Below are 115,343 nucleotides of genomic sequence, written 5' to 3'. Positions count from 1 at the left end.
CGAGCAGGTAGACGGACACCACGAGGAGGAGCCCAGCCAGCATGGGCACGACGTGGTACGCCGCCTCGGAGTAGCCGAGCAGCTCGATCGCGCCGCGGAGCGGCAACGTGAGGCCGAAACGGGTGAACTGGTGCACCGGCGTTCCCGCCGCCGGATGCGGGAAGTCACCCGCCGCGTCGAAGTAGTTGATCTGGTCCGACGGATAGGGCAGCGGCAGGTGAGCCAGCTCGAACGCGGCAGTCACGAGGACGAGCGCACCACCCAGCAGTGCCGTCCCACGCGCTCCGTTGGTCCCTCCTGGCACTCTCACCGGCGGAAGGGCCATCAGCGGAAGGGGCATCGGCGGAAGGGGCGCATCGGCGGAAGCCTAAGGCCGGCGCGGGACGAACGTCTCCGAGCGACGTCCGTGGCCAGACTCTCGACACCCGCCACCAACACGGAGCGTAGGCAAGACTCGGACACGTCGACTGTTCGTAAGACGCTGTTCGCCTGGAAGGAGTAACGTCCGGCAGATATCTGACCGTAGCCGGAAGGCGGCTCTCGGCAACATCGCGTCACGGTTGTCGTAGCCACCCGGCCAGTGATCCGGGAGTTCCAGGGCATGAGCGCGACCGCGCACAGGACATCGACCAGCACCTCCCCATGGGCCGCGACGGCGCCAGGCACCGCGGGCGCGACCGCCACGCAAGCCCCGGTTGCTGTCCGGCCCGACGCCGCGGCCGACGTTCTCGACGTGACCGTCGTCCTGCCCTGCTACAACGAGCAGGACCATGTGATCGCGGAGGTCGAACGGATCACCAAGACGCTGGACGACACGCCCTACAGCTACGAGCTGCTCGCCATCGACGACGCCTCCACCGACCGGACCCGCGAGGTACTCGAGGAAGCAGCACCGCGCTTCCCCCACCTGCGGGTGTTGGCGTTCGACCGCAACGGCGGCTCGGGCACGGCACGCCGGATCGGTACGCAGCAGGCGCGCGGGCGCTTCGTCGTGTGGACCGACGCCGACATGAGCTATCCGAACGACAGGATCCCGGAGTTCATCGAGCTGCTCAACGCCGATCCCGGGCTCGACCAGGTGGTGGGCGCCCGCACCAGTGAACAGGGCTCGCACCGACTCCTGCGCGTGCCGGCGAAGTGGCTGATCCGCAAGATCGCGGAGTACCTCACGAACACGCGGATCCCCGACCTCAACTCCGGGCTCCGGGCGTTCCGCCGGGAGGTCGCGTTGCCCTACCTCCGGCTGCTGCCGCCCGGGTTCTCCTGCGTCACGACGATCACGATCGCGTTCCTGCACAACCAGCACGGCATGCGCTACCTGCCGATCGGCTACGCCAAGCGGGCAGGCAGGTCGAAGTTCCACTTCGTGAAGGACGCCTACCGGTACATCCTCCAGGTGCTGCGGATGGTGATGTACTTCAACCCGCTCAAGGTGCTGATGCCGCCGGCGCTGTGGCTGATCGCGATCGGCGCCGGCAAGGCGATCTATGACGTGGTGGCCCATCCGGTACGCCTGGCGACGAACACGGTCCTGATCATCCTCACCGGGATGATCATCACGTCTCTCGCGTTGCTGGCCGACCTGATCGTCCGTTCCCGCAACGACACGCGCTAGGTCGACCTGACCGCCGGTGGCCGCTTTGACGGCGCGCCGTCCCGCCGTCACACACCCTCACGCGCCGTCGCTGCTTGAGCCGCCCGTCGTCCGGGCCGCACAGAACACACAGACCCTCCGTTCCGCAGAGCATCGATGGCAATGCCCTCGACACGCTTGGTGCACTGCTGTCCCGCGACGTTGCCCTCCGTCAGCCATGACGTCACAACTTGGTTGCGGAATGGGCTGGTCAGCCCTCACAGGTTGTTAAACCGCGGGGCAACGCCTACAAAAGCCACGGTCAGGGTGGCCCGAGGGAATTCATGCAGGAGGGGTCTATGCACATCCCCGCACGTCAGGCAGCGGTCGCGACTGTCGCGGCGCTCGCGCTTGCTTTATCCGCGTGTGGTGGTCCGGACGACGAGGGTGGCGGGGGTGGCGGTGGCGCCGCATCCACGGGGGGCGAGTTCAGTAGCTACATCGGCGAGCCCGAGAACCCGCTGATTCCCGGCAACACCAACGAAACCGAGGGCGGCCAGGTCGTCGACTCGCTGTGGACCGGACTCGTCCAGTACGACGCCAAGACCAACGAGCCCGAGTTCACCGGGGTCGCCAAGTCGATCGAGTCCGACGACCAACAGACGTGGACCATCACGCTGAATGAGGGCTGGACGTTCCACGACGGGACGCCGGTGGACGCCCAGTCGTTCGTCGACGCCTGGAACTGGAACGCCTACGGCCCCAACGGCGCGGGCAACTCCTACTTCTTCGCCAACATCGACGGCTACGACGCCACGCAGGGCGAGGTCGAGACCGACGACGACGGCAACGTGACGAAGGTCGTCAAGGAACCGGAGTCGGAGAAGCTGTCCGGGCTGCAGGTGGTTGACGACCTGACGTTCACGGTCAAGCTCTCCGGGGCGTTCTCGATCTTCCCGACGACGCTGGGATACACCGCGTTCTTCCCGCTCCCCAAGGTCTTCTTCGACGACCCCGAGGCATTCGGCAAGCAGCCGGTCGGGAACGGCCCGTGGATGGCGAACGAACCGTTCGAGCCAGGCGTCGGCATCACGCTCGACAAGTACAACGACTACGCCGGCCAGGACAAGGCGCAGGCGGACCGGGTGGAGCTACGCGTCTACGCCGACGCGAACACCGGCTACACCGATGTCCAAGCCGGCAACCTCGACATCAGCGACACGCTGCCACAGAGCGCATTGAGCAGCGGCCCCGATGAGTTCGGTGAGCGCTGGGTCGAAGGCCCGCGTGGCGACATGACGCCGCTCGCGTTCCCGCTCTACGACAAGCGATTCGCGGACGTGCGCGTACGGCAGGCGTTCTCCATGGCGATCGACCGTGACGCCATCACGAAGTCGATCTTCCTCGGCTCCCGTCTTCCGGCACACTCCTTCGCGTCCCCTGTGGTCGAGGGATACAACGACAACGCGTGTGCCGAGACCACGGAGTTCAACCCCGAGAAGGCCAAGGCACTCCTTTCCGAGTCGGGCTTCGACACGAGCAAGCCGGTCTCGTTGTGGTTCAACTCCGGTGCGGGGCACGAGGAGTGGATGGAAGCCGTCGGCAACCAGCTGAAGGACAACCTCGGCATCGTCGACTACAAGCTCGAGAGTCTCGACTTCGCGGAGTACCTCCCGCTGCGGGACAGCAAGAAGATCACCGGCCCCTACCGCGCCGGCTGGATCATGGACTACCCACACATCCAGAACTTCCTTGCGCCGATCTTCACCGAGGCGGCCCAGCCTCCGGCCGGGTCCAACGACACGTACTACGCCAACGAGGAGTTCGACGCGCTCGTGGCCGAGGGCGACTCCGCCGGAACACCGGAGGAGGCGATCGCGGCCTACCAGGAAGCGGAACAGATCCTGTGCGAGGACATGCCGCAGGCTCCGCTCTTCTACGGCAAGAACCAGCTCGTGCATTCGGAGAAGGTGGACAACGTGGTCTTCAACGCCTTCGGCCGGATCGAGCTGGCGCAGGTGACGGTCAAGCAGTAGCCCAGCTCCGTGGACAACGGTCGTTGGGGTGTACCGCGGTGGTGTTCGACGCCCGGGCAGGCTGTACGTGCCCGGGCGTCGAACGCCCCACTGTCCGCGGTGCACCCCAACGACCGCTTCGCCGGTAGAGACAGGTGAGGAAGGGACATGGGCCACTACATCGCGCGCCGGATCCTGATGACCGTCCCGGTGTTGATCGGCGCGTCGCTGCTGATCTTCTGGATGGTGTACGCACTACCGGGCGACCCGATCCGCGCCCTCGGCGGTGACCGGCCGATCTCGGATGCCACCCGCGCGGCCATTCAGGACGAGTACAACCTGGGCGACCCACTTCTGGTGCAGTACGGCAAGTACGTCATCGGGCTGTTCCAGGGCGATCTCGGCCAGGACTTCGCCGGCCGACCGGTACTCGACACGATTACCCAGCGACTGCCGATCACCGTACGTCTGGCGATCGTCGCCCTTGTCGTCGAGGTCGTCATCGGGCTCATCGCCGGCATCCTGGCCGGCATTCGCCGGGGGTCCTACATGGACAACCTGGTCCTCGTGTCGACGACAATCGCCGTGTCCATCCCCGTCTTCGTGCTGGGATTCCTGGGGCAGTCGATCTTCGGGCTGCGGCTGGGCTGGCTGCCGATCGCCGGACTCAACGAAGGCCTCCTCAGCTACATCCTCCCCGGGGTGGTCCTCGCCTCCACCTCGCTCGCGTACATCGCGCGGTTGACCCGCACCAGCCTGGCGGAGAATCTCCGCCAGGACTACGTCCGCACCGCGCGTGCCAAGGGACTCAAACCGTCCGTCGTCGTCGGCAAACACACGCTGCGAAACAGCCTGATCCCGGTCGTGACGTTCATCGGCGCCGACCTGGGGAGCCTGCTGGCCGGCGCGATCGTGACGGAGACGGTCTTCAACATTCCGGGCCTGGGCCGTGCTGTCTTCGAGTCCGTCCAACGACAGGAAGGCTTCGTCGTCGTCGGCATCGTCACGATCTTCGTGTTCTTCTACATCTTCTTCAACCTGATCGTCGACATCCTGTACGCCGTCATCGATCCGAGGATCCGCTATGACTGAGCAAGCGCCCGCCCGAGAAACGGCACCGGACCTCGGCGGGGCCCCTACCTTCACCGGGGCTGGAACCGTCCAGGACCAGAAGGCGGCCGACACGACGGTGGCCCAGGCCGGCGGCGAGCTACGCCAGGCGACCCTGTGGTCAGACGCGTGGCGGCAGCTGCGTCGCAACCCGGTGTTTCTGCTGGGCGCCGGGCTGTTCGTGGTCTTTGCGGTCATGGCGATCGCGCCCGGGCTGTTCACCGACGCCGACCCGCGCGCGGCCGACCTCTCGTTGTCGACGAAGCCACCCAGCAGCGAAGCATGGTTCGGATACGACATCCAGGGGCGCGACTATTTCGCCAACGTCGTCTACGGCGCACGAGTCTCGATGGCGGTGGGATTCTTCACCACCCTCGGGATTCTCCTCATCGGTGTGGTGATCGGGTCGCTGGCGGGTTACTACGGCGGGTGGCTCGATGCACTGCTGGCCCGGATCACCGACGTCTTCTACGGACTGCCACTGATTCTCGGAGCCACGGTCGTGCTGCTGTCGGCCCTTCGTGACCGCGGCATCGTTCAGGTATCACTTGCGATCATGCTCTTCGCCTGGATGAACCCGATGCGGCTGGTACGCGCGACCATCGTTTCGGTCAAGGACGCAGACTACGTACAGGCGGCGCGGGCCCTTGGAGCGTCCACGTGGCGGATACTGGTGCGCCACATCCTGCCGAACGCCGTGGCACCCGTACTCGTGTACGCGACGATCACCGTCGGCCTGATCATCGCCGCGGAGGCGACGCTGTCGTTCATCGGTATCGGCCTGAAGCTTCCGGAGATCTCCTGGGGTCTGCAGATCAACTCCGGACTACAGCGAATACGGGACTCGGGCTTCCTGGTCTTCTTCCCGAGCTTGTTCCTGTCATTGACCGTTCTTTCGTTCATCTTGATGGGAGACGCACTCCGTGACGCCCTCGACCCGAAGCTGCGCTGATGACTGAGACGACGATCACCTCCCACTTCGCGGCCGGACCCTCGAACACGCCGGTCCTCGAAGTCGACGACCTGCACGTCGAGTTCCGAACTCCGTACGGCGTGGTCCAAGCGGTCAACGGCATCAGCTACGAGGTCAGCCAAGGCGAGACCCTCGCCATCCTGGGAGAGTCCGGCTCCGGCAAGAGCGTCAACGTCCAGGCGGTCATGGGCATCCTGGACACGCCACCCGGATTCGTCACGGGCGGCTCGATCAGGTTCCACGGCAACGACATGCTGTCCATGACCGCCGAGCAACAACGGCTGGTCCGCGGCCCGGGCATGGCCATGATCTTCCAGGACGCGCTGTCGGCACTGAATCCGGTCTTCACGGTGGGCCACCAGATCGCGGAGATGTACACCGCGCACGTGGGTACGTCCCGGAAGGAGGCCAAGGCCCGGGCCATCGAGCTCATGGAGCGCGTCCGGATTCCGGCGGCCCGGGATCGGGTCAACGACTACCCCCACCAGTTCTCCGGCGGGATGCGGCAACGCGTCATGATCGCGATGGCGCTCGCGCTGGGTCCGGAGATCCTGATCGCCGACGAGCCGACGACCGCGCTGGACGTCACGGTGCAGGCCCAGATCATGGAGCTGCTGAGCGACCTCCAGTCCGAGACGGGAATGGGCCTCATCCTGATCACCCACGACCTCGGTGTGGTCAACGAGGTCGCCGACCGCGTGGTCGTCATGTACGCCGGCAAGATCGTCGAGTCGGGGACGATCGACGAGGTGTTCACCTCGCCCACCCATCCGTACACCAACGGCTTGATGGCGTCGGTCCCCCACGCGGAGTCCAAGGGCGTCCGGTTGCATCCGATCAGCGGCCAGCCACCGAACCTCGCCGCGATACCTCCTGGCTGTGCGTTCCACCCGCGGTGCCCCCATGCGAGGTTCGACGCCGCGGCACAGGATGACCGCGACTGCCGGGTGGATGTCCCGACGCTGCGGGAGTTCGGTCTGGGCCGGGCGAGCGCGTGCCACTACAGCGAGGAGCTCCACCGTGCCTGATCAACCACAGGGCCCCGAGGCGCGCCACGGCTCCCCGGGTGCCGAGCCGGTTCTGGTGATCAAGGATCTGGTCAAGCACTTCCCGCTGACCCAGGGCATCGTGTTCCATCGGACGATCGGCCAGGTCCAGGCGGTCGATGGTGTCTCGCTGGAACTCCACCCCGGCGAGACAGTGGGCCTCGTTGGCGAGTCGGGCTGCGGGAAGTCCACGGTTGCCAAGCTCGTCATGGCCTTGGAGCGGCCGACATCTGGCCAGATCCTCTTCGAGGGCCAGGACGTCGCCGCCATGAACAATCGCCAACTGCGGCGCTATCGCCGGCAGGTACAGATCGTCTTCCAGGACCCCTACACGTCGCTGAACCCGCGGATGACCGTCGGGAACATCGTGGCCGAGCCGTGGGAGATCCATCCCGATGTGGTTCCGTCCAAGGACCGGCCGCGCCAGGTGCGGGAGCTGCTCGAGCGCGTCGGGTTGAACCCGGACTATGCCAATCGATACCCGCACCAGTTCTCCGGCGGTCAGCGCCAGCGCATCGGCGTGGCGCGCGCGCTGGCGTTGCGGCCGAAGGTCATCGTCTGTGACGAACCGGTGTCCGCCCTGGACGTCTCGGTGCAGGCGCAGGTGATGAACCTGCTCGAGGACCTGCAGGACGACTTCGCGCTGTCGTACCTCTTCATCGCCCACGACCTTTCGGTCGTGCGTCACCTGAGTGACCGGGTGGCCGTGATGTACCTGGGCCGGATCGTGGAGTCGGGCAGTCACGCCGAGGTCTATGACCAGCCGGCCCATCCGTACACGCAGGCATTGTTGTCAGCGGTGCCGGTACGTGACCCGGGGCTGCGTGGCGCCAAGGAACGGATCGTCCTGACCGGAGACGTGCCGTCGCCGGCCAACCCGCCGTCCGGCTGCCGGTTCCGTACGCGCTGCTGGAAGGCTCAGGACATCTGCGCCCGTGAGGTCCCCGCACTCATCGACCGGGGCCAGGGCCATCCGTCCGCCTGCCACTTCGCCGAGAGCCTCGAGATCGTGCACGCCCCCACCTCCAGCTGAGCATCGACCCTGGCGAACGGGTCACGCCCTAGGCCGGAAGTTGCGCCCGCGCCACCAGACCCGGCCCGTGCCCGGGGAACCGGCGCTGCAGCCACCGGAAGGGCAGCGTCCCGAACTTCGTGGTGGCCGCCTGCACCCCCGACTTCGGCTGGAGCAGCCGGCCGCTGCCACTGGTCTTGTCGGCCATCGACGCGTCCGCTCTCGCCTGCGCGGCGACCCGTCGCTTCCCGATCTGGTTGCGGCCGGCCTCGAGCACGTAGCCGAGTGGCCCGCCGAACTGGTGGATCTCGACGTTCTCCAACCCGGTCTCGCGCAGGAGCCTGGCCATGATCGCTGGGTCGTACCGCCGGAAGTGTCCGGCCATGACGTCAGCCGGACCGAACCGGTGCTGGAAGGCCGGTGTGCTCAGCACCATCCACCCGCCGGGGCGCAGCCGGCCCGCCCACTCGGCCAGTGCCTTGTCGTCGTGCTCGATGTGCTCGATCACCTCGAACGCACACACCACGTCGAAGGTCTCCTCCAGGCGCAGCGCTGACAGGTCGCCGTTGCGTACCTCACCGTCGCCGCCGGCGGCCGCGAGCCGTTCGCACGCCACGCGGTAGGACTCGGGGTCAGGCTCGAGCCCCACGTAGCGGTACCGCTGGGCCAGCCTGGCGCCGAAGCCACCCTGCCCGCAGCCCACTTCCAGCGCGGCGTACGCACCTTCGGGCAGGAGCCGGGAAACGAGGTCCCAGCGCAGCCAGGCGTTCGGGCTGAGAGGAGGCAAGGTCACGATGAGTCCCGCGCTTTCGTCACTGTGTGGAGATGATCCTGGAGGTGGTCAAGTAGGGGTCCGACGATCTGGTCGGGTGCGAAACGCTCCACGGCCAGCCGGGCAGCGGCGGTGCGCATCCGGGTGAGATACCTACTGTCCCAGGCGAGCCGGCGTAGCGCCGAGGCCAGTGCCGCCGAGTCGCCAGGTGGTACGAAAAGGGCGGCGGTGCCGAGGGTCCTCCGCTGGGGAGAGGTGCCCGATGTCACGACGGCGCAGCCGGCAGCGGCTCCCTGGAAGACCTTGTTGGGTACGACGTTCAACGCCTTCATGGTCGTGCCGAACACGCCCAGGCAGACGTCGTGGTCGGCGACGACCTTCGGGAGCTCGTCAGGGGGCACCCAGTCCACCCAGGTCACCCGGTCGTTGGCACGGGCGGCCGCGCGAGTCTCCGCGTCGTCCTGCCCGGATCCGATCATGGTGACGTCGATCGACTCACCGGCGAGTTCGGTCAGCGCGTGGCCGATCACCGGCGTGCCGTGCAACGGCGTGTAGACGCCGAAGAAGACCACCCGCAGCCGGTCCCCGCTGACCTCGTCCGCCGGGCGTGCCACCTCGAACCACTCGTCGGCGGCGCCCACGGCGGCCACGACCGCCCGGTCGCGATATCGGTCCGGCACGAGCTCGCGGTGTTCCTCGGTGTCGACGACGATCACGTCGGCCGATCGGAGCGCCATCCGGTCGACGACCCGCAACAGGGCCTGCTTGAGGCCACCTGTCTCACCCCGGTCGCGGGCCGTGTCAGCGGCGAAGATCAAATGATCAAGAACAATGGGCGTACGCCTGAACAACAGCTTGGCCAGCAGGACGTCGAAATGACCGAGATACCCGACCAGCACCACGTCAGGGCGCGGCTGCCGGCGGGCCTGGCGAGCCAGGGCGTACCAGCAGCGCACGAGCCTGACCAGCAGGACCGGCAGCAGCGCGGGCCGCTTGAGGATCTCGACGCGCTCAGCGGTGTCGAGCCCGAGCGGCACATTGCACTCGGCCACGTCGAGGCCACGACGCCGCAGGCCATCGGCGAGAATTCCCACCCGCGGATGGCTGCGTACGTCATATGTTCCGAAGACCAACACCCGCACGGACATGGAGCGTAACAGCGCGTTGCCCTGCGTACCGTACGCTTCCGTAACGTGTTGGCGTACCGATCGATAACTACAGCCGTCCTCCGCGTACTTTCCAGTCGCGCGCTGCGGGTCGGGTTCGTCGTCGTGGCTGCGGCACTCGGCGTGGTGGCGATCGCCCGCGAGTGGGACGGGATCAACCAGGCGATGGTCCAGCTACACCCTCCGGTGCTGGGCGCCGCGCTCCTGGTGGTCCTCGCGTCGCTGTTCACCAGCATGGTGCTGTGGCGCCTGCTGCTGGCCGGCCTCGGCTCACCGCTGCCGTACCGGGTGGCGGCGCGGGTGCTCTATGTCGGTCAGCTCGGCAAGTACATCCCGGGGACTGTGTGGCCGATGGTCGCCCAGATGGAGCTCGGGCGTGACCACGGGGTGCCGCGACGACGCTCAGTGACGGTTTTCGTCCTACTGATGCTGTACACGTTCGCCAGCGGTCTGGTCGTGGCAACCGGCACGCTGCCGCTGGCGGGTGGGACGGCGCCACCGGCGTTCCGGTGGGCGTTCGCGCTGACACCGCTCGTCGTCGTCCTGCTCCATCCGAAGGTGCTCAACCCCCTGCTCGACCGGCTGCTGCGGCTGGTCAAGCGGCCCGCACTGGAGACGCCCCTTACGCTCGCGGTCTCGGCGCGCGCGGCGGCCGCCGGCGTGACGCAGTGGCTGATCTACGGGCTGCACGTGTGGATCCTGGGTGTGGCCCTCGGTGCGGATCCGGCGGCCCTGGCGCCGCTCGCGATCGGCGGATTCGCTCTCGCCTGGTGCATCGGCTACCTCGGGGTGATCACACCTGCCGGGCTGGGCGTCCGGGAGGTGGCGCTGGTGGCGATCCTGCTGCCCGTGCTCGACCGAGCCGACGCGATCGTGGTCGCGCTCGCGTCGCGGGTCCTGATCACGGTGGCCGACCTGCTCCTGGCCGGTGCCGGCACGCTGTCGATGCGGACGATCCGCCCGCCGGTCGACGAGGCCCCCGTCCGCTGACCGGTGATCAGGTGTCGGTACGGCGGCCGGCCCAGGTCCAGGCGTACACCCCGTCGTCGCTCGCGAGACCCGCCTCGCCCAGCTCGAGGGGCCGGAACGTGTCGACCATGACGGCCAACTCGTCGACCTCCTGGACACCGAGCGACGCGTCGATCGACGCCGGCTGCGGGCCGTGCGCGTATCCGCCCGGGTGCAGCGAGATCGAGCCGAGCCCGATGCCCGACCCCTTGCGGGCGCCGTAGTCGCCGCCGACGTAGAACATCACCTCGTCGCTGTCGACGTTCGAGTGGTAGTAGGGCACCGGGATCGCCAGCGGGTGGTAGTCGACCTTGCGGGGGCAGAAGGTGCACACCACGAAATTCGTCCCCGCCCACACCTGGTGAACCGGTGGCGGCTGGTGCACACGTCCGGTGATCGGCTCGAAGTCCTCGACGTTGAACGTGTACGGATACAGGCACCCGTCCCAGCCCACCACGTCGAACGGGTGCGTGGCGTAGACCATCCGGGTGCCCACGATGCCCGCCGCGCCGGGCCCGCGGTGCTTGACCAGGACCTCGACATCCGTGCCCGTCTGGACGTACGGCTCGGCCGGGCCGTGCAGGTCCCGCTCGCAGTAGGGCGCGTGCTCGAGGAACTGGCCGTAGCGGGAGAGGTACTTCGCCGGCGGCCCGATGTGGGAGTTGGCCTCGATGCAGTACGCCTGAAGAGGTGCGTCGCCCTGCGGGATCCACCGGTGTGTCATCGCCCGAGGGATCATCACGTAGTCGCCCTGCCGGGCGTCGAGCACGCCGAACACGGTCTCGACGCGGGCTGTCCCCGCCTCGACGTAGACACACTCGTCCCCGACGGCGTTGCGGTACAGCGGAGACTCCTCGCCGGCCCAGACGTAGGAGATCCGGACATCGGCGTTGCCGAGCAGCAACCGACGGCCGGTCACCGGGTCGTACGCCTTCCACTCCTGGTTCTCGAACAGCCCGTGCAGCTTCAGATGCCGCGGGGTCAGGGGATGGTTCGGCTGGGTCGCGAGGTCACCCGGCTCCCACACCTGGGCGTCCACGATCGCGGAGGGCACGCCGGAGTGGTAGAGCAGCGACGAGTCGGAGGAGAAGCCCTCCTCCCCCATCAGCTCCTCGCGGTAGAGGGTGCCGTCGGGCTGCCGGAACTGCGTGTGGCGCTTGAGCGGAACGTCGCCGACGCTGCGGTAGTAGGGCATGTCGTACTCCTCACCATCCTCCACGGGCGGGCGGCGGCCGCGCGGCCAGAGACCCCCGAACTGGCGTGTCTTTGACCGTACGCCGGACTCCGGACGGCCGGCAGGACGAATCCGGCCGCCGATTTCCCCGTGCGGGCATCCAGGTTTGAGATGACACGAATGACCACGTTGAGCATGCCTGTGGGACCCGGACAATGTGTGGATACCTCGTGTCGGACCACAGGCATGCTCAACGTGGTCATTCACGGACGCAACGCCGGATCTCAGGGTGTCGGGCGCCTGCCTCCCTGGGCAGTGTCCGCCGGCCGGCCCATGTCCGCCGGCTGACCCATGTCCGCCGGCTGACCCATGTCCGCCGGCTGACCCATCTCTGCTGGCTGGCCCATGTCCGCCCGCTGAGCGGCCACGGCACCGGCGTCCGCGCGTGCCCGGAGGGTCGTGCGTACCGACTCGATGTCTCCAGGCGAACTGCGGGAGGCGAGCCAGTACATCAGACCGGTAGGTAGGAAGAAGAGCTGGAACGCCGCGAGCCCCAGCGCGTAGTTCAGCGGCGGCGGGAACGACACCTGCAGGGCCCGGAACACGAGTCCGACGAGCCCGTTGCCGAGCGCGCGCCCGGCGCCGTTGACGAGGTTGCCCGTGCTGAACACCGTCCCGCGGTGCTCGGGCGGGTTGACGTCGACGAGGAGGGCGTACCAGTTCGGGGCGTTCGCCGAGGTCAGGGCGAGCGCGAGGAAGGCCACCAGGAAGCTGATCCCGACGGTCGGCTCACTCACCACACTCGTCAGGACCGCCGAGACGATGTCGCTGGTGCCGCCCCCTGCCACGACATCGACCCGCAGGGGAAGGAAGAACAGCACGACATAGAACGGGATGCCGCCAAGGATGCCGACCGTGGCGACGAGAGCCCGCCCACGCAACGTACGCCGCTGCAGCCGATCACCGATCAGACCGCCGACGATCGACAGGACCGCGCCGAACTGGAACAGGGTCGCGAACAGCGCGCCGATGACGATCGCGGTCGACTCCGCGTATCCCTCCGCCTCGGCCTTCGCCTGGAACAGCCGCGGCAACCACACCAGCGACCCGAACACGAACTGCGCCGTGAAGCCCTGCATCACCAACCAGAGGTTGGTCCGCCGGACCAGGATGCGGGGTACCTCCGCGAGACCGATCCGGTGGGGGTACTCCTTTCCGGCGGCGAAGATCGCTGCCAGCTCCGGCTCGCTCTGGCCCCGGCGTACGTCGTAGGTGAACAGGTACGCGACCGTGGCGACGACGCCGGCGACGGTCAGCACCCAGAAGGGTCGCCGCCAGTCGTATGCACCGAGGACGCCGGAGAGCAGGGTCCCAAGGAGGGTGCCGACCCCCTGGGAGAGCCCCCAGAAGCTCATCACCAAGCCTCGCCGTCGGGGCGCGATCAGGTCGCTGACGACCGAGAATCCGACCGACGCGACCGCACCGATGCCCACCGCGGCGACCACCTGGGCGGCGAAGAAGCCGAGGAAGCTGCCGGACAGGGCCGTCCCGGCCGTTCCTGCCGCCCAGACGAGCGTGCCGATCATGAGGACCGGTTTGCGTTGCGTCCGGTCGCCGGCGTACGCCCAGGCCACGGCGGCGATCGCGGCGACCAGGAAGCAGATCGCCGTCACGAACCCGACCGCGCCCTCGCGCACGCCGAAGTCCCGAGCGATCGGGCTGTAGAGGGGTGGAACGAGCACGGCTGCCACGTTGTCGACGGAGGCAAGAATGATGAAGACGACGACGCTGTAGACGCGGTGCCCTGCTGTCCCCCGGAGCCGGGAGGTCTGGCCAGCGCTCGTCACGCGCACATCCAACCAGCATCCTCAGCCCGAACCACCCGTCGAGGCCCTGATAGGCCGGGATCTTCGCCATCCTGCCCCGCCTGCCCCGTCAGCCCTCCGGTGCCGCCGGACCCTCGTGATCATGATCGTGATCATGAAGGATTTGCGTGCGCATGGCCCGATTTTCCTTCATGGTCCAGTTTTCCTTCATCGTTCGGTTCATGATCATGGTTCGGTCCACCTCGCCGGTTGGTTCATGATCAGGGCCGGGTTCCTTCATGGTCCGGCTCATGATCACCGGCCGGTCAACCAGGCCACCGACGCCGTCGTTGCTGAAGAGCCCACCCGAGGGCCGTCGTTCCCGAGTGTTGCCAGCTTGACCGCGATCGCCGCTCCCTGTGCGGCCGTACGCGGCGGTACGAAGTCGAGGTCCTTGTCCAGGTCCGTGGCGCCTGACGAAACCGACGCCGGTCTACCAGAACTCCGGGACGACGGCCGGTTGATGCAGCTCATCGCGCTGGGCCAGGTGATCGCGGGTCCTACACGGGTCCGTACGCGACCATCTGCGCCACGACCTTGTCCACGTGCCCGTCATCGACGCTGAGCCAACCAGGCTCGTCCTGGCATGGCCGGAGGGCAGCCGCTCTCGGGCCCTCGCCACGCTGGTGCGGGCGGCGGCCCGCGTCGCTGCCTCCCACGACGGCTCCCGCCCGCGTTCCGGGTACGCGGCCTCCCGGTGATTCGACCCTGCGGGAGCGCGGGTTCCTGCAGGATTGACCCGTGTCGCTCTCGAGCTGGGTCCCGGTCGCCCACGGTTCGCCGTTCCCGGTGGAGAACCTCCCCTACGGCGTCTTCTCCCACGGCGAGGAGGACCCGCGGGTCTGCGTGGCCATCGGCCGCTACGTGCTCGACCTCGCACCGCTCGCGGCGAGCGAGGGAGCGGACTTCGCGAGCGTGTTCCAGGAGCCGGCGCTCAACCCGTTCATGGCCCTCGGTCGCCGCGCGTGGGGCGCGGTCCGGCACTGGCTGACCGAACGCCTGATCGACGAGAGCTACCGCCCCCTCGTCGAACCCGAACTGGTTCCCCGCGACCAGGTACGCCTGCACATGCCGTTCACTGTGGCCGACTTCGTCGACTTCTACGCCTCCGAACACCACGCCACCCGTCTTGGCCAGATCCTCCGGCCGGGTGAGCCGCCGCTCAACCCCAACTGGAAGTATCTGCCGGTCGGCTACCACGGCCGGGCCGGCACGGTCGCCGTCTCGGGCACTCCGGTGCGGCGCCCGTCCGGGCAGTTCCGCCCCGCCGACGCCGCCGCGCCCGAGTTCGGTCCCACCAGCCGGCTGGACATCGAGGCCGAGGTGGGGTTCGTCATCGGTACGCCGACAGAGCTGGGCACCCAGGTGAGTGTCGATGACGTACGCGACCACGTCTTCGGCGTCGTCCTCGTCAACGACTGGTCCGCCCGCGACCTGCAGGCGTGGGAGGCGCGACCGTTGGGACCGTTCCTCGGCAAGTCGTTCCTGACGTCGATATCGCCCTGGGTCGTCCCCCTCGACGCGCTCGAACCCGCCATGCTCACGCCACCGACCCAGGATCCCGAACCGCTGGCCTACCTACGTGGAACGCATGACTTCGGCCTCGACCTCGAGCTCACCGTCAGCCTCAACGGCACGGTCGTGTCGCGGCCTAGCTATGCCGACATGTACTGGACGCCCGGCCAGAAGCTCGCCCACCTCACCGCCAACGGCGCTGCCTTGCGTACCGGCGATCTCTTCGCGTCCGGCACGGTCTCCGGCCCGTGTGAGGACACCTGCGGCTCCCTCATCGAACTGACCGACGGAGGCACGCGACCGGTCACGCTGGCGGACGGATCGCAGCGGACGTTCCTCCTCGACGGCGACACGGTCACGATCGAAGCGACCGCACCAGCGGGCGAGACCCAGCGGCTCGGGTTCGGTGAGGTGACCGGAACCGTCTGCCCGGCAACGGCACCGGCATATCGCGCCAGCCCGCCTGGTGGAACATAGACCCGACACCTGCCGGAGGACGCGTCAGTACAACGCGACGGCGAAACCCGCGAACACGACGGCCAGGATCGCGGCCAGCAGCCGGTAGCCGCGGGCGAGCCCGTCCCAGGGTCCCTCGAATCTCCTTGTCAGCAAGGCGATTCCGGCGAGGAGGACCGCCATCGCCGGGATCCAGGCGAGCCGCGCCAGCACCCATCCCAGATCCTCCGGCGCCGCCGTCAACCCGGGAACCTCACCGCTCACCGCCCCACCCATGGACACGAGCACCATCGGCACCTGGTGCCAGCAGAAGATCGTCATGGCCGCGAGGTTGACGACGGCGACCCCGGCCCAGAGCCCAGGCGCCCGCAACAACCGGTTGAGCCGTCTGTGCAATGCGATCGCCGCCCCGGACTGGATTGCGGCAAGTGCGGGCACGAGCAACGACGGTGGATGGGAGTTCGTCCGTTCGGCACCGGGGACGCCCACCATGCTGAGCGGATAGTCGAACGCAAGAACCAGCACCGCGAACGCCACTGTCCCGCCACCCAGGAGCAGCCACCAGCCGCGTCGTACGAGCCGTCCGCGCGCCCAGGAAACGCCGAGCTGATAGGCGAAAAGCCAACCAGGCAACAGGTTCACCAGGCCGACCCAGCTTGGCACCGCGTCCTGCCACGGTCCGTAACGCAGCAGGTCGCCGGCCGCGACGATGGCGAAGAGCGGGAGTGCCGCCCACGCGCCCAGACGGCGGTCGGCGGCGACGGCGTACCTGGTCAACGCCGTCAGGGCCGCGTAGACGAGGACGAACCAGAACGGCTGGACCAGTAGAACGACCCAGGTACGCAGCGTCCCGGTGGGTACCCCGACCGCGCCGAGCACCAGGAGACACGCCGCCGACACCGAAATGGCCGCCACCACGGGACGCCCGAGCCGGACGAACCGCCGCAGCACCCAGTCGCGATAGGACTCGCCGCGCGACTGCGCGCGCGCCTGGCTCGCGACTGCCGAATAGCCGCCGACCAGGAAGAACAGGCCGAGCATCTGCAGAATCCAACTGGCCGGGCCGAGCCAGCCGAGGGTCTGCAGCGGACTCGAGATCTGCAACGCGCCGTCCGGCTGGACCACCAGCGCGCCCACCAGCCAGTGGCCGACGATCACGCCGAGAGTCGCCAGGGCGCGCAAACCGTCGATGGCCCGGTCACGCTCGGGCGGCGTCGCGGCATCGATCCGCGAGCGGAACGACTCCCCACGCGACGAACGTTGCCGGGGCGGCAGTGGTTGCGGAGCCGGCGCGGCAGCGGGCTGACCCGCGACGACATCGGTCATACCAGCGACGCTAGGAAGAATTCACCGCCGCTCCCATCCGGAACGCCCCCGAAAGCGTGCCGGGGTCACCCGGGGATTCCCGCTACCGCAGGACAATATCGGCCCCAGGGTCACTCTCCAGGGACTCGACGGACCGAACTCAGTCGAGGATGTTCTCGTGCAGGCGGGGGACGTCGGCGAGCAACCGCTGGGTGTACTCGTGCTGCGGGTTGAAGATCACGTCGTCGGTCGGCCCCTGCTCGACAAGCTCGCCCTGACACATGACGAGCACCCGGTCGCTCACGTAGCAGGCCTGGCCGATGTCGTGGGTGATGAACAGGATCGTCAGGTCGTAGTCGGTACGCAGGTCACCGAGCACGTTGAGGATGTTCGCCCGTAGCGAGGCGTCCAGCATCGAGGTGGCCTCGTCGGCGACGAGAATGCGCGGCTGCAACATCAGGGCCCGGGCGATCATCACCCGCTGCCGCTGTCCGCCGGACAACTGGTGCGGCCACTTGTCGAGCACCTCGGCCGCCGACATGCCGACGTGCTCGAGTGCCCGCGCCATCTGCGCCTCGGCATCGTCGCCGGCGGCTTCGGAGGCGAGGGACAGCGACCGGCGGAGCAGCCTACGTACGGTGAAGAACTGGTTGAACGCACTGAACGGGTCCTGGAAGACCGCCTGCACGTCACGCCAGTACGTCCGCAGCCGCCGGCCCGTCAGCGCTGTGACGTCCTGGCCGTCGAGGTGCACGGTGCCGGCCGTCGGGTCGAGCAGGCGCAGCAGCAGCCGCGCCAGGGTCGACTTGCCGCTGCCGCTCTCCCCCACGATGGTGACGACTTCCTGCCGTCCCAGGGTGAACGACACGTCGTCGACAGCCCGGACGAGACTGGCGCCGTGGCCGAACGTCCGGCTGAGACCACGGGCCTCGAGCAACGGTGCCTTGTCGCCAGCCGTTCCTCGCGCAACGCCGCGCGACTGGTCGACCGCCGTGCCGGTGGATCCGTCCTGCGAGGTCACCCTCCCACCTCCACCGACTCGTCGGGATGTTGGTCAGCCCACCAGCACCGCGAGAAGCGCAGCCCTGCGCCCACCTGGGGCGGTTCGTCCGTACGACAGACGTCCATCACCATGCCGCACCGGGGATGGAACCGGCAGCCACTCGGCGGGCTCGCCAGGCTGGGCGGCGCGCCGGGGATGCCGCGGACCCTCGTGCGTCGCATCTGCGGCTCCGGGACGAGGACGGAGGACAGGAGCGCCGCGCTGTACGGATGCCTCGGGCGGTTGATGATCTCGCTGGTGTAGCCGACCTCGGCGATCTGGCCTGCGTACATGATGGCGATCCGGTCGGCGATGGTGTTGAGCACCGGAAGGTCGTGGGTGATGAAGATGACGCCGCCGATGATCTCCTGGCTCAACATCTCCCGCAACATCTCGATGAGGACGCGCTGGGACGACACGTCGAGAGCGGAGGTGGGTTCGTCGGCGATGAGCAGGCGCGGGTCGAGCAGGGCCGACACCACCGTGACGACGCGCTGCTTCATGCCGCCGCTGAGCTGGTGCGGGTAGTAGTCGAGCACGCGGGCGGGCAGGTCGAGCTGCTCCAGCCGCTGGCGGGCCCGGTCGATGGCCTCGTCCCGCTTGACGCCGGGTCGGTGGGCACGCGTCACGTCGTAGACGAAGTCGCGGATCCGGAGGGTCGGGCTGAGGGAGTTCATGGCTCCCTGCGGCAGCAGTGACACGACCTCACCGCGCCACTCCCGTGGCGGGTTCCGGTCGGGACCGAGGTCGAGTTGTTGACCGTCGACCTCGAGCTCGCCGCCGAGCACGAACAACGGCGGGCGGACCGTCAGCGACAGGACCGCGCCGAGCGTGGACTTGCCACACCCCGACTCCCCCGCCACGCCGAGGACCTCGCCCCTGCGGACGTCGATCGACACGTCGTCGACCGCCACCACCTGACCGCCACCGATGCTGTAGGCGGCACGGAGGCCGCTCGCCCGAAGCAGCGACTGAGTGGACGTCGTCATCAGATCGCTCATCCTCTGCTCGCCCCTTCGTTCGAGCCGGCCGCGGACGCCGACCTGCTCGGCCCGGTCGATCCATCGTCGGCTCCGGGTCCTGGCAGATCGCCGGCGTCGAGAGCGACCGGCTCCGGCTCCGGTTCCGGTGGTAGCGCACTCTCGCCCACGACTCCCACCTGCGCCAGCGCGGCACCCGCACCGCCGCCGGTCCGGCGAAGGCTCTGCCCCCGCCGCAGCCGCGGGTTGAAGACCTCGTCGAGGCTCGACTGCAGCATCAGGAGGGTGAATGCCACCAGGGTGAGCAGCAGTGTAGGAGGTACGAAGGCCCACCATGCTCCGGTGCGCAGGGACTCACCGACCAGCGCCCAGTTGAGCATGATGCCGAGCGAGACACCGTCGCTCGGGCCGAGTCCCAGCAGCGACAGCCCCGCCTCGGCGAGGATCGCGCTCGACACCTGGAGGACGAAGGCCATGGCGATGTAGGACATGAGATACGGGAGGACGTCCCACAGCAGGATGTTCCAGGTGCCTGCTCCCGACAACCGGGCGACGTCGAGGTGCTCGCGGGTCCTGACACTGCTCGCCTGGGCCCGCACGGCCCGCGCGGTCCACGGCCAGCTGGTAATGGCAATCACGATGGCCATGGCGAAGATCGACCGGAAGTCCAGAGCGACCGAGAGCAGGATCAGGACGACGATCGAGGGAATCGCGAGCGCGACGTTGGTGACACCCATCAGCGCTTCTTCGAGGACGCCACCGTGGTATCCGGCGAACAGACCGATGGCGACGCCGATGAACGTCGCCACCGCTCCTGACACGAGGCCGATGATGAGCGAGGTGCGGGTCCCGAACATCAGGCTGGTGAAGATGTCGTGCCCGAGGTCGTCGAGGCCGAGCCAGGCGTCGGCTGACGGTGGTTCGTACTGACCTCCGACGCTTTCACCGATCTTTCCGCCCAAGAACATCGGGCCGAGAATGCCGAACGCCACCACGAGGAGGAAGAACAGCCCCGAGATCCAGAACCGCGGTGTGAACCGGACCATCCGCATCAGCGCTCACCTGCCTGTGCCGCCCGGATCCGTGGATCGACGAAGCCGTAGGCCACCTCGACGAGGAAGTTGGCGACCAACACCGCGACGACCACGATCAGGGTGATCGCCTGGATCACCGGATAGTCGTTCTGTCCGATCGCGCTGAACAACAGATAACCGATCCCTGGATAGGAGAAGACGATCTCGGTGATCAGCGAGCCACCGACCAGGGTGCCGATCGACAGCGCCAGACCCGTCACCTGCGGCAGCATCGCGTTGCGGAAGATGTAGCGCACGATTCGGCTGTCGGGCAGTCCTAGCCCACGACCGTAGTTGACGTAGTCGGAGTTCAGCTCGTAGATCGCCATCGACCGCATGCCCACCGCCTGCCCGCCGACGAAGATGATGACGAGCGAGAAGAACGGCAACCAATAATGTCGAAGCACGTCGATGATGAACGGGAACGTCAGCGCAGGGGTGTGGATGGGTTCGTATCCGCCGCCGGGCGGCAGCATCGGCAGCGCGACAGCGAAGCCGTAGAGCAACAGGATCGCCAGGCAGTAGTACGGCATGCTCGACAGAAAGAGTGAGCCGAGAAACGCACCACGGTCGAACCATCCGCCCTTGAACGCCGCGATCGCGCCGAGCGCGTTGCCCACCAGCCAGCCGATGAGGATGGCCGGCAGCTGGAGCCCGATGCTCCACGGCAACGCCTCGAGGATCAGGCCCTCGACCTTCGCCGGGTACAGCGCGAACGACGTACCCATGTCGAAGTGCAGGAGGTTGACCACGTAGGTGATGAACTGCTGCCACATCGGGTCATTGAGGCCGAACTCCGCGACGTAGTGCTCATGGATCCGCTTGAGTGCCTCCGCCTGGGTGCCCGACCGGCCGAGCTGCGCGACGATCGCGTCGACCGGGTTGCCGGGTACCAGGCGAGGCAGCAGGAAGTTCAGCACGATCGCCACGAGGAGCGCGCCGACGTACCAGAGCGTCTTGCCTACCAGGTATTTCCGCAGCCGCATTGCGCTCCTTCACGTCCGCGGGCAGGTGTCATGGGCGTGAGCTTCCGGCGACGACTCACGCCTCCGACAGGCGCTTGATCTTGTAGAGCCACGACACACCGGCACCCTGGAACATCGGTGGCGCGTAGTCGTTGTCCTCGCTCGGGAAGTTGGTCCAGTTGACCTCGTTGAACTCGAAGAACTCCAACGGCCGGTACATCAGCGGGACCATCGGCGCGTTCTGCATGAAGATCGTGTCGAGCTCGGTGTAGATGTCGCCGACCTCAGCCTCGTCTGCTGCCGCCGCCTGGTCGAGCAACTTCGCCACCGCGGGATCGGAGAACCGGCCGTAGTTCCAGAACGCCGGCTGGCCGAGCTTGGCGACCCCGCGATCGTCGAGGACATCGCGGAAGCGCTGCCACGGCGTACCGGCACTGGTGGCGGCGACGCCCCACAGAGCGACGTCGAAGTCGCCGGCCTGCACGGCGGTCGTGACGGCCGGTGCCTGCGGGAACTTCGTTCGGATCTCGATGCCAGCTTCCTTCGCGTTGGCCGCGACGATCCGCAGCGCCTGCTGCCAGTCGCTCCATCCCGTCGGGCACTGCGCCGTCCACGGTCCGAGGCGGGTGCCGTCGGTCAGCACGTAGATGCCGTCCGATCCCTTCTTGGCGCCGAGGTCGTCTTCGAGAATCTTCCTGGTCTGCTCCGGGTCGTATGTCCAGCCGTTGGCGTCGACGTTTTCCTGGTTGAAGAACTTCTCTTCGGCGCCGACCGGAAGGATGACGCTGGAGTTCGCCGGCTGGGAATACCGCGACATCGCCTTGTCAGCGATATCGGCGTAATTGATCGCGAAGGCGAGAGCGCGGCGAACCTGCGGGTCGTTCAGGCCTTTCTTGGTGGTGTTGATGACCAACATGGGAATGCCGCCGGGAACGTGGTAGGGCTCCTTCTTGAACCACGTGGAGACCGCGAGGTCCTTGTCTTCCCACATCTTCCAGATGCGCGGAGTGAACTGCTGCATCACGTCGACGCCACCGCGCTCGAACGAGATGTCGCCGTCCTGGTTGCCCTTGAAGATCGGGTGGATGATTCGCTTCGGCTTGGGCAGTCCGCCGTTGACAGTCTTGCCCCAGTAGTCGTCGAAACGATCCAGCGAGGTCTGCTGCTGGTTGTATGCGCCGAGCTTGTAGGGCCCGGATCCGACCGGCTCGAGGTTCTCGTGCTCGCCCATCGGCTTGCCCTGCTTCTCCAAGGGCTCCCAGACATGCTTGGGCAGGATGTAGGTCGTCGCGAGGTTGTTCTTGACCAGGGCGGGGTTGTAGGTCTTCTGACTGAGCCTGACCGTCACCGTGGCGGGATCGGTGGCCTCGACGGCGTCGACGTAGTCCCAGAACGACGCATAGGACAACTCGGTGTGCTGCTTGGCCAGCTCAAAGGTGTAGACGACGTCATCGGCAGTAAGTGGCTTGCCGTCCTGCCACGTGGTTCCTTCTTGGAGCGGGACGACGAAGGTGTTCTCGTCGGGCTCCTGAAGCTCCGTGCCCAGGCCCGGCTCCAGGCTTCCGGTGAGCAGGTTGAAGCGGACAAGGGTTTCGTAGATGAGCTGCATGTTGTTCTGCCCGCACGGCCACGCGGTCGCCTGCCCCAAGGGATTGAAGTGGCTCTGTGGACCCCACTGGAAGCCCGCGATGAAGAGGATCTCGCCTTCTTCGCCCGCCCGCCCCGTCGAGTCACCGCCTCCGGCGCCACCCTGGCCGCAGGCCGCCAGCGCACTGCCCCCGATCCCCGCCGCAGCACTGGCCAGCACTGCGCCGCGCAGGAACTGGCGGCGCGACCGCCGCGCCATACCGAACTCAGACATCGTTGCACGTCCCTTCGGAAACCCTGGCCTTCGCGACGCGAGAAACCTCACGCGCAGTCATCGGGTGCTGGATGCCCAGCAGGTTACGGCCAACGAGTTTGGGAAACCAGAACTACGCCGCAACGAAATCCTTTCGTTGCGTTCGAGACACGGAGACAAGTCTTGCACTTCAGCTGCCTTTGGCTACGAATTGAATTCGCACAATCGCCGTCGGTATTTGGCGACCGGATGCGGCCAGAATTGATGTCAAGACATGAACGCACAGCCGCGTCCGAACCGTCTCTGGACAGGGGACACTCCCGTCGTCCGGGATTTCACGGGCCCAGGATTTCCACCGACTTGCGCGTCCTCAGGCGAGGACCTTCCCGGGATTGAGGATGCCCGCCGGGTCTAACATCCGCTTGAGGTCGTGATGCACCCGTAATGACACCGGACCGAGCTCCTGAGCGAGCCAGTCCCGCTTCAGCATCCCCACGCCGTGCTCCCCCGTCACCGTGCCGCCCATCGCCAGTCCGAGCCGCATGATCTCGTCGAACGCCTGACGCGCCCGGCGCACCTGGTCCTCGTCGCCGGCTTCGAAGACGACATTGGGATGGACGTTCCCGTCGCCCGCGTGGCCGACGACCGCGATCGTGAGATCGACGTCGGCCGAGACCTTCTCCACGTGCTGGACGAACTCGGCCAACCGGCTGACCGGAACGCACACGTCGTCGATGAGGCGGCCGGTGCTCAGCTCTTCGAGCGCGAAATGCATCTCCCTGCGGGCCGCCAGCAGCAGTTCTCCCTCGGCCGCGTCGTCGGCCTCGACCACATCGAACCCTCCGGCGTCGGCGAAGACGCTCGCCGTGGCTGCGATGTCCGCACCCGCCTGGTCGCCGGCCGCGTCGGACTGGGCGATCAGCATGGCCGCGGCATGCTCGGGCAGGCCCATGGGGCGATAGGCGTTCGCGGCCCGCAGAGACGCCTGGTCCATGAACTCCAGCAGGCTCGGCACATGGCGCCCCGCCACCACCCGCGCCACGGCATCACCGGCGGCCGCCACCGTGGGGAACAGCGCCGCCACGGTGCGCGGCTCGTGGCTTGCCGGTCGCAGGGCGAGTGTCGCCTCGGTGATGACGCCGAGCGTTCCCTCCGAGCCCACGAACAACCGGGTCAGGTCGTAGCCCGCGACACCCTTCGCGGTACGCCGGCCGGTCCGCAGGACCTCGCCGCTCGCGAGCACCACCTCGAGCGAACGTACGAAGTCGCTGGTGACGCCGTACTTCACACAGCACAGGCCACCTGCATTCGTCGCGAGGTTGCCGCCGATCGTGGAGATCTCCCAGCTGGACGGATCGGGCGGATAGAAGAGCCCGTGCTCGGCGACCGCGCGGGACAGGACGGCGTTCTTCACCCCCGGTTGGACGACGGCGATCCGGTTCGCCGGGTCGATCTCGACGATCCGGTCCATGCGTTCGAGCGAGAGGGTGATGCACCCGTCGATGGCGTTGGCGCCGCCGGAGAGACCGGTCCGGCCACCCTGGGGAACTACCGGTACGCCGTGCCGGGACGCCACCGCGAGAACGTGCTGCACATGAGCCACCTCCCTGGCCAGCACCGCGGCGACCGGCTTTCCCGCTGGGCAGAACGACGCCATGTCCCGCTGGTACGAGCTGAGCCGGTCGTGGTCGGTCACGACCACCTCAGCCGGCAGGCGGGCGGACAGCTCGGCAACAAGATCGGTGAACGGAGCCTCCTGGGTCATAGGACCCACCGTACGGGCGACCCGGCCGGCCGCGAATGACCACGCTGAGCAGGCCTGTGTACGCGCGACCTGGCCGGCCGCGAATGACCACGCTGAGCAGGCCTGTGTACGCCAGACGGGTGTCGACGCCTGTTCCAGGTACCACAGGCCTGCTCAGCGTGGTCATTCGCGCGGGCAACAGGCCGGGCAACTGGTCGGGCAACGGGTCGGGGCGCTGGGCCAGGCGGTGAGTCGGGCGCTGGGCAGGTCGCCCTGTGGGCGTTCGATGGTCAGGGCACGAGCACGAGTTTCCCCGTCGTACGCCGGCTGTGCAGGTCCTCGTGCGCGCGCCGCGCGTGGGTGAGCGGATAGCGCCCGCCGATCCGGACGGAGAGGAGTCCGGTGCCGATCCAGCTGAAGACCTCGCCCACCCGGTCGAGCAACTCGTCGCGGTCGCGGGTGTAGTGGGCAAGGGTCGGGCGGGTGACGTAGAGCGAGCCCTTGGTGTTGAGCAGCTGCAGGTCGAGCGGAGGGACCTGCCCACTCGACGCGCCGTAGAGGACCATCATCCCCCGCGGCCGGAGCGCGTCGAGGCTTCCGTCGAAGGTGCTGCGGCCCACGCCGTCGTAGACGACCGGGAATCCCTCGCCGCCTGTCAACTCCTTGGCCCGGTTCACGAACTCGTCGTAGCTGGCCACCTCGTCGGCACCGGCCTGACGGGCCAGCTCGGCCTTCTCCGGCGTCGACACGGTGGCGAGGACGTGCCCGCCGCACAGCTTCACCATCTGGGTGAGGAGGAGGCCGACACCGCCCGCGGCGGCATGAACGAGCGCCCAGTCGCCAGGCTGGATCTCGTACGTCGACTTCACCAGGTAGTGGGCGGTCGAGCCCTGGAGCAGGGACGCGGCCGCAAGCTCCTCCGAGACCCCGCTGGGAAGCGGGACGAGCTTGTGGGCGGGAACGACGGCCTGCTCGGCGTAGGACCCGAGTACACCGCTCCAGGCCACCCGGTCGTTGACCTTGACTCCTGTGACGCCCTCGCCGAGTGCGCGGACGGTCCCCGCGCCCTCATTGCCCAGGACGAACGGCGGCTTGACGTGGTACTGCCCGCTGCGGTGGTAGGTGTCGATGTAGTTGACGCCGGCGGCCGTGACGTCGACTAGGACTTCGCCAGGCCCGGGTTTGGGCGACGGGAGGTCGGCGAGTACCAGTACCTCGGGTCCACCGTGCTGCCGGACATGGATTGCGCGCACCACATCACCTCTCTGCGATCGTCGGCCATGTCATCGTCATGTCATGTCGTGGAAGCATCCTCACCCCGCGCGGAAAACTTTCGGCAGTACGCCGGGCAAGGAGTACGCAGCGAAAGGGCCCCTGGAGCACGGATGCCGACAAGGGCCCTATTTCACACTACAACGCGCCGCTGGGTACGGCGTCAGAACAGACGCTCGGTGCCGGCGTCAGAACAGCTGACCGCGGATCGCACCCGCCGGGAAGCTCGCGGTGTGGACGTTGACGTAGAAGCCGGACCGGTTGGACCGGATCGACGCCAGTTCGCTCTCCGACAGCGTGGCCGTGGAGTTCTGGTCATCGGGAACCGCACGGATGCAGTCTGCTGAGTACCCGCCGACCGGAGCGATGAGGCCCACCACGATCGGGCCAGCTGCCCCTTCCGGGGCGACATGAATGTGCGCGGCCATCGGTTCCTCGATCCTGCGGGCCACGAGCACATAGCAGAGCAGGTCGCCCTTGACCTTGCCGACGAAGAGCCCGCGACCATCGTCGTCTCCCGGGCCCGGAACCTCCGCCGCGCCGGTCAGAACGGCACCCAGCACCGTTCCCCCATGGGACCGCGCGTCCACGTTCCCCGCCGCCGTCGCCGCCTGAGCTGGTACCGCCCCGGCGGCAAGGACAGCGCCCATGCCGGCGAGAAACACCACTGTCCGCAGACACCATGCGCGCATCATTTCCTCCTCGCGCGAACCCCGGACCATCCGGGATCATTCACGAGGGGCACGTGCCCACCAGGCAGAAGGTTCAAGCTTCTGCCGCAAAGGTGTGCGCTCAGAGGTTTCCGCGGCGTTCCTGTTCGCGTTCGATGGCTTCGAAGAGCGCCTTGAAGTTTCCTTTTCCGAATCCGAGCGAGCCGTGCCGTTCGATCAGCTCGTAGAAGACCGTCGGGCGGTCACCGACCGGCGTCGTGAAGATCTGGAGAAGGTAGCCGTCCTCATCGCGGTCGACGAGGACGCCGCGCCTCGCCAACTCCTCGACGGGTACGCGTACGGAACCGATGCGGGCTCGCAGCTCCTCGTCTTCGTAGTACGACGCTGGAGTGGCGAGAAACTCGATGCCGTTCGCCCGGAGAACGTCGACCGCCCGGAGAATGTCGTTGGTCGCCAGGGCGATGTGCTGGCACCCGGGCCCCGCGTAGAACTCGAGGTATTCGTCGATCTGGCTCTTCTTCCGGGCAACGGCCGGCTCATTGAGGGGGAACTTCACCCGGTGGTTCCCGTTGGCGACGACCTTGCTCATGAGTGCGGAGTACTCGGTGGCGATGTCGTCACCCACGAACTCCGCCATGTTCACGAACCCCATGACCCGGTGGTAGAACTCGACCCAGTAGTCCATCCGGCCGAGTTCGACGTTACCGACGCAGTGGTCGACGGCCTGGAACAACCGCCTGGGGTGCCCGGGCGGGCGGGTCACGGTCGTACGGCGTTCGACGTAACCGGGTAGATAGGGGCCCGAGTAGCGCGAGCGGTCGATGAGACTGTGCCGGGTCTCGCCGTAGGTGGCGATCGCGGCGCGGCGGACCGTTCCGTGTTCGTCGGCGTCGTCGTACGGCTCCTGCAGGATGGTGGCGCCCTGGGCGCGGGCGTGTGCGACGCACCTGTCGACGTCGGGCACCTCCAGCGCCAGGTCGATGACACCGTCGCCGTGCCTGCGGTGGTGGTCGAGCAGCGGGCAGTCCGGAGTGGCGCCGCCCTCGAACACGAACCGCGCCGATCCGGACTCGCAGACGTACGACCGGCGATCGGATCGCCCACTCACGGGGTCGGTGTATCCGGTCTCCGGCCCGGCGTAGGCCACCAGGTCCATGCCGAACGCGAGCTGGTAGAAGGACGCGGTCTGGGTCGCGTTGCCGACGCAGAAGACCACGGCGTCCATCCCGGTCACCGGGAAAGGATCATGGGAGGCGTCGTAGTCGACCAGGCCGACGAGCTCGCGGAGTTGGTCGAGACGGAGATCCGCCGACCGCTCGCGCGGGGTGAGCGCGCTGGTGCCCGGGCTGCCCTGCTCGGGGATGCTGGTGGCCTCGCCGATCTGGGCGTCTCCCCGTTCACTGGGGATACGGCTACCGGCGAAACGGTCGCTGTCGGACATGGCGGCCTCCTGTTCTCGCTGGCCTCTTCCTGGCGCGAGCCTGGTCCGACGTCAGCAACTTGCGCAACTGTCTGAGGTTTGGCTGGTCATACTGTTCAGACGTACGGCAGAATGAGGCGACACACTGTCCAGGGTGCCCATTCCCAGGCCGGCCTTTCCTGACTCACGCGGAACCTTGCTGTGGAGGCGCACAACGTGCCCGGACCCGTCGACCGGCTCGACGCCGAGATCGTGGCCCTGTTCGCCCGGGAACCGCGGGTCGGCGTCCTCGAGGCCTCCCGCCGACTCGGTGTCGCGCGCGGCACCGTACAGGCCCGGCTCGACCGGCTCACGCGCAGCGGTGTCGTGCGCGGATGGGGGCCCGAGATCGACGCCGAAGCGCTCGGGTTCGGCGTGACGGCGTTCGCGACGCTGGAGCTCCAACAAGGCGTCGGCCACTCTGTGGTCGCCCGGCACCTTCGGACGATCCCGGAGGTGCTGGAGGCGCACACCATCACCGGGAGCGCCGACATGATGGTCCGGCTCGTCGCGCGTTCGAACGCCGATCTGCAGCGGGTACTCGACGAGGTGCTCGCCGGCGGAGGTGTCGTGCGTACGTCCACCGTGATCGCGCTGGCGACGCAGGTGCCTGCGCGCGCTCTGCCACTGCTCGGGAAGGCAGCGGATGGATCCGCGTCGCCCGACAGTTAGGTCGGGCGGCGGCGGTGGAGCTCGGAGATCCGCTGGACGGTCGCGATCGCGTCACGAATTCCCCGGCTGGACTCCGCCATCGCCCTGAGCGACTCGGCGGAGAACTCGTCGAGGGTGCTGGTGAGATCCGTCAGCGAAGGGACACCGGGGAGTCCGGAGGTCACCTCGGCGTTCTGCGCATCGATCGCCGCGTTGGTCGCGTCACGGATCGCCGCGGCCAACTCCTCGCTCGGCGTACGCAGGGCACGCGGTTCCAATACGACCTCGCTGACGTGGCCAGCCGACACCGTGATCCGTACCTTCCCGTCGAGCGCCTCGCCGATGCCGGTCGGCGACCCCGCGCCACCGGTTGGATCGGCGCCGGCGTCGCCAGCGGCGTCCAGGTCGGCGTCCCGCTGATCGGGTGGCGCCGCATGCTCGAGGCGCGCCAGCTCTTCGCGCAGCCGGTTCACGATGTCCTGCGACGCACGAGACGGATCCGTCATCGGCCTTCCTCCGCCACGCCACGGGTTGCTCATTCGCCGATCTCCGGCTGTTGGCCGGGCCGGAATTCGCTCACCTGCGCCCCCGCCGCGTTCAACGCCGCGACCGCGTCAACCGGAGAGCCGTCGTCCTCGACGACAACGGTGCTCCCTTCGAGGATGTACCCCGTACTTCCCGTGAAGTCTGCACCGCCGATCTTGTCCTCGCTGAATCCGGTACGACTGAACCTGGCACCTCGAAATTGGGCTCGTCGCAAATCCGTGTGGAGAAAGAAAGTCTTGGTGACCTCGCAGCGGTCGAGAGTCGCCTCGACCATCACGGCCCGAGGACAATCCGTGCGCAACAGCCGCGCCGCGCTGAGATTCGCTCCGCTGAGATGTGCTTCGGTCAGGTTCGCCTTGTAGAGATCAGCATCCACAAGGCGCGCACCTTGAAACTTCGCACCCATCATCAGGGCATGGGTGAAATCGGCACCGGTCAGGTCACACCCGGCGAGGTCAGCCTCGATGAGAATCGACCCGTCCAACGCGACACCGCGCAAGTCCAACCCGCGCAGTGATCGTCGCGTGAGGTCCAACTGTCGGCCGTGGTCGCGACCTTTCCGGTTCCATTCCCCGTGTTCGCGTACGAGCGTGTCAAATTCTGATTGCGATATCGAGCCGGACACTAGTAGATCACCACCTTGTCACCCCACTCCGGGTGATTGGCGACGAGGTCCTGGAGATCCTGGAAATCCTCAGCGGAGAGCTTGCTGGTGTCCAAGGCGACGTTCTCCCCTGCCTGCAACTCCCGGTGGATTGCTGATTCGGCATCAGTCCGATCATAGGTACCACGCTCGCCGGGGTAGGTACCAAACTGCTTGACGTCCCAATCCTGGCCCGAACCATCTGTGAAATCAGCACCTGCGTGCTGAGGCCGCTCCACCGGTGGCTCGACGGTACCGGTCGCCTCGAGCGCGAGCGCCACCTCGGCTTCGCGCCGACTCTTGTCGCTAGCCGCGCCGCCATGCGCTGGGTCCATCGCCAACTCATGCTTGCGGCGTTCGTACTCGTGGGCTGCTTCTTCGCGTTCCTCGCGGGTCTCGTACGCATCGACTCCGTGTTCGGACGCGTGGATCGGCCGACCGTCGAGACGCTGGACCTGTTCGTTCAGGAGGTCGCGGACCAGCCGTGCGAGCACGGGACCGAGCGTGCGTACCAGCGTGGTCGTGAGTTGGACCGCGATGACGATCACCCGGTTCACCGTGACGGCAGCCTCGGCCGCCACGGCCAGCGAGGCGCCGACCGTGAAGAACGCGGCGGCGATCGCGGCGGCGAGGATGATGGTGAGGGCAATGAGCTGGACGATGACGAGCAGCTTCAGCACCAACACCAGCATCGCCGCCTGGAAGAACGCGACCGCGATGCCGATGGCGACGATCTCGGAGCTGACGAGGTAGCCGCGCTCGCCCGCGACCTTCTCCCAGTAGTCCTCGAACGCGTCGATCCCCGGTCCCTCGTTCTCCCGGGCCATGCCGTCGACGGCGAGCACCGCCTGCTCGGAGCTTCCCTCGGCGCTGAAGGCGAAGCCGAGCCAGGCCTCGCCACAGCGCTGCAGCGCGGTCTCGTCGGCTTCCGGCCAGTAGCAGCCGGCGTAGTGGAGGGCCTGGACGAGACCGGGCGGAAGTTCGAGACCCATCAGGGAGTGTCCAGGCTGTCCAGGATGGCCTCGACCCTGGTGGCCTGCTCGGTGTTGTCCGCCTCCACCCTGGTGTAGGCATCAGCGAGCTGGTTCATGGCGACGGCCGTCTCCACGACGCAGAATCCGGTCTCGGCGAAGTAGGTCAACGCGGCCGGGCCTGCCGCTTCGTACATCTCCTTGAGCGCACTCCCGAGCCCGTCGCCGCCGTACGGATCCCCGGTGGCGTCCATGTGTGAGGTCAGCTCCTCGACGGACTCACCCCAGTCCTGGCCCGCCCCGTCCACCTTGCGCGCGGCAAGGTGGATGCTTTCGGGACGTACATGGACCTCCGCCATGCCGGAACCGTAACAAGATCAGCGCGCTCCGCAATGATCTTGCTCACGGCCGCTGTGGACAACTGCCGCTCCTGGTCAGGTCGCGGAGACGACGGACAGCGACAGGCCATCGCCGAGCGGCAGGACGGTCGAACGCAGCCGCGGGTCGCTGGCGATCCGTTCGACGTAGGTGCGGATGGCACGCACGCTGGCGTCGTCCTCGGCGGCAGCGGCCAGCCGGCCACGCTGGTGGATGTTGTCGGCAAGGATCAGCCCGCCGGGCCGGACCAGGCGCAGGGCGTGGTCGAGATAGCTCGGGTAGCCCTCCTTGTCGGCGTCGATGAAGACCATGTCGTACGCACCATCCAGCGACGCGAGCGTCTCCCCCGCGTCTCCCAGGTGGACGGTCACCTTGTCACCGACGCCAGCCCGGTCGAACCACTCCCGTGCGGCTTCGGCGTGGACCGGCGAGAGTTCGAGAGTGTCGAGGTGACCTTCGTCGGGGAGCGCGCGGGCGAGCCAGGTCCCGCTGTAGCCGAAGAGGGTGCCGACCTCGAGGATCCTGGTGGCCTTGACGGCGTGGACCAGGGTGGCGAGGGTCGCGCCGGCCTCGGGGCTGATGTTGATCCGCGGCGCACGCGCGGCGATGTCGGCGCGCAGGTCCTTCAGGAGCTGGTCTTCTGCCCAGAACCGCCCGGCGAGATAGTCGTCAAGGGCGGCTTGCGATGTCTGCTCGGTCATGAGACCGCAGTACAGCACGATCGTGGGTGCGGTGTGGCCGACTGTGTGCGACACCACGTGGCGTGGGCGGATGTTGGCCAGCGTCGTGGGTCGCCCCGAGCCGACCAGCCCGGGACCGGCGGGCGGCCGGCACCTGGTCCGGGCCGCGTCAGGAACGGCGAGCGGTAGCCCAGGACCTGATCATGTCGATCCGGTCCTGCAACTGTTCGGCCGACGCCTGGATCGCGAGCGGTCCGCCGCAGACCCGGCGCAACTCGGCGTGGATGGCGCCGTGCGGCTGGCCGGTGCGATGGTGCCAGGCGGCGACCAGGCCGTTGAGTTCGCGGCGGAGGACCCCCAACTGTTCGTACGCCGGACCGGGCGCGGCGCGCTCCGTACCTGCGGAGCCACCCGCCGCCGTTGCCCCACCCGTCGCCGGCGCCGCGTCGGCGGAGGGCGAAGGAGACGTACGCCGCCGACGCAGCAGCTCGCTGACCTGATGCGGCTCCAGCAGCCCGGGAATGCCGAGGAACTCCGTCTCGTCCGCGCCCAGCTCTCCCCCGAACTCGTTGCCGTCGTAGACCAACCGGTCGAACGCCGCCTGCGATCCCAGCGCCTGGAACCGCTTCTCCTCCAGCAGGTCGGCCTCGGAGTCGCCCCGCGCCGCCTCTGCGAGCAGCGCCTCCTCGGCGGCGAAGATGTCGTCGTCGTCATGGACCGGCTTGCCCAGGACGTGGTCGCGGACGGTCTCCATCTCGGCGGCGTACTGCAGCAGCACCGGGACCGTCGGCAGGAACAGGGACGCCGTCTCGCCACGTCGTCGCGCCCGCACGAAACGCCCCACCGCCTGTGCGAAGAACAGCGGCGTCTGGGTGGCGGTCGCGTAGACGCCGACGGCCAGCCGCGGGACGTCGACGCCTTCGCTCACCATGCGCACGGCGACCATCCAGCGGCGTTCGTCGGCGGCGAACTCCCCGATTCGTTTGCTGCCGCTCGGTTCGTCGGACAGCACGACGACCGGTCGTTCACCGGCGATCTTGCCGAGGATCTTGGCGTAGGCGCGGGCCGACTCCTGGTCGGTCGCGATCACCAGGCCGCCGGCGTCGGGCACGTGCCGGCGTACTTCGGTGAGCCTGGTGTCGGCGGCTCGCAGCACGGACTGGATCCAGTCGCCGGCCGGATCCAGCGCGGTACGCCACGCCTGGGCTGCCATGTCCTTGGTGAGCGGGGTTCCGAGCCTGGCTGCCACCTCGTCGCCGGCACTGGTGCGCCACCGAAGATCGCCGGAGTACGCAAGGAACAGAACCGGTCGCACGACCCCGTCGGCGAGTGCCGGCCCATAGCCGTAGCTGTAATCGGCGGCACTGCGCGGCGCGCCGTCGGTGTCGGACACATAGGTGACGAACGGAATGGGGTTGGTGTCGCTGCGAAACGGCGTGCCGGTGAGACTGAGCCGCCTGGTCGCGGGCTCGAACGCCTCCCGCACCGCGTCGCCCCAGGTGAGCGCGTCGGCCGCGTGATGGATCTCGTCGAGGATGACGAGCGTCTTGAACCGTTCACAGCGCACCCGCAGGGCGAGCGTCGCCGCCGCCACACCGGCGTAGGTCACGACCACACCGGCGTAGTCGCGGCTGGTGCGCCCCTTGCGTCCGGAAAACGCCGGATCGAGCGCGATCCCTCCGCGAGTCGCAGCGTCGGCCCACTGGCGTTTCAGGTGCTCGGTCGGAGTGACGACGATCAGGCGTTCGACCACCCGGCGGGCGAGCAGGTCGGCGGCCACGGTCAACGCGAAGGCGGTCTTGCCCGCGCCTGGCGTCGCAACCGTGAGGAAGTCGCGCGGGCTGGCCGCCTGGTAACGCTCGAGTGCCTCCTGTTGCCATCCGCGGAGGTGTCCCCACGGTCCTGGAACGGCGGTCTGGCGAAGCTGGCTTGTCGACCCGGACGCTGTCACACCCGTCCCTTCCGATCGAGCAGGACATACCGACGAATCTGCGCGAGCCTAACCCGGCCCGAGGACATGCCCCGCCGGGCCCGGACGGTCCTGCCGTCGCGGCGGTTTGATATCCGGGCCGCACTGGTAGGTGGATGGCTGGTGGGTCCGCGACGCGGCGGGGCCTTCGGCGATTTCCTTGAGGAGGCTTGACCAACCTGTAATCATCTGGCAACCGAGTGTGGGGAATATCGGAGCAGAGACCGACCTCGGCGCACACGCCATGTCGGGGGGACGCACTGAGGAGCAACGATGGCCGACGATGCCGCAGCGGGGTCTGGCGCGACATCCGTACCACCCGCACCACGAAGCTTCGTGGACACCGCGCGGAGGGTCGTCGGACGGATGGTCGCCCGCCTCCCCGGCCTCGACGGCGACGCCGCGCAGCGCAACGCCTGGGAGGCGGTCTGCGCCGACCTGCAACGCCGCCAGCAGTGGAACGACGTGGTCGAACTCACCCTCAACGCGACCAGACACCCGGCAGGGACTCCCGCCGGCCGTTCGACCAGGCGTCCGACCCGGCGGCGTACGACCGCGCCAGTGTCGGGAGGGACCAACCGCCAGGCAACGTCCCGAGCCCAACCCTGAGGCTGCGCGTGGTCAGGGTCCTTCCCGCTGGGCGGACGCCTCGGGCTGGCGCGGCGGGAGGACACACAACTCGTTCCCCTCGGGATCGGCCAACACCACCCAGCGTGCCTCGGCCTGACCGATGTCCACGCGCCGCGCACCGAGTGCAAGCAGGCGCTCGACCTCGGCGTCCTGGTCGGCCGGGCGAAGGTCGAGGTGCAGCCGGTTCTTGCCGCGCTTATCGTCGGCGACCTTGACGAAGAGTAGGTCGGGTACGACGTCGACGAGGCCGCTGTCCTCCGGTGGTTCGACGACCGACTCGGCATCGTCTTCGTACGTCACCCGCCAGCCAAGTGCGGACGCCCAGAAACGGGCAAGCGCCGCAGGTTCTCCCGAATCGATGACCAGGCACTGAATTCGGATAGTCATGGCTGAAGCCTGTCGTACAGTTCCGATGCCGACCAGCTGTCTCCGGTACGAACTGCGGCCGAATCCCCTGGCCTGGCACGGTTTTGCCGACCTGCCGTCGACGGGGTTTGACCGCGCGGCAATCAGGACGCAACATAGCGCGGAAAGCATGGGGGCAGCAGTAAACGCCGTCGGAAGGAAGGCCGCCATGGCACGTTCCGCGACCGCAACCACTCATACGCGGAGACCGGCAGTCACATCGCGGCGAAGTGCCATGGCGGCCGCCCGCGGTCTCGTGGGCGGCCTCGCCGTGCGACTCCCGGTCTTCGACACCCGCGCCGCACGGCGCAACGCGTGGGAGGCCGTGTGTGCCGACCGCGAACGCCGCCGCCAGTGGAACGACGAGTCGCCGACAGCCCTCGGCTGAGGCAGTGACCCTCGGCTGAGCCAGTGACCCTCGGCTGAGGCAGGGAGCTGAGGCGGGAGCCTCAGCCCTCACCGCGGCTGCCGGCTCTGGGCTGAGGCGGGATCGTCAGCCCTCACCCTTGCTGCCAGCTCTGGGGATGAGGCCGGAACCTCAGGACTCGCCGTCGCCGTCGCCGCCCTTGGGGATGCCTTCCCAGATCTCCTTGCATTCCGGGCAGACCGGATACTTCTCCGGGTCCCGGCTCGGCACCCACACCTTGCCGCAGAGCGCGATCACCGGGGTTCCGGTGACCATCGCGTCGACGAGCTTGTCCTTAGGCACGTAATGGGAGAAGCGCTCGTGATCGCCGTCGTCGCCGTGCGACGGGACCGTGCGCGTCTCTTCGACCGTCTGTGCACCGGGGCTCAGCTGCGTACTCACGCCGGCCAGTGTAGTCACGGGTGGCCACCGGGATCACGGGTCGCGCGGCCCTGGCGATCGGGTGTCAGTTCATGGTCGGGTCGTCGGGGAACGTCGCGACCAGGGCCAGCTCGTCCCGCTGGCGGCGGAGGACGCGGCGCCACAGCCCGGCGGGATCAGCGGTGAACGCGTCACCGTGCTCGGCGTCCACGACGTACCACCCGCCGTCCTTGATCTCGAGCTCGAGCTGGCCAGGCGCCCACCCGGCGTAACCGGCGAAAACCCGGAGGACCTCGAGACCACCGGCGAGTAGTTCCGGCGGGGCGTCGAGATCGACCAGCCCGAGCCGGTCGTAGAGCCGCTTCCACCCGACCGGGCCTCCGCCGACACCCGCAGGCAGCTCGGCCAGGCCGAGGGCGGAGTCCGTCGCCACCGGACCGCCCTGGAACAGGACGTCGGGTTCGCAGACCAGGCCCGTCCACGACTCGAGCACGGACGTGACCGGCAGCTCGGTGGGCCGGTTGACGACGACGCCCAGTGCACCGTCGCTGTCGTGGTCCAGCAGGAGAACGACGCTCCGTGCGAAGTTCGGGTCGCGCAGGACCGGGGAGGCGACCAGGAGCTGCCCGGTGTAGTACTCCTTGCTCATAGGTTCATGATCTCGCGTACCACGCCGTCAGACGAGCGGACCTGCCCTCCACGCCGTCAGACGAGCGGACCTGCGCTCCACGCCGTCAGCTCCCGCCGGTCGCGCCCGCCGCCCCACCGGCACCTGGCGCGCCCGCCGCACTCGCGGAGACGGCAGAGCGCACCGCCGCCGCCACCGCACCGTGGACGTCCGGGTGGAAGACGCTCGGGATCACGTAGTTGGCGTTGAGCTCGTCGTCGGTGACAACGGCGGCGATCGCCTGGGCGGCCGCGAGCAGCATGTCCTCGTCGACCTTGTGGCTGTGCGCGTCGAGCAGCCCGCGGAAGACACCTGGGAACGCCAGGACGTTGTTGATCTGGTTGGGGTAGTCGCTGCGGCCGGTCGCGACCACCGTCGCGTGCTCGCGGGCCTGTGCCGGGTCGACCTCGGGATCGGGGTTGGCGAGCGCGAACACGATCGCGCCCGGGTTCATCGTCGCGATGTCGGCGCCGGTGAGGATGTTCGGCGCCGAGACGCCGACGAAGACGTCCGCGTCGGCGACCGATCCGCGAAGATCGCCGGCATACTGTGCGTGGTTCGTACGGTCGGCGATCCAGCGCAGCTCCGGCGACAGTCCGTCGCGTCGGGCGTGGATCACCCCCTCGACGTCGGCGACGATGACGTCCTTCGCCCCCGCCGCGAGCAACAGGCGCAGGATCGCGCTGCCGGCCGCGCCCGCGCCGGACATGACGATGCGGATCTGGGCGATGTCCTTGCCGACGAAGCGCAGGGCGTTGGTGAGGGCGCCGAGGACCACGATCGCCGTGCCGTGCTGGTCGTCGTGGAAGACGGGGATGTCGAGCTGTTCGCGCAGCCGGCGTTCGATCTCGAAACAGCGGGGGGCCGAGATGTCCTCGAGGTTGATACCGGCGAAGCCGGGGGCGATGCACCGGACGACCTCGACGATCGTGTCGGCGTCCTGGGTGTCGAGACAGATCGGCCAGGCGTCGATCCCGGCGAACCGCTTGAACAGTGCCGCCTTGCCCTCCATCACCGGCAGGGCCGCCTGCGGGCCGATGTTGCCGAGCCCGAGTACGGCCGAGCCGTCGCTCACCACGGCGATGCTGTTGCGCTTGATGGTGAGTCGGCGGGCGTCGTCGGGGTTGCGGGCGATCGCCTGGGAAACCCGGGCGACGCCGGGTGTGTAGACCATCGACAGGTCGTCACGGTTGCGGATCGGGTGCTTCGCCTGCATCTCGATCTTGCCGCCGAGGTGCATGAGGAAGGTCCGGTCGGAGACCTTGTGGATCGTGACGCCGGCGACCTCACGCAGGACCTCGACGAGCTGGTCGGCGTGGGCCGTGTCGGTGGCCGCACAGGTGACGTCGATCCGGAGACGTTCGTGGCCAGAGGCCGTGACGTCGAGTGCGGTGACGCTGCCGCCCGCGTGCTCGACGGCGGCCGTGAGCTCACTGACCGCCCGCCCGCCGGCGGGGACTTCAAGTCGTACGGTGATGGAGTACGAGATGCTCGGAACCGAGGCCACGGCCGTCCTCTCTGACGAACGCTGATCCGCAGGTGGTGGTCTGCTGCGGCTCCGATCGTCTCACTGCCCGCCCTTCCAGCCCAGTCACCCCCGCCCGCCGCTGGGACGGGGAATGATCACGTTTGCGTGATCATTCCCCACGATGCACGGCAAGTTCGGCGTGCATCGCCCAAGAAATGGCGTGCATGGTTGCCCCCGCGGGGCGGCATCCCCGGAGCTGTCGGGCGCGCGGGAGTCAGGCGTCGCGGCGGTGGAAGAGGGCGATGGCCGGCGCCAGGATGACCGCCACCCACGCGGTGAACGTCACCGCGCTGGTCGCCCGTCCCGGCGCGTCCCCGAACGGCGACTCCGCGCCCCCGCCGAACGCCGACGGATCCACCGACTGCGACATGGCGTTGCCGGCCGTGAACGGCAGGTAGTAGACGAAGTCGCGGATCGACTCGAGCGCCGGCAGGAGTGCGAGCGCGCTGATCAGGGGCTCCACGACGAGGGGGACGACGAGCAGGATCACGATCGCGGCCGGGAGGTTCCGCAGCAGCGACCCCAGGCCGAGGCCCAGCAACGCCCACAGCACCACGTAGCCGAGATATCCGATCAGCGCCGGACCCGCGGGGTCGTCGGTGACGGGCAGCGACTGGCCCGCCAGCGCGCGGGCGACCGTCCAGTTGAGGCCGACGCTGACGGCGGCGGCCACGAAGGACCACACCGCGAGGACGACACACTTCGCGACCACCAGCGCGGTGCGGCGCGGCGCGGCCGTCAGCGTCGACAGGATCGTGCCGTGGCGATACTCGTGGCCGAAGGCGAACACCCCGATGATCCCCATGAAGACAGCCGTGAACGGCAGTGGGCTGAACGCCGTGCCGCCGGTGAGAATCACGCCGGCCTGACCGGCGTCGATCGGGTCGTCGCGCATGACCCAGGCGATGATGCCCGCGACCGCCGCGCTCAGCAGCAGGGCCAGGCCGGTCAGCCAGTACGTCGAACGGAGGGTACGCATGCGTACCCACTCGAATCGCAGTGCGTCGATCATCGGCCGTCTCCCCTGGTGGTCTCGGCGTCGGCGTGGCGTCCGGGCGCAGCCGCTGGGGCGGTCGGCGGTCCGGCCGGCGGAACACCGGTCCCTGGCAGGCCGCCCCCTGACGGGCCCCCTCCTGGCATTGCGCCCCCTGACGGGCCCCCTCCTGGCGGGCCGCCGAGCTGGGCAACGTACTCCTGTGCTCCCCCGGTCGCGGAGAGGAACGCCTCCTCCAACGTGGCCGTCTTCGTCGTCAGCTCGTGCAGGACGACGCCTGCCGAGAACGCCAGCTCGCCCACCTTGGCCTGGTCAGGTCCGCTGATCACGTAGGCGCCGTCGGGCTGCGGCTCCACTGTGGCGGCCACGTTCCTGAGCGCGTCGAGCAGTTGCTCCGGCTGAGGCGTACGCACGAGAACCGACCGGCTCGACACCGAGTGGACGAAGCTGTCCACGCTGCCCTCGGCGATCAACCGGCCGAGCCCGATCACGACGAGCCGGTCGGCCATCAACGCCATCTCGGCGAGCAGGTGGCTGGAGACGAACACCGTCTTCCCGCCGGAGGCGTACGACTTGAGGAAGGTGCGCAGCCAGGTGATCCCCTGCGGGTCGAGGCCGTTGGCGGGCTCGTCGAGGATCAGCGTGTGCGGGTCGCCCAGCAGCGCGCAGGCGAGGCCCAGTCGTTGGCCCATGCCGAGGGAGAACGTCTTGGGTCGCTTGCGTGCCACGTCGGTGAGTCCGACGTACTCCAGCACCTCGTCGACCCGCTGACGCGGGATCCCGTTGGCCGCCGCGAGCATCCTGAGATGGTTACGCGCAGTACGGGTCGGGTGGAACGCCTTCGCCTCGAGCACCGCCCCGACGTGACGCATCGGATGGTGCAGGTCGCCGTAGTGCTTGCCGTCGAACGTCGTCTCACCCGGCCCGTGGTCGAGGCCGAGCATGAGCCGCATCGTCGTCGACTTGCCCGCGCCGTTGGGGCCGAGGAAGCCGGTGACTACACCCGGCTCGACCGTGAAGGAGAGTCCGTCGACGGCGAGCTTGGAGCCGTACCGCTTGGTGAGGTTGGTCGCCTCGATCCGTGCCACAGTGTCTCCTCCGGATGCGGCCTCCGGCCGCATCGTGGTTTCGGGTACCGGTTCTGACCGGCCTGCCTTCCCCGGGTTCTTCACCGTATGCGTACCGATGGGCCGGGATCTGGATCGGCAGGCCGAGTTTGTCCCGGCCGGCTCTCCACCCTGAGGAGGAGGGGCCGTCGTTTCCGTTCTCTCCCCTACACTGGACGGGTGGACGTAGGAAGTAGGCGATTTCTTCGCCCCGGCCGGCACAGTGGTGCCGTCGGGGTGAGCCGCCTGGTGCGCTCTGCGATCTGACGATCTCCTGGTCTGACCCGTCCATCTGGCCGCCGTGGTCCGCGCGGCCTCGATCGGACCGGGACGTGATCGGACCGTTTCTCGCGAGCGGCCCGTCGTCCTCTCTCACCGGAATCCCACGGCCGACCGGGGTGTGCGACACCTCCGTGCCCAGCGCCGACGCTGCGCCGACGCGTGCGCCGACCACCTTCCTCGCAAGGAGATTCCCGTGTCGATCTCACCTGCCCACCTGTCCGCCGCCGAGTTGCGGCGCTGTCTCGACCTCCGCGACCTCGCCGATCCGGCGCACGGCCCCCATGCCATGCAAGCCATCGTTGACAACCTCGTCACGTCCCTCACCGGGGCGTGGCGTGGCGATCTTCGCGTCGTACGCACGAGTCCGGTCGTCACCATGGCGGACAACTACGACAACCTCGGCTACGCCCTTGACGCGGTGACGCGGGAGGAGCGGTACACGCGGTACGTGGACGCCGGCCACGTCCTGCGGAGCCATTCCACGGCCGCCATTCCCGGTGCCCTTCGCGCGCTGGCGGCCGAACCCACCCCACCTCGCGACCTGCTGATCGCGACCCCCGGCATCTGCTACCGGCGTGACGCGGTCGACTGGCAACACACGGGAACCCCGCAGCAGCTGGACCTGTGGCGGCTGCGCCAGGGTCCCGGGTGTGAGGACGCGGACCTGGAGGAGATGATCGGGCTCGTTGTCGATGCCGCCTTGCCTGGAGCGATATGGCAGACGATTCCGAAGGTCCATCCGTACACCGAGACCGGGCGGCAGATCGACGTCCGCTGGCACGACCAGTGGATCGAGATCGGCGAGTGCGGGCTGGCGGGACCTGCCGTGCTGCGTCGTTCCGGCCTCGACATACCGCCGTGGTCGGGCCTCGCGATGGGCCTCGGGCTCGACCGGTTGCTCATGCTGCGCAAAGGGATTCCCGACATCCGGCTGCTGCGGTCGACCGATCCCCGGGTCGCCGCGCAGATGCTCGACCTCGCGCCGTACCGTCCCGTCTCGCACATGCCGCCGGTACGCCGGGACCTGTCGATCGTGGTCGGTCCCGACGTCGACGAGGAGGTGCTGGGCGACCGCGTGCGCGACGCCCTCGGTGGCGACGCCGACGCCGCGGAGACCGTCGAGGTGCTGAGCGCGACGTGGTACGACGACCTGCCGGCGGCGGCGCGGGAACGCCTCGGAATCGGTCCCGGCCAGCGGAACCTGTTGATCCGGCTGGTCCTGCGTCCGCTGGACCGGACCCTCACCGATGCCGAGGCGAACGAACTCCGCGACCGCGTCTACGCCGCCCTCCACGAAGGCACGGCCACCCAGTGGGCGGCCCGGAGGTGAGCGCAGCGGGTGGCCCGGAGGTGAGCGCAGCGGGTGACCCGGAGGTGAGCCAGCGGGTGACCCGGAGGTGAGCGCAGCGGGTGGCCCGGGGGTCGCCTCGGTCATGATCATGCGCGGGAAACCGGTGGTTTCGACTCCCCGCAGCCACCGGTTTCTCGTGCATGATCATGACCGAGGCCGGCCGAACCGGGCCCCATATGACGACAGCTGGATGCCGTGAGTCCGCCGATCGGAGGCAGCGACCCCGGCGTCCGCGGCGGTAGCGACCATCGCCTCCATCGACGCACTCGCCTTGCTCATCGCCTCGCCGGCGGCCGGGCCGTGGCCTGTGCTGCCAGGAGAACGTCGCGACAGTCCGGAACGGCCCGAACGACGCCGCACCCGACCACGGCGACGCCGGTGAAGGGTGTGCGCACTGCCGCCCGTGTCTCCATCACGGCCCTGTCTCCATCACGGCCCTGTCTCCATCACGGCCCTGTCTCCATCACGGCCCTGTCTCCATCACGGCCGTGACGACGCCACGCAGATGCGTGGCTCAGCCGTCGGTCGTCGCCGGGCCGTGGGCGTGAATCGCGACGTCCGCGGACTCCGTCCCCGCACCCCCGGCCGCCCCTCGGAGAAGACCCGCCGCGACGATGATCAGTACGACGAACCCCAGCGGAATCGCCAGCGCCCATGCCAGCCCCACGTGTTGCGCGACCACCCCGATCACCACCGGCCCGACGACCGCTCCGACGTATCCCGCGGAGACGACCGGCCCCAGGACCGACGACCGCCGTCTGGTCCGCGTGTTGCCCGCGGCGCTGAACACCACCGGCACCGCCGGTCCGAGACCGAATCCCGCGAGCGAGAAGCCGATGAGAGCAAGGACGGGCGACGGCGACAGCAGGAAGACCACATAGCCCACGGCGCTGATCGCCGCCCCGGCCCTGGCCACGACGACGGGACCGAACCGGGTGCCGATCCGGTCCGCCACCAGCCGCGACGCCGCCATCGCCCCGGAGAAGACCGATAGGCCCAGCGCCGCGAATGCCACCGACGTGCCGAGGTTCTCGTTCAGGTAGACCGCACTCCAGTCGGCGATCGCGCCCTCGCCGAGGAACGATCCGAACCCCATCACCGCCATCATGATCACGACGAACAGCGCGGCCGGCGGCCGGGCCGCCTGCGAGGTGGCGACGTCATGTCCGGTGATGGCGGCCTCGCGATCAGGCTTGAGCAGACCGGTCAGGAACGGCGCGCTGACCACCGCGACCAGCACCCCCGCCACGATGAAGTGGAGGCGTACGTCGACGCCCTCGCGGGCCACGAGCGCGGCGATCGCCGAGCCGACCATCGACCCGATGCTCCACGCACCGTGGAACCCGGACATGATCGGCCGGCGGTAGAGGCGTTCGACCGCGACGGCGTGGGCGTTCATGGCGACGTCGAGCATGCCGCCGAGCAGCCCCAGGAACGCGAGGGCGACGGTCAGGGTGAGGAGGTCGATGGCGTACGCCGGTGCGATCAGTGCGGCCGACTGCGCGGGCACGAGGATCCGTATCGCCAGACCGGTCCGGCCACGTTTCTCCATCCGCCCGGTGAGACGCGTGCCGATGAGCAGGCCCACCGCGAGCCCACCGAGCGCGATGCCCAGATCGTCGTGGTCGAGCCCGAGCCCCTGCTTGATGGACGGGATGCGGGGAGCCCACGTCGCGAAGGTCGCCGCGTGGACGAGGAAGGTCACGGTCACCGCGAGGCGTGCACGTCTTACCTCACGTGACGGCGAGGTCGCGCGCATCACCTGGCGACCCTAACCGTGCGCTGCCCGTGGTCCGGCACGGCCCGGGCTGCCCGTGGTCCGGCACGACCTGCGCTGTCGGTGGGCGGGCGTACGGTCTGCACCGTGTGTGGCGCTCATGATCCTGCCGGCGGTCCACGGAAGGACGGTCCCACCGATGCGCATGACCCACCTCCGGTTACTTGTCGATGAGTACGACGCCTGCTTTCGGTGGTACCGCGACGTCCTCGGTCTTCGGCCGTACTGGGGCGAGGAAGGTTCGGGATACGCCGACTTCACGGCCGGTGAGGGCAGTAACGACCTCGCGTTGTTCAGCCGTTCGGCCCAGGTCGAGGTCAGCGGATCGCTCGGCGGCGGTGATCGCGACCGGGTGGCACTGGTGTTCCGCGTCGACGACGTAGACCGGACCGCACAGGCCATGCGCGCCATGGGTGTGGCGGTCGTCGCAGGCCCGAAGGATCAACCAGGCTGGGGCATTCGCACCCTGCACCTGCGCGATCCCGACGGCAACGTCGTCGAGCTCAACTCACCCCTGCCCGCCGATCGGTGGTCCGAGGATCTGCGCGCGGATGCCCAGCGGTTCGAGGAGCAGTACGCCGGCCGGCGCGAGCCCGGCCAAGATCCACCGGATACCCCCTAGTGTCCTCCGCCGAGGACGCGGACATTCCACGGGTAGCGCCAGCGGTTGCCCACGGCGGCGGACAACCCACCCATGCCCGTGAGGACGAGCCACACCATCGCGAGCGGGACGAAGAGCAGGCCGGCAAGCCCGAAGGTGAACGCGGTCGCCATCCCGACCGCGATGTTGGCGCCGATGAACGTGAGCTGGAAGTTCGCGGCCTCCCATGCCTGCGTACGCACGAACTCCGACGTTCTGCCCTTGGTCATCGCGATCAACGCGGGTACGACGAACAACGTGAAGATCCCGGACCAGTGTGCCGCGAGGGCCCACAGTCGTTCGCTCCCCGACGGAGCAGGCGGGGAAGCGTCGGGGCCAGGCGCAGGTACCCCCGCGCTCCGCGTAGCCGTCCGCTGAGGCGCTGGCGGAAGCCCGCGCAACGCGCCGGACAGGTCGGACCGGTCGCGCGCGTTCAACGCCTCCCCCACGCGATGATCCAGTTCGGAGTGGTCGATCCGGCCTTCGGCATAGGCGTTCTGCACCATCTGCACCGCCTGCTCGCGTTCCTCGTCAGAGACCCGCAGCGCCTGGGCGGTCGGCTCGAGTGGATTGTCGCGCCGCGACGGCGGTGGAGGCTGGCTCATGCCCCCATCGTCGCCGCGACCGGCTGGACGGACATCCGGTAAGTCCCTGAACGCTTCCCTGACCACGACACCACCGACGGACGGCCCGGCGCAGGCGAACCTCGCCGGCGGGCAGGAGCACCATTGATCATGGACGTCGAGGGGTCTGCCGGGCGGCGACCTGTTGATGATCATGGATGCCGACGCCGGTCTCCTGGCGTCTCCGCGATTGGCACAGCCGAGCGCGGCTCATCGGTTGGGCGCCGTGAGACTGACCTCCGTGGTCCGGTCGAGGGCGATCCGGGCGAAGTTGCGAAGTGACTCGCTTCCGATGTCGAAGTAGCCGCTGTGGCCCTGCGCGCCCGATGTCGCCATCACCCGCGCGCCGAACGCCGGATCGACCGGGTTGGGACCGTGCCCATAGTCGCCGAACCGCATCGCCGGAAGCCACCGGATCGGGTCACTGTCGGCGAGGGCGGCCCAGACCCGTGCGGTCCGGGAGAGTCCGGTCGCGGTGGCATGACGTACGCCGGGACTTCCGTACACCACGATGTCGCTGACCTGCTTCGGCAACGGGGTCATCCCGCAGACCACGGAACCGTAGCTGTGGCAGAAGAGCCCGATCGGCGCGGAAGTGTAGGCCGCCAACCCGGCAAGGAAACGATGCAGACGCCTGGCCCCGTCACGGGCGAGGTCACCCTGCATGGCCGACGGATCCGGTTCGTTCGGCGTGGGGTAACCCGCCCAGGCGACCACCGCGAGGTTGGTGCCCGGCTCCTGGCGTTCCGCCTCGGCCAGCAGCGCACGCGCACTGGCGGCGACCCCGCCGCGGGTGTCCAGATGGTCCAGGTCTGCTCCGGCGCCAGGCACGATGACGGCAACGCGGTCGGCGGTACGCAGGTCACCGACGACCTCCACCGCCAGGCCGCGGTCCCGCGGATCGAGGGCCAGGAACTGCCGGCCGCGAAGATCGATCCGGTGGTCGACTCCCTGGCTCGCGGCCTCCTTCTGGTTGGCGGCGTACCGGAGTCCGGGAGGGGCTCCGTCGAGGTTTCCGACGATGGCCGGGAACCGGCGAGCAAGGGCTCCGCCCTCGGTGAGTGGCAGCGAGTCGAAGAAGTCGGCCACCGCTGCCGGGGAGGCGCTGACGGCAGCTCGCATCGGCAGGCCCGCCCGGCGCGCCGCACGCCACGCCGCGGCTCCCGGGAAGCTGGTCAGGACGTCGCCGGCGATCGTGGGCTGTGCACTGGGACCCGCACCGCTGGCGAGCACCACAGTCGCCAGCGCGGCCACCACGATTCGTCGTGTCCGGGCCATCGGCTACGTTCCTCCGTTCCCTTGCCGGCCGTCGAGTACGACCCGCATCGGAACGGTACGGACCGGGTAGGTGCCGAGAAATCCCCCTGGAGTGCTGCCTTCGGCGTAGCGCCGCAAGGTTAGGCCAGCCGCACCTTCACCCACCAGGGCGGCGTCCAGGCTCGGCCGATGATCAAGATCTGCCCCCTCATACGGTACGAATCGCCACAAGCCAACCGCCGCCTTGGCGATGATCGTGCCGGGGCCGCCGTCAGCCACGTACCCCACGCACACCGCGCGCCGAACCTGTCCCGACCTCGCCCGCGCCAGGGGCGACCAGCCCGCTCTCGTACGCGAAGACGACCGCCTGCGCACGGTCGCGCAGGTCCAGCTTGGTGAAGATCCGGCCCACGTGTGTCTTGACGGTCTGCTCCGCGACCACGAGGTGGGTGGCGATCTCGGTGTTGGAGCAGCCGCGGGCGATGAGGGTGAACACCTCCCGTTCGCGGGCGGTCAGCGTGGCGAGCCGCGGCGAGCGGGTACGCACGGCCGGCCTGGCGCGGGCGAACTCCTCGATGAGCCGCCGGGTCACCGTCGGCGCGAGCAACGCCTCTCCGGCGGCCACGACGCGGACGGCACCGATGAGGTCCGCCGGTGGAGCGTCCTTGAGCAGGAACCCACTCGCGCCCGCCCGAAGCGCCTCGTACACGTAGTCGTCGACGTCGAACGTCGTGAGCATCAGGACCCGCGGCCGGTGCTCGACGCCACGGGGAGGGTCGAGGAGTTGCCGGGTCGCCTCGAGCCCGTCGAGCTCAGGCATCCGGATGTCCATGAGGACGACGTCAGGACGCAGCCGTCGCGCCATCGCCACCCCGGAGCCGCCGTCACCGGCGTCACCGACCACCTCGAGGTCGGGTTGCGCGGCGAGGAGCGCGGCGAAGCCTGCCCTGACCATCGCCTGGTCGTCGACGATGAGTACCCGGATGTTCACCTTCCCCTCCGTTCGCCGATGGATCGGCCGCCGGAGGTTGCCCGCTGGAAGCTGGTCTCCTCGTTGACCGCCCTCGTCCCGCCAGCGTTGCCGGAAACTCGGCTCCCCACGACCTCCCCGTCCGCCGGCGCGGACCGGTCGGTGGCCGGAAGCAGCGGCAAGGTCGCCTTGACGGCGAAACCGCCGCCCGCGCGCGGGCCGGTCTCGAGATCGCCACCGAGGATCTGGACACGTTCCCGCATCCCGGCCAGCCCGTGACCGGCCCGTGGCGCCTCCACGGGGGCGACCGGCTCAGGCGGCTGGTCGTTTTCGACGGCGACGACCAGCCCACCGTCGTCGCATCTCATGCCGACGCGAGTCGTCGCACCCGGGCTGTGGCGTACGACGTTGCTCAGCGCCTCCTGCACGATGCGGTACGCCGTCAGGCCGACCAGCTCAGGCAGGCCGGGTGGCACGGAGTCGACCGCGAGGCTTACCGGCGTACCCGCCCGGATCGTCGCGTCGACGAGCTGAGCGAGATCGTCGACCCCGGGTTGCGGGGTACGCGGCCGGTCGTCGTCCTCGTCGCGGAGGACCCGCAGGAGCCGGCGCATCTCGGTCATCGACTCCCGCGCCGCCCGACCGATCGACGCGAACTCCTCCCGGGCCGACGGCGTGAGGCCGTCCAGGCGGTACTCCGCGGTCGAGGACTGCACGGCGATCATCGACATGTGGTGCGCCACGATGTCGTGCATCTCGCGCGCGATGCGAGCGCGTTCCTCAAGCAGGAGCCGGCGCGAGCGTTCGCCCTCGGTGAGGCGTTCCTCCTCGGCGAGGCGCACCTGGGCCCGCTCCCAGAGCCGCACCGACGTGCCCACGACGAGCGCGAACGCCGACAGCAGGGTGAACAACAAGACGTCCTGGCCGGCGTCCAACCGCTCTGCCCCGGTGTCGGCGACCACCATCACGGACAGGACGCCCAGCAGCCACGTCGGCACCGCGACCAGCAGCCGGTGGCGACGCGCGACGGCGTACTGCACGACCAGGTAGGCGATCAACGCCGTCGGGAGCAGCGGCCACGGTTCCGAGGGATCGATCGGCCGCACCGCCAACGGCACGACAAAAACCGAGGCGATGAACGCCGACCAGCCGACGAACGGACGGAAGAGCGCGATGAGGACCGGCATCGCCTGCCACACGGCGAACCAGATCGCGAACTCCGGCGCATAGCCGACCAGCTCGTAGTTGGTGCGGGTGAACGTCGCGCCAGCGGCACCGAGGATCAGCGTCAACGCGATCGCGGCGGTCGTCAGCAGGGGGCGACGCCACCAGCCGGTCGTGGTCAATCCCACACCGGCCAGCGTTCTTGCCCGCCGTTGCCTTGTCATCGGCGCCAGCCTAGGGCTCGGGGGCAACCCCAACCCGCACCCAGGGGATGTCCCGTAGCTCCGAGGTATCACCTCGCCACGGTGAGCACGGCCTCCCGTCGTGGTGGTGTTTCCCTCCGTCGTACGACGAGATCGGCCCCACCACCGCCCTAGCGTCCCGGCAGCCGGACCGACGAGTCCGTTGGACGCCACGGGAGGACCCATGCCGGAGATCACGGAACGTTTCGTTGCCAGGTTGTACGACAAGCACGCCGACGCAATGCTGGTCGCCCGCAAGGAACAGCGGGAACTCCGCGCATCGCTGCCCCACATGAAGGCACAACTCGACGACATCGAGGCCGAGATCACCTACCTGCTGCTCCGCGAGTTCCGCCCGAGCAGTGTCGTCGAGATCGGCGCCCTGCACGGCTGGTCCACGACCTGGATCCTGCGCGCGCTCCGCGACAGCGGCCGCGGGCACCTCCACACCTACGACCGGGTCGACCATGCGGTACGCAATGTGCCGCCCGACCTGTCGGCGCGGCGGTGGACGTTCGTGCACGGTGATGTCCGCGGACATGTCGATCGGCTGCCGTACGACATCGGCTACCTGTTCATCGACGCAGCGCACAGCGGTCGGTTCGCCCGGTGGTATCTCGACCGGCTCCTGCCGCGGGTCGCACCCGAGACGCCGGTGAGTGTGCACGACGTGTTCCACGGCAGGACGCCCTGGCCGTTCAGCGAGGGAGCGGTGCTGCTCCGGCGGCTCGCCGACCGAGGGATGCCGTTCTTCACGGCGGCGCGGGCGAAGGCGCCGGACACCCATGCCCGACTGGACGGGCACCGGGTCCGACTGGGCCTCGTCGAGCCGATCGGCACACGTACCGCCAACCCCATGGTGTTCTTCCGCGCCGGCCAGGTCCGGCCCCCTGCACCGCGATGAGCAGGTCACGGGGTTCGCCCTTGGCGGGGACGAGCCCCGTCGCGGGACGGCCCCTGTCGCGGGGGGTCGGTCCCGTCGTACGGTCGAGTGTCGGCAGTTCGCGATCATCGTCCGGTGGACCACTGGTCCGCCTTGACCGACGGAGGGAGACCTTGTGCGAGTCCTCGTCATCGGTGGGTCGGGCCATGTCGGGAGTCTCGTACTCCCCTATCTCGCCGAGCATCACGACCTGGCCGTGTTCGACCTGAAGCCGCCGATCGCGGGTGTCGAGGTGGAGTACCTTCCGGGTGACCTGCGCGACGTCGCCGCCGTACGCCGGTCCTTCGACGGGATCGACGCCCTGGTGCACATGGCGATGGGGCCGCTCTCGGGCTGGGGAAGCCCCGAGAACGCCCAGGCGCACCTCGACGTCGCGGTCCCCGGCCTCTATGCCGCACTCGCAGCGGCCCACGACGCGGGAGTCGACCACGCCGTCTACACCAGCAGCATGTCGGTGTTCGCCCTGCGATACGACGGCCGCGCGGGCACGCACGGCACCGAGGATGGAGCACCGGTCGGTACGAACGATGGTGCGCCAGCCGGCCCGCCGCGCTATCCGGACGAGTCGACGCCGCCCGACGCCACCGATTTCTACGGCCTGGCGAAGCGGCTCGGCGAGGAGGTCTGTCGCAACGCCGTCGCCGCCTGGGGTATGAGCGTGGTCGCCCTTCGACTCTGCCATCCGACGGCCGACGCCGAGTTCCCACGGACCGAGAGCCCGATCCGGCAGACCATCTGTACGTCCGCTCGGGACACGGCGGCGGCCATCCTCGCCGGTCTGGAGTATCGGGGACACGGTTTCGAGGCGTTCGGCATCTCCGGCGACGCGGCCGGGCGGACGGTTTCGATCCGCAAGGCAGGCGAGCTCCTGGGCTGGCAGCCGCTCGACCGTACGACCTGACACGCGCCGAGAAAGGACTACCGATGAAGGCGATCCCATGAAAGCGATACTGGTGTTGTTCGACACGCTGAACCGGCGCTATCTCCCGCCCTACGGCAACGACTGGGTGCACGCACCCAACTTCGCCCGGCTGGCGCGGCGTTCGGTGCGGTTCGACAACTGCTACGGCGGGAGCATGCCGTGCGTACCCGCCCGCCGGGAGCTGCACACCGGGCGCTACAACTTCCTGCACCGCGGCTGGGGCCCGCTGGAACCCTTCGACGACTCGATGCCGGAACTCCTTCGCGGCAAGGGGATCTACACCCACCTCGCCACCGACCACCAGCACTACTGGGAGGACGGCGGCGCGACCTACCACGGACGCTACAACTCCTGGGAGTTCTTCCGCGGCCAGGAGGGCGACGCCTGGAAGGGCCACGTCGGCGACCCGGACGTCCCCGACGCCGTGAAACTTGCCCGCGGCGAGACCTGGCGGCAGGACTGGATCAACCGTGGCTACCTGCAGACCGAGGAGGACCATCCGCAGACGCGGACCTTCGATGCGGGGGTCGAGTTCCTGCGGACGAACGCGGGCCACGACAACTGGTTCCTGCACCTGGAGACCTTCGACCCGCACGAGCCGTTCTTCACGTACAAGCAGTACAAGGATCTCTACCCGCACGACTACGCCGGCCCGCACCACGACTGGCCCGACTACAAGCGGGTCACCGAACGGCCAGAGGTCGTCGACCACGTGCGGTACGAGTACGCCAGCCTGCTGAGCATGTGCGACCACTCCCTCGGCCGGCTGCTCGACCAGATGGACGCGCTCGAGCTGTGGGACGACACCATGCTGATCGTCTGCACCGACCACGGTTTCCTGCTCGGTGAGCACGGCTGGTGGGCCAAGAACGTCCAACCGTGGTACGACGAGAACATCCACAACCCCTTGTTCGTCTGGGATCCCCGGGTCGGCCACGCGGGTGAGAGCAGGCGCAGTCTGGTGCAGACGATCGACCTCGCGCCGACCCTGCTGGACTACTTCGACGTCGTACGCCCGCCTGACATGCAGGGCATTCCCCTGCGCGACACGATCGCCACCGACGCCCCGGTGCGCGAGGCGGGGCTCTTCGGCAGCTTCGGCGGTCACGTCAACGTCACCGACGGCCGCCACGTCTACATGCGCGCCTGCGTCGACGAGACGAACGGTCCCCTCTACGAGCACACGCTGATGCCCACCCACATGCGGAGTCGGTTCTCCCCCGAGGAGCTGCGCGATATCGAGCTCGCCGAGCCGTTCGACTTCACCAAGGGCTGTCGGCTGATGCGGGTCGCCGGACGGCCGCAGGTCAACACGTTCGCACACGGGTCGATGCTGTTCGACCTCGAGACCGACCCGCACCAGGATCACCCGTTGGTCGACGACGCCGTCGAGCTGCGGATGGCCGGGCTCATGGTCGCGCTGATGCGGGCCAACGACGCACCGGCCGACCAGTTCGAGCGGCTCGGCCTGCCCGTGACTGGCGACGTCGGTCCCGAGCACCTGCTGCTGCGGCAGCAGTACGAACGGGTGACTCAGGTGCGCGCGCCCCTCCCTGACCTCGACGACCTGCCGGTCGGGCGCTACGACCTGCACACGCCGGTGTCGGATCTCCTGGCCGATTCCGATGCGGTCACCGCGATGCGTGCCGCCGTTCCCGGCCTGCTCGACAACCCCCGGCTGGCCACGCTCGCCCACCTGTCCCTTCGGGAGGTCGCCGCCATGGCACCAGGCGTCCTCGACGGCGTGCGCCTGCGTACGCTCGCCACCGGACTGGCGTCGGTCAGCGCACGCGCAGAGCCAGAGCGATGACCTGGCTCACCTGTGGGGCGTTGAAGTTGTCGTCGGACACGAGGACCAGGGTGCGTTCGCCGGTCGGGAGGCGCGGGCCCCACGCCATGCCCTCGACGTTGTCGATGTGGGACAGGTCCAGGTCGGCGAGATCGACCACCAACCGCTTGCGGACCGGTCGGTAGTCACCGTCGGCGAGGCTGGTGTCGCCGAGGGTGTTGGTCGCGCCCCGCACGTCGATCGCGTAGAGCCGGATGCTGTTGCCGACGCCGGAGATGAACGCCCGCTCCAGCACGAGCAGCCGGTGCTGGTCTATCGGGAGCAGTTCGACGACGCCGTTGTCCGCTCCGGCCGTCGGCGGGTCCGGCACCGCGGGGATCGGATCGATGTCGTAGGCGAACTGCCGCACGGGCGCGCCGCTCCGCTTGTCGTACCACGTCAACCGGCTCACCGCACCGGTCGTCGGCGTCGGCAGCGGGCCGTCGTCGTACAGCGGCCCCTCGAGGGAAGCCACGAGCTCCCGGCGGTCGGCGGTCAGCGTGAGCCCTTCGAAGACGGCGTTGCGTCGAGGGCCCTGCTCCCCTGCGCTCATCGTGAACTGCGAGGGCTGGCGGAACTCACGAATGTGCCGCCCGCCGAGTGTCATCTGGCGTACCCACGGATCGACCAGCGCCGCCGGTGAGCCGTCGGTGGGAACGTCCCGCTTGCCCTCGCTCGACCAGTAGAGCGTGCGGCTGCGGGGGTCGAGCCGGATCGCCTCGGGATCGGCCACTTCGGAGTCGTCGCTCGCGAGCGGCGGGAACGGCGTGCTGTCCGTGCGCAGGATCCGGGTGGCGCCGATGAAGCGCACCCGTGACAGGCCGTGGGCATCGAGGTCGAGGTCGGCGGTGTAGAAGCGTGCCGGTGCTTCCTCGGAGTCGTCCGAGATGAGGTACCACAGGCCGTTGCGGGCGTCGTAGTCGATCCCGGACAACTCGCCGATCGGCATCCCGTCGACGGCGAGGCCCTTCGGGATCGTCTCCTCGCCGAGGACGCGGACGGGCGCCCGGTCCGTGCGTTCCGGGGACTCCGCCGGAGCCGCGGTCGCGGACACGGCTGCCACGACCGCCGTCACGGCGACAACAGCGACGGCCACGACCAGTCTTCGTACGGCAAAGGGCACGCGAAGTCTCATGGCTCCCATCCAACCGGAGCCCGCCGACAGGTGGCCATCACCCGAGCCCGAACGTGTCACAGCATTCATCCTCCGGACACTCTCGCGGCGCTTGGGCGCAGCGCTCACGAGGTCTCAGTGCAGGCCCACCTCCAGCAGGACGATCAGCAGGCCGAGCACCAGGTTGCCCACACCGGAGGCGGCGACCCCCCGCCTGCGTACTCCCGCGGCCGCCGCCGCGACCATCGCCCACCCGACCTGGCCAGCCACGGCGATCCCGAGCGCCGCCCACGTCACCGCCCCGGCCGGGAAGCCGGCGAAACCGCCGATCAGCGCCACCGCCGCCGGCGGCAGAGCAGCCTCGACCATCGGCCACTCCCTGCGGGCGACGTCACCCACTCGCTGCGCGGTCAGACTGACAGCTTCAGTTCGCGAGTCACTCCGCGAACCGGCTCCTGGTGAACCCGAGCGTGGCCGCTCCCCGACCACGCGTGCGTAGACGTGGGCGGCCCAGAACACCACGCCGGTCCCGACCAGGGCGATCGCCAGATCCGTCGGCGCGAGCGGGGTGCCGTCGGCGCCCGCGCCCACCACCACCGCGGCGGCGAGAAGCGATCCGTAGACGGCACCGGCGTAGTCGGTCTCCTTCCGCACGCGACCGGTCCGGGCAGAACCTGTACGGACGGAACCGGCCACGTCAGCCGGTAGCCACCGCGTGCTGGTTCGGGGTCCGGCCGTCGCCTCTCCCTACGCGCCGCATCTGCCACGCGACACCCGCGGTGAGCACACCGAACACCACCAGCCAGCAGCCGAAGATCACCGTCAGGACGACCAACGACGGGCTCGGGTAGACGAGGACGACTATCCCGGCCGCGATCGCGAGGAACCCGGAGAGGACCGTGAGGCCACGCCCTGGTCGGGCCCGTCCGAAGAACGCCAACATGACGGTGATGACGCCGACGGCGATCCAGAACAACCCGAGGAGAGTCGCCAGCGCCACGACCGTGTGGGTCAGGTCGCGCAGGGCGAGCACGCCGACGATGAGGGCCACCACACCCATCACAGCGGCCAGGACGCGTCCGCCCCCCTCACCGTCTTCCGCGGTGATGGCGTGCGCCACGCAGTACACGCCGAACAGCAGGATCTGCAGGGCCACCAGGATGGCGACCACGCCGAGCGTCGCCCCGGGCCAGACCATCACGAGCACCCCCAGCACGATGCTCGCGACGCCGAGGAACATGACCGAACCCCAACTGTCGCCCATCGCCAACAGCACGGTCGCCATGCCGCGACTCGGGCCGCGGCGGGTCGTCGGCGGACGGCGGTTGTGGTCCCGCGCCCTCGGCTGTTCCCGGCCGCGTTCGTCCTGAGTGGGAATGGCCCCTTCGGCAGCGCGTCGTTCACTTCCGGACGACTGCTGCGGAGATGTCTGTTCCGGAATGTCACGGCGGGTGCCGTGCGGCGCTTCGTCCGAGCCGGGCCGGGACGGTTCGGACGGGCGTCCCGATCCGGTCGAGCCACCCGAGACTGGATCAGACGGCATCGCTTTCGCCCCCTTTTGGTGCGGGTCGCCTTGCGGGCGTCCCCTCAGGTCGTACGACCGGACTGAATGCGTGCGTACGACGAGATCTCCGTTGTCGATCTGACAAGAACCTCATCCATTTTCACGGATCGGCGCCCTCAGGTTGGCGATATTCCGGAGCGAAAATGTCATCCACCAGGGGTGAGTCCGCTGACGATTCGAAGAGGTAACGGCAGGCACGAAGGCGATGAACCATCGGCTGGGCCTGGCAGTCACTGTCACGCTCAGGTGAGCGTCGTATGCTGGTGACAGCGTGAGGCACAGGCTCCGCGTCACGCCACGAAACGGGTAAAAACTGTGGTGTTTAGCGAGGAACTCCAAAGCGCTCTCGGCTGGGACGGCCACCTTCTGCTGCTGCACCAGACGGAGCCGGAGCGGCATCTCGAACTCGCCGCGTGGGTACGGCATGGCCTGAAGCGCGACGAGAAGATCATTTATACCCAACTCGAGGACGAGCCGCCGGCCCGCTCAATTCTGACGCTGCTGGCGAACCAGAACATCAACATCAACGGCGCACTCCGACGCAAGCAATTCGAATTGCTGCCACTTCACGAATTCTATTCACCCGATCGCCAGCTACCGCTCGTCGAAATGGCACTTGCCGAGGGTTATCGGGCGGTACGGCTGTCAGCTGAGGCCAACGCCGCACTGTCGATTCTTCCCAAGGCGAGGCACCACGAGCTGGAATCCGCCATGGAGGAAATGTGCCGGACCCACCCGGTTTCGGCACTGTGCCAGTACGACCGGGCGATGCTGACCGACGACCGTCTCCATGAGGTGGCATCTACCCATGTGAGAGGCGTCCGCGCGTCCCAGTTGCACACCGGTGGCCAGTCCGACCACCTGGTCCTCGCCGGCGAACTCGATGCCTCGACCTCCGACCTGCTCGCCGCGGTCCTTCGCGCGGCCGGGACGGGTTCGCCCGGTGTGCTCAGGCTCGACCTGAGTCGGGTCACCTTCCTCAGCGTTGTCGCCGCTCGCGCCCTCGTCGAAGGCACGCAGGGCTTCCGCGCCTGCGGGGGCAGGGTGCTGCTCGTCGCGCCACCTACCGACATCGAGTGGTTCATCCGCGCCCTCGGAGTCGACCGGCGCGTCCGCGTCGAACTGGCGGGGGAGGCGGCACTGTGACCAAGCCCAAGCCGTCCAACTACGTACACGACGCTCTGTTCTACGCCTCTGACGACGAGTTGCTCACCGCTGCGGTTCCGTTCCTTTCAGAAGGTCTCGCCCGGGACGAGACCGTCCTGGTGGAATGTCGCGACCACATCAACCGGTTGCTCACCACCGCGCTCGACGACGATCCGCGCGTCGTGTGCTTCCCCCGGCCCGGTTCCAGCGGCCGACCCGCCGGCACGATCGCGTGGTACCAGGAGACCCTGCAAGCCGAGGTTGACGCCGGCATCAGCCAGGTGCGTGGAGTCGGGGAGGTCGACTTCGGTCCCACGCCCGCGCAGTGGGCGGAATGGGCGCGCTTCGAGTCGGTCATCAACCAGGCGTTGGCACGGTATCCCTTGTGGGGCGTCTGCATGTACGACACCCGCGTACTCCCCGAGGAGATCGTGCATGCCGGCGAACGCACCCACCCGCACCTCATGACGACGAAGGAGCGGATCGCGAACCCGCAGTACGTGGATCCCACCGACTTCCTGCGCAGCATGCCCCCACCCGGACCCGATCCCCTGGCATCCGCTCCACCGGACGTGCACATCCCCGACCTCACCAACCTCGCGGACGCGCGGCGGAGGATCCATCGCGCCTGCCTGGCCGGTTCGGCCGTACCGAAGAGCTCCGTGGCGGAGTTCGTCTACGCCATCAACGAGGTCGCGACCAATGCCGTCCGCCACGGGCGCAGGCCGGTGTCGGTCCGGCTGTGGACCTCGCCGGAACGGCTCCTGTGCACCGTCACCGACCACGGCACCGGATTCAACGACCCCCTCGCCGGATACCTGCCCGGTTCCTCCGACGCCGCCGAGCCAGGCCAGGGACTCTGGCTCGCCCGGCGACTCTCCGACCACGTGGACGCGGCCCGTACCTCCGAAGGGTTCTGCGTACGTTTGACCACCGGACGATGACGGGCTATGGGCAACCTGGCCCGTCGCCTCTCAGCAACGTCATCATCGCGGCCGACTGCGGGCCGTAGACGCCGTCGACGACAAGCCCGAATATCTGTTGGAAGACCCGTACGGCTGACTCGGTCAGCGGACCGAAGTCGCCGTCGACGGCCAGCCATCCGCATCCCATGACGGCGTTCAGGTCACGTTGCAACTCTTTGACCGCCTCGCCCTGCGAACCACGCCGGAGGGATCCGATACCTAGCTTGGGATCGGCCTCCCGCGGAGTGGCACGTGGAGGCGCGGGTTCGGACTGCGGCGTCGCCGTCCCGCGGGCCGACGGCGGCCCTGTCCGGGGGACCTGCGAAGGCGGGCCGGGCGTGGCTGTGGCGAGCGGGGATGTCGTCGAGGGGGACGCCGTGCGGTCCGCAGCAGGAAGCGCGCTCGGCGCCCTGTCCTGACGATCGGAACAGCCGCCGAGTATGACGAGGACGCTCACGGCGACCGCGACCAGGACATTGCTCATAATCCCCCCGCCAAAGTGCACGACCGTTTCACCCACAGGTCCGGCTGATCTTGTTTCGGTTACGCCCGACCCGCGGATCCGACCCGATTGAGAACCCCTCGACGACTTCTGGCGTACCGGGAACATCACCCAGGCCTCGAGCGAGTGGGAGCAGATCATGAAGGCACGAAGCGTCACCCGGCTGGCCCTGCTCGGCATCGCGGCCCGACTGGCCGGGCGAGGCTGATCCCAAGACGCCGGTCCCGGCCGAGCCGATGCCCGACACTGGACAGGCTCGACTCGCTCCGTCCGACCACCAGCGCACGCGGAGTGGACGCCTTCGTCGCCTCGGCGAAACGCCGGAATGTCGACGACAACGAAGCCATCGCTCTCTTCGACTGGTCCGTGGAGGCCTACGCGGTCTGCGGCCGCAACCTGCCTGGTTACCAGCACGTCGTCGCCAAGGACGTCGCCCTCGACCAACTGGCACCTGACACCGACGGCAGGTCCGTGACCGTCACAGGCGTCGACGACACCACCGACGGCGTGCGGCCGGCGTTCCGCAGCGTCCCGGCGGTTGCCGTGTGCGCGGTCGCTCCGGACGGCTACGAGGTGGTCAGCCGGCAGTCCGGCACCACATCCGTCAAGATCAGCTCCTGCCCCGGCGACACGATCGCCTACAGCGCTGGCTTCTCCAAGCAGGACGAGACAGGCCACACCGTCATCTCCGAAGCGATGTTGGCGCAGTTGGTCGCAGACCCAGGTCGTACGGCCCCCTCGTCTACGAGGATCACCGCGAAGAACGTCGAGTCACTGTCGGAGAACGACCTCACGGCGGTCACGATCTGCGCCAGCTGACGGTCGTCGCTCAGCCAAGCAGCGGCGCACACGCGAAAGCCGCGGCCGGCAGATGCCGGCCGCGGCTTTCACACGGTGGAGGTGGCGGGATTCGAACCCGCGTCCTTCGTCGATGTTTCAGGACTTCTCCGGGCGCAGCCTGCATAGTCGTGTTACTCGGCCCCGGCGCTCTCGCAGGCAAGTCGCCGACAGGCCCAGCCGCAGTGAATGTCCCCGCACGGCCCCGCGGCCGGTCCGTGCGGGTGAGCCTCCTTCATGAGGCCAGGATCCGGGTCGGAGGCGTCCCCGGGCTGACCCTTCGCGTTAGCTCGCCTTAAGCGGCGAGGGCGAAGTCACTGCGCTTGGAATCGGCAGTTATTGGTTTCCAAGGATCGTTAACGAGATGACCCTGGGTCCTCGGCCCGCTTCTCCTGAAGCGATCGAGCGAAGTCGAAACCATTCACCCCCCTGTTGAGTTGTTAAACCCGCCAAGGACGGACGAACCGTCCCGACGAGGCCCACCATACCGTCAACGCGCCCGAGGATCACCCGCATTCCCGCCGCGTGATCGTCCGGCCCCTGCCGATCACGGACCGGAGCCGTCGCGGCGCTCCCCTCAGGAACGCTGGCCCGCGAACGGGTTCGGGATGGCGTCGAGCAGTTTGCGGGTGTAGTCGTCACGTGCTTCGCGGATCACCTGCAGTGTGGGTCCGGTTTCGACCAGCTTGCCCTGGTGGAGTACGAACACCTCGTCCGCAAGCACCCGCGCACTGAGAAGGTCGTGGGTGATGTAGAGCATCGCGATGCCGCGTTCGCGGACGAGCCCGTCGAGAAGCTCCAGAATCTCCGCCCGGATCGACACGTCGAGCATCGAGATCGGCTCGTCGGCGACGATGATCTCCGGATCCGGCGCGAGCGCCCGCGCCACCACGACCCGCTGTTGCTGCCCGCCGGACAGCTGGTGCGGGTACTTGTCGACGTACATCGAGGCCGGCGAGAGCCCGACGGACTCCAGTAGGTCCGCGACCCGGCCCGTCAGATCGCGGCGTCGGACGTCGCGGTAGTTCGCCAACGGGCGACTCAGGGTGTACCCGACGGTGTGGGTCGGGTTCAGGGCGGCGAACGGATCCTGGAAGACGAGCTGGATGTGTTTGCGGTACGCCCGGAGACCGCGGCCGCGAAGCCGGTCGACCCGCAGGTCGCCGAAGCTCACCGTGCCAGTCGTCGGGCGTTCGACACCGGTGACCATCCGCGCCAGCGTCGTCTTTCCGCTACCGCTCTGGCCGACCAACGCCGTCACGGTTCCCGCCCGCAGGGTGAGCGACACGTCGATCAAGGCGTCGGTCGTGGTGACCTTGAACCCACGCCGGGTGCGGTACTGCTTGTGCACCCCGTCGACTTCCAGAATCGGCGTACGCTGGTCGATCCGGGCCTCGCGGTTGACTGACTTGGTGAAGATCTCTCCCGCCCGAAGCGCGTTCTCACGCAGCCCGTCTCCCCCGGCGTAACCCGCCTCGGCGACATGGCATGCCGCCTCGCCCGGCCCCATCGCCAGCAGCGCCGGCTCGTCGACGCTGCACCTGTCAATCGCTTCTTGACAGCGAGGCGCGAAGAGACAACCGCTTCCGGGCAGCGACAGGTCCGGCGGCCGTCCCGGGATGTAGGCGATCTCCACCGTCTCCGACCGCGGATCGGCGTAGGCGCCCAACAATCCGCGGGTGTACGGATGCATCGGCTCGGTCAGCATCGTCGCCGAGGCCTGGTCCTCGACGATCTTCCCGGCGTACATCACCATCACCCGGTCGGAGACCTCCATCACCGTGCCCAGGTCGTGGCTGATGAGCAGGACCGCGAAGCCATGCTTGCGTTGCAGGGCTCGTACGTTGTCCAGGATCGATCGTTGCACGATCACGTCGAGGCCCGTGGTGGGCTCGTCGAGCAGGACGAACCGCGGTTCCAGCGCGAGGGCCAACGCGAGCGCGACCCGCTGCTTCATCCCACCGGAGAGCTCGTGCGGATAGAACCGCATGTACGACGGGTCGATCATCACGGTCTCGAGCAGTTCGGCGACCCGTCGCCGAACGTCCGACCCGCGGGTCGACGTGTGTTCCTCGATGACGTCGCGGAACTGCGTCTCGATGGTCAACACCGGGTTGAGAGAGTTCATGCTGCTCTGGAACACGGTCGACATCTCGCGCCACCGCAGCCTTCGCAACGCCTCCTGCGAAGCGGTGGTGATGTCGTTTCCCAGGAAGCTGATAGTGCCGCCACTGATCTTGCCAGGCGCCGGAAGCAGCCGCAGGATTGCGTTGCCGAGTGTGGTCTTGCCGCTTCCCGACTCCCCGAGCAGACCGACGAACTCGCCATCGCCGATCTGGAACGAGACCTCCCGCACCGCTCGAGTGGCGCCATAGGACACCGACAGCTCGCGGATGTCGATGAGACTCGACGTGCTCGGCCTCGACTGGACTGTCGTCACCAGTGTCACCCTTCCCGCAAGTGTGGGTTACTCAGGGCGTCCACACCGAAGTTGACGAGCGTCAACGACGTCAACAGGAATGCGATCGCCAGCCCGGGAGCTCCCAACCAGATCCACTGTCCGGTCGACATGGCTCCGGAGTTGTTCGCCCAGAAGAGCATGGTTCCCCAGCTGACCGTGGTCGGATCGCCGAGGCCGAGGAACGCAAGGCCCGCTTCGGCCCCGATCGCACCACCGGCCGCACCGAGGAATCCCGCCACCACGAGCGACATCATGTTCGGCATGATCTCGGCGAAGACGATCCGACCCATGCCCTCGCCGGCGAACTTTGCCGCTGTGATGTAGTCACGTGCCCGAAGGGTGAGAATCTGTGCCCGCTTGATCCGTGCTCCCCATGCCCAGCCGGTCACCGAGATCACGAAGATGATCAGCCAGAGTCCGCGTACGCCTTCTGGTGAGTACGCCGCCAACGTGACCATCAGGGGCAACACGGGCACGACCAGCGCAAGGTTGATGAGGAAGGACAGGACCTCATCGACAACGCCTTGCAGATAGCCGGCGGTCAGTCCGATCAGCAAGGCGATGAGGGTGACCAGAAGGCCGGCAACGAGTCCGACGACGATCGACGTGCGAGCACCGTAGACCAACTGCGAGAGGATGTCGTTCCCGTTGGCCGTCGTACCCAGCGGGTGCGTCGCGCTGGGCGGAAGGGTCCCCGCGAAGTCGCTCACCCGCGGATCGTGGGGCGCCACCAGCGGAGCCAGGAGGGCCACGAGCACGAACATGCCCAACACGATGAGGCCGAGCCGACTCTTCTTGTTGGCCCACAAGATGGTGAGCCACCGAGGCATCCGTGACGCGCGAACCACGGCAGCTTCGCGGGCGATCTCGGCGCTGGACTCCTCAGCCGTCTGCACCTGGCCGAAAGGGGTGGTCATGCCTGTGCCTCCCGTCGTACCCGCGGGTCGAGGATGCCGTACAGGATGTCCGCGAAGAGGTTGGCGAGCAGCACACCGATCGTGGTGAAGAGGAAGATGGTCTGCATCAGCGGATAGTCGCGGTTGGTGATCGCAGTGAAGAAGAGCTGCCCCATGCCGGGATATCCGAAGATCATCTCGACCATGAGCGTGCCGCCGAGAATCGCGCCGAGGCCCAGGGCGAAGCCCGTGACATTGGGCAGAATCGCAAGTCTGGCGCTGTAGGTCAGCATCACCCGACGCGGCCGGAGCCCTTTTGCCTGGGCCAACCGCGTGTAGTCCTCCCCGAGCGTGTGCACCATGTTGTTCCGCATCTGCAGGATCCAGCCGATCGGCGCCGTGAGGAGCAACGCGAGTCCGGGCAGCAGGCTGTGATAGAGGGCGTCGTACAGGAAGGGCCACGACAGCGAAGGCTCGATCGCTCCGCTGTAGCCCCCGGCGGGCGGGAACCATTGCACGGAGAATGCGAACACATAGATGAGGATCAGCGCTGTCCAGAAGAACGGAATGGTTCCCAGAAAGGTCGAGCCCAGGCTGACCACGGCGTCGAACTTGGTGTTGCGCCTCCATGCTGCCGCCGCACCGAGAAACGTGCCGATGATGAATCCCAGCACGTGGGTGACGCCCACCAGCACGATCGTCCAGGGCAGCGCCTGGACGATGACGTGCGTCACGCTGTACGGAAAGTAGGTGTAAGAGACCCCGAAGTCCAGATGAACAAGGGCTTTGAGGTACTCGACGTACTGCTCGAAAAGGGAGCCGGTCGGCAGTCCGAGCATGATCTGGACCGCCTTCACGGCGGCGGGATCGACCGCCTCGGTCTGACCGGTGAGCCGCTGGACCATGTTCTTCGCGGGGTCACCGGGCTGCAGGCGAGGGATGATGAAATTCAGCGTCACGGCCGCCCACAACGTCAGGACGAAGAAGCCCAATCGGCTCAAGAAATAGCGCATGCGCTCCCTCTCTTAGCTCGCACTCTCTAGGTCGCACTCCCTTGGCCGCCCTGTCGCGGGACTCGCGTGTTGTCCAGAGAGCACGGCAGGCAGGCGGCGGGCCCGGGCTGTGCCCAACGCTATGAGCACAACCTCGGGTCCGCCTGTGCAGCGGCCAAGTGCCTGGGCGACCGACATGAGGCCGGCCGGATTCCGCCCGGCCTCATGTCCAGGATCCTCAGCTACCGCTGTCGCCCGGGGGCCGCAGGCGAGTCATGATCTCGAGGGAGTCACCCGACCCGGCGTACGGATCCTCCTCACTGGGCCACCCCACGGCATTTTCCGTGCGGTATTCGAACCACTTGGCGCCGTACCAGAGCGGGATGGTCGGCACCTTCTCCACCATCATCTGCTGGAGCCCGTGCACGATCTCCTTCTGTGCGGCCTCGTCTTCTGCCTTGACGAGCTGGTCGAGGAGCTCGTCGGTTTCGGCGTCCTTCCACCGGATCATGTTGGTGGGCGCGGGCTTTCCGATGGGCGCGGTCTGACTACTGGCGAACGGGTCGTGGTAGGCGCTGTAGAGGTTGCAGTCGCCGCCGAACACGCCGAACGCCATGTCGAAGTTGCCGGAGGCGACATCTTCGCCCACCACGTCCGGGTTGGAGTTCTGCACCCTCATGGTGATGCCGATGGCCTTGAGGTTCTTCTCGATGATCTGCGCCGCCTGGATCCAGTCGACCCAGCCGGCCTGCACCTTGAACGTGAAGGAGGGCAGCGGCTTGCCGTCCTTGCCGAGCAACTTGCCGCCAGGTCCGGCCTCGTATCCCGCTTCGGCGAGAATCCGCTTGGCCTCTTCGGGATCGAAGGGCACGTAGCCCTCGTCCTCGATGCCCGGCGCCATCCACTCGTCGTGCAGGGAGTAGGTCAGACCGGTCTGGCTTGCGGTCTCGACATAGCCGAACTGCGGCTTCTCCTTGATCTCGTCCTTGTCGATCGCGTAGGTCAGCGCGCGACGGAACTCAACGTCGTCGAACGGCTTCTTGGTGAGGTTCATGTAGAGGCTGATGTTGCCGCCCGAGGCGAACCAGTACTTGTTGTGCTCGGGATCCTTCGCGACATAGGTCTTCTCGATGTCCGGCACGAACATCGCCGCCCAGTCGAACTCTCCCCGGCTGAGCTGGAGCTTCTCGACCTCGGCACTACCGGTCGGCTTGGTGAACTTCAGCTGCTGGACCTTGATCTTGTCTGCCTGCCAGTAGTCCGGGTTGCGTTCGAGGATGAGCTGCTGTGGGTTGATGCTCTTGACCTTGAACGCACCAGTCCCGACGGCATCCGGGTTGGTGAACTTCTCCACGTCGTCCTGCTTCGCCCAGATGTGCTCAGGAACGATCGGCACGCCTTCGGCAATCTGGTTGAACGTCGGTACCGCGGCATCCTTGAAGGAGAACGTCACCTGGCTGTCGCTGTCCGCGGTGACGCTCTCGAGCTTCTGCCAGAGACCTTGGAAGTCGAACGCCGGCGCGGCCTTGAGCATGTTGAACGTGAACGCGACGTCCTTGGCGCTGAACGGCCGCCCATCGGACCACTTCACTCCCGACCGGGTTTCGACGACGAGAGTGGCCGGGTCCTGCCACTCGTACGACGTACCCAGCAAGGGGTTGGCGTCACAGCTGATCTCGTTGATGTCGAACAACGACTCGAAGGTCCACGAGGTGGTGCTCGTGGTCGGTAGGTACGGATTGAAGATGCGCTGCGGGGTCTCCAGCTCGCTGAACTTCCCAAGGCTGAGCTGGGGGATCATGCCTTTGGCGGCCGATTCCGGCTTCTGCTCACTACCTGGCGAAGCACACGCGGCGCCCGCCACCGTCACCGCAAGTGACAGCAAGCCGGCGACCGTCCATCGTGCCCGAGCTCGTCTATTCACGTAGTCCTCCTGGATCGCTTTGCTAACGATCCCCCGTGGAGCCTTGCATCCCCGTTCTCGTCCGCACCGCAGCCGCAGCTGCCGCGGATCACGACCTGCGTCTCGAGCACGCGGTCGAGTGACGCATCGATCTGTCCCTCCACATGGCGAAGGAGTTGTCGCGCCGTCTCGGCGCCGAGCTCCCGCATGGGTTGGTGGACGGTGGTGAGGCCGGACGCCATGAGCCCAGCCATCGGGATGTCGTCGAACCCGGTGACCGCGATGTCCTCGGGCACCCGCAGCCCGCGGTCCATGACGGCGACGACGGCACCAAGGGCGGTTTCGTCGTTGGCACAGACGATCGCGCGTGGTTGCTCGCCGTCGTCGAGCAACCTGCTGACAGCGATGAACCCGTGTGACTGTTGGAGTCCTGTCCGGATCGGCTCACCAGGGGGTTCGGCCCCGGTACGCCTGTGCGCCTGCAGGAAACCCTGCCACCTCGCAGTGGCGTCCGGTGACCCGTCGGGATTGCCGACGAAGACCAGCTGCTCGTAGCCGTGGTCGGCCAGCAGGTGGGTGGTGAGCCGCGCCATTGCGGCGGTGTTCTCCGTACGTACGGTCGCAACGCCGACCATCGGGCCGCTCGCCAACAGGACAACGGGTTCACCGCGGTCGGTGAGGCGACGGACGGCCTTTTCCGGGATCACTCCGCCCATGACCGCGAGACCGTCCACGCGGTCGGCCATGTCGAGGACCATGTCGACGGACTGCCGCAGGAAGTGTGTGCCCATGATGAGGACACTCACTCGGGCGTTGATGGCCTCTTCCTCGAAGCCGTTGATGACATCGGAGTAGTAGGGCCCGGACAAGCCGGGGAAGACGATGCCGAGCGCGGAGTGCCGACGTTCGACGAGCGCGCGTCCGGCGTGGCTCGGCCGGAAGTGGTACTTGTCGATCGCCTCCTGCACTTTGCGCCGGGTGGCGGGTGACACCTGGCCCACTCCTCGCGCGACCCGCGACACGGTCGCGATCGAGACCCCGGCATCCGCCGCGATCTCCTGCAAGGTCGGACCTCGTCTGCCCATCGCCATCCTGTCGACGTTCACAAGCCGGTCAGGCGGCCGTGTAACGTGTTGCGGTAAACGTTTGCAGTGCAAAGTTTTCAGGATCGTAACGACCGAGCAATGCACCCGCAAGAGGCTGTGAAGGAGCGTTTCGTGATCGAGATCAGCCGCAAGCGCATCGTGATCGACGGTTCACCTCGCGTCCTGCTCGGTGGGGAGGTGCACTACTTCCGCCTGGCCCGCGAGGACTGGGCGGACCGACTCGACAAGCTCGTGGCGGCTGGTTGCGACACCGCGGCGTCGTACATTCCCTGGCTCTGTCACGAGAAGCCCGACGGCAGCTTCGACCTCGATGGCCGGACCCGGCCAGAGCTCGACCTCGGCGCGTTCATCGACATGTGCGCCGAACGCGGGTTGTACTTCCTCGCCCGTCCCGGACCGTTCCTGATGGCCGAGCTCAAGAACGAGGGCCTGCCGTTCCGGCTCTACACCGAGAACCCCGAGATCCACCCGGTGACCTGGGACGGGGCGCGGGTGACGAGCCGCACCGTGGACTACCTTGCGCCGGCGTACCTCGCCGAAGCCAGGAAGTGGTACGCCGCGGTCATGCCGGTGCTGGCATCGCGCCTGGTGACGAACGGTGGGCCCATCATCGGCGTCCAACTCGACAACGAGGTCGGGATGTTGTCATGGGTGACGAACTCCCCCGACCTCACCGACCACCTGCTGGACGACCTCGCCCGCTGGTTGGGCCAGCGGTATGACGCGGACGCACTCGCCGCGCGCTACCCCTTCGACCTCACCGACGCCGCGGCACGCGCCGAAGGCATCAGGTCGCCGCGCGAGGACTACGCACCCGCCCTGATGGCCGATCTCGGCACCTATATGCGCGATCGGTTCGCGCGCTACTTCGCGACGCTGCGGGAGTACGCCGAGGCCGAAGGCGTCACGGGCGTCCCGTTCTTCGTCAACATCCATGGCACCGGACACGGACGCGCCTGGGACTACCCGATCGGCATCAGCCAACTGATGGACAGCTACTCCGGGCTACCCGGCATGTTGGCCGGTTCCGACCACTACCTCGGCGACCTCACGACTCGTAACGCCGCGGACCTCTACCTGATCAACGCGTTCGGCGACGCCGTGCAGGACTCCGACCAGCCGCTCACGTCGCTCGAGTTCGAAGCCGGTGACGGTGACTACGGTCGCGACCTCACCCACCTGCACGACCCGTCGACGATCGACCTCAAGACCAGGCTCTGCGTCGCCCAGGGCAACCGGCTGATCAACTACTACCTGTTCGCAGGCGGCATCAACCCACGCCTCGACATGCCGGTCGGTGACGGCAACGACCGGATCAGCTTCACCGGCGAACGGCACGGCGTGGGTGCGCCGGTGGGGCCGGAAGGCCAACTGGGGTTGACCTATCCGCGTACGGCCGAGGTCGTGCACGCCGTACGCGCGGTCGCGGCGAAGCTCGCCACGATGGACGAGGAACACGACGACCTCGCGATGGGGTTCATCCCCGACTACTTCATGACCGAGTCGGTCTACCCGCAGGGCAAGGCGATGCGGGAGATCGTCGACAACCTCTCCCGGTACCGGTTCGGCGGACCGGGGCAGCTGATGGCGCGTGCGCTGCTGCTCGCCGGCTACCGGCATGGTGCGGTCGACCTGCAGAACGCGCCAATCGGGTCCGAGGCCGTACCCGTTCTGGTGCTCGCGGCCGCGCGCTATCTCGACGGGCGGGTGCAGGAGTCGCTCGCGGCCTACCTGTCCGGTGGCGGGAAGCTGCTGCTCGTCGGCGAGGTTCCGTCGTACGACATGGAAGGTCGGGAGTGCACGGTCCTGCGCGACGCGCTCGGCCTTGTCCCGCAGGGTTTCCGTCAGGGCGACCATGCGTACTTCCTCTCGGTCTGCGCCAGGGGGTGGGCGGCACCGCGCCCGGAGGTGGCGGTCTCCTACGCGCAACTCTTCGACGCCGAGCGCGGTGACGTCGTGGTGTACGAGTACGACTCCGGCCACGGATGCGGCTTCGACATCCCCGTCGGCAACGGCCGGGCGGTCGTCCTCACCACCAGCTATCCCGGTAGCGACATCGGGTTCTACCGCAGTGCCGTCGAACGGTTGGGCTGCACACCAGCCCTGCGCCACGACGCCGAGCGGGCGAGCCTGCTCATCACCTCGACCGCGAACGACGCCGGCGAGCGCTTCATCCACGCATTGAACCTCGAGGGGTACGACGCGGTCTTCGGGCTGACCGAGAACGGCCGGCCGCTGTTCGGCGGGCATCAGGTTTCGCTGCCGGGACGGCGTGGCCTCATGCTGCCGGTCGACCTGGCGTTCGGCGGTGCGCGGCTCGCCTACGCGACGAGTGAGATCGCTTCCCTGCAAGGGGATTCGGTGCGGTTCACTCCGCGTCAAGGCTCTCTTGTCGCGGCGTTCGAGTCCGACCGGAAGCTCGCCGTCGACGGGCCGGCCGAGGTGTGGACGGAAGCCGGTCTGCAGCTCGTCCGCGCGAGGTCCGGGGAGGTTGGCGACGGCGTGACCGTGACTTGGACCTGACGGCCGCCGCAAATGACCACGCTGCCCATGCCTGTCCCGCCGCAAATGACCACGCTGCCCATGCCTGTCCCGCGCAAATGACCACGCTGAGTGGGTCTGCGGTATCCAGACAGGTGTCGGCACCTGTTCCAGGTGCTGAAGACGTACTCAGCGTGGTCATTTACGCGACGAGCAGCCCCGTCCCCTCAGCCGCGACGGATGCGGCAGGACTGGCCGTTGAGGGTGCAGTCACCGACCCGTGGACGGTCGGTGCCCTCGGCGCGGAAGCCGAACTCCACGCGCTCGCCGGGCGCGACGACCGCGTTGTAGTCGAGGCCCCGCGCGACCACGACACCGGAGTCGGACTGGTCGAGGGTGGCCTGCCACACGTCGTCGATCTCGGCATCGTGGAGCTCGAAACTGAGCTCCCACGTCAACGGTGCCGCGGTCGTGTTGGTGATCGTGACGACGCCCACGAACCCGTCGTCCCAGCTGCTCGCCGGCCGGAAGGTCACGGTGGGCCGGTCACGACCGCGAACCGGTGCGACACCCGCCGCGGTGGACCGGCGCGACACGGTGGGCGAGGGTGAGGTCGCCCTCGCCCTCGCGGTCCTGGGAGTACGCGCGGAGTCGGCGGCGGGTGTCGCCCGTGTGGTCGACACGGTGGGCGTCGCCGCCGAGGCGTCCAGACGTGCCTGTGTGCTCGACCCGCTGCTGGCGAAGACGGCGGCCAGAACGAACGTCGTGGCCATCGCGGCCGCGATCACGCCCACGAGAACGATCGTGCGCTCCTGCGTCGACAGCGTGGGCACCTTGCGGCGCTCCATGGTGGTCCCTCCCCTGGACCGGCAGAGCCGGTTTCCGCCAGACGTTGACCGGGCCCAAACCCCCCAGCCGGACCCGCATGCGCCGAACACGGACGATTGTGCCACGGCGTCGAAGGTGGCACTTCTCGCGCGCAGGCTCGTCTAGCGTGGCGGTATGCCGTCCCGCACCCGCTGGCCACTTGCAGTCTGGCTGGTCTTGTTGGCGTTCGCCCAGGTCGGGGCGCTTGCCGTTATCTGGTGGGTGTTCGTACGCACCGCGGACGGTCAGTCCCTCGACGCGGTGGCCCTGTCGGGCAGATCCATCGGACAGACCAGGGTCGACGGGTTGGTCACCAGAGCCCTCAACACCATCACGGCGGTCTCCGTCATCGCCGCGACCATCGCCATCGGGTTCGTCGCGCTCGCCCGACGCCGGTACAGGCTCGCCGTCGTCGCCACCCTGCTCATCGTGGGCGCCAACCTCACCACCCAGCTGCTGAAACGCTCTCTCATCGAACGACCGGACCTGGGCGTCGAGGGGGTCGAGACCAACCTCAACAGCCTGCCCAGTGGGCACACCACGGTCGCCGCCTCGATGGCCGTCGCCGCGGTGCTCGTCCTACCGCCGCGGCTCCGTGGCGGAGTGGCGCTCGCCGGCACCTGCTACGCCGCCCTCGTCGGGATCGCCACGCTCGCCGAGGGGTGGCACCGGCCGAGCGACGCCGTCGCCGCCTTCCTCGTCGTCGGTGCGTGGTCCGCGGCTGCCGGTTTCGTCCTGGTCGTCACCGAGCGCGAGTCAGAGCGCTCGACTCCGCCGTCCGGCAGGGAAAGGCGTTGTTCGCCGGCATCAGGGACGTCCTGGTCAGACGGCGCTCATCCGTACGCGCTGACCCTGCTGTTCGTCGCCGGTCTGGCCCTGCTCACGGTCGCGGCGGTCGCGCTCGGCATCACCGATCAGACCCCTCACCCCGCTCCGGAGAACCTGAGCTGGCGCCGCCTCTTCGCCGCGTACTCCGGAGCAGCCGCGGGGATCGCCGGCACCGCGTGCATGGTGATGGTGCTGGTGCTCGCGACGGTGCACCGTGTGGTGCCGAGCCGGGACACGTCGCAGCCACCCGGACCGTCGAGGCGAAACGCCGTCACGACAGGCCCGCACTGATCCTCCGCCGTAGCCGCCGAAGCCGCCGGAGCGTCAGGGTCTCAGGGCCCGGCAGCGCCTCAGAGCCGCCACATCCGGCCGGAGTACCGGTCGCGGAGCCAGCCGAACTGTCCGTACGACGCGACTGTCATACCGAACTGGTCGGGCGACGGACGGTCGCTGTCGACCCACCAGCGGTACGCCTTCTCGACCATTCCCCACAACGTGGAGAGGCCGTAGTGCTCCCAGTGCGGGTCACGGCCATCGGCGGAGACGCTGACGCCGGCCCACGCCTCCTGGTCGTACACCCAGCGCATGATCCGGCCGGATCCGTCCGGGAACTCGGCCTGGGTGAACCGGAGATCCGGAAGCTGCATTCCCAACGCGAACAGGGCATCGCGGTCCGACCAGAGGGCGTCCGGGTCGAGTCCGCAGGAGGCGGGCGCGCCGGAAAGCAACGTGTCGGCGTGGATGTCGAACACGTTGGTGTCACCGGCTGTGGCGTCGCCCGAGTGCGCACCTCTGTGGTCGCCCGAGTGCGCACCTCTGCGGTCGCTCGCGCGGTCACCGGCGCGGGCGTCCGCCTGCTCGCCCATGGCTGGAAGTGGAGTGACGAACCGTCCGTACGCACGTTCGTCCTCAACCGTGAGCCTGGCCAGGCTCGGTCCGGCGAGCGGGTTGGCCCACGGCACGAGCAGCGTGCCGCCGTTGCGGACGGACTCGACCAGAGCGTAGGGAACGACCGCCAGCGGCACACTGACCAGCACGCGGTCGTAGTCGGTACAGCCCGGCAACGCTGGATCGGTGGGAGAGCCGCCTCCGGCACGCTCGGGCGGCCCCAGGTCCGGCGCCGACAGGTGGCCGGCCGAGAGATGGTCGACCGGGATCACGTCGACGGATCCGGGATGAACGTGGTCGTGCAGCTCCGCGCTTGGGTGCGTCGCGCCGGCCGTCACCTCGAGCACACGCATCCCCGGTGCGAGGTCGAGATGCGACACCATCGTCGCCACGGCCGAACCCTCAGGTCCCTCGGTTCCCTGCGACCCCATGCCTGCTCACCTACCCACCGATTACGACGTCAGACAGACATGTCAGGTTATTCCGCCATCTTCTCGGCAGAATCGGGCAGAGGGGGCGAGCTGTCAATGGCGGCCTTTGTCACCACGCTCTCACGCGGTTGACGCCTGCCGCAGCGTCTCGCCATGCGGACGCGCCACGCATCGCCAGGAGGTTTGACGAAAGCGCTTGGCGGCGTGCTACCAGCGAGTAACACTGGTGGGTAGCAACAGGCGAAAGGGTGAGAAGCCATGAGCCAGACCCGCCGCGTTTCCGAAGTCGACGCCCGCGCTGTCGCCGAGGCGGCCCGCGAGGCCACCTGGGTCAAGCCGAGCTTCGCGAAGGACCTGTACCTCGGCCGATTTCGCCTCGACCTCGTCCATCCGGCACCCCGCGTGCCGGAGGACAAGGCGGCGAAGGGAGCGGCCTTCCTCGAACGCCTCAAGGCGTACTGCGCGACTCTCGACGGCCAGGTCATCGAGCGCGAGTCCCGGATCCCCGACGAGTACGCCAAGGGCCTGGCCGCGCTGGGCGTCTTCGGGATGAAGATTCCCGAGGAGTACGGCGGCCTCGGGCTGTCGATGCTCGACTACGGCCGGGGCCTCATGCTCGCCGGCTCGGTCCACCCGAGCATCGGTGCGCTGCTCTCTGCCCACCAGTCGATCGGGGTCCCCGAGCCGGTCAAGATGTTCGGTACCGAGGAGCAGAAGCGCGAGTTCCTCCCCCGCTGCGCACGCGGGGCGATCAGCGCGTTCCTGCTCACCGAACCCGACGTCGGTTCCGACCCGGCCCGGCTGTCGATGACCGCGATGCCATCCGAGGACGGTTCGGAGTACGTCCTGGACGGGGTGAAGCTCTGGACGACCAACGGTGTCGTCGCCGAGCTGGTCGTCGTCATGGCCCGGGTGCCCGAGAGGGAGGGGCACCGGGGTGGTGTGACGGCGTTCGTCGTCGAGGCGAACTCGCCTGGCATCACCGTCGAGAACCGCAACGCCTTCATGGGGCTGCGCGGCATCGAGAACGGCGTGACCCGCTTCCACCAGGTGCGGGTGCCTGCCGCGAACCGGCTGGGCAAGGAGGGCCAGGGCCTCAAGATCGCCCTGACGACACTCAACACCGGCCGGCTCTCGATCCCGGCACTGTGCGCCGGCGCCGGCAAGTGGGCCCTCAAGATCGCGCGTGAGTGGTCCGCCGAGCGCGAGCAGTGGGGACGACCGATCGGCCAGCACGCCGCGGTCGCGCACAAGATCTCGTTCATCGCGGCCACGTCGTACGCCTTGGAGAGCATTCTCGAACTCTCCGCCAACATGGCCGACGCCGGAACCTACGACATCCGGCTCGAGGCGGCGATCGCCAAACTGTACGCAAGTGAGAAGGCCTGGACGATGGTCGACGAACTCGTCCAGATCCGGGGCGGCCGCGGGTATGAAAGCGCGGAGTCCCTTGCCGCACGGGGCGAACGTGCCATCCCGGCCGAGCAGATGCTCCGCGACATGCGGATCAACCGGATCTTCGAGGGATCGACCGAGATCATGCACCTGTTCATCGCGCGGGAGGCGGTGGACGCCCACCTGCAGGCGGCCGGCGAGCTGGCCAACCCGCACGCCCACGCGGACGCGAAGTTCCGGGCGGCGGCGAAGGCGAGCGGCTTCTACGCGAAGTGGCTGCCACGGTTGATCGCCGGAAAGGGGCAGTTCCCGCTCTCCTATGACGAGTTCGGGACGCTGGCACCGCACCTGCGGTTCGTCGAACGCTCCTCGCGCAAGCTGGCCCGCAACACGTTCTACGGGATGGCACGTTGGCAGGGCAAGCTGGAGTTCCGCCAGGGCTTCCTCGCGCGGGTCGTCGACATCGGGGCGGAGCTCTACGCCATGACCGCGGCATGCGTACGCGCCGAGATGCTCCTGCGGGAGGATCCCGCCCGCGGTGAGGAGGCCTACGAGCTGGCGGACGCCTTCTGCGCCCAGGCACGGGTCCGCGTCAAGGAGCTGTTGACGCGGCTTTGGCGCAATGCCGACTCCAGTGACGACGCGCTGGCCAAGCAGATCCTCGAAGGCCGCTACACCTGGCTCGAGGAAGGCGTACTCCATCTGTATCCCGACGCACCGTGGATCGCGTCCTGGACGCCGGGAGACTCGCAGAAGGAGAACCTCGCCCGCCGGATGATCTGACGGCGGCGGCGGCAATGACCACGCTGCCCATGCCAGTGGGCCCAGGACAGGCGTGTACGCCTGGCTGGGGTACCGCAGGCATGGGCAGCGTGGTCATTCGCCCCAGGGGGCATGGGCAGCGTGGTCATTCGCCCCGGCGGCAGGGACGGCGCGGCGGTGAGGGCCCGCGGAATGCTTTACGCTGCCCTTGCGATGCCCACGATCTACGATGTCGCCCGCCACGCTCAGGTCTCGCCCTCGACCGTCTCCCGCGTCCTCAACGGCAAGCAGACGGTCGACCAGGCCCTGGCCGATCGGGTGCGCGCGGCAGCCGAGGCGCTCGACTATCGGCCCAACGCCCTCGCGCGGAGCCTTCGCCGGAGCCAGACCAACCTCTGGGCCGTCCTGGTCTCCGACATCAACAACCCGTTCTTCACCGCCCTCGTGCGTGGTGTGGAGGACGTCGCCCAGACCTCGAGGTACTCCGTCGTGCTCTGCAACAGCGACGAGGATCCCGCGAAGGAGGCGGGCTATGTCGCCGCGATCCTCGCCGAGCAGATAGCTGGCGTCATCATCTCCCCGACCAGCCACGGCGAACACGTCCGCGACCTGGTGGACGCCTCGGTGCCCATCGTCGCCATCGACCGGCAGGTACGCGGCGCCTCCGTCGACATCGTCACGGTCGACAACGAACGCGCCGCCCAGCTCGCCGCCACCCACCTGATCGACGAGGGTTTCGCGCGGATCGCCTGCATCACCGGCCCCCGCGACATCAGCACAGCGCGGCAGCGACTCGAGGGATACCACCGTGCCCTCGAGGCGGCCGGACGCGCCGTCGACCCGCGCCTGGTGAAGTACGCCGACTTTCGCGAGACCGGCGGCTACACCGCGATGGCCGACCTGCTCGATCACACGCCCAGACCCGACGCGGTGTTCCCCACGAACAACCTGATGACGGTCGGCGTCCTGGAGTGCCTGGCCGATCGGGGCGTCCGGGTTCCCGAGGACGTCGGGATCTTCGGCTTCGACGACGTACCCTGTGCGGCCCTGATCCGGCCCCCGCTCTCGACCATCACCCAGCCGACGTACGACATCGGCAGGACCGCGGCGGAGCTGCTGCTGCGCCGGATCGCCGAGCCCACCCGGGCGCCGTCGGTCACCGTACTGCCCACCGAGCTGCACGTCCGCGCGAGCTCCCTCAAGCGAGCAGCCACCACGTCAAGCCACCCGTGACGCCCGGACGTGTCGGCCCGCGCGGCTACCGCCCGGACGCCTCCACCAAACGCCGGATGATCAGGTTCCGGCCATGGTCATGCGTCACGACTGGTTCTTCCGAGCGCCGGAAACGGCCATGAGTGACGCATGATCATGAAACGCCGCGGAAGGTACGCCGGTAAGCCAGCGGTGCCACGCCGAGCGCCGTCCGCAGGTGCTGGCGCATCGACGCCGGCGTACCGAATCCGGCGTCACGCGCCACCTGGTCGACGGGCAGATCGGTCTCCTCGAGCAGGTGCCGCGCGCGTTCGATCCGCTGTCGGACGAGCCAGATGCCCGGACTCAGCCCGGTCTCCTCGCGGAAGCGCCGGGTGAAGGTCCGCACGCTCATCCGCGCGTTCCTGGCCATGGTCGCGAGGTCGAGCGGTTCGCCGAGCCGGCTCAACATCCAGGCCCTCGTGGGTTCGGTCGTCGAGCCCGCAACCGGTGGAAGCGGGCGTTCGATGAACTGCGACTGCCCACCGTCGCGCCAGGGAGGTACGACGCACGTGCGTGCCGCACCATTCGCGACCTCTACTCCGTAGTCGCCGCGGATCAGGTGCAGGCACAGGTCGATGCCGGCGCCCACCCCGGCCGAGGTCAGCACGTCACCGTCGTCCACGAACAGCACGTCAGGGTCGAGCCGCACCCGAGGATGGAGCTGACGGAACCGCCGTGCGTACTTCCAGTGGGTCGTCGCCCGGCGACCGTCGAGCAGGCCTGCCGCGGCGAGGATGAACGCCCCCGTGCAGATCGACACCAGCCGCCTTCCCGCCTGGGCCGACGCGCGCAGTGCCTCCGCGACCTTGGGGTCGATGGTTCCGTCCTCCACTGCCGGACCGTGGTGGATTCCTGGTACGAGCACCGTGTCGGCGTCGCTCACCACGTCGAGGGAGTACTCGGGCTGCAGGTGGAACCCTGCGGTCGTACGCACCGGCCCGCCGTCTGCCGTACACACCTGGACCGCGTACAGCCGCAGGCCGGAGGAGTCGCGGGCCGAACCCAGGACCTGCGTGGCCGTGCCGACGTCGAACGGCACCACGTCGTCGATCGCGAGAACGGCGACCCGATGCGGCCGGACCGGCGTCCGGTCTGTCGGGGCCGTCGGGTCCGGCAGGTTTGGTGGGCCTGGCAGATCTGGTGGGCCTGGCAGATCTGGTGGGCCTGGCAGATCTGGTGGGCCTGGCGGGTCCGGTCGGCCGGGCAGACCTGGCGTAGCGGGCATGGCCGGATTCTTTCACATGATGGCTTTCGGGCCACTCGCCGACGAGCGGGCGGTACGGACAAGCTGTCATCGTGACGCCGACCGAACCTCGCGATCCCGCCACACCCGATTCTTCAGGACAAGGCCCGGCCGGTCCCGCTCTGTCCGTCCCGCATCCCGCCGCTCCCCGGTCCCCCCGCGGGCGCGGCAGGATGAAGCGCCCGAGCATCCACCGGGCGTGGATCGTCGCGGGCGTCGCGCTGCTCGCGCTCGTCGGCGCCGCCGGTTTCGGCGCTGTCCCCGGCGTCCTGGTCACCCCGCTGCAGGAGGAGTTCGGGTGGTCGCGAGGCACGATCTCGCTCGCCGTGTCGATCAACCTCGTGCTGTACGGCGTGACCGCACCTTTCGCGGCCGCCCTGATGGAACGCTTCGGCATCCGCCGGATCCTCGCGGGCGCCCTCGTCCTCATCGCCGTCGGCAGCGGGCTCACCCTGTTCATGACGGAGAGCTGGCAGCTGGTGCTGTGCTGGGGCGTCCTCGTCGGGCTCGGTACGGGCGCCATGGCCCTCGCGTTCGTCGCCACTATCACCGGACGGTGGTTCGTCCGCCACCGCGGCCTCGTGACGGGCATTCTCACCGCCGGCGGCGCCACCGGCCGGCTGATCTTCCTTCCGCTGCTCGCGAGCCTGGTCGTGTGGTCGGACTGGCGTGCGGCGGCTCTGGTGGTCACGCTCGCCGCCCTGGCGGTCGTGCCCCTCGTTCTGCTCGTCATCCGGAACCGGCCGGAGGACGTAGGACTACGCCCTTACGGCGTACCCGACGACGCTCCGATCGCGGCGGCCGACACAGTGCCTACCCCGCATCCGGCAGCCGGGACGGCGCTCGGAGTCCTCGCCGGTGCCGTACGCACGCGCGCGTTCTGGCTGCTCGCTGGCGGCTTCGCGATCTGCGGCATGTCGACCAACGGCCTGATCCAGATCCATTTCATCCCGGCGGCGCACGACCACGGGATGGCCGAGCCGGTCGCGGCATCGCTGCTCGCCGCCATCGGGATCCTCGACATCGTGGGTACGGTCCTGTCCGGGTGGCTCACCGACCGCCTCCCCGCGCCCTTCCTGCTCGCCATGTACTACGCCCTTCGCGGCGCTTCCCTGCTCCTGCTCCCCTTCCTGATGGACGACACGGCACACCCGAGCCTGCTCGTCTTCATCGTGTTCTACGGGCTGGACTGGGTGGCAACAGTCCCGCCGACCATCGCCTTGTGCCGCCAGCACTTCGGCAGTGCCGGTCCCGTTGTGTTCGGGTGGGTCTTCGCCTCCCACCAGATCGGCGCCGCGATCGCCGCCACCACAGCCGGGGTCCTGCGCGACACGACGGGGAACTACGTCCTGGCGTTCACCGGAGCTGGACTGCTCTGCTTCGTCGCCGCCGCGCTCTCGGCGCGGGTGGGCGTTCATCCGCCGACGCCCCGGCCATCCGTCGGGAGCGCACACTGACGGGACGGCACGTCGTCGTCCCCGAGAACGATCCAGGCCCGCGGCTCGGGCACCGGCAACGGTCGCGGGTCAACCGTCATGCAGGGCGTCGCCCGACCGCGACCAGCCCGACCGCCCCGAGCACACTGGTCGCCGTACAGATCATCATCACCCCCGTGTAGGTCCCGCTTTGCGCGTGCAGCCACGCGGCTCCCAACGGTGCGGCCGCCTTCGTCACCATGAGAAACGCCGCCAGCAGACCGCTCAACGTCGCGTACGCAGCGACACCGTAGCGATCGGCCACGAGCGCGGGGCGGGCGATGGTCCCGACGCCGAAGCCGATCCCGACCGCCAGGACGCAGGCGATCGCGCCGACCAGCCGGTCACCGACCCAGGGCAGGAGAAGCGTCCCCATCGCCTGTAGGACGAAGATCGCCGCGACGACGGCCGTCAGGCGCACGCGCCGGCTCACTGCCGTCGTCACCACCCGCCCGGTCACCGACAGGACTCCCAGCAGGCCGGCGACCGTGGCGGCGGTGGTCGGCGCGTGACCGAGTTCGGTGAGGTACGCGACGACATGAACGCTGATGACGAAGGTGCCGATGCCCTGGGCGACGAACGACACGGCGATCAGCCAGTACGCCGGATCACCGAACGCCGTGCGCAGGGCGGCCGAACGCCGGTCCGCCGGGTCCTGGTCGGCGTTGGCCCGATCCGTGCGCGCCCGTTCGGTACCGGCCCGATCCGTACTGGCCCGATCCGTACTGGCCCGATCCGTACTGGCCCGATCCGTACTGGCCCGATCCGTACTGGCCCGATCCGTACTGGCCCGATCCGTACTGGCCCGATCCGTCCGGGCATCCGAACCGGTGACGGATTGGCTGGCGATGCTCGGCGTACCGCCGGATCCGGGCTCGTCGGCACCGACAAGGGCGAGCGGTCGGCGTACGACCAGGTGCAGCGGGACAGTCACGGCGCCGTAGATGACCGCAAGCACGACAAGCGCCTGCCGCCAGCCGTAGAACTCGACCAGCAGGCCGGACAACGGCAGGAAGATCGTCGAGGCGAACCCTCCGACGATCGTGATCGCGAGGATCGCAGTCCCGCGACGCTGGCCGTGAAACCACGTGACCACCACGGCGAACGCCGCCTCGTAGAGCACACCCGCCGCCGCGACGCCGAGCCCGACGAAGACGGCGTACAGCGCGACGACGTTCTCGACCCGCGACCAGGCGAGCAGACAGCCGGTGGCGAGCACCGAGCTGAGGACCATGAGCCGTCGCCCTCCACTCCGGTCCAGCCATCGCCCGACAGGAACGGCGACGGCCGCGGAGGTGAGCAGGCTGAGGGCCGGGGCCACCGTCAGCGCGGTCCGGCTTGCGTGCAGGTCGGCCTGCATGGGGACGAGGAAGACCGCGAACGCGTAGGCGAGTACGCCGTAACCGGCGGTCGTCGTCAGCGCCAGAGCGGCGACGATCCACCAGCCGTACGACACTCGGGTGGGAGTCAACCGGACGGCGCTCACCCCGCTGCGGAGGCGATGTCGGCATCCACGTCCCCATCCTCCCGGACTCACCCGAGTTGTCAATACAACTTCCCTCACGCCCGACTCGACCAGCAGCCCGGCCCTGCCGCGCTGCCCGCCCCCGCGCTGCCGGGTCACTCCCGGCGCGGCACGATGGAGCCATGAGCCCGATCGCCACGAACGAACTCAGCGCCCTCCTGCTGGAGAACATCCACCCCGACGCGACCACACTGCTGTCCTCGGCCGGATGCAAGGTCGAGACGTACGAAGGAGCACTGAGCGCGGATGAGCTCGCGGACCGGATCAGCGGCGTCCACCTGCTGGGGATCAGGTCGACGACCCAGCTGACCGAGGCGGTCCTCGACAAGGCCAGCGATCTCGTGGCGGTGGGTGCGTTCTGCATCGGTACGAACCAGATCGACCTGCCGGCGGCGACCGAGCGCGGGATCGCGGTCTTCAACGCCCCGTTCTCCAACACCCGCAGTGTCGTGGAGCTGGCGATCGCGGAGATCATCGCGCTCACCCGGCGGCTCACCGACAAGAGTCGCGACATGCACGCGGGCATCTGGGACAAGTCGGCTGCGGGCAGCCACGAGATCCGCGGGCGGCGGCTCGGCATCGTCGGTTATGGCAACATCGGCAGCCAACTCTCCGTCCTCGCCGAGACCCTCGGAATGTCGGTCTCCTTCTTCGACATCGCCGACAAGCTGGCGCTGGGCAACGCGACGCGCTGCGCGTCCCTGGAGGAGCTGCTCGAGTCGGTCGACGTGGTGACGCTGCACGTCGACGGACGGCCGGGCAACCGGGGAATCTTCGGCGACGCGGAGTTCGCGCGGATGCGGCCGGGCTCGCTCTTCCTCAACCTCTCCCGCGGGTTCGTCGTCGACCACGCCGCGCTGCGGCAGCGGATCGAGTCCGGGCATCTCGCGGGTGCCGCGATCGACGTGTTCCCACGCGAGCCGAAGCGGCGTGGCGAGGCGTTCGAGTCCGAGCTGCGCGGCCTGCCCAACGTCATCCTCACCCCACACGTCGCCGGGTCGACCGAGGAGGCGCAGCAGGACATCGGCCGATTCGTGGCCTCGAAGCTGCGGCACTACGCCGTGGACGGCACCACGTCGCTCTCGGTCAATCTGCCGGAGCTCGCGCTACCGGAACGGGCGGGTACGCACCGGCTGGCACACGTCCACGTCAACACACCCGGCGTACTCGCGACGATCAACGGCGTTCTCGCCGAGCACGGCGTCAACATCGAGGGCCAGTTCCTCGGCACCCGCGGCGAGGTGGGGTACGTGATCACCGACATCGGCGCGCCGGCCGAGTCCGATGTCGTGCGTACCCTCCAGGACATGCCCGAGACGATCCGTCTGCGCCACCTCTCCTGACCACACCGACCGCCCATGCGGCCGACCGCCAACCCAGGCCGCACCCGACTACAGCGCCGCCGTCGCTCACCGGGTGACCGTGCTCGTCGATCAAGCGCCCGTGGCGATGGTGATGATCTCAGGCAGTTGCTCGGTGAATGGACGCCGATCCCAGAGGCCGTAGCGCTCCATGACCGCCAACCCCGCCTCTGACAGGAATTCGTCGAGCTCGTCGACCTCGACGAACCGGAAGCGGCTGGGGCACAGCACCTCGTACTCCCAGTGTGGGCTGGCGAATCGGCCGACCACCTCGACGATCCCGCGCTCCACCAGCCGCGGGTTGGTGTTCGCGGCGCTGACCACGGCGCCATCGGAGGCGACGACCTCCGCCTGGTTCGTCCACGTCTCCCAAGGGCGTAGCCCGGGGTTCAACGTCTCGAAGGCGAACCGGCCACCGTCGGTCAGCGCTGCCTGGACCGCCGTGAGTGCCGCCGCGATCTCGTCGTCGGTGAGATACGCCTGGAAGACGTGACGGGTCATGATGACGAGCTCGTACTCCTGACCGTAGGAAGCGGTCCGGAGGTCGCCCAGGATCCAGTCGACATCGGTACATGACTTGGCCTGGTCCAGCATCGCCGCTGCGGGTTCCAGACCGACCAGCCGCCCGGTGTGGCCGGCCGTGCGCGCCCTCCGAAGCACACTGCCGGTGCCGCAACCGACGTCCAGCACGGACTCTGCCGCCATGACGAGGTTGAGGTAGAAGTCGAGATCCGGCCCCCAAGGGTTGAGCTGGTCGTAGAAGACCGCGAGGCGAGGGTCGGTGTAGTCGTCGCTGTACTCTCGCCGGGGCATGCGGACAGTGTCGCGGCGAGATCACGCAATGTCGCCTCGATTCCCCGAGCAGGTGGCCCGCCGAGGCGATGCCAGGCGGCCGAGGCACCACCCGATCAGCGCCGAGCCAGAGCCGCCCACGACGGGGCTACCAGCGCCCACCGCAACCTCATACCCGCCTCGACGGGCGTGCGGTCTCCCTTGGCGCCGTTGCAGCCGCCGCACGCTGCGACGGTGTTGGTCCACGTGTTCTTCCCGCCCCGACAGCGGGGTAGGACATGATCGACGGTGTCCGCGAGACCACCGCAGTAGCCGCACCTCTTTCGGTCCCGCGCGAGTACGCCGCGCCGAGACCAGGACGGACCAGAGTTGTAACGCCATCGCGTGACGACGTACCGCACGAGGCGTACCACAGTCGGACGGGGCCAGGCGCCGATAAGCCGGTCGGGCACCGCCTCATGCACCTCGGCGACTCGACGGACCAGCATGCCGACCGCGTGTCGCAGACTGACCCGGTGGAGCGGTCCGAGATCGGCGTTGATGACGAGAACGGTCTCCACCAGATCCTCCTCCTCTACGGTCTATGCCTGCGATGGTAGAGGGACCGGACGAGCGAGGACTCGAACCAGTTGCTCCAGGGTTGAGAACCCGACGACCTCATCCATGGTCGAATCGGCGTACCGCGGGAAGGTTTGCGACGAATCGTCCCGAAGATGGCCAGATCGGGCGCTCTCACCGGACCGGGCGGCTCAGCTGTCGCCGCGGAACCAGCGGACGTCGTACGGAAGTGAGTCGGCGGGACCGTCATAGGCCACCACCGGTTCGCCATCGGCTCCCACGGCGATCGTGAACCGCTCCTCGACCGGAGGCTCGTAGCCGTCCCCAGCGTCGCTCACGAGCGTCCCGCCCGGCCCCGGATCGCTGTCGGCGGGGAGGTACGCCTCCAGAACCACCGTGCCGTCCTTGTCCACCGGGACGACGGCACCCGCCCGCACCAGGACAGGCGTCTCGTCGAGCGGCGCCTCGACGGTCACATGCCCAGGCCCGTCATGGGCGACGCCGGTCCGCCGGTCGTACCAGCGTCCGCGCGGCAGCCGGATCGTGCGTTCGCGGGCTCCCTCTGCTAGCACTGGCGCCACCAGCATCGCCTCACCCAGGAGGAACTGGTCGTCCTCCCAGCGCAGGCCCGTGTCGGATGGATCGGCCCAGAGCAGCGGCCGGACGTACGGTGCGCCCGTCCGGTGCGCCTCCCACGCAAGGGTGTACCAGTACGGCAGGAGTTCGTACCGCTCCCGCAGCGCCGGACGGACCTGGGCGAGCACCTCAGGCCCCAGTGCCCACGGCTCGCGGGCGGGCAGGGCGGCGGCGCAGTGCACCCGGAAGAACGGCAGGTAGGCGCCGAGCTGGAACCACCGGACGTACAGCTCATCGGACGGATGCCCGTCGAAGCCGCCGATGTCCGGGCCGGAGAACGGCATCCCGGAGCAGCCGAGTCCGAGCGTGAACGTCAGGCTGATCCGCAGGCCCTCCCAGGACGTCCCGATGTCGCCGGACCAGGTGCCGGCGTAGCGCTGGATGCCGGCAAACCCCGACCGCGACAGCAGGAACGGCCGGCGCTCCGGCCGCAGCCTGCGCACACCGGCGAAGCCGGCATGGTTGAGCAGCAGGGCGTAGACGTTGTGCGCCTCCCGGTGGTCGCCGGACTTGCCGTCGAGGTCATGCCGCGTCGACAACGGCAGGGTCCCGTCACCCCATGCGGCGAACACGGATGGTTCGTTCATGTCGTGCCAGAAGCCGTCGACGCCGAGTCGGACGTAGGTGTCGTAGCGCTCGCTCCACCACTGCCGGGCGGTGGGCGCGGTGAAGTCGGGGAACACCGTGGAACCCGGCCACACCACGCCAGTGATCACGTGGCCCCTGGCGTCGCGGCAGAAGACGTCGGCGGCGAGGCCGTCCTCGTAGGTCGGTTCGCCTGGCTGCTTGGCGATCCCCGGATCGGCGATGACCACGACGTGGGTGTCCCGCTCGGCCAAGGTCGCCGTGAGGGCGCGCAGATCGGGGTAGCGGGTCTCGTCGATCGTGAACGGCCGGTTGTCGACCGAATGGTCGATGTCGAGCCAGAGGCCCGACACCGGCAGGTCGTGGCCGGCGAACTGCTCCGCCACCTCGGTCACGACCTCCTGGCTGGCGTAGCCCCAGCGGCACTGGTGGTAACCCAGCGCCCACCGCGGTGGCAGCGCCGGGCGCCCGGTCAGCGCGGTGTAGCGCTCCAGTGTCGCCGCCGGCTCCCCCGCGAACACGTAGTAGCGCAGCGGCCCACCGTTCAACCGCGCGACGATCTCCTCGCCGACCTCGATGGTGCCGTCACAGGTGTTGTCGTAGAAGGCGAGGTGGCAGCCCGCGTCCGCGACGACCGTGTAGACCGGGATCGACAGACAGAGCGGGTCGTCGCCGAGTGCATAGGTGCCGCCCGGGTCGGAGTTCCACAGCCGATACGTTCGACCCTTGCGGTCCAGCCGCGCGCTTCGACCCCCGAGGCCGAGCACGGCGGCATCGCTGTCGAGCACGCTGCGATGGGTCCACGCGGCGCCGTCCCAGTGTGGTGCGGCATCATGCCGGAGCGGTACGTCGGGAACGTCGTCGCCCGCCCGGTCCCCCGTCCGGAACGTCAACGCGCCGGCGGCGCCGACCTCCACACCGAGAGCGGGCGTATGCACCGACCAGCCGGTCCCGGCCCGCGTCAGCTGGCTGTCGGTGGCGTAGGCGATCTGCGTGGCGTCGGCGCCTTCGAACGTACCCAGGGAGTACGACGGCGTGGGCGCGACACCGTCCCAGCCGACGAAGACGCCGCCACCTGCGAGGAATCGGACCTCGAGGATGAGAGCCGTCGCCGAGGCCGCCTCCGCGCCGCCGCCGGGCCCGGTCGTGAACGAGAACCGCGCTCCGCCGGGGACCGTCTCGGCCCCCTGGAGTACGCCTGGCTCGCGCGCCGGCGCCGGGCCGGTGTCCAGGGCCACCGCGCGGTCGAGCCGGTCGCGGCGCAGGCTGTAGGAGACCGCCAGCATGCTGTTGCGCCACCCGATCAGCTGGAACGACTTCCACAAGGCATGGATGCGGTCGAAGACGCTCTCCCGGGCGCGCAGGCGAAGGTGACGCAGCCAGCCACCCCACCACGAGGGCGGCTTCTCGGCGGGCTCGGACGACGGGAACCCGATCGGCTGCATGCGTACTCCGTTCCGGACTCAGAACGCAACGGTTGGCCCAGCTTAGGGCGCCGACCCGACATTTCAGGCCCCTGCCGGACGGGAGTCGGACCCTCAGCTCACCCACTGCCGTAGCAGCACCTCACGAGCGGGTCGGGTCTGAGCCTGGACGAGGAGGAACGCCGCCTCCCGGGCGAGCCGCTGGGCCGGATCCGTCAACGTCAACGAGCGTCCAGCCCCGGCGACCACGAGTGCGGTCGTCGCGTCGACCATCAGTCGCTGGACCTCGGCACGGAAGGCGAGCCGTTCGTCGTGTGCCTCGTCGGGGGGTACGTGGTCGAGCAGACGGTCGGCCTCGGCCTGCGCCGCGGCGAGGCGCTCACCCAACCGCCGGGCGGCAGCGACGCCCACCGCCAGGTCGGCGTCCTCGCTCCGGGTGGCCAGGTGACGGATCGCCGCCTCGGTCACACCGAACACGGCGGGGTTCGGATTGACGGTCTGCCGGCTGTCGGAGCGCAGCCACGGCTCGATCGGCGTCCGCGAGACGATGTGGGAGTCGGGTACGACCAACTGGTCAAAGCGCAGCCGCACGGTCCGCGTCGCCGTCATCGCGGCCATCCGGATCGGGTCCGACGCCATGAGCCCTGGTTGAGGCCGGGCGTCGATGATGCCGAAGACCACTTCCCCGTCGGTCGTCGCCCCGCCCAGGGCGCAGACGTCGTTCAGGCCCCAGCCGGTGAACCACGGCGCGTCGCCGGTGAACCGCCAGCCGCCGGACACCCGCTCCGTCTCGACCGGGCGGTCCGGCCAACGGCGCAGGTGGGCGAACGCCGTGCCCGCGATCTGCTCGCCGGTGACCAGCCGGGGCAGCAACTCCCGCCGACACTCAGCATTGCTGTCGGCGACCATGCGTACGGTCCCGTGGTGTTGGGCGGACACGAACCAGGTCGCGCAGTCGGCACCGGCCAGCACCTGCTGGATCCGCCGGGCGAGAGCGGGCGGCGCGTCGCTTCCGCCGTCCTCCCCCGGTGCCGCGATGCCCAGCAGGCCCGCCTTCCCGAACGCGTCCAGGTGCGTACGCGGGACCGTCGAGGCGTCGACCTCGGCCGCGTGAGGGGCGAGCAGGTCCCTCGCCAACCGCTCGGCGGCTCGCCACAAGGGCGACGCACGCCAGTCCTCCGAACCTTCCGCCGGTTCCACGCCCCGCATCCTGCCATGCACGCCGGTCCAGTCGGTCGCGCTGCTCACCGGGCGCGGGCCGCGTCCCGGAGAGCGAGTTCGCCCGCGTCCACCTGGCGCATCTGGGTGCTGAGGCGGGCCACCTCGTCCTCGTGCACGTCGCCGTGGTCGAACTCGAGCCGTACCAACTGGTCCCCGACCGTCACAAGGAAGCGTTGCGCGGTGTTCCGCTCGAAGCCGGTCCAGGCCGGCGTGCCGTGCCGCGCGCCCGCCCCGCCCGTCGTGTCGCCCTCGACCGGGCCGCTCTCGACCGGGCCGCTCTCGACCGGGCCGCTCTCGACGGCCGGGCCGCCCACCGGCCCCAGCAGGTCGACGGAGAGTGAGTTGTCCGCGCCCGGATTCTCATAGCCCACGCTGACATACCGCCGATCCGGCGAGACGTAGACGTAGTCCAACTCCCAGGCCGGGTCCTCGACGACGATCGGGCGTACGCCGGTCGAGAGGATCTCCCGCCGTTTGACCGCGACGTCCAGTGAGCCGGCACACCACCATTCGCAGACCGCGAGGGCGCCGAGCGCGGCGAGCAGCCCGAAACGCAACGACCACGACCGGCCGGGTGCTGCCGCCCACGCCCACCAGCCGGCCGCCAGCATGACGACGAGCAGGGCCGCACCGGCGACCGTCAGGCGTACGACAGTCGCGCCCAGGAAGAGCAGCCGGCCGAGGCACGCGGACACGATGACCGCACTGCCCGCCGCGAGCACCGGCACGAGCCCCGGCCTTGGCACGTCGAGGTACCACAGGAGCGCCGACGAGATGAGCCACATGAGCGGCAGGGCCACGACCAGCCGCGCAAGGTCGAGGTCGTATCCCGTGGCCAGCCACCGCACCCGCGCCACCCGCTCCCCGGCGAGCCACAACCGTGACACACCGAGGACCGCACCACTACATCCGAGCGCCGCAAGAATCGTGTCCCGCATCGGCGTCCTCCGAGACTGTTCGACGAGACGGTGTCACCGCCCGTGTGATGGAGGCTCCGCACATCGACAAGCTTGCTGGCCCGCAGGATGTCGTCACATGAGTACGCCGACCCAGATCGCGGTGGGTGAACTACTCAAAGCGCGGCGTCACAAGCGCTGGAGGGCAAGCGGCGGCGGGGATGTGCCGACCGCGTGCGGCGTCGCCCCTCCGGCTCGTCACACCTCGTCATGGCCGCGCTGAGCGCGGACGACTGCCGCTCAGCGGTCGCGACCGCTGTTCTTGTGCGCCATCGCGCGGGCGGTCTCCCGGTCGGCCTCTCGCTTGGCGATGGCCTGCCGCTTGTCGTAGTTGCGCTTGCCGCGGGCCAGACCGATCTCGATCTTCACCCGGCCGTCCTTGAAGTACATCGCGAGCGGGACGATCGTGATCCCGCTCTCCCGGGTGGCCGCGCCGATCCGTTCGATCTCCTTGCGGTGCAGCAGCAACTTCCGGGTACGCCGCGGTGGATGGTTGGTCCAGGTGCCTTGGGTGTATTCGGCGATATGGACGCCTTGGAGCCAGATCTCACCGTCCATGACCACGGCATAGCCGTCGGCGAGGGTCGCACGTCCGGCGCGGAGGGACTTCACCTCCGTACCGGTGAGGACGAGACCAGCCTCGAACGTCTCGTCGATGTGGTAGTCGTGCCGCGCCTTGCGGTTCTGCGCAATCAGCCGGCGTCCGCGCTCCTTGGCCATCCCTCCATCTTCCCGGACGGCCGCAAGCGCCTTTCGGGAGGATCCCTCGCGACGTGACGCTCATCCGAAAATCGACGGTCAGTGGGCAGCCGGACGCTGCCGGCCTGCCCACTGACCGTCGATTTTCGGATCAGAGGTAGTCCATGGGATCCACCGTGTCCCCGTCGCGGTAGACCATGAAGTGCAGGTGACAGCCGGTCGAGTAGCCGGTCGAGCCGACGTAGCCGACGATCTCCCCCTGACTCACCCGCTCGCCGCTGCTGACGGCGTAGCTGGACAGGTGGTTGTACGCCGTGACGATCGAGTCGCCGTCGATCAGCCCGTGGGAGACCAGCACCCGGTTGCCGTAGCCCTCGTTGTAGTAGCGGGACATGACCGTGCCCGACGCGGCGGCCCGGATCGGCGTCCCACAACTCGCGCCGAAGTCCGTACCGTCATGCAGTTTCCACACCCGCAGGACCGGATGGAACCGCATGCCGTACTGCGAGGTGATCGGCGCGTCGACGGGTCGGATCAGGTCCCCGACTGAGCCACCGCCGCCGCCCGCCCGATCGCGCTCGGCCTGCTCCCGGAGGATGCGTTCGATCCGCTCTCGCTCCGCGACCAGCGCCTTGTACCTGCGTGTGTCCTCCCGCTTGGCCCGCTCGGCGGCCGCCTTGGCCGCCTGCCGCTCGTCGACGAGCTGGCGTACGGCGGCCTCCGCTGAGCGGGCCTGACGCTCGAGCTGCCGCATCCGGTCGAGGTTCTCCGCCGCCAGCTGCCGGTGGGCCTGCACCGCCTGTTCCGCCGTGACCCGCGCGTCCCGCCGGCCGGCGAGAGCGACCCGGGCGGCGTCGAGCCGGTTCATGGCTGTGCGCTGCGAGTCACTGACACTCGCAACGATCTGCGCCGCCGAGAGAAGGTCGGTGATGTTCTTGCTCTTGAGCACGGCCGAGATCTCCGCGGCCCGCGATCCCTGGTAGCTCGCGTTCGCGAACGCGGCGATCTCGCCAACCTGGGCCTCGAGCCGTTCCTCGGCACGAGTCTCCGCTGCGACGGCGGCGCTGACCGCGCGACGCGCATCGGCGAGTTGGGCCGCCATCGCGGCGTCCTTCGCCCGCGCCGCGGCGAGCTTTCCCCTGGCCGCCGCCAGTCTGGTTCTGGCCGTCGCCAGCGCCTTCTGGGCCGACGACGCGGCACGGATCGCCGCGACCAGGTGTGCCGAGGAATCGTCGAGGTCGGACTTCGCACCGTCGATCTGGCGTTCGACCCGGCGCTTGTCATCCTCCGGATCGGCGAGTGCCTGCGGCAGCCCCGCGCAGACGGTCAGCACCGCCAACGCGACCGCGACTCCGATCAGTCGGCGCCGACGCCCGCTCCGGTTGGTGTTCCACGACGCACCGTTCCCGCCGATATCGGGGAATTGTCCGACCACGACCCGCCCCTCATTTGTTCCGGATGTCCGGGACGACAATAGGGGATAACGCTCAGACGGAGAGGTATTTCCGGAGAGTGACGAAAGATGCCACAACCGCGAGTAAACCGCCCACTCCGATAAGCACCGGCATTGCCGTAAATGTCTCTTCCCACCCGATCCACGGAACCACTCTGATATCGGTCCGTAGCCGGGACGTGACATAGGGGGTGAACGCGAGCGTCCCGCAGGCAAGCAGCGCACCAACGAGTGCCGCCACAACGCTTTCGACGATGAAGGGCAGTTGGATATAGAAGTTCGACGCACCGACCAGCCGCATGATGCCGATCTCACGTCGGCGGCTGAACACCGTCAACCGGATCGTGTTGCTGATCTGCAGAACACCCGCTATCAGCAGGCCCCCCGCCAATCCGATCGAGATCCACTGGAGGCCGTTGAGGCCCTTGAAGAGCGGCTCGAGCACCTCACGGGAGTCCTGCACGCTGAACACGCCCGGGAGTCCCTGCACGGCCGACTGAACACCCTGATATTCCTGCGGGTCCTTCAGGCTGACCCGGAACGACTCCTGCAGATGCTTTGCCTCGACGATGCCCGCAGTCGCCGAATCCTTGTAGATCTCCTGGTAGCGCTTGAATGCCTGCTGCTGCGACTCGTGAAAGACCCGCTTGACCTCAGGATTGCTTGTCAACGCCTGCTTGATGTCGCTCTTCTGTCCGGCATTAACCGCGCCGCTCGCACACTGCGGTGCCGAAGACACGTCATTGCACATGAATACGGCAATTTGGACTTTGTCGTACCAAAATCCCTTGACGAGATCCACTTCGGAACGGACGAGAAGGCCGAGCCCGAACAGCACGAGTGAGATCCACACGGTGACGATGACGGCCACCGTCATGGTGACGTTACGGCGGAGGCCGGTGCCGAGTTCGGAGAAGGCGTACCTGATCTGCATGACGTCCTAAAGTCGGGTCGGGGGCATCTTCATGGCGGGCGAGGCCGCGGCGTGCGCGCTAGGTCTGGTAGCCGTAGACGCCGCGGGACTGGTCGCGGACAAGCCGGCCCCCTTCGAGCTCGATGACCCGCTTGCGCATCTGGTCGACGATGTTGGCGTCGTGCGTGGCCATGATCACCGTGGTGCCGGTGCGGTTGATCCGGTCGAGCAGCTTCATGATGCCGACCGACGTCGACGGGTCGAGGTTTCCGGTCGGCTCGTCGGCGATGAGGATCCTCGGCCTGTTGACGAACGCCCGCGCGATCGCCACCCGCTGCTGCTCGCCTCCGGACAACTCGTCCGGCATCCGGTCCTCCTTGCCGTCGAGACCGACGAGCGCGAGGACGTCCGGCACGACGCGGCGGATCTGACCACGCGGCTTGCCGATCACCTGGAGGGCGAAGGCGACGTTCTCGAAGACGGTCTTGTTGGGGAGCAGGCGGAAGTCCTGGAACACGGTGCCGATCTGGCGTCGCAGCCGGGGGACCTTCCAGCTGGCCAGCCGGTTGAGCTCCTTGCCGGCGACGAAGACCCGCCCCCGTGACGGGCGCAGCTCGCGGAGGGCGAGCTTGAGGAAGGTGGACTTGCCTGAGCCGGACGTGCCGACCAGGAACACGAACTCGCCCTTGTCGACATCGAGGGACACCTCGGCGAGCGCGGGGCGGGTCTGTCCGTCATAGACCTTGCTGACGTTCTCGAAGCGGATCACGGCATGCTTCCTGGCCGGGTCGGGGGGTTGCCCACCGCCGAGCGACATCCCCGAGGTTGGGGCCGGGGGGGACGGCGCCACCACGAAAGGCGTGGGCATGTGCGGCCAACGCCCGAGTGTACGACGCGAACCGGCCGCAAGCGCCCATGTCCCCGCTTTGTGCCGGATTTCCTGACCCCACCCGGACGGCCTTTCCCCCTCGGCCGCCCGCGCCCTCCCCCGTGATCATGATCGTGATCATGAAGACTTTCGGGACGTATTGCCCCGTCTGCCTTCATAGTCCGGTTTCGCTTCATGATCAGGCGACTGGACGCCCGGGCGGACGGACTCAGGGGCCAGTGCGGGGATGCGGGCGCCGCGCGGCGGGATGCGGGACGGCCGGGCGAGGGAGCGGCGAGGCTGCGGGGGCGGGCGAGGCTGCGGGGGTGGCGAGGCTGCGGGGGTGGCGAGGCTGCGGGGGTGGTGCGGAGGGCGGCGAGGGCGCGGGGCGGTGGCATTCGGCACAGGGCGGACCGGAGGTTCGACCGAGCGGAGGTTCGACCGAGCGGAGGTTCGACCGAGCGGAGGTTCGACCGAGCGGAGGTTCGACCGAGCGGAGGTTCGACCGAGCGGAGGTTCGACCGAGCGGAGGTTCGACCGAGCGGGCCACGGAATCGGCCGAACGCCCACGGCCGCTCACATCGGCACCCACACGGACCAAAGCATCGAGGGAGCAGTCCACGGGGCTCGACGGTCCCCGCCCGGACGCTCGGGTGCGCACCTGCACCTGCGCCGGGAGCTTCGGCGCCGGCCGGGCACCGTCTCCCTCGAGAGACGATCGCACGGATCATGAAGCCAAAGCGGGTCGTGAAGCGAAACCGGGTGATAGACCCCGGAAGCCTTCATGATCACGATCATGATCACGGGAGAGAGGGCGGTCGGCGTTGCGCCGGGCCCGACGACTACTGGATGCGCGGTTGGCAGCTCCTACGCGGCGTCGCTGGTACGCCGCCAGCGGATTCCGGCCTCGATGAAGTCGTCGATCTCACCGTCGAAGACCGCCTGCGGGTTCCCGGTCTCCTCTTCGGTACGCAGATCCTTCACCATCTGGTACGGGTGCAGGACGTAGGAGCGCATCTGGTCGCCCCACGAACCGGCGACATCACCCCGGAGTGCGTCGATCTTGGCCCGCTCTTCCGCCTTCTTGAGCGCGAGCAGCTTGGCCTTGAGGATGGTCATGGCGGTGGCGCGGTTCTGGATCTGGCTCTTCTCGTTCTGGCAGGAGACCACGAGTCCGGTCGGCAGGTGAGTGACGCGGACGGCCGAGTCGGTGGTGTTGACGCTCTGTCCGCCCGGCCCGGACGAACGGTAGACGTCGATCCGGATCTCGTCCTCAGGGATGTCGATGTCATCGGACTGCTCGACGACCGGCACCACCTCGACGCCGGCGAACGACGTCTGCCGGCGGCCCTGGTTGTCGAACGGCGAGATCCGGACGAGCCGGTGCGTGCCCTGCTCGACCGAGAGCGTGCCGTAGGCGTAGGGCGCCTTCACCGCGAAGGTCGCCGACTTGATGCCGGCCTCCTCGGCGTAGGACGTGTCGTAGACCTCGGCGGGGTACTTGTGCCGCTCGGCCCACCGGAGATACATCCGCAGCAGCATGTCGGCGAAGTCGGCCGCGTCGACGCCACCCGCACCGGCCCGGATCGTGACCAGTGCCTCGCGGGAGTCGTACTCCCCCGCCAGCAGGGTGCGGACCTCCAGCGCCTCGATCGCCCGGCGCAGGTCGGCGAGCTCCTTCTCCGCTTCGGCGCGGGTGTCGGCGTCGTCCTCGGCCTCGGCCAGCTCGATCAGGACGGCGAGGTCGTCGAGGCGCTGGCGCTGGCTGGTCACGCGGTCGATGTCGGCCTGCTTGACCGACAGCCGGCTCGTCACCCGCTGCGCGTTGGCCTGGTCGTCCCAGAGGTCAGGTGCGCTGGCCTGCTCACTCAGCTCGGCGATCTCTTTGCGCAGTTTGTCGAGGTCGAGCACGGCCTCGATGCTGCGAAGCGTCGAATCGAGGGCCTTGAGCTCTGCGTCGAAGTCGGGTCCAGCCACAATGACCAAGCCTACGCGCAAGGCGCCTCCGGCCAGGCGAAGGTGGGCGGCATGCCAGCGCGCAGGCTCACGGTGTCGCGAACGTCTCCGCGGAGGACTGGACCTCGATGGTGATCGTTCCCTGTCCGGAGATCGTGTTGACGATGGGCAGCGTCATCGTTCCGTTGCAGGTCACCGTGGTCTCGGTGAGCGTGGCGTTGACGTCGGCGTCGCAGCTCACCGGGCCGTTGTAGTTGCCGGCCGCGACGTACTGGTCGACCTCCGCTTGGGCGAGCCCCTCGCTGAGGAGCACGCGATCCTGGACCCCACCTTGGTAGATGGCTTCCTTGTCGATGCCGTTGCTCGCGGCGAGGACCGCGCCGTCGGCGATGGCGTTGAGGGCGCGCCGGTACGTGAACGCCTGCGCGGCATCCACCACTACCGAACACAGCAGGACGACGATGATGCCGAAACCGATGATGAGCGGGATGAGCTGCCCGCGCTCGTCGGGTGCCTGCGTCCCCCGCCATGACCGCCGCGTGGCACCCCGCCACACTCCCTGCGTTGACCGGCACCACGACAGCCGCTGCGCCAGGTGAGGAGGCCGCTGCTGGACGACTCGTCTCCGCATCGTCGCCATCACCTCGACTGCCGGTAGTCGCCGTAGGGAGTGCGGTGGACGCTCGTCACCGGGAACGACACCAGCGGTCCGCCGATCGCGTCCGGGATGAACGGGAACCTTACGACGTAGCGAACGGTGATCTCGACACTCGACCCGGACTGCAGGCAGCCGCCCTGGCAGGCGGATCGGAAGGCGTAGCCCTGTCCCAGTCCCTGGTCCGCCATGGCGATACGCGCCGCCTCCCGGGCACGCGCCTCCGCCTGGCCGACGTTCGCCGACAGGACGTACGCACGGCCGGCGTCGCGGGTCGCCGCCGAGACGCCGTACATCGCTCGCTGCACGTCGAAGACCGCCAGCATGATGTAGACCAGCGGGACGAGGAACAGGATCCCCAGGTAGCAGAACTCCACGATGGCGTTGCCGCGTTCGCCACGCGTGCCGCGTCCGGCGCCGCCGACGCGCGCGCGGACCTGACGGGCCCACCATCGACCGACCCTCACGGCGTCGGCTCCTTGACCGCATGTCCTTCCACCGTGAAGTCGAACGTCGGACCCCAGAGGCCCATCGCCGGCATCGTCGCGGTGACCCGCATGACGACGAGATCCTGGCCGGCCGCGGAGTCCGGGACAGGGTCGATGTCGCGGGCCATGCCGGCCGACAACACCCCGCTGATGCAGTCGAAGGTCGCGGCCCGCCCGTCACCGAGGGAGGCGTCGTAGTTCGCGGCCTGCCGGGCCCCCTCGTGCGCACACGCCACGAGGGTGTTGCGGACATGGAGAAACAACCCCAGCTGCAGAATTCCGAGGAACAGCGGCAGCAAGATGATCATGACCAGGACGAACTCGACAGCTGCCGATCCCTCCTCCGCCCGTCGCCCACCGCTTCTCACGACACGCCGCCCAGTGCCGTGCCCCGGCCGACGTTCGAGGCCAGCTCCATGCCTCATCAGGGCATGCTGCCCCTCGCCCTCATGATCGCCTGCCGGAGCAGCTGCTCGAGCTCAGGGCCCAGGAAGGCCCACAGGACGGCGATCAGTCCGGCGGTCATCACAGTGATCAGGATCCAACCCACCAGGTCGCCGCGCTCGCGTCCCCGGGTGACGACCCGCGCATGGAGCCGCGCCGCCAGGGTCCGGAGCGTAGGTGTTACGGCGTTCATCGTCGGTCCTCTCTCAGTGACTTTCACGGGAGATCTCTGGCTTGTCGGACAACACGTCAGGGGGAGATCATCTGTAGTCCGATGACACCCGGGAAGAACGCGAAGAGCACGGTGACGGGTAGGACGAGGAAGACGATCGGCACCATCATCCCGATCTCCTTGCGCCCGCCCGCCTCGATGAGCTGCCGCTTGCCGGCCTCGCGGACATCGGCCGCCTGGGCGCGCAGGACGTCGGCGAGCGGCGTGCCGCGTTCGACGGCGATCGCGATGCCGTCGACGAACCGGGCCAGGATCGACACGTTGGTCCGGTCGCCGACGCTCTCCAACGCCTGCACGAGGTTGGCGCCGGTGCGTGCCTGCGCCAGTGCGTACTTGAACTCGCGTGCCAGCTCTCCCCTGCTGACGTTGGCGACCCGCTCGAGCGCGGCCACCGGTCCCTCGCCCGCGGTCACCGACAGAGCGAGCATGTCCGCGACCGTCGGGAACTCCGCGAGCATCTTCGCCTCCCGCTTCTTGACCTGGTCGACGAGCCGCCGGTCGCGCAACAGCACTCCCGCGACGAACGCCGTGACACACAGGACCAGCAGCGGAATCGCGTTGGTACCCCGGCTGATCAGCACCATCACCGAAAGCGCGAGCGCACCGGCGAAACCGCCGGCGCCCCAGAGCAGCTGTTCGACCCGGAACTCCTCCACTCCGATGTCGAGCCCCGCCTGCTGGAGCCGACGACGGATGAGGCTGGTGCCGCCCAAGGTGCGTTCGAGCCCCCGCGCGCCGCTCGCGAGGTACGGACGGAGGATGTGTTCGAGCGTCGGGAACGGCGTGAACGTACGGTCGGACAGGTCGTAGGCGCCGGGACCGGCCGCGTCCCGCACGTAGGGTCCGAGCCGGCTCTCCAGCGACGGCCGGCGCAGCATCGGAAGCCGGAAGATCGCCAGCGCCAGACCGAAGCCGGCGATGAGCCCGAGTAGTGCGCCGTACCAGCTGAGGTTCATCGCAGCACCCGCTCTTCTTCCGGCAGTCGTCCGATCCGCAGCATCAACCGATAGGCGACCGCGCAGACAACCGCGCCGATGAGGAGAACGAAAAAGCCGACCGGGGAGTTGTAGCGGGCGATCACGTCGCGCTGGAAGGACATGAAGGCAAGGACCATCCAGGGCGCCGCCACCGCCAACCGGGCGCCGTTGACCGTCCACGACTGACGGGCTTCCAACTCCGACCGCGTGCGGGCGTCCTCCCGCAGGAACGACGAGAGGGTACGCAGCAGCCGGCCCAGATCGCTCCCGCCGACCTCGCGGGCGATCCGCAGGGACTCGACGATCCGGTCACCCACCGGGTCGGCGAGGTTGCGCTTGAGCCGGTCGAGGCAGTCGTTGAATCGTCCCGTGGCGCGGTAGTCCTCGGCGAACCGCTGGAACGGGCGCCGGAGCGGTTGCGGTCCGCGGACGCTGATCTGGGTGAGCGCCTCGGACAGCGACAGTCCCGCCCGGACGCTGGAGGCGAGGTTGTCCACGACGTCCGGCCAGAGCTCGCGCAGCTCCTGGCGCCGCGCCCGGGCGCGGTACCGCACCAGCGCGAACGGCGCGTACGCCGCCATGAGGCCGAACGCCAACGCCACCGGCACCGCACGGGACACGACGAACATCACGAGGAAGATGAAGAACCCGACGCCGATGCAGGCTCCGAGAAGCTGGCCGGGTGTCACCGACTCGATGCCCGCCTGGACGAGCAGCTCGTCGACCCGGTCCCGCAACGAACGGCCGGACGCCTTGCCCGCGGCCCTCGGGGTGGGCGCAACGAAGGTCCTGATGATCAGGACGAGGCCGAGGCCCAGCATGAGGCCGAGCAGAATTCCCATCAGGCGACCCCTTCGAAGCGGGGGGCGAGGAGCCTGGCGAGGTCGTAGCCGATGCGTTCGAAGCGGTCGGGGTGCGGGGGGTAGCCCTCGCCGCGCACGAGGCGGTCGCCTCGCAGTGCGAAGATCGACTCCAGCTCGATGATCTCACCCTCGACCCGGCCGGGGACGGCGCAGATCTCGCGGACGCGGCGCCGGCCGCTGTCGATCAGCTGCGTGTGCACCACGATGTCGACGGCACCCGCCACCGTGGGAACGACGAACCGCGAGCCGATGTTCTCGCCGGCGAGCAGCGGCAGCGTGCACATCTTGGTGATCGCCTCGCGCGCGGAGTTGGCGTGGATGGTGCACATGCCGGGCAGGCCGGAGTTGAGCGCGATCAGCAGGTCGAGGCACTCCTCGGCGCGGACCTCGCCGACGATGATCCGACTCGGCCGCATCCGCAGGGCCTCCTTGACCAGGTTGCGGAGGCGGATCTCGCCGGTGCCCTCGAGGTTGGACTGCCTGGTCTGCATCGGCACCCAGTCGGGCAAGGGGATCTTCAGCTCGAAGACCTCCTCGCAGCTGATGATCCGCTCCCGAGGAGGCACCGCGGCGCCGAGGCAGTTGAGCAGCGTCGTCTTGCCGGCCTGCGTACCGCCCGCGACCAGGATGTTGAGGCCGGCCACCACGCAGGCCTCGAGGAACTGCGCGCCCTGCGTGCTGATCGTGCCCAGCGCCACGAGGTCTTCCAGGTGGGTCGCCCGGACGACGAACTTCCGGATGTTGACCGCCCAGTGCGTCCGCGTGATGTCGGGGATCACCACGTGCAGGCGGCTGCCGTCGGGCAGCATCGCGTCGACGAACGGCGTCGAGAAGTCGATCCGGCGCCCGGTGGTCTTGAGCATCCGTTCGACGAGGTCGCGCACTTCGTCGTTGGTGAGCACCGTGGTGGTGAGCTCGCTCCGGCCGTTGCGGGCGATGAAGACGCGGGAGGGCTCGTTGATCCAGATCTCCTCGACGGTGGGGTCGTCGAGGAACTTCTGCAGCGGGCCGAAGCCGGCGACGGCGTTGAAGACCTCGCGGGCCACCTCCCGCGGATCACCCAATGGCGGCAGGGTGGCGACCAGGGTGCGCTCGTCGTACCTCAGCACGGCCTGCTCGATGAGCCGGCGGATCGCCGCCGGCTCCTTGAGCGGATCGAGGCCCTCCCGGCGGACGGCCTCGCGCACCTCGGCGTCGATGATGTCGACCGCTGTCATGAGGTCGATACACCTCGCGAAGCTCTCACGTCTGCCGCCCCCTGCACCGCTGTTCGAGCCCTGCACCCGTCCGTGGTTCACAAGTCGCCCGAGGATTCTGTCATGCGAACCCGGTGCTGGCGACTGACCGTCCACAGACCCCGGTCTCTTCCGACTGCGACCCGCCGAACTGATCTCAGGGCATGGTCGTTCGGGTCCCCGGTGACCACGCCGGGTGCTCACGACCGATCGCGCACTGTCCCGGCAGCGCCGACGGGCGTACCGCGCCGGGTTGTTCGCCTGGCTGGCCAGGCCCAGCTGCTCGCCTGGCTGGCCAGGCCCAGCTGCTCGCGCGGCTGGTCCGGCCCAGCTGCTCGCGCGGCTGGTCGGGCCCAGCTGCTCGCCTGGCTGGCCAGGCCTGTCGACGTGGAACAGGCGTCGATGCCCTGCCCGGGCAGCACTCGCATACCCAGCGTGGTCATTTGCGCCTGGCGTCGGCTAGCCAGACGTGGGGAGGAGGCGGCGTACGACACGGAGCCCGACGGAGAGCCGGGCGAGATCGGCGACGTCGCCTTCGACGATCTCGGCGAGGGTGGCGCGGGTTCGGCTGACGAGCTTGGCGTCGCGCTGCTCCCAGGCGGCGACCCGCTCGCTCGCGTCGGCTCCGGTCGGGCTGACCGCGAGGACGTTGCGGGTGAGTTGGGCGTGGACGCTGTGCAGGTCGTCGCGGAGAGTCGCCCGGGCCGTGGTCTGCCAGCGGTCGTGGCGGGGGAGGGCGAGGATGCGTTCGAGGAGCCGGCCGAGCTCGAGGCGTTCACCGAGGGTGAAGTGGACCCGGGCGACGTCCACGACGTCGGCACCGGTGCGGGCCGCGGTCTCGGCGATGCCCAGACCGGCGTAGGCGGGTGGCAGCACCGCGACCGTGGTGGCGAGTTCCTTGGGTACGCCGGCGGCGAGCAGCAGGTTGCGGCGCGCCTCGAAGAGCGTGTGCTCGCGCCCGCTCAACACCTCGGGCAGAGCTGCGGTGAGCCGCGCCATGCCGTCGGCGAAGAACTCGACCGCCTCGGCGATGTCGATCGGCGACCGGCGATTCTGGACGAGCCACCGGCTGGCCCGTTCGGCGATGGTCCGCACCTCCAGGCGCATCTTGGTCTGTACGTCCGCGTCGATCTGGTTGTCGAGCGCGCGCACAGCCGCGAAGGTCCTGTCGACATCGAAGATCTCGCGCGCGACGAGGTGAGCGCGGGCCAGCTCGTCCGGCGGTGCACCGGTCTCGAGCGACAGCCGCGGGTAGTAGGTGATACCGGCGATGTTGACCATCTGGTTGACGACCTGCGTCGTGATGATCTCCCGACGCAGCGGATGGGTGTCCATCCCGGCGGCGAACCGCTCGCGGATCGCCGAGGGGAAGTACGCCGCGAGCGCGTCCCGGAGGTACGTGTCGTCGGGCAGCGTGGAACCCAGCAACTCGTCGGCCAGCACGATCTTGGTGTAGGCGAGCAGCACAGCCAACTCGGGCGTGGTGAGCCCGGCGGCCTGGGCCTCCCGGTCACGGAACTGCTTCGGGCTCGGCAGGAACTCCAGCTCCCGGTCGAGCACCTTCAACGCCTCCAGCCGGCGTACCCAGTCGGCGTGGACGTGCAGCAGGGCAGGTGCGCTCGCGGCGGCGTTCTGCAGGGCGACGTTCTGCTGGTAGTTGTCGTCGAGGACGAGCGCGGCCACCTCGTCGGTCATCGCCACGAGGGTCTGGTTGCGCTGCTTGCGGGTCAGGTCACCGTCGGCGACGAAACGGTCGAGCAGGATCTTGATGTTGACCTCATGGTCGGAGGTGTCGACGCCGGCGGAGTTGTCGATGAAGTCGGTGTTGATCCGCCCACCTTCGCGGCCACCGTCGGACTGGCCGCCGCGGGTGGCGTACTCGATCCGGCCCAGCTGGGTCAGGCCGAGGTTGCCGCCCTCACCGACGCAGGCGCAGCGTAGGTCGGCGCCGTCGACGCGGACGCCGTCGTTGGTCTTGTCTCCGACGCTGGCGTGGGTCTCGTCGGTGGCTTTGACGTACGTGCCGATCCCGCCGTTCCACAACAGGTCGACCGGTGCGGTGAGGATCGCGCGGATGAGCTCGTTGGGGGTCAGGGCCCTGATGCCCTCGGCGATACCGAGCGCTGTGCGCATCTGGTCGGTCAGCCGGACCGACTTCGCCGACCGGCGGAACACCCCACCGCCGGCGGAGATCAGGTCGCGGTGGTAGTCGCTCCAGCTCGACCGCGGCAGACCGAACAGCCGCTGGCGTTCGGCGTAGGACGTCGCGGGGTCCGGGTCAGGATCGACGAAGATGTGCCGGTGGTCGAACGCCGCGACCAGCTTCGTGTGCGGTGAGGCCAGCATGCCGTTGCCGAACACGTCGCCGGACATGTCGCCGATCCCGACACAGGTGAACTCCTGGGTCTGGCAGTCGCGGCCCATCTCCCGGAAGTGCCGCTTCACCGACTCCCATGCGCCCTTGGCGGTGATGCCCATCGCCTTGTGGTCGTAGCCGTCGGAGCCGCCGGAGGCGAACGCGTCCCCGAGCCAGAAACCGTAGGAGTGGGCCACCTCGTTGGCGATGTCGGAGAAGGTCGCGGTGCCCTTGTCGGCGGCGACGACGAGGTAGGCGTCGTCACCGTCGTGGCGTACGACGTCGACCGGGGGGATCACCTCGCCGCGCTGCAGGTTGTCGGTGACGTCGAGCAGCCCGCAGATGAACGTCCGGTAGCAGGCGATGCCCTCACCCAGCCACGCGTCGCGGTCGGCGGGGTCGGGCAGCTGCTTGCAGTAGAAGCCGCCCTTGGCGCCGACCGGAACGATCACGGTGTTCTTCACCATCTGGGCCTTCGCCAGGCCCAGGACCTCGGTACGGAAGTCCTCCCGGCGGTCCGACCAGCGCAACCCGCCGCGGGCGACCGGGCCGAACCGCAGGTGCACGCCCTCGACCCGCGGCGAGTAGACCCACACCTCGAACGTCGGCCGCGGCTGCGGAAGATCCGGGTTGGCCTGCGGGTCGAGCTTGAACGACAGATAGGGCTTGGGCCGCCCCTCGGCGTCGCGCTGGAAGTAGTTCGTCCGCAACGTGGAGCGGACGAGCGTGAGGAACGAACGGATGATGCGGTCCTGGTCCAGGCTCGCCACCTCGTCGAGGGCGTCCTCGATCCGGGTCACGACGTCGCGGGTACGGGACTCGCGCTGCGCCGTGTCGAGGCCTGACGCCGGGTCGAGCCGGGTCTCGAACAGCTCCACCAGCAGCCGGGCGAGGTCGTCGTTCACCGTCAGCGAGTCCTCGACGTAGTACTGGCTGAACGTCGAGCCCGCCTGCCGGAGGTACTTCACGTAGGCGCGAAGGATGCTGACCTGCCGCCAGGTGAGACCCGCGCGCAGGACGAGAGCGTTGAGCCCGTCGCTTTCGGCCCGGCCGGACCACACCGCGGCGAACGCGTCCTGGAAAAGCTCCCGCAGCTGACCCGCCGGCGCGCTGACCGCACCGGAATAGACCAGGCCGAAGTCGTAGATCCACGCTTTCGTGCCGTCGGAGTTCTCGATGGCGTACGGGCGTTCGTCCACCACCTCGACGCCCATCCACGACAACCTCGGCAGGACGTCGGACAGCGACAGCGGCAAGCCGGTGCGGTAGAGCTTGAACCGCCGCTCGTCAGGGGCCGCGTCGACGGGTTCGTAGAGCGACATCGCCAGCCCGCCTTCGGCTGGGAGCTCCTCGATCCGTCGCAGGTCGGCCACCGCCGTCCGGGCCGGGAAGTCGTCACGGTAGGCCGCGGGGAACGCGTGGGCGTACTTGCGGTAGAGCCGGGCCGCCTCCGCCTCGCCGACCCGGTCATACAGTGCCTCGGCGAACTCGTCGGTCCAGCTCCGGGTGGCGTTGGCCAGCCGCTGCTCCAACTCCCCCACATCGACGTCCGGGATGGTCTCCCCCGGCCCGACGCGTACGACGAAATGCAGCCGGGCGAGCACCGACTCCGACAACCGCAGCGCGAAGTCGATGCTCTCGCCGCGGTAGGCCTCGAGCAGGATGTCCTGGATCTTCAGCCGGATCTGGGTGGAGAACCGGTCCCGCGGGAGGTAGACGAGGCACGAGAGGTACCGGCCGTAGTCGTCGCGCCGGACGAACAGCCGCAGCTGCCGGCGTTCCTGCAGGTAGAGAACGCCCAGCAGGGTCGGCAACAGCTCGTCGACCGAGACCTGGAACAGCTCGTCCCGGGGATAGGTCTCGAAGATGTCGAGCAGCACCTTGCCCGAGTGCGCGTCCGGCGAGAACCCCGACCGCCTGACCACCTCGGCGGCCTTGCCACGGAGTACCGGGATCCGCGTCACGCTCTGGGTGTAGGCCGCCGACGTGAACAGCCCCAGGAACCTGCGCTCGCCCGTGACCTCGCCCGCCTCGTCGAAGGTCTTGACCCCGATGTAGTCGAGGTAGGCCGGTCGGTGCACAGTCGATCGGGAGTTGGCCTTGGTGAGGATGAGCAACTTCTTCTCCCGGGCCTTCGCCCGCACCTCCGGCGGCATCTGGGAGAACGCCGTCGCCGTGCGCGGATCCGACCGCAGGATGCCCAGGCCGGTCCCCGGCACCGCCCGCAGGATCGTGTCGTCATCCTCCTCGACCAGCGTGTACTCGCGGTAGCCGAGGAACGTGAAATGATCATCGGCGAGCCAGCTCAAGAGCTCCCTGGTGTCGGCGATCTCCTGCTCCGGCAGGTCCTTCGGCGGCGAGCTGGCCAGCTCGTCCACCACCTCCAGCGCCCGGGCCCGAAGCTTCGGCCAGTCCTCGACCGACTCCCGTACATCACTCAGGACCCGACGGAGGTCGGCCTCGATCTGGGCAAGATCGCCCGAGTCCGTCTCCCGGTCGATCTCGACGTGGATCCACGACTCCAGCAACCCCTCGGGGCGGGACTCCCGCCCGTCAGCCCCTGCCGTCGGCCGACCGTCGTGCGCACCGACGATCTCCAACAACCGCCCGGTCAGGTCGCGGCGGACCCTCAGCTGCGGGTGCACCACCAGGTGGATTCCGCGATCCTGGCGCGACAACTCCATCGTCACCGAGTCCACCAGGAAGGGCATGTCGTCGGTGACCACCTCGACCACCGTGTGCGTACACGACCAGCCGTGCTCCTCGACGGTGGGCGTGAAGACGTTGACAGCCACCGAACCCTGCGGCCGGTTTCCCGCCAGCCGGTAATGGCTGCGGGCGGCACCGTAGACGTCGACCGGATCGCGGTGCACCAGATCCTCGGTCGCCACGTGCCGGTAATAGGCGGCCAGCAGGGCCTCGACCTGGGACATCGACAGCGCTCCCGCTGACCGGCTGTACTCGGCGACCTTCGCGGCGTCGGCGAGAATGGCGGCCTTCTCGTCGGTCCGGGTACTGCCGGCGACGGTGCCGTGCTGGCCTATGACCTCACTACGTTCGGTCATGGGACCTCCTTCGTCGGACCCATGACCACGGTGCTCTGCTGGCCTATGACCTCACTACGTTCGGTCATCTGCACGTCCCTGCCCAGATCTCTCGCCGCCGTCCAGGCGTCGAGGTCGTACGACGTTGTACGGACCTTTCCGACCTTAGTCCTTCACTCCGGCACTGGGATCCCCCGTTCGCCGTTCCGGTGGGAGGTGCGTCCCGGCATCCGGTGAATTGTGCGTGCCCGCACCGACGGGGTGGTGGAGTCCCCGCGTGCGGGCATCGGAGGTCGGTGGCCCAGCGGCGGGTGCGGTGCGCCCCCGGCGAGATCCGGGCAATCGCCGCGATCATCGTGTTGGATCTCCCCATGGACCTTCACCGGGAAACCAAGTACGCGGCCGACCCCACGACCGTGTACACGATGCTGACCAGCGAGAGCTTCATCCAGATGCGGGCACGGGCGGCGCATGCCGTCCGCTACGACGTGGCGATCGAATCTGCCGGTTCCGGACGGAGGACGCGGACCCATCAGACGCTGCCGGCAGACGTGCCCGACTTCGTCCGCAAGCTCGTCGGCCAGCACATCGAGCTCGACGAGACGATCACCTGGGGCGGGGCGAGCCCGGACGGTTCACGCAGCGGCACGCTGCACGTCGACATCCAGGGCGCACCGGTCACGTTGCGCGGCACCATCCAGCTGGTTCCCGAGTCCGGAGGTACGGCGACCCGTCAGGTCGTCGACGCCGAGCTGAAGGCCTCCGTACCCCTCATCGGCCGCAAGATCGAGGAGGCCGCCGCGCCCGCCGTTCTCGCCGGCCTCGACGGCATGGAGGAGCTCGGCCGCAGCTGGTTGGCCGAGAACACGTGATCCATCCTCCGCACGTCACGTGCTGGGACGTCGCGGACGGCAGGAATGTCGACCGCCAGGGTGTCGAGCGTCGGTTGGACGACTGGAGGGTCACCGAGGTCGGCCTCTACGTCGCCGTGACCGTGCCCGAGCATCCGCGGGTCCAGAGCCTGCAGTCGTGGCTGCTTCCGGACCGGGGGCTGCGCATCACGACCTTCGCGTGGCGCCCACAGCTGGAACGCGACTACGACTACTACATCGACGTCTGCGACGTGACCGTCGACGGCACACGGTGGAAGTCGGTCGACCACTACCTCGACATCATCGTGCGGACGGGGCTGGAGGCGCGGGTGGAAGACGCCGACGAGTTCGTCGCCGCCGTGCTGGCCGGCCACCTCGGCGCCGCCGACGCGCAGCGTGCCCTGGAGGTCAGCTACCGCACGCTCACCGGCCTCGCCACCCACGGGTTCCACCTCGACGCCTGGCTCGACTCGCTGGGCATCACTCTCCGCTGGTACGCCTCCGAACGCCAGTGAGGCCGGCATGTGTCGGTCGCGCGTATCTCGGCGTGTCGGACCGCGATTGTCGGCGGTTCCTGGGACGGTGATCGGTGAGGTAGTGGTGATCCGGACAAGGGGAGGTCCCGACCGTGACGGAAGCCACCTATGACTGCCCCAGTTGCCGCCGTCGCCAGGCGTTCGAGCAACCACCCTGCAATGACGGACACGGCGAGGGCTGCCCGGAGTGGACCTGCGTCGTCTGCGGAATCGCCCTGTGGGTGGACCTGTCCGCCGATGCGGTCGGAGTCCGACCTCACCTGACCCAGGTCGCCTGAACCACGGCGCCGCGCGTACGAGGTTCTTGCCCGGCTTTGTCCGCCTGAAGCTTGTCACCGACGAGGCCTACCCAAGAGGGCGGGCTTTCCTACGCCATGTGGGGGTAGCGGTAGTCGGTCGGCGGGACGAACGTCTCCTTGAGAGTCCGCGGGCTCACCCAGCGGATGAGGTTCCACACCGAACCGGCCTTGTCGTTCGTCCCGCTCGCCCGTGCACCGCCGAACGGCTGCTGCCCGACGACCGCGCCCGTCGGCTTGTCGTTGACATAGAAGTTGCCGGCGGCATAGCGCAGCTTCTCGGCAGCCGTCGTGACGGCCGCCCGGTCCTGCGCGATGACCGCGCCGGTGAGGCCGTACGCCGCGGCGGAGTCGATCTGGCGCAGGACCTCCGCATAGGCGTTGTCGTCGTACACGTAGATCCCGAGAATCGGGCCGAAGTACTCGGTCGTGAAGATCTCGTCGGTCGGGTCGTCGCTTCTCAGGATGGTCGGCCGGACGAAGTAGCCGGTGCTGTCGTCGCAGGTGCCGCCCGCCACGACGGTGACCGACGAACTTGTCCGGGCGCGTTCGAGGGCCGTGGCGTGCTTGGCGTAGGCACGGGCGTCGATGACACCGCCCATGAAGTTGGACAGGTCGGCGACGTCACCGACCTCGAGCTCTTCGGTTTCGGCGATGATCTCGTCGCCGTGGCGGTCCCAGATCGAGCGCGGAATGTACGCCCGGGACGCCGCCGAGCACTTCTGCCCCTGGTACTCGAACGCACCTCTCACAAGTGCCGTCCTCAGCACCGCCGGGTCGGCCGACGCATGGGCGACGATGAAGTCCTTGCCACCGGTCTCCCCCACGATCCGCGGGTAGTTGTGGAACCCGTCCAGGCCCTCGGCGACCCCGCGCCACAACCGCCGGAACGTCGTCGTGGACCCGGTGAAGTGGATGCCGGCGAGTTCCGGGTGTCGCAGGGCGACGCGGGAGACGGCGAGGCCGTCACCGGTGAGCAGGTTGATGACACCTGGCGGGAGTCCGGCCGCCTCCAGCATCCGCATCGTGTGGTGCGCCGCGAGGGTCTGCGTGGGAGACGGCTTCCACAACACGACGTTGCCCATCAGCGCCGGCGCGGTCGGCAGGTTGGTCGCGATGGCGGTGAAGTTGAACGGGGTGACCGCGTAGACGAAACCCTCCAGCGGCCGGTACTCCACCCGGTTCCACACGCCGGGTGAGGAGATCGGCTGTTCTGCGTAGATCTGCCGGGCGTAGGCGACGTTGAACCGCAGGAAGTCGATCAACTCGCAGGCGGCGTCGATCTCGGCCTGCTGGATCGTCTTGCTCTGGCCGAGCATCGTGGTGGCGTTGAGGGTGTCGCGCCACGGACCGGCCGCGAGGTCGGCGGCCTTGCAGAAGATCGCCGCCCGGTCGTCGAGGGACATCTCGCGCCAGTCGGCGGCCGCGTCGTGCGCCGCCTTGATCGCGTCCTCGGCGTCCTGCTCGGTCGCGTTGTGCATGACCCCCAGGACGTGCCGGTGGTCGTGCGGCATGACGACCGGTATGGCGTCGCCGCCGCCTGGTCGCTGGACACCGCCGATCGTGAGCGTGAGGTCGGCCTGCTCGGCCGCGAGGTCCGCCAGCCTGCGCTCGAGGCTCGCCCGTTCAGGGTTGCCTGGTGCGTACGTCTTCACCGGTTCGTTCCGCGGTGGGGGTACCTGGGTGACGGCATCCATGAGGTCGCTCCCGCATTGGTGGTGGCTGCGGACCGTTGTGCAGGACGCATCCCGGTCGGGGAACGCCCCTACCGCCATCGTGCCACCGCGCCGGCCGCCGGTGAAACAGCTTCCGCGATCTCCGTCCCGGTGTGTCGAGAGGGCGCCCGGGCGGCCGGCCACCCGAGGGCGGAGCCGGTCAGGCCGACTTGCGGGCGGGGGCCTTCGCGGCCTTCTTCGTCGTACGCGAGGACGCCTTCTTGGCGGTCTTCTTCGCGGCCTGCTTGCCGGTCTTCGCCGGTTGCTTGCTCGCCGCCTGCTTGCCGCTGGCCCGCTTGTCGGCCGGCCGCCCCGCTGCCGCTCGCGTGCCGGCCGGCTTCTCAGCCGACGCGCCGCGCTGCTTGCGGGCCTCGTCGACGCTGGCCTGGAGTGCGGCCATCAGGTCCACGACATCGCCCGCGGCGGGTGCGGCCTCGGCCGGTGCCTCGACCTCGAGCCCGGCCGTCTTCGCCTCGATCAGCTGCTCGAGCGCCTCGCGGTAGTCGTCGTGGTAGCGCGCGGGATCGAAGCTGGTCTCCAAGGTCTGGATGTAGGACTCGGCCATGGCGATCTCCTGGGACCGCACCTCGACGTCCTCGTCCGGTGCGGCGAAGGAGGCATCACGCACCTCGTCGGGCCACAGCATCGTCTGCAGGATCAGGATGTCGTCCTTGGGCCGGAGCAGCGCCAGAGCCTCCCGGTTGCGCAAGGCGACCTTGACAACCGCCGTCTGGCCGGTGCGCCGGAGTGCGTCACGCAGCAGGACGTAAGGCTTGGCCGCCGGGCCCTCCGCCTGGAGGTAGTAGCTGCGGGAGACATAGATCGGGTCGATGTCCTCCGCAGGCACGAACTCCAGCACTTCGACGACCTTGCGGGTCGGCAGCGGAAGGTCGCTCAGCTCGTCGGCGTCGAGGACGACCATGTTGCCGTCGGGAAGTTCGTACCCCTTGGCGATGTCGGCGTACGGCACCTCCTGCCCGTCGACCTCACAGACCCGCCGGTAACGGATCCGCCCGCCGTCGGCGGCATGGACCTGCCGGAACGCGATGTCCTTCTCCTGGGTGGCGGCATAGACCTTCACCGGGATCGTCACCAACCCGAAGGAGACTGAGCCCTTCCAGATTGCCTGCGGCATGCGGACCTCCGCCACGGTTCGTGGGCGCGCCGACTCCGGAGAGGCGCACCTCGCACCTCCACCCTGAGCCGTTCCTACCCTGCGTGCAAGCCCACAACCGGTCATGCGTTCGAGGGAGTGCCCCCCATCAGCGCCCTAGCCTCGGTGGGATGGGGTGAGAGTACCCGTCGCACGAACCTTGGGGCTGATGAGGACGGGCGGCCTCCAGCCTCTCCCCAAACACGGCCGATCCGGGGCAATCTCGTCGATCGTCCGATCAGAGGTGCAAACGGCCTTTCCCGGCGGCCGGGCCGCGAAGTCCCCGACGGCTTCTACGGTCCCCCGAGTTGGGCGAGCGCGGCGTGGACGTGCCCACCGGAGTCGGCGAGCGCGGCCCGTGCGCGTCCGGGTTCCACGCCGCCGAGGACGGCCACCAGCGCGGTCTTGAGTTCGCCGCCGGCCTCGGTCAGCGCCGCGGCGCAGGTCGGTTCGTCCAGACCGGTCGCTTCGCCGAGGATGTCGAGCATCCGCCCGCGCAGCTTCGCGTTGGTGGCCACCAGGTCGACCATGAGATTGGAGTACGTACGACCGAGGCGGATCATCACCGCGGTCGAGAAGGCGTTGAGGACCAGCTTCTGCCCCGTACCTGCCTTCATCCGAGTCGACCCCGCCACCACCTCGGGCCCGGTGTCGACGGCGACGAACACGTCCACCTCCGCCGAGAGCGGAGCGTCGGGGTTGGCGGTGACGAGGACCGTCGCGGCGCCGCGTTCGCGCGCCGAGCGCAGGGCACCGGCGACATAGGGCGTACGACCACTCGCGGCGAGGCCGACGACGACGTCGCCGGCGGTCACGGAGTCGGCGATCTCCTGGTGGCCGGCTTCCTCGTCGTCCTCGGCACCCTCGATCGCACGTAACAACGCCGCCGGGCCGCCGGCGGCGTGGGTGACGAACCACTCGGGAGGTACGGCGAACGTCGGCGGCAGCTCGGCCGCGTCCAGCACCCCGAGCCGTCCGGACGTGCCGGCGCCTACGTAGTGGACCCGCCGGCCGCGCCGGAGGGCCTCGACTGCCAGATCGACGGCGCTCGCCACCTGGGGAAGCGCGGCGCGGACGGCCTCCGCCACCTGCCGGTCCTCGTCGTTGATGAGGCGGAGTACGTCGAGTGTCGACACCCGGTCGATGTCGGTGGTGCGGGGGTTGCGGGCCTCTGTCGGCGAGGTGACGTGAACGACCGGCTTGAGGGCCGGCTGGCCGGACTCCGCGCCTGCCGCGTCGGGGCCTGGGCCGGTCTTCACCGGCGCCCCCGCGACGGTGGCACCCGTCGGCTGCTGATCGCGTCGAAGGTGGCCTCGAGCGCCCCCAGGGTCTCCCGGTAGTGCCGTCGGGCGATGCCCACGAACAGGCAGTCGACAACCGTGAGCTGGGCGATCCGGCTCGCGGTCGCACCCGATCTGAACGTCGTCTCGCGGGCGGCAGTGGTGAGCACATGGTCGGCGACGGCGGCGATGGGCGAGCGCGGGAAGTTGGTGAGCGCGACGGTGGTGGCGCCGTGGTCGCGGGCCTGGGTGAGGACTTCGATGGTGTCGCCCGTGGCGCCGGTGTGGGAGATGCCGACGGCGACGTCGCCCTTGCCGAGCAGGGCGGCACTGGCGAGGGCGGCGTGGGTGTCCATCCACGCGAACGCCAGCCGCCCGATCCGGTGCAGCTTGGCTTGGAAGTCCTGGGCGACGAACGCGCTGGCGCCGACGCCGAAGATCTCCACCCGGCCCGCCTTCGCCAGCGCCTCGCTCACGGTGTCGAGGACGCCGACGTCGAGTTGGCTCGCGGTCTCCTCGACCGCTCTCGCGTCGGCGAACGCGACCTTCTCCACGATCTGCGCCATGGTGTCGTCGGGGCCTATGTCGCTGCCGACCGCACGGCCGCGATCGCCTTCGCGCGCGGACTCGCGGGCCGACTCCGCCGCGAGCCGCAGGCGCAGCTCCGGATAGCCGGGGAGCCCGAGGACCTTGCAGAAGCGGATGACGGTCGTCTCGGAGGTTCCGGCAGCCCGCGCGAGCTCCGTGATCGTGCGCGACGACGCTCGCGAGGGATCCTCGAGGACCAGGCCGGCGACCCGTTGCTCGGCTGGGGACAGGGAGGGCGCCAGCGCGCGGATCCGGATCACCACACCCTCGGCGACCGGATCGGCTTCAGGAACCTTCGAACTCTTGGCCATAGTGGAAAGTAACTTACCCTCGCCTGCGCATCATGTACCCCTCGCCGATGCCCGAATTCGGCGAGAACGTACGGTTTCGCCTCGTATCTGCCCACTCAGCGACGCGTTATACATCGTTGACCAGGGGAGATCAGCGCGAAGCTTCGGTCCAGCCGTCGGTGACGAACCTCTCAGGAGAACGCTCGCCGTCCAGCAGCAGGCCGTCGGCATCGCCCAGCCTGATGCCGTCGACGTAGACGCCACGGCCCTGGTGGAGCGCGTCGGTGACGTATCGCCAGCGGATCTGGACCTCCCCTGCCGGTCCCTCGATCTCGGCCGCGGCCTGTTGCCAGTGCCGTCCGGTGAACCCCGAGATCGTGCCGTCGTGCGGGCTGATCCGTCCTCGGCTCGAGACGACGAACGGCTGCGGCTCCCAACTCGCTCCACCGTCCCGCGACACCTCGAGCGTCAGCAGGTCGGTCTCCTCGGAGTCGACGAAGAGGTGGAACCCGAGCCGGGTCGAGTCCGCCCGCAGGGTCACGGGCAGGGTGAGCGTCGCCGTGGTGCCGTCCTGGCGGCCGGCGAACCACGCCGTGGCACCCTGACGCGGCGTCACCGCGAGCGCGTGCGCGACGCGACCGGTCACCGCCCGCCGGGCGGCGTTGACGTTGCTCCACTCCCGCCGCGGATGCACGCGGTTGCTCAGCAGGATCACGAACGACCGGGACAGCGGGTCGATCACCAGCGACGTGCCGGTGAAACCGGTGTGCCCGGCGGTCGACGGCGATGCCAGGGCGCCCATGTAGAAGCGCTGGTTCAGCTCGAATCCCAACCCGTGCGCGTGCCCGGGGAAGCCGGCGTTGTAGTCGGTGAGCATCTGTTCGGTCGTATGCCTGGACAGGATGGTGCGTCCGTCGTACGTCCCGCCGTTCAGCATCGCCTGCGCGAGCACCGACATGTCGTGCGCGGTGGAGAAGATGCCGGCGTGGCCCGCGACGCCGCCGAGCGACCAGGCGTTCTCGTCGTGGACACTCCCCCGCACCATGCCCCGCGCCGGGTCGGTCTGGAACTCCGTCGCGGCGATCCGGTCCAGCTTCGACGCCGGCGGGTTGTAGCCGGTGTCGACCATCCGCAACGGCTCGGTGATGCCCTCACGGACCAGGACGTCGAGCGGCTCGCCGCCGACCCGTTCGACGAGGACGCCGAGGGTGATGAGGTTGAGGTCGGAGTATTCGTACAGCGTCTCCGGCGGCGCCTTGGGGGCGACGGAGAGCACCGCCTGGATCCGCGACTCCCTGTCCGGATAGGGGCGCCAGAGCCGCATCCACGACGGCAGGCCCGAGGTGTGAGTGAGCAGCTGCCGGACGGTGACGGTCTCCTTGCCGTTCGCCGCGAACGCCGGGAGGTACGACGCCACCGTGGCGTCCAGGTCGATCCGGCCTCGTTCCACCTGCTGCATCACCACGATCGAGGTGAACAGCTTGGAGATGCTCGCGATGTCGAAGATCGTGTCGGGGGCCATCGTCACCTGCTGGTGCGGCGGAAGCTCGGAGCCTTCGGCGTCGGCGTACTTCACCGCATGGCCCATCGCCTCGTGCACGGCAACCTTCCCGTCGTGGGAGGCGAGCACGACCGCGCCCGGAAACAGCGGTCGGCCCGACGGCTGCGGCAACAGGTAACCCGCCAGCTCGGCGAGCATCGCGTCGATCTCGGCGGTGTTCAGGCCAGCCTCCTTCGGTGTGGTGGTCCGCAGCCGGGTCGACGGGGGCGCGAACCCGGAGTACGGCTCGTCGAAGCCTCGACCCGCCTGGTGTCCGTGCGCCAGAGCCGGCTGCGCCGACGACGCGAGGAACGCCGTCGCGAGAACGACGGGCACCATACGCGCCACGAGCCAGCCTCGACCCGCCCGACGCGCCCGACGCGCCCGCATGTCAGCCTCGCCGCCCGGGATAGAGCAGATAGGGCTCGCGCTGTGCCTCGAACGCGGCCACCTCGTCCGCCCAGGCGCCCACCACCTCGTCGGCGTCTGCTCCGGCGTCGATCATCGTCCGCAGCCGGGGTGAGCCGGACAGCTTGTCGATCCAGAACGGTCGCTCTGGATCCCACGAGTCCTGCCGCCAGGCGAACTCGTCGTACCGCGTCGCCTCGACCAGCATCGCGACCGCGGTGCGGATCGGGTGGAACGCCCGCTGGTCGGTGACGTGGACCTGCACGCCCGCACATGTCTCGTCGACGTACTTCGAGAACGTCGGGACGAAGTACGCCTCGCGGAACTCCACGCCCGGCAGGTTCCGCGCGTTGAGCCGGTCGCCCCACTGGTAGTCGAGGTACGGAGCGCCGATCAGCTCGAACGGCCGGGTGGTCCCGCGGCCCTCGGAGATGTTGGTGCCCTCGAAGAAGCAGGTGCCGACGTAGGCGAGCGCCGTGTCGGCCGTCGGCATGTTCGGCGAGGGCGGCGGCCAGGGCAGGCCGTGCTCCTGGGCGCGGGAGTCGGGCTGCCAACCCTGGACCTTCACGACCTCGAGGTCGAGCTGGCTGCCCGCCGCCTCGGGCAGGAACTCGCCGTTGTACAACCGCGCCAGCTCGCCGACCGTCATGCCGTGCTGCTGCACGATCTCCTTCAGCCCGACGCCGGACGTGTAGCCGGCGGTCATCAGCGCACCGTCGGCCCGTCCCCCGATCGGGTTGGGGCGGTCGAGGACGACGTAGGAAAGACCCAGCCGAGCGGCCACGACCATCGAGTTGTAGAGGGTCCAGATGTAGGTGTAGAACCGCGCACCCACGTCCTGGATGTCGAAGACCATCGTCTCGACGCCGGCCTTGGTGAACAGCTGGGCGAGCTTGTCCTGGTTGGCGCCGTACGCGTCGTAGACCGGTAGGCCGGTCCGCGGATCCATCGTGTCGCCTTCGGACCCGCCGGCCTGGGCACTGCCGCGGAAACCGTGTTCGGGCCCGAACACCCCCACGATGTCGAGGTCCTCGTGCGTCGCGAGGTCGTCGACGATGTGGCGGGTGTCGGGAAGGACCCCGGTGGGGTTGCTGAAGATGCCGAGCTTGGTGCCGCGCAGCATGGACCAGTCGTCCGCGGCGGCGACCTCGGCACCGGTACGCAGGCGCTTGCCGCCGTTGGCGGGCCCTGACCCGGACGCCGCAGTCGCCGCCCAGGCAGGTGCGGCGTCACCGCTGAGAGTCAGGCCGGCGGCCGCCGCCGCCCCTGACGCGGCGACGCCACCGAGCAGGGTCCGGCGGGTGGGATGGGGGTGCGAGCTGGACGCCATGGGGCCGTCCCTCCTTCTCGTCTCTGTCTCGTCTGCGTCTCGGGGTCACCACGTCAGGCCGTGGCCGTACGGATAGAGCGGGGTCGCGGGATCGGCAACGCTGGGGATGGACACGGGCAGTTTCCCTCGCGGGCTGACCTCGCCGAACAGCACCCGGGCGCAGGCGCGCATGGCCACGGCGTTGCCGGCGTAGGTCACCAGGTAGGTCTGCGCCTCGGTGAAGTGGGCGATGTCGTACGGATCGTTGACGGCCACCACGACAACGGCCCGTCCGGTCGCGACGAGGGCGTGCACGAGCCGCTGCTGCCGGGCCTGCGGGTCGGTCTCCTTGGTGTCCCACGCCTTCTGGGTCAACACGATCGTGAGGTCGCACGCGGCCGCCCGCTCCACCGCGGTCGCGATCGCGGTGTCGGTCGGCCGGGTGCCGGTGGCGTAGGACTCCGCCGTCGCACCGCGGTCGGTCATCGCCTCGGCCAGGGTGGCGGTCGCCGCGACGCCGCTACCCGTGACGAGGACGGTACGCGCGCCGGGTGCCAGCGGAAGCAGGTCGGCGCCGTTCTTGACGAGCGTCGTCGTCCTCTCGGTGATCCGGTCGGCGCGCGCGAGGTGGTCGGGCGTACCGACGATCTCGTCCACCTCGTCGACGTCGACGTATGGCTCGTGCACGATGCCCTCGGCAAGCTTCAGCCGGAGGATGCGGGTCACGGCCTCGTCAAGGCGGCGCCGGCTGATCTCCTGCGCGCGGACCGCCTCGAGCAGCGCCTGGTGCGCGAGGTCGAACGCTGGCGGGCGCAGGAGCATGTCGACGCCGGCGTTGACGGCGAGGACGACCACCCGGTCGTCGCCGTACTTGTCGCGGACGCCCTGCATACCGAGCGAGTCCGTGCAGACCACTCCGTCGTAGCCGAGCTGCTCGCGCAGGATGCCGGTCATGATCGGGTACGACAGCGTGGCCGGGTCCTCGCTCGGGTCCAGCTCGGGAAAGACCAGGTGGCCCGTCATGATCGACCCGATGCCGGCCTCGATCGCCGCCTCGAACGGGGGCGCGTCGATCTGCTCCCACTGCTCCTTCGTGTGCCTGATCACCGGGATCTCGGTGTGACTGTCCAGCTCGGTGTCGCCGTGGCCGGGAAAGTGCTTGGCGGTGGCGATGATGCCGGCGTCGCGTTCGTACCCCTTCACCTGGGCGGCGGTGAGGGTGCGGGCGAGCGTGGGGTCGGCGCCGAACGACCGTACGCCGATCACCGGGTTGGCGGGGTCGACGTTGACGTCGGCGACGGGCGCGTAGTCCTGGTTGATGCCGAGCGCAGCGAGCTCCTTGCCGGTGATGGCGGCCGCTTCGCGTGCGGCGGCGGCATCCCTGCTCGCGCCCAGAGCCATGTTGCCGGGGAACTGCGTCGCCGGCGGGCCGACCCGCACGATCGTGCCCTGCTCCTGATCGGTGGAGATGAGCAACGGTACGCCCGCACCGCTCTCGACGGCGGCCCGCTGGAGGCCGTTGGAAAGTCCGGCGACCTGGCGCGGCTCGCTGATGTTGCCCGACCAGGTGAAGTAACAGATGCCCCCGAGGTGGTACTTCGCCACGATTTCGGCCGGTGTGGCGACGCCGTAGGTGCTCGTGTTGCGCGCGTCGGGTGTATCGGCCGTGGCGCCGTAGACGTGCGTCACGAGGAGCTGGCCGACCTTCTCCTCCAGCGACATCCGGCGAACCACCTGGGCGATCCACGCCTCCGCGGCCGGTCCCAATCGGCGTGGCGGGCCGACGCTCGTCGTCCCGGCGGCCGCGGCCGCCGGGCCCGTGACCCCGAAGCCGGCGACCGCTCCTGCAGCCGCGGCGGCGACGACGGTACGACGCCGCGGGGCACGCGACGGCGGCGTAGGGATGGTCACCATCTGGGGTCCTCCCACTCGGAGCGGAGTCGGTCGACGGCCGAGCGGCGCGATCGACCGTAAACTTCCTACACGTTCTACCCCCGTGCCCGGAACCTACCTACGGCGACGGGGTCGGTCAACGCCTCCCGCCGGAACCGGTGACATCCGGGCCACCGTGCCCTGTGCCCGCCGGGTCGAGCGCACGAACCACGACTCAGCCGATTGGCCGTCATCCAATTGCACTACATCGGCCTGACGCAGTTGACATAGCGAAATTTCAGCCGCTCGTACGGCGAACTCACCCTCCTCGGATCACTAGGTTGTTCGGAATCCAGATCGCTAGTACCTGGAGGAGCTATTCGAAAGAGTCGCGTTGTCGTCGTTGGCGACCATCCACAACTAGTCGACGCACTTGTGGATCTGATTTCTGAAGAAGCCGACATCGAACTGGTCGGGGTCGCCCGCAATGGCGCGGAGGCAATTGCGTTAGCTCGCACCGCCGAGCTGGATGTCGTTCTTTTCGACCTGGAAGCAACCACGGCGGGCGCCGAATTGGCGTCGGTCATCTATCACCTTAGCCATCACGAGCCCCGGATACGCCTCATCGCGTTGTCAAGCTACGACGACGACGCTGCCGTACGCCGGATTCTCGGTGCCGGTTTCCATCGCCACGTCAGCAAGATCTCTGGCGATGAGGATCTGGCAAAGATTGTGCTGGAGGAGCATGTTTAACTGGCTTAGTTCTCGATACCGAAACTCCACGAAGTCCGTTCGCGCCGCTGTCATCATGGCGCCTGTCGCCATCACCATCATCGCTTTGCTGGCCACCGGTGTCTTCGGCCCGAACTCGCAGAGCCAACCGGATGCCGCGGCCGCGGTCACGCCGACCGTTCCGTTGAAGGCTGACGGCGGGAAGATCGTTGACGCCAACGGCAACACCGTCGCCCTGACCGGCGTGAACTGGTTCGGTTTCGAAACCGAGACCTTCTCTCCCCACGGCCTGTGGTCACGCAACTATGAGGACATGCTCGACCAGATGAGGGACAGCGGATTCAACACGCTGCGCCTTCCGTACACCAACGAGATGTTCCTCGCGGACAGCAAGGCGACCGAGATCAACTA

103 protein-coding genes and 1 other RNA gene (2 of these 104 cut by a window edge) are annotated in these 115,343 nt (G+C 68.7%); 31 read left to right on the top strand and 73 right to left on the bottom strand.

All coding sequences use genetic code 11. From position 1 onward, the window contains the following. Positions 1–340, bottom strand: partial view of a glycosyltransferase family 39 protein gene (locus ABNF93_RS08510; RefSeq protein ID WP_349327237.1) — the 5' end (the start) only. Its footprint begins 1,265 nt before the window's first position; only the first 340 of its 1,605 coding nucleotides appear in the window; it begins with the start codon at positions 338–340; the stop codon falls past the left edge of the window. Between the two features lie 261 nt (positions 341–601). On the opposite strand from ABNF93_RS08510, the gene ABNF93_RS08505 reads away from it, so the two are divergent. The 6 genes from ABNF93_RS08505 (at position 602) to ABNF93_RS08480 (ending at position 7,750) form a co-directional block, all read left to right on the top strand. Beyond that, positions 602–1,615, top strand: coding sequence for a glycosyltransferase family 2 protein (locus ABNF93_RS08505; RefSeq protein ID WP_349327236.1), 1,014 nt, complete (start codon positions 602–604; stop codon positions 1,613–1,615). A gap of 317 nt (positions 1,616–1,932) precedes the next feature. After that, positions 1,933–3,609 carry a peptide ABC transporter substrate-binding protein gene (locus ABNF93_RS08500; RefSeq protein WP_349327235.1) on the top strand — a complete coding sequence of 559 codons (1,677 nt, stop codon included), beginning with the start codon at positions 1,933–1,935 and terminating at the stop codon, positions 3,607–3,609. A 147-nt stretch (positions 3,610–3,756) separates the two neighbouring features. Next, complete coding sequence (locus tag ABNF93_RS08495; protein WP_349327233.1) at positions 3,757–4,680, top strand: ABC transporter permease; 924 nt, start codon at positions 3,757–3,759, stop codon at positions 4,678–4,680. Then, positions 4,673–5,650, top strand: a complete 978-nt coding sequence (locus ABNF93_RS08490; RefSeq protein WP_349327232.1) for an ABC transporter permease — start codon at positions 4,673–4,675, stop codon at positions 5,648–5,650. The genes ABNF93_RS08495 and ABNF93_RS08490 overlap by 8 nt, the downstream gene beginning before the upstream one ends. Further along, positions 5,650–6,699 carry an ABC transporter ATP-binding protein gene (locus tag ABNF93_RS08485; RefSeq protein WP_349327230.1) on the top strand — a complete coding sequence of 350 codons (1,050 nt, stop codon included), beginning with the start codon at positions 5,650–5,652 and terminating at the stop codon, positions 6,697–6,699. Before ABNF93_RS08490 ends, ABNF93_RS08485 begins: the two co-directional genes overlap by 1 nt. Then, entirely contained in the window at positions 6,692–7,750 is a 1,059-nt protein-coding gene (locus tag ABNF93_RS08480) for an ABC transporter ATP-binding protein (RefSeq protein WP_349327228.1), read from the top strand. The genes ABNF93_RS08485 and ABNF93_RS08480 overlap by 8 nt, the downstream gene beginning before the upstream one ends. A 28-nt stretch (positions 7,751–7,778) precedes the next feature. Here the strand turns inward: ABNF93_RS08480 and ABNF93_RS08475 are convergent, their stop codons facing one another. Both ABNF93_RS08475 and ABNF93_RS08470 read right to left on the bottom strand, forming a co-directional pair. Beyond that, entirely contained in the window at positions 7,779–8,522 is a 744-nt protein-coding gene (locus ABNF93_RS08475; RefSeq protein ID WP_349327227.1) for a class I SAM-dependent methyltransferase, read from the bottom strand. Beyond that, a complete protein-coding gene (locus ABNF93_RS08470) occupies positions 8,519–9,649 on the bottom strand; it encodes a glycosyltransferase (RefSeq protein WP_349327225.1) in 1,131 nt (376 codons plus the stop codon). Before ABNF93_RS08470 ends, ABNF93_RS08475 begins: the two co-directional genes overlap by 4 nt. A gap of 45 nt (positions 9,650–9,694) precedes the next feature. Here ABNF93_RS08470 and ABNF93_RS08465 point away from each other — a divergent pair, with 45 nt between their 5' ends. Next, positions 9,695–10,657 (top strand): lysylphosphatidylglycerol synthase domain-containing protein, encoded by a 963-nt coding sequence (locus ABNF93_RS08465; protein ID WP_349327224.1) that lies wholly within the window; start codon positions 9,695–9,697, stop codon positions 10,655–10,657. 7 nt (positions 10,658–10,664) lie between these two features. On the opposite strand, the gene ABNF93_RS08460 is transcribed toward ABNF93_RS08465, so the two are convergent. The 3 genes from ABNF93_RS08460 to ABNF93_RS08450 all read right to left on the bottom strand — a co-directional run bounded on the left by ABNF93_RS08460 (position 10,665) and on the right by ABNF93_RS08450 (position 13,955). After that, positions 10,665–11,870, bottom strand: a complete 1,206-nt coding sequence (locus ABNF93_RS08460) for a homogentisate 1,2-dioxygenase (protein WP_349327223.1) — start codon at positions 11,868–11,870, stop codon at positions 10,665–10,667. A gap of 263 nt (positions 11,871–12,133) precedes the next feature. Then, a complete protein-coding gene (locus tag ABNF93_RS08455) occupies positions 12,134–13,696 on the bottom strand; it encodes an MFS transporter (RefSeq protein ID WP_349327221.1) in 1,563 nt (520 codons plus the stop codon). A gap of 88 nt (positions 13,697–13,784) precedes the next feature. After that, on the bottom strand, positions 13,785–13,955 hold the full coding sequence (locus tag ABNF93_RS08450) for a hypothetical protein (protein ID WP_349327220.1): 171 nt from the start codon (positions 13,953–13,955) through the stop codon (positions 13,785–13,787). A 304-nt stretch (positions 13,956–14,259) separates the two neighbouring features. On the opposite strand from ABNF93_RS08450, the gene ABNF93_RS08445 reads away from it, so the two are divergent. Both ABNF93_RS08445 and fahA read left to right on the top strand, forming a co-directional pair. Beyond that, positions 14,260–14,415, top strand: a complete 156-nt coding sequence (locus tag ABNF93_RS08445; protein ID WP_349327219.1) for a hypothetical protein — start codon at positions 14,260–14,262, stop codon at positions 14,413–14,415. A 40-nt stretch (positions 14,416–14,455) separates the two neighbouring features. After that, complete coding sequence (fahA, locus tag ABNF93_RS08440) at positions 14,456–15,706, top strand: fumarylacetoacetase (RefSeq protein WP_349327218.1); 1,251 nt, start codon at positions 14,456–14,458, stop codon at positions 15,704–15,706. Between the two features lie 24 nt (positions 15,707–15,730). Here the strand turns inward: fahA and ABNF93_RS08435 are convergent, their stop codons facing one another. The 10 genes from ABNF93_RS08435 to hppD all read right to left on the bottom strand — a co-directional run bounded on the left by ABNF93_RS08435 (position 15,731) and on the right by hppD (position 28,018). After that, on the bottom strand, positions 15,731–17,011 hold the full coding sequence (locus ABNF93_RS08435) for an acyltransferase family protein (RefSeq protein ID WP_349327217.1): 1,281 nt from the start codon (positions 17,009–17,011) through the stop codon (positions 15,731–15,733). A 139-nt stretch (positions 17,012–17,150) separates the two neighbouring features. After that, a complete protein-coding gene (locus ABNF93_RS08430; protein ID WP_349327216.1) occupies positions 17,151–18,011 on the bottom strand; it encodes an ABC transporter ATP-binding protein in 861 nt (286 codons plus the stop codon). Next, positions 18,008–19,021, bottom strand: coding sequence for an ABC transporter ATP-binding protein (locus ABNF93_RS08425; RefSeq protein ID WP_349327215.1), 1,014 nt, complete (start codon positions 19,019–19,021; stop codon positions 18,008–18,010). Before ABNF93_RS08425 ends, ABNF93_RS08430 begins: the two co-directional genes overlap by 4 nt. Positions 19,022–19,029: 8 nt before the next feature. Next, the gene (locus ABNF93_RS08420) at positions 19,030–20,064 is read right to left on the bottom strand and encodes an ABC transporter permease (RefSeq protein ID WP_349327214.1); all 1,035 of its coding nucleotides are present in this window, start codon (positions 20,062–20,064) and stop codon (positions 19,030–19,032) included. After that, on the bottom strand, positions 20,064–21,071 hold the full coding sequence (locus ABNF93_RS08415) for an ABC transporter permease (protein WP_349327213.1): 1,008 nt from the start codon (positions 21,069–21,071) through the stop codon (positions 20,064–20,066). Before ABNF93_RS08415 ends, ABNF93_RS08420 begins: the two co-directional genes overlap by 1 nt. Positions 21,072–21,126: 55 nt before the next feature. Continuing rightward, positions 21,127–22,911 carry an ABC transporter substrate-binding protein gene (locus ABNF93_RS08410; RefSeq protein ID WP_349327212.1) on the bottom strand — a complete coding sequence of 595 codons (1,785 nt, stop codon included), beginning with the start codon at positions 22,909–22,911 and terminating at the stop codon, positions 21,127–21,129. Between the two features lie 349 nt (positions 22,912–23,260). Continuing rightward, complete coding sequence (locus ABNF93_RS08405) at positions 23,261–24,655, bottom strand: FAD-binding oxidoreductase (RefSeq protein WP_349327210.1); 1,395 nt, start codon at positions 24,653–24,655, stop codon at positions 23,261–23,263. A 269-nt stretch (positions 24,656–24,924) separates the two neighbouring features. Next, complete coding sequence (locus tag ABNF93_RS08400) at positions 24,925–25,887, bottom strand: quinone oxidoreductase family protein (protein ID WP_349327209.1); 963 nt, start codon at positions 25,885–25,887, stop codon at positions 24,925–24,927. A gap of 207 nt (positions 25,888–26,094) precedes the next feature. Continuing rightward, positions 26,095–26,598 carry a CHRD domain-containing protein gene (locus ABNF93_RS08395; protein ID WP_349327208.1) on the bottom strand — a complete coding sequence of 168 codons (504 nt, stop codon included), beginning with the start codon at positions 26,596–26,598 and terminating at the stop codon, positions 26,095–26,097. A gap of 100 nt (positions 26,599–26,698) precedes the next feature. Then, positions 26,699–28,018 (bottom strand): 4-hydroxyphenylpyruvate dioxygenase, encoded by a 1,320-nt coding sequence (gene hppD / locus ABNF93_RS08390; protein ID WP_349327206.1) that lies wholly within the window; start codon positions 28,016–28,018, stop codon positions 26,699–26,701. 195 nt (positions 28,019–28,213) lie between these two features. Between hppD and ABNF93_RS08385 the strand changes: the two genes are divergently transcribed. Further along, positions 28,214–28,708 (top strand): Lrp/AsnC family transcriptional regulator, encoded by a 495-nt coding sequence (locus ABNF93_RS08385; protein ID WP_349327205.1) that lies wholly within the window; start codon positions 28,214–28,216, stop codon positions 28,706–28,708. Here the strand turns inward: ABNF93_RS08385 and ABNF93_RS08380 are convergent. The 6 genes from ABNF93_RS08380 to ABNF93_RS08355 all read right to left on the bottom strand — a co-directional run bounded on the left by ABNF93_RS08380 (position 28,705) and on the right by ABNF93_RS08355 (position 33,856). Continuing rightward, positions 28,705–29,193, bottom strand: coding sequence for a YbaB/EbfC family nucleoid-associated protein (locus tag ABNF93_RS08380; RefSeq protein WP_349327204.1), 489 nt, complete (start codon positions 29,191–29,193; stop codon positions 28,705–28,707). The two genes, ABNF93_RS08385 and ABNF93_RS08380, sit on opposite strands and share 4 nt — an antisense overlap. Before the next feature lie 29 nt (positions 29,194–29,222). Then, positions 29,223–29,858, bottom strand: coding sequence for a pentapeptide repeat-containing protein (locus tag ABNF93_RS08375; protein WP_349327203.1), 636 nt, complete (start codon positions 29,856–29,858; stop codon positions 29,223–29,225). Next, the gene (locus tag ABNF93_RS08370) at positions 29,858–30,868 is read right to left on the bottom strand and encodes a WXG100-like domain-containing protein (RefSeq protein ID WP_349327202.1); all 1,011 of its coding nucleotides are present in this window, start codon (positions 30,866–30,868) and stop codon (positions 29,858–29,860) included. Before ABNF93_RS08370 ends, ABNF93_RS08375 begins: the two co-directional genes overlap by 1 nt. Further along, positions 30,868–31,206 (bottom strand): hypothetical protein, encoded by a 339-nt coding sequence (locus ABNF93_RS08365; protein WP_349327200.1) that lies wholly within the window; start codon positions 31,204–31,206, stop codon positions 30,868–30,870. Before ABNF93_RS08365 ends, ABNF93_RS08370 begins: the two co-directional genes overlap by 1 nt. A 75-nt stretch (positions 31,207–31,281) precedes the next feature. Then, the gene (locus ABNF93_RS08360) at positions 31,282–31,926 is read right to left on the bottom strand and encodes an O-methyltransferase (RefSeq protein ID WP_349327199.1); all 645 of its coding nucleotides are present in this window, start codon (positions 31,924–31,926) and stop codon (positions 31,282–31,284) included. 148 nt (positions 31,927–32,074) lie between these two features. Beyond that, positions 32,075–33,856 carry a DEAD/DEAH box helicase gene (locus ABNF93_RS08355; RefSeq protein WP_349327197.1) on the bottom strand — a complete coding sequence of 594 codons (1,782 nt, stop codon included), beginning with the start codon at positions 33,854–33,856 and terminating at the stop codon, positions 32,075–32,077. A gap of 291 nt (positions 33,857–34,147) precedes the next feature. Here ABNF93_RS08355 and ABNF93_RS08350 point away from each other — a divergent pair, with 291 nt between their 5' ends. Beyond that, the gene (locus ABNF93_RS08350) at positions 34,148–34,483 is read left to right on the top strand and encodes a hypothetical protein (protein ID WP_349327196.1); all 336 of its coding nucleotides are present in this window, start codon (positions 34,148–34,150) and stop codon (positions 34,481–34,483) included. A 12-nt stretch (positions 34,484–34,495) separates the two neighbouring features. Here the strand turns inward: ABNF93_RS08350 and ABNF93_RS08345 are convergent, their stop codons facing one another. Next, on the bottom strand, positions 34,496–34,891 hold the full coding sequence (locus tag ABNF93_RS08345) for a VOC family protein (RefSeq protein WP_349327195.1): 396 nt from the start codon (positions 34,889–34,891) through the stop codon (positions 34,496–34,498). 253 nt (positions 34,892–35,144) lie between these two features. Here ABNF93_RS08345 and ABNF93_RS08340 point away from each other — a divergent pair, with 253 nt between their 5' ends. After that, positions 35,145–35,297, top strand: coding sequence for a hypothetical protein (locus tag ABNF93_RS08340; RefSeq protein WP_349327194.1), 153 nt, complete (start codon positions 35,145–35,147; stop codon positions 35,295–35,297). 150 nt (positions 35,298–35,447) lie between these two features. Here ABNF93_RS08340 and ABNF93_RS08335 read toward each other — a convergent pair whose 3' ends face one another. From ABNF93_RS08335 to ABNF93_RS08315, 5 genes are all read right to left on the bottom strand, one after another. Next, a complete protein-coding gene (locus tag ABNF93_RS08335; RefSeq protein ID WP_349327193.1) occupies positions 35,448–35,717 on the bottom strand; it encodes a DUF3039 domain-containing protein in 270 nt (89 codons plus the stop codon). Positions 35,718–35,781: 64 nt separating this feature from the next. Then, positions 35,782–36,345: a YqgE/AlgH family protein gene (locus ABNF93_RS08330; protein WP_349327192.1), complete on the bottom strand. Its 564-nt coding sequence runs from the start codon at positions 36,343–36,345 to the stop codon at positions 35,782–35,784. 85 nt (positions 36,346–36,430) lie between these two features. After that, complete coding sequence (locus ABNF93_RS08325) at positions 36,431–37,870, bottom strand: NAD-dependent malic enzyme (protein WP_349327191.1); 1,440 nt, start codon at positions 37,868–37,870, stop codon at positions 36,431–36,433. A gap of 235 nt (positions 37,871–38,105) precedes the next feature. Further along, positions 38,106–38,903, bottom strand: a complete 798-nt coding sequence (locus tag ABNF93_RS08320; RefSeq protein ID WP_349327190.1) for an ABC transporter permease — start codon at positions 38,901–38,903, stop codon at positions 38,106–38,108. Beyond that, a complete protein-coding gene (locus tag ABNF93_RS08315) occupies positions 38,900–39,973 on the bottom strand; it encodes an ABC transporter ATP-binding protein (RefSeq protein ID WP_349327189.1) in 1,074 nt (357 codons plus the stop codon). The genes ABNF93_RS08320 and ABNF93_RS08315 overlap by 4 nt, the downstream gene beginning before the upstream one ends. Positions 39,974–40,466: 493 nt before the next feature. Between ABNF93_RS08315 and srmL the strand changes: the two genes are divergently transcribed. Beyond that, positions 40,467–41,603 carry a PheS-related mystery ligase SrmL gene (gene srmL, locus ABNF93_RS08310; protein ID WP_349327188.1) on the top strand — a complete coding sequence of 379 codons (1,137 nt, stop codon included), beginning with the start codon at positions 40,467–40,469 and terminating at the stop codon, positions 41,601–41,603. A 535-nt stretch (positions 41,604–42,138) separates the two neighbouring features. On the opposite strand, the gene ABNF93_RS08305 is transcribed toward srmL, so the two are convergent. Then, entirely contained in the window at positions 42,139–43,335 is a 1,197-nt protein-coding gene (locus ABNF93_RS08305; protein WP_349327187.1) for an MFS transporter, read from the bottom strand. 205 nt (positions 43,336–43,540) lie between these two features. On the opposite strand from ABNF93_RS08305, the gene ABNF93_RS08300 reads away from it, so the two are divergent. Further along, positions 43,541–44,023: a VOC family protein gene (locus ABNF93_RS08300; protein ID WP_349327186.1), complete on the top strand. Its 483-nt coding sequence runs from the start codon at positions 43,541–43,543 to the stop codon at positions 44,021–44,023. On the opposite strand, the gene ABNF93_RS08295 is transcribed toward ABNF93_RS08300, so the two are convergent. The 5 genes from ABNF93_RS08295 to ABNF93_RS08275 form a co-directional block, all read right to left on the bottom strand. Next, entirely contained in the window at positions 44,020–44,646 is a 627-nt protein-coding gene (locus ABNF93_RS08295; RefSeq protein ID WP_349327184.1) for a DUF1707 and DUF4870 domain-containing protein, read from the bottom strand. The genes ABNF93_RS08300 and ABNF93_RS08295 overlap by 4 nt on opposite strands. 228 nt (positions 44,647–44,874) lie before the next feature. Continuing rightward, on the bottom strand, positions 44,875–45,942 hold the full coding sequence (locus ABNF93_RS08290; RefSeq protein WP_349327182.1) for an alpha/beta hydrolase: 1,068 nt from the start codon (positions 45,940–45,942) through the stop codon (positions 44,875–44,877). Positions 45,943–45,945: 3 nt separating this feature from the next. Beyond that, positions 45,946–46,200 (bottom strand): hypothetical protein, encoded by a 255-nt coding sequence (locus ABNF93_RS08285; RefSeq protein ID WP_349327181.1) that lies wholly within the window; start codon positions 46,198–46,200, stop codon positions 45,946–45,948. Beyond that, positions 46,193–46,912, bottom strand: coding sequence for a response regulator (locus ABNF93_RS08280; RefSeq protein WP_349327180.1), 720 nt, complete (start codon positions 46,910–46,912; stop codon positions 46,193–46,195). The genes ABNF93_RS08285 and ABNF93_RS08280 overlap by 8 nt, the downstream gene beginning before the upstream one ends. Next, positions 46,909–48,279 (bottom strand): sensor histidine kinase, encoded by a 1,371-nt coding sequence (locus ABNF93_RS08275; protein ID WP_349327179.1) that lies wholly within the window; start codon positions 48,277–48,279, stop codon positions 46,909–46,911. The genes ABNF93_RS08280 and ABNF93_RS08275 overlap by 4 nt, the downstream gene beginning before the upstream one ends. A 202-nt stretch (positions 48,280–48,481) precedes the next feature. Here ABNF93_RS08275 and ABNF93_RS08270 point away from each other — a divergent pair, with 202 nt between their 5' ends. The 3 genes from ABNF93_RS08270 (at position 48,482) to ABNF93_RS08260 (ending at position 51,972) form a co-directional block, all read left to right on the top strand. Further along, positions 48,482–49,201, top strand: a complete 720-nt coding sequence (locus tag ABNF93_RS08270; RefSeq protein ID WP_349327177.1) for a class I SAM-dependent methyltransferase — start codon at positions 48,482–48,484, stop codon at positions 49,199–49,201. Between the two features lie 154 nt (positions 49,202–49,355). Then, positions 49,356–50,141, top strand: coding sequence for an NAD-dependent epimerase/dehydratase family protein (locus ABNF93_RS08265; protein ID WP_349327176.1), 786 nt, complete (start codon positions 49,356–49,358; stop codon positions 50,139–50,141). A 37-nt stretch (positions 50,142–50,178) separates the two neighbouring features. After that, positions 50,179–51,972 (top strand): sulfatase, encoded by a 1,794-nt coding sequence (locus tag ABNF93_RS08260; protein ID WP_349327175.1) that lies wholly within the window; start codon positions 50,179–50,181, stop codon positions 51,970–51,972. Here the strand turns inward: ABNF93_RS08260 and ABNF93_RS08255 are convergent. From ABNF93_RS08255 to ABNF93_RS08245, 3 genes are all read right to left on the bottom strand, one after another. Continuing rightward, positions 51,944–53,125, bottom strand: coding sequence for an esterase-like activity of phytase family protein (locus ABNF93_RS08255; RefSeq protein ID WP_349327174.1), 1,182 nt, complete (start codon positions 53,123–53,125; stop codon positions 51,944–51,946). The two genes, ABNF93_RS08260 and ABNF93_RS08255, sit on opposite strands and share 29 nt — an antisense overlap. 114 nt (positions 53,126–53,239) lie before the next feature. Then, positions 53,240–53,758, bottom strand: a complete 519-nt coding sequence (locus tag ABNF93_RS08250; protein WP_349327172.1) for a hypothetical protein — start codon at positions 53,756–53,758, stop codon at positions 53,240–53,242. 43 nt (positions 53,759–53,801) lie between these two features. After that, positions 53,802–54,647 (bottom strand): HdeD family acid-resistance protein, encoded by an 846-nt coding sequence (locus ABNF93_RS08245; protein WP_349327171.1) that lies wholly within the window; start codon positions 54,645–54,647, stop codon positions 53,802–53,804. A gap of 336 nt (positions 54,648–54,983) precedes the next feature. Between ABNF93_RS08245 and ABNF93_RS08240 the strand changes: the two genes are divergently transcribed. After that, the gene (locus ABNF93_RS08240) at positions 54,984–55,814 is read left to right on the top strand and encodes an MEDS domain-containing protein (protein WP_349327169.1); all 831 of its coding nucleotides are present in this window, start codon (positions 54,984–54,986) and stop codon (positions 55,812–55,814) included. Continuing rightward, positions 55,811–56,758 carry an anti-sigma factor RsbA family regulatory protein gene (locus tag ABNF93_RS08235; RefSeq protein WP_349327167.1) on the top strand — a complete coding sequence of 316 codons (948 nt, stop codon included), beginning with the start codon at positions 55,811–55,813 and terminating at the stop codon, positions 56,756–56,758. The genes ABNF93_RS08240 and ABNF93_RS08235 overlap by 4 nt, the downstream gene beginning before the upstream one ends. Positions 56,759–56,762: 4 nt before the next feature. Here ABNF93_RS08235 and ABNF93_RS08230 read toward each other — a convergent pair whose 3' ends face one another. After that, positions 56,763–57,263 carry a peptidoglycan-binding domain-containing protein gene (locus ABNF93_RS08230; RefSeq protein ID WP_349327166.1) on the bottom strand — a complete coding sequence of 167 codons (501 nt, stop codon included), beginning with the start codon at positions 57,261–57,263 and terminating at the stop codon, positions 56,763–56,765. A gap of 309 nt (positions 57,264–57,572) precedes the next feature. On the opposite strand from ABNF93_RS08230, the gene ABNF93_RS08225 reads away from it, so the two are divergent. Next, the gene (locus ABNF93_RS08225; RefSeq protein WP_349327165.1) at positions 57,573–58,100 is read left to right on the top strand and encodes a hypothetical protein; all 528 of its coding nucleotides are present in this window, start codon (positions 57,573–57,575) and stop codon (positions 58,098–58,100) included. Between the two features lie 73 nt (positions 58,101–58,173). On the opposite strand, the gene ssrA is transcribed toward ABNF93_RS08225, so the two are convergent. The 6 genes from ssrA to ABNF93_RS08195 form a co-directional block, all read right to left on the bottom strand. Continuing rightward, positions 58,174–58,547, bottom strand: a transfer-messenger RNA (tmRNA) gene (gene ssrA / locus ABNF93_RS08220). Between the two features lie 148 nt (positions 58,548–58,695). Continuing rightward, positions 58,696–60,558, bottom strand: a complete 1,863-nt coding sequence (locus ABNF93_RS08215; RefSeq protein WP_349327163.1) for an ABC transporter ATP-binding protein — start codon at positions 60,556–60,558, stop codon at positions 58,696–58,698. Between the two features lie 5 nt (positions 60,559–60,563). Next, positions 60,564–61,496 (bottom strand): ABC transporter permease, encoded by a 933-nt coding sequence (locus ABNF93_RS08210; RefSeq protein WP_349327162.1) that lies wholly within the window; start codon positions 61,494–61,496, stop codon positions 60,564–60,566. Then, a complete protein-coding gene (locus ABNF93_RS08205; protein ID WP_349327160.1) occupies positions 61,493–62,488 on the bottom strand; it encodes an ABC transporter permease in 996 nt (331 codons plus the stop codon). The genes ABNF93_RS08210 and ABNF93_RS08205 overlap by 4 nt, the downstream gene beginning before the upstream one ends. Positions 62,489–62,705: 217 nt before the next feature. After that, complete coding sequence (locus ABNF93_RS08200; RefSeq protein ID WP_349327159.1) at positions 62,706–64,391, bottom strand: ABC transporter substrate-binding protein; 1,686 nt, start codon at positions 64,389–64,391, stop codon at positions 62,706–62,708. Further along, entirely contained in the window at positions 64,388–65,455 is a 1,068-nt protein-coding gene (locus ABNF93_RS08195; RefSeq protein WP_349327158.1) for a LacI family DNA-binding transcriptional regulator, read from the bottom strand. Before ABNF93_RS08195 ends, ABNF93_RS08200 begins: the two co-directional genes overlap by 4 nt. Before the next feature lie 132 nt (positions 65,456–65,587). On the opposite strand from ABNF93_RS08195, the gene ABNF93_RS08190 reads away from it, so the two are divergent. After that, on the top strand, positions 65,588–67,999 hold the full coding sequence (locus tag ABNF93_RS08190; RefSeq protein WP_349327156.1) for a beta-galactosidase: 2,412 nt from the start codon (positions 65,588–65,590) through the stop codon (positions 67,997–67,999). Between the two features lie 185 nt (positions 68,000–68,184). On the opposite strand, the gene ABNF93_RS08185 is transcribed toward ABNF93_RS08190, so the two are convergent. Then, a complete protein-coding gene (locus ABNF93_RS08185; RefSeq protein WP_349327154.1) occupies positions 68,185–68,805 on the bottom strand; it encodes a cellulose binding domain-containing protein in 621 nt (206 codons plus the stop codon). Positions 68,806–68,959: 154 nt separating this feature from the next. Between ABNF93_RS08185 and ABNF93_RS08180 the strand changes: the two genes are divergently transcribed. Further along, positions 68,960–69,943, top strand: coding sequence for a phosphatase PAP2 family protein (locus ABNF93_RS08180; RefSeq protein WP_349327152.1), 984 nt, complete (start codon positions 68,960–68,962; stop codon positions 69,941–69,943). Between the two features lie 59 nt (positions 69,944–70,002). On the opposite strand, the gene ABNF93_RS08175 is transcribed toward ABNF93_RS08180, so the two are convergent. Then, positions 70,003–70,971, bottom strand: coding sequence for a hypothetical protein (locus ABNF93_RS08175; RefSeq protein WP_349327150.1), 969 nt, complete (start codon positions 70,969–70,971; stop codon positions 70,003–70,005). Between the two features lie 258 nt (positions 70,972–71,229). On the opposite strand from ABNF93_RS08175, the gene ABNF93_RS08170 reads away from it, so the two are divergent. Both ABNF93_RS08170 and ABNF93_RS08165 read left to right on the top strand, forming a co-directional pair. Beyond that, positions 71,230–73,149 carry an acyl-CoA dehydrogenase family protein gene (locus tag ABNF93_RS08170; protein WP_349327148.1) on the top strand — a complete coding sequence of 640 codons (1,920 nt, stop codon included), beginning with the start codon at positions 71,230–71,232 and terminating at the stop codon, positions 73,147–73,149. A gap of 192 nt (positions 73,150–73,341) precedes the next feature. Then, positions 73,342–74,361, top strand: a complete 1,020-nt coding sequence (locus ABNF93_RS08165) for a LacI family DNA-binding transcriptional regulator (protein WP_349327146.1) — start codon at positions 73,342–73,344, stop codon at positions 74,359–74,361. A gap of 133 nt (positions 74,362–74,494) precedes the next feature. On the opposite strand, the gene ABNF93_RS08160 is transcribed toward ABNF93_RS08165, so the two are convergent. After that, positions 74,495–75,607: a GlxA family transcriptional regulator gene (locus ABNF93_RS08160; protein ID WP_349327144.1), complete on the bottom strand. Its 1,113-nt coding sequence runs from the start codon at positions 75,605–75,607 to the stop codon at positions 74,495–74,497. Between the two features lie 191 nt (positions 75,608–75,798). Between ABNF93_RS08160 and ABNF93_RS08155 the strand changes: the two genes are divergently transcribed. Continuing rightward, entirely contained in the window at positions 75,799–77,082 is a 1,284-nt protein-coding gene (locus tag ABNF93_RS08155) for an MFS transporter (protein ID WP_349327142.1), read from the top strand. Positions 77,083–77,158: 76 nt separating this feature from the next. Here the strand turns inward: ABNF93_RS08155 and ABNF93_RS08150 are convergent, their stop codons facing one another. Then, positions 77,159–78,571, bottom strand: a complete 1,413-nt coding sequence (locus ABNF93_RS08150; RefSeq protein WP_349327141.1) for an MFS transporter — start codon at positions 78,569–78,571, stop codon at positions 77,159–77,161. Positions 78,572–78,747: 176 nt separating this feature from the next. Between ABNF93_RS08150 and serA the strand changes: the two genes are divergently transcribed. Further along, positions 78,748–79,968 carry a phosphoglycerate dehydrogenase gene (gene serA / locus ABNF93_RS08145; protein ID WP_349327139.1) on the top strand — a complete coding sequence of 407 codons (1,221 nt, stop codon included), beginning with the start codon at positions 78,748–78,750 and terminating at the stop codon, positions 79,966–79,968. 90 nt (positions 79,969–80,058) lie between these two features. On the opposite strand, the gene ABNF93_RS08140 is transcribed toward serA, so the two are convergent. From ABNF93_RS08140 to ABNF93_RS08055, 18 genes are all read right to left on the bottom strand, one after another. Then, a complete protein-coding gene (locus ABNF93_RS08140) occupies positions 80,059–80,799 on the bottom strand; it encodes a class I SAM-dependent methyltransferase (protein WP_349327138.1) in 741 nt (246 codons plus the stop codon). Positions 80,800–80,894: 95 nt separating this feature from the next. After that, positions 80,895–81,338, bottom strand: a complete 444-nt coding sequence (locus tag ABNF93_RS08135; RefSeq protein ID WP_349327137.1) for an HNH endonuclease — start codon at positions 81,336–81,338, stop codon at positions 80,895–80,897. Positions 81,339–81,527: 189 nt separating this feature from the next. After that, positions 81,528–84,002, bottom strand: coding sequence for a glycoside hydrolase family 31 protein (locus ABNF93_RS08130; RefSeq protein WP_349327136.1), 2,475 nt, complete (start codon positions 84,000–84,002; stop codon positions 81,528–81,530). Between the two features lie 93 nt (positions 84,003–84,095). Beyond that, positions 84,096–85,181: an acyl-CoA dehydrogenase family protein gene (locus ABNF93_RS08125; RefSeq protein WP_349327135.1), complete on the bottom strand. Its 1,086-nt coding sequence runs from the start codon at positions 85,179–85,181 to the stop codon at positions 84,096–84,098. A 44-nt stretch (positions 85,182–85,225) separates the two neighbouring features. Further along, positions 85,226–86,140 carry a hypothetical protein gene (locus ABNF93_RS08120; RefSeq protein ID WP_349327134.1) on the bottom strand — a complete coding sequence of 305 codons (915 nt, stop codon included), beginning with the start codon at positions 86,138–86,140 and terminating at the stop codon, positions 85,226–85,228. A 258-nt stretch (positions 86,141–86,398) separates the two neighbouring features. Beyond that, the gene (smpB, locus tag ABNF93_RS08115; RefSeq protein WP_349327133.1) at positions 86,399–86,878 is read right to left on the bottom strand and encodes an SsrA-binding protein SmpB; all 480 of its coding nucleotides are present in this window, start codon (positions 86,876–86,878) and stop codon (positions 86,399–86,401) included. A gap of 130 nt (positions 86,879–87,008) precedes the next feature. Continuing rightward, positions 87,009–88,292, bottom strand: a complete 1,284-nt coding sequence (locus tag ABNF93_RS08110) for a peptidoglycan DD-metalloendopeptidase family protein (protein WP_349327132.1) — start codon at positions 88,290–88,292, stop codon at positions 87,009–87,011. A gap of 52 nt (positions 88,293–88,344) precedes the next feature. Continuing rightward, positions 88,345–89,244, bottom strand: a complete 900-nt coding sequence (gene ftsX, locus ABNF93_RS08105) for a permease-like cell division protein FtsX (RefSeq protein WP_349327131.1) — start codon at positions 89,242–89,244, stop codon at positions 88,345–88,347. Positions 89,245–89,302: 58 nt separating this feature from the next. Next, positions 89,303–89,992 (bottom strand): cell division ATP-binding protein FtsE, encoded by a 690-nt coding sequence (gene ftsE / locus ABNF93_RS08100; RefSeq protein ID WP_349327130.1) that lies wholly within the window; start codon positions 89,990–89,992, stop codon positions 89,303–89,305. A gap of 966 nt (positions 89,993–90,958) precedes the next feature. Continuing rightward, positions 90,959–92,068 (bottom strand): peptide chain release factor 2, encoded by a 1,110-nt coding sequence (prfB, locus tag ABNF93_RS08095; protein ID WP_349327129.1) that lies wholly within the window; start codon positions 92,066–92,068, stop codon positions 90,959–90,961. Between the two features lie 67 nt (positions 92,069–92,135). Beyond that, positions 92,136–92,678 (bottom strand): pilus assembly protein TadG-related protein, encoded by a 543-nt coding sequence (locus tag ABNF93_RS08090; RefSeq protein ID WP_349327128.1) that lies wholly within the window; start codon positions 92,676–92,678, stop codon positions 92,136–92,138. 8 nt (positions 92,679–92,686) lie between these two features. Next, a complete protein-coding gene (locus ABNF93_RS08085) occupies positions 92,687–93,169 on the bottom strand; it encodes a hypothetical protein (RefSeq protein ID WP_349327127.1) in 483 nt (160 codons plus the stop codon). Further along, positions 93,166–93,615, bottom strand: a complete 450-nt coding sequence (locus ABNF93_RS08080; protein WP_349327126.1) for a TadE family protein — start codon at positions 93,613–93,615, stop codon at positions 93,166–93,168. The genes ABNF93_RS08085 and ABNF93_RS08080 overlap by 4 nt, the downstream gene beginning before the upstream one ends. Continuing rightward, positions 93,615–93,827, bottom strand: coding sequence for a hypothetical protein (locus ABNF93_RS08075; protein ID WP_349327124.1), 213 nt, complete (start codon positions 93,825–93,827; stop codon positions 93,615–93,617). The genes ABNF93_RS08080 and ABNF93_RS08075 overlap by 1 nt, the downstream gene beginning before the upstream one ends. Before the next feature lie 56 nt (positions 93,828–93,883). Then, positions 93,884–94,822, bottom strand: coding sequence for a type II secretion system F family protein (locus ABNF93_RS08070; protein WP_349327123.1), 939 nt, complete (start codon positions 94,820–94,822; stop codon positions 93,884–93,886). Next, positions 94,819–95,685 carry a type II secretion system F family protein gene (locus tag ABNF93_RS08065; protein WP_349327122.1) on the bottom strand — a complete coding sequence of 289 codons (867 nt, stop codon included), beginning with the start codon at positions 95,683–95,685 and terminating at the stop codon, positions 94,819–94,821. The genes ABNF93_RS08070 and ABNF93_RS08065 overlap by 4 nt, the downstream gene beginning before the upstream one ends. Beyond that, a complete protein-coding gene (locus tag ABNF93_RS08060) occupies positions 95,685–96,923 on the bottom strand; it encodes a TadA family conjugal transfer-associated ATPase (protein ID WP_349327121.1) in 1,239 nt (412 codons plus the stop codon). The genes ABNF93_RS08065 and ABNF93_RS08060 overlap by 1 nt, the downstream gene beginning before the upstream one ends. Positions 96,924–97,400: 477 nt before the next feature. After that, positions 97,401–102,362: an NAD-glutamate dehydrogenase gene (locus ABNF93_RS08055; protein WP_349327119.1), complete on the bottom strand. Its 4,962-nt coding sequence runs from the start codon at positions 102,360–102,362 to the stop codon at positions 97,401–97,403. A 350-nt stretch (positions 102,363–102,712) separates the two neighbouring features. On the opposite strand from ABNF93_RS08055, the gene ABNF93_RS08050 reads away from it, so the two are divergent. From ABNF93_RS08050 to ABNF93_RS08040, 3 genes are all read left to right on the top strand, one after another. Next, complete coding sequence (locus ABNF93_RS08050) at positions 102,713–103,213, top strand: DUF2505 domain-containing protein (protein ID WP_349327118.1); 501 nt, start codon at positions 102,713–102,715, stop codon at positions 103,211–103,213. Further along, the gene (locus ABNF93_RS08045) at positions 103,210–103,728 is read left to right on the top strand and encodes a ribonuclease FAU-1 family protein (RefSeq protein WP_349327116.1); all 519 of its coding nucleotides are present in this window, start codon (positions 103,210–103,212) and stop codon (positions 103,726–103,728) included. The genes ABNF93_RS08050 and ABNF93_RS08045 overlap by 4 nt, the downstream gene beginning before the upstream one ends. Positions 103,729–103,841: 113 nt before the next feature. Beyond that, entirely contained in the window at positions 103,842–104,027 is a 186-nt protein-coding gene (locus tag ABNF93_RS08040) for a hypothetical protein (RefSeq protein ID WP_349327114.1), read from the top strand. An 89-nt stretch (positions 104,028–104,116) separates the two neighbouring features. On the opposite strand, the gene pruA is transcribed toward ABNF93_RS08040, so the two are convergent. The 7 genes from pruA to ABNF93_RS08005 form a co-directional block, all read right to left on the bottom strand. After that, on the bottom strand, positions 104,117–105,742 hold the full coding sequence (gene pruA / locus ABNF93_RS08035) for an L-glutamate gamma-semialdehyde dehydrogenase (RefSeq protein ID WP_349327112.1): 1,626 nt from the start codon (positions 105,740–105,742) through the stop codon (positions 104,117–104,119). Positions 105,743–105,920: 178 nt separating this feature from the next. After that, complete coding sequence (gene ku / locus ABNF93_RS08030) at positions 105,921–106,895, bottom strand: non-homologous end joining protein Ku (protein WP_349327111.1); 975 nt, start codon at positions 106,893–106,895, stop codon at positions 105,921–105,923. A 311-nt stretch (positions 106,896–107,206) separates the two neighbouring features. Then, positions 107,207–108,172: an N-acetylmuramic acid 6-phosphate etherase gene (gene murQ / locus ABNF93_RS08025; protein WP_349327109.1), complete on the bottom strand. Its 966-nt coding sequence runs from the start codon at positions 108,170–108,172 to the stop codon at positions 107,207–107,209. Continuing rightward, positions 108,169–109,092 (bottom strand): MurR/RpiR family transcriptional regulator, encoded by a 924-nt coding sequence (locus ABNF93_RS08020; protein WP_349327107.1) that lies wholly within the window; start codon positions 109,090–109,092, stop codon positions 108,169–108,171. Before ABNF93_RS08020 ends, murQ begins: the two co-directional genes overlap by 4 nt. Positions 109,093–109,222: 130 nt before the next feature. After that, positions 109,223–110,950 carry a serine hydrolase domain-containing protein gene (locus ABNF93_RS08015; RefSeq protein WP_349327333.1) on the bottom strand — a complete coding sequence of 576 codons (1,728 nt, stop codon included), beginning with the start codon at positions 110,948–110,950 and terminating at the stop codon, positions 109,223–109,225. 52 nt (positions 110,951–111,002) lie between these two features. Beyond that, positions 111,003–112,349: an exo-beta-N-acetylmuramidase NamZ family protein gene (locus ABNF93_RS08010; protein WP_349327105.1), complete on the bottom strand. Its 1,347-nt coding sequence runs from the start codon at positions 112,347–112,349 to the stop codon at positions 111,003–111,005. Between the two features lie 45 nt (positions 112,350–112,394). Beyond that, complete coding sequence (locus ABNF93_RS08005) at positions 112,395–114,242, bottom strand: glycoside hydrolase family 3 protein (protein ID WP_349327104.1); 1,848 nt, start codon at positions 114,240–114,242, stop codon at positions 112,395–112,397. Positions 114,243–114,578: 336 nt separating this feature from the next. On the opposite strand from ABNF93_RS08005, the gene ABNF93_RS08000 reads away from it, so the two are divergent. Together ABNF93_RS08000 and ABNF93_RS07995 are read left to right on the top strand one after the other, a co-directional pair. After that, entirely contained in the window at positions 114,579–114,953 is a 375-nt protein-coding gene (locus ABNF93_RS08000; RefSeq protein WP_349327331.1) for a response regulator, read from the top strand. A 55-nt stretch (positions 114,954–115,008) separates the two neighbouring features. Beyond that, on the top strand, positions 115,009–115,343 hold the 5' portion of the coding sequence (locus tag ABNF93_RS07995; RefSeq protein ID WP_349327103.1) for a glycoside hydrolase family 5 protein. 850 nt of this gene lie beyond the right edge of the window; 335 of the gene's 1,185 nt are visible here — the first part of the coding sequence; it begins with the start codon at positions 115,009–115,011; its stop codon lies beyond the right edge, outside the window.

This window comes from Actinopolymorpha sp. B9G3, assembly GCF_040120725.1.
Taxonomy (GTDB): domain Bacteria; phylum Actinomycetota; class Actinomycetes; order Propionibacteriales; family Actinopolymorphaceae; genus Thermasporomyces.
This window is presented reverse-complemented; position numbering and strand designations above follow the sequence as displayed.

Excerpts from the sequence above, each read along its gene's own strand:
- ABNF93_RS08425 (WP_349327215.1), bottom strand. The coding sequence starts at position 19,021 with ATGACGACGTCCACTCAGTCGCTGCTTCGGGCGAGCGGCCTCCGTGCC.
- ABNF93_RS08065 (WP_349327122.1), bottom strand. The coding sequence starts at position 95,685 with ATGGGAATTCTGCTCGGCCTCATGCTGGGCCTCGGCCTCGTCCTGATC.
- ABNF93_RS08070 (WP_349327123.1), bottom strand. The coding sequence starts at position 94,822 with ATGAACCTCAGCTGGTACGGCGCACTACTCGGGCTCATCGCCGGCTTC.
- ABNF93_RS08340 (WP_349327194.1), top strand. The coding sequence starts at position 35,145 with ATGGCGGCCGCCCGCGGTCTCGTGGGCGGCCTCGCCGTGCGACTCCCG.
- ABNF93_RS08210 (WP_349327162.1), bottom strand. The coding sequence starts at position 61,496 with ATGACCACCCCTTTCGGCCAGGTGCAGACGGCTGAGGAGTCCAGCGCC.
- ABNF93_RS08485 (WP_349327230.1), top strand. The coding sequence starts at position 5,650 with ATGACTGAGACGACGATCACCTCCCACTTCGCGGCCGGACCCTCGAAC.
- ABNF93_RS08405 (WP_349327210.1), bottom strand. The coding sequence starts at position 24,655 with ATGACCCAGGAGGCTCCGTTCACCGATCTTGTTGCCGAGCTGTCCGCC.
- ABNF93_RS08450 (WP_349327220.1), bottom strand. The coding sequence starts at position 13,955 with ATGAAGGAACCCGGCCCTGATCATGAACCAACCGGCGAGGTGGACCGA.
- hppD (WP_349327206.1), bottom strand. The coding sequence starts at position 28,018 with ATGTCCGACAGCGACCGTTTCGCCGGTAGCCGTATCCCCAGTGAACGG.
- ABNF93_RS08330 (WP_349327192.1), bottom strand. The coding sequence starts at position 36,345 with ATGAGCAAGGAGTACTACACCGGGCAGCTCCTGGTCGCCTCCCCGGTC.
- ABNF93_RS08080 (WP_349327126.1), bottom strand. The coding sequence starts at position 93,615 with ATGAGGCATGGAGCTGGCCTCGAACGTCGGCCGGGGCACGGCACTGGG.
- ABNF93_RS08245 (WP_349327171.1), bottom strand. The coding sequence starts at position 54,647 with ATGCCGTCTGATCCAGTCTCGGGTGGCTCGACCGGATCGGGACGCCCG.
- ABNF93_RS08365 (WP_349327200.1), bottom strand. The coding sequence starts at position 31,206 with ATGGCGGAGGTCCATGTACGTCCCGAAAGCATCCACCTTGCCGCGCGC.
- ABNF93_RS08290 (WP_349327182.1), bottom strand. The coding sequence starts at position 45,942 with ATGGCCCGGACACGACGAATCGTGGTGGCCGCGCTGGCGACTGTGGTG.
- ABNF93_RS08020 (WP_349327107.1), bottom strand. The coding sequence starts at position 109,092 with ATGGCCAAGAGTTCGAAGGTTCCTGAAGCCGATCCGGTCGCCGAGGGT.
- ABNF93_RS08255 (WP_349327174.1), bottom strand. The coding sequence starts at position 53,125 with ATGAGACTTCGCGTGCCCTTTGCCGTACGAAGACTGGTCGTGGCCGTC.
- ABNF93_RS08195 (WP_349327158.1), bottom strand. The coding sequence starts at position 65,455 with ATGGGCAGACGAGGTCCGACCTTGCAGGAGATCGCGGCGGATGCCGGG.
- ABNF93_RS08185 (WP_349327154.1), bottom strand. The coding sequence starts at position 68,805 with ATGGAGCGCCGCAAGGTGCCCACGCTGTCGACGCAGGAGCGCACGATC.
- ABNF93_RS08300 (WP_349327186.1), top strand. The coding sequence starts at position 43,541 with ATGCGCATGACCCACCTCCGGTTACTTGTCGATGAGTACGACGCCTGC.
- ABNF93_RS08275 (WP_349327179.1), bottom strand. The coding sequence starts at position 48,279 with ATGACAAGGCAACGGCGGGCAAGAACGCTGGCCGGTGTGGGATTGACC.
- ABNF93_RS08360 (WP_349327199.1), bottom strand. The coding sequence starts at position 31,926 with ATGACCGAGCAGACATCGCAAGCCGCCCTTGACGACTATCTCGCCGGG.
- ABNF93_RS08380 (WP_349327204.1), bottom strand. The coding sequence starts at position 29,193 with ATGACGGATCCGTCTCGTGCGTCGCAGGACATCGTGAACCGGCTGCGC.
- ABNF93_RS08395 (WP_349327208.1), bottom strand. The coding sequence starts at position 26,598 with ATGCGCGCATGGTGTCTGCGGACAGTGGTGTTTCTCGCCGGCATGGGC.
- ABNF93_RS08495 (WP_349327233.1), top strand. The coding sequence starts at position 3,757 with ATGGGCCACTACATCGCGCGCCGGATCCTGATGACCGTCCCGGTGTTG.
- ABNF93_RS08500 (WP_349327235.1), top strand. The coding sequence starts at position 1,933 with ATGCACATCCCCGCACGTCAGGCAGCGGTCGCGACTGTCGCGGCGCTC.
- ku (WP_349327111.1), bottom strand. The coding sequence starts at position 106,895 with ATGCCGCAGGCAATCTGGAAGGGCTCAGTCTCCTTCGGGTTGGTGACG.
- ABNF93_RS08155 (WP_349327142.1), top strand. The coding sequence starts at position 75,799 with ATGAAGCGCCCGAGCATCCACCGGGCGTGGATCGTCGCGGGCGTCGCG.
- ABNF93_RS08205 (WP_349327160.1), bottom strand. The coding sequence starts at position 62,488 with ATGCGCTATTTCTTGAGCCGATTGGGCTTCTTCGTCCTGACGTTGTGG.
- ABNF93_RS08010 (WP_349327105.1), bottom strand. The coding sequence starts at position 112,349 with ATGGCGTCCAGCTCGCACCCCCATCCCACCCGCCGGACCCTGCTCGGT.
- ABNF93_RS08060 (WP_349327121.1), bottom strand. The coding sequence starts at position 96,923 with ATGACAGCGGTCGACATCATCGACGCCGAGGTGCGCGAGGCCGTCCGC.
- ABNF93_RS08470 (WP_349327225.1), bottom strand. The coding sequence starts at position 9,649 with ATGTCCGTGCGGGTGTTGGTCTTCGGAACATATGACGTACGCAGCCAT.
- ABNF93_RS08420 (WP_349327214.1), bottom strand. The coding sequence starts at position 20,064 with ATGCGGATGGTCCGGTTCACACCGCGGTTCTGGATCTCGGGGCTGTTC.
- serA (WP_349327139.1), top strand. The coding sequence starts at position 78,748 with ATGAGCCCGATCGCCACGAACGAACTCAGCGCCCTCCTGCTGGAGAAC.
- ABNF93_RS08490 (WP_349327232.1), top strand. The coding sequence starts at position 4,673 with ATGACTGAGCAAGCGCCCGCCCGAGAAACGGCACCGGACCTCGGCGGG.
- ftsX (WP_349327131.1), bottom strand. The coding sequence starts at position 89,244 with ATGCAGATCAGGTACGCCTTCTCCGAACTCGGCACCGGCCTCCGCCGT.
- ABNF93_RS08435 (WP_349327217.1), bottom strand. The coding sequence starts at position 17,011 with ATGACCGATGTCGTCGCGGGTCAGCCCGCTGCCGCGCCGGCTCCGCAA.
- ABNF93_RS08230 (WP_349327166.1), bottom strand. The coding sequence starts at position 57,263 with ATGAGCAATGTCCTGGTCGCGGTCGCCGTGAGCGTCCTCGTCATACTC.
- ABNF93_RS08140 (WP_349327138.1), bottom strand. The coding sequence starts at position 80,799 with ATGCCCCGGCGAGAGTACAGCGACGACTACACCGACCCTCGCCTCGCG.
- ABNF93_RS08160 (WP_349327144.1), bottom strand. The coding sequence starts at position 75,607 with ATGCCCGCTACGCCAGGTCTGCCCGGCCGACCGGACCCGCCAGGCCCA.
- ABNF93_RS08005 (WP_349327104.1), bottom strand. The coding sequence starts at position 114,242 with ATGGTGACCATCCCTACGCCGCCGTCGCGTGCCCCGCGGCGTCGTACC.
- ABNF93_RS08415 (WP_349327213.1), bottom strand. The coding sequence starts at position 21,071 with ATGCGGCTGCGGAAATACCTGGTAGGCAAGACGCTCTGGTACGTCGGC.
- ABNF93_RS08410 (WP_349327212.1), bottom strand. The coding sequence starts at position 22,911 with ATGTCTGAGTTCGGTATGGCGCGGCGGTCGCGCCGCCAGTTCCTGCGC.
- ABNF93_RS08050 (WP_349327118.1), top strand. The coding sequence starts at position 102,713 with ATGGACCTTCACCGGGAAACCAAGTACGCGGCCGACCCCACGACCGTG.
- ABNF93_RS08350 (WP_349327196.1), top strand. The coding sequence starts at position 34,148 with ATGGCCGACGATGCCGCAGCGGGGTCTGGCGCGACATCCGTACCACCC.
- ABNF93_RS08055 (WP_349327119.1), bottom strand. The coding sequence starts at position 102,362 with ATGACCGAACGTAGTGAGGTCATAGGCCAGCACGGCACCGTCGCCGGC.
- ABNF93_RS08505 (WP_349327236.1), top strand. The coding sequence starts at position 602 with ATGAGCGCGACCGCGCACAGGACATCGACCAGCACCTCCCCATGGGCC.
- ABNF93_RS08165 (WP_349327146.1), top strand. The coding sequence starts at position 73,342 with ATGCCCACGATCTACGATGTCGCCCGCCACGCTCAGGTCTCGCCCTCG.
- ABNF93_RS08015 (WP_349327333.1), bottom strand. The coding sequence starts at position 110,950 with ATGGTGCCCGTCGTTCTCGCGACGGCGTTCCTCGCGTCGTCGGCGCAG.
- ABNF93_RS08270 (WP_349327177.1), top strand. The coding sequence starts at position 48,482 with ATGCCGGAGATCACGGAACGTTTCGTTGCCAGGTTGTACGACAAGCAC.
- ABNF93_RS08075 (WP_349327124.1), bottom strand. The coding sequence starts at position 93,827 with ATGAACGCCGTAACACCTACGCTCCGGACCCTGGCGGCGCGGCTCCAT.
- ABNF93_RS08345 (WP_349327195.1), bottom strand. The coding sequence starts at position 34,891 with ATGACTATCCGAATTCAGTGCCTGGTCATCGATTCGGGAGAACCTGCG.
- ABNF93_RS08090 (WP_349327128.1), bottom strand. The coding sequence starts at position 92,678 with ATGCGGAGACGAGTCGTCCAGCAGCGGCCTCCTCACCTGGCGCAGCGG.
- smpB (WP_349327133.1), bottom strand. The coding sequence starts at position 86,878 with ATGGCCAAGGAGCGCGGACGCCGGCTGATTGCGCAGAACCGCAAGGCG.
- ABNF93_RS08120 (WP_349327134.1), bottom strand. The coding sequence starts at position 86,140 with ATGCGGGACACGATTCTTGCGGCGCTCGGATGTAGTGGTGCGGTCCTC.
- ABNF93_RS08180 (WP_349327152.1), top strand. The coding sequence starts at position 68,960 with ATGCCGTCCCGCACCCGCTGGCCACTTGCAGTCTGGCTGGTCTTGTTG.
- ABNF93_RS08295 (WP_349327184.1), bottom strand. The coding sequence starts at position 44,646 with ATGAGCCAGCCTCCACCGCCGTCGCGGCGCGACAATCCACTCGAGCCG.
- ABNF93_RS08460 (WP_349327223.1), bottom strand. The coding sequence starts at position 11,870 with ATGCCCTACTACCGCAGCGTCGGCGACGTTCCGCTCAAGCGCCACACG.
- pruA (WP_349327112.1), bottom strand. The coding sequence starts at position 105,742 with ATGGATGCCGTCACCCAGGTACCCCCACCGCGGAACGAACCGGTGAAG.
- ABNF93_RS08320 (WP_349327190.1), bottom strand. The coding sequence starts at position 38,903 with ATGATCGACGCACTGCGATTCGAGTGGGTACGCATGCGTACCCTCCGT.
- ABNF93_RS08170 (WP_349327148.1), top strand. The coding sequence starts at position 71,230 with ATGAGCCAGACCCGCCGCGTTTCCGAAGTCGACGCCCGCGCTGTCGCC.
- ABNF93_RS08175 (WP_349327150.1), bottom strand. The coding sequence starts at position 70,971 with ATGGGGTCGCAGGGAACCGAGGGACCTGAGGGTTCGGCCGTGGCGACG.
- ABNF93_RS08370 (WP_349327202.1), bottom strand. The coding sequence starts at position 30,868 with ATGGGTCTCGAACTTCCGCCCGGTCTCGTCCAGGCCCTCCACTACGCC.
- ABNF93_RS08260 (WP_349327175.1), top strand. The coding sequence starts at position 50,179 with ATGAAAGCGATACTGGTGTTGTTCGACACGCTGAACCGGCGCTATCTC.
- ABNF93_RS08130 (WP_349327136.1), bottom strand. The coding sequence starts at position 84,002 with ATGCAGCCGATCGGGTTCCCGTCGTCCGAGCCCGCCGAGAAGCCGCCC.